General features: G+C 70.4%; 105 protein-coding genes and 2 pseudogenes (2 of these 107 only partly in view). 55 read left to right on the plus strand and 52 right to left on the minus strand.

The genetic code is table 11. The annotated features are described in order from the left end of the window. The 10 genes and pseudogenes from K1T35_RS36060 to K1T35_RS36105 form a co-directional block, all read left to right on the plus strand. Positions 1 to 513 carry the 3' portion of an LLM class flavin-dependent oxidoreductase gene (locus K1T35_RS36060; RefSeq protein WP_255621100.1) on the plus strand. The gene continues 366 nt to the left of window position 1, outside the view, so the window shows 513 of its 879 coding nt (coding positions 367-879); the start codon falls outside the window, past its left edge; the stop codon is at positions 511 to 513. Between the two features lie 143 nt (positions 514 to 656). Then, positions 657 to 1,790: an acetyl-CoA C-acyltransferase gene (locus K1T35_RS36065; protein ID WP_220256202.1), complete on the plus strand. Its 1,134-nt coding sequence runs from the start codon at positions 657 to 659 to the stop codon at positions 1,788 to 1,790. Between the two features lie 14 nt (positions 1,791 to 1,804). Further along, positions 1,805 to 2,569, plus strand: coding sequence for an SDR family NAD(P)-dependent oxidoreductase (locus K1T35_RS36070; RefSeq protein WP_220256203.1), 765 nt, complete (start codon positions 1,805 to 1,807; stop codon positions 2,567 to 2,569). A 233-nt stretch (positions 2,570 to 2,802) separates the two neighbouring features. Continuing rightward, the gene (locus K1T35_RS36075) at positions 2,803 to 4,119 is read left to right on the plus strand and encodes an MFS transporter (protein WP_255621101.1); all 1,317 of its coding nucleotides are present in this window, start codon (positions 2,803 to 2,805) and stop codon (positions 4,117 to 4,119) included. A gap of 3 nt (positions 4,120 to 4,122) precedes the next feature. Beyond that, positions 4,123 to 5,676: a long-chain fatty acid--CoA ligase gene (locus K1T35_RS36080; RefSeq protein ID WP_255621102.1), complete on the plus strand. Its 1,554-nt coding sequence runs from the start codon at positions 4,123 to 4,125 to the stop codon at positions 5,674 to 5,676. 17 nt (positions 5,677 to 5,693) lie between these two features. Further along, positions 5,694 to 6,845, plus strand: coding sequence for an acyl-CoA dehydrogenase family protein (locus K1T35_RS36085; RefSeq protein ID WP_220256204.1), 1,152 nt, complete (start codon positions 5,694 to 5,696; stop codon positions 6,843 to 6,845). 1 nt (position 6,846) lies between these two features. Then, complete coding sequence (locus K1T35_RS36090; protein ID WP_220256205.1) at positions 6,847 to 7,458, plus strand: PaaI family thioesterase; 612 nt, start codon at positions 6,847 to 6,849, stop codon at positions 7,456 to 7,458. After that, positions 7,451 to 8,233, plus strand: coding sequence for a crotonase/enoyl-CoA hydratase family protein (locus tag K1T35_RS36095; protein WP_220256206.1), 783 nt, complete (start codon positions 7,451 to 7,453; stop codon positions 8,231 to 8,233). Before K1T35_RS36090 ends, K1T35_RS36095 begins: the two co-directional genes overlap by 8 nt. A 173-nt stretch (positions 8,234 to 8,406) precedes the next feature. Then, positions 8,407 to 10,044, plus strand: coding sequence for a class I adenylate-forming enzyme family protein (locus K1T35_RS36100; RefSeq protein WP_220256207.1), 1,638 nt, complete (start codon positions 8,407 to 8,409; stop codon positions 10,042 to 10,044). Between the two features lie 1,921 nt (positions 10,045 to 11,965). After that, positions 11,966 to 12,712 (plus strand): annotated as a pseudogene (locus tag K1T35_RS36105) (LysR family transcriptional regulator); the annotation flags it as partial. Between the two features lie 20 nt (positions 12,713 to 12,732). Here the strand turns inward: K1T35_RS36105 and K1T35_RS49390 are convergent. The 4 genes from K1T35_RS49390 to K1T35_RS36120 form a co-directional block, all read right to left on the minus strand. Next, positions 12,733 to 13,683: a LysR family transcriptional regulator gene (locus K1T35_RS49390; protein ID WP_255621104.1), complete on the minus strand. Its 951-nt coding sequence runs from the start codon at positions 13,681 to 13,683 to the stop codon at positions 12,733 to 12,735. Between the two features lie 94 nt (positions 13,684 to 13,777). Beyond that, positions 13,778 to 14,479 (minus strand): GntR family transcriptional regulator, encoded by a 702-nt coding sequence (locus K1T35_RS36110; protein ID WP_220256209.1) that lies wholly within the window; start codon positions 14,477 to 14,479, stop codon positions 13,778 to 13,780. Between the two features lie 161 nt (positions 14,480 to 14,640). Further along, positions 14,641 to 14,931 carry a hypothetical protein gene (locus tag K1T35_RS36115; RefSeq protein ID WP_220256210.1) on the minus strand — a complete coding sequence of 97 codons (291 nt, stop codon included), beginning with the start codon at positions 14,929 to 14,931 and terminating at the stop codon, positions 14,641 to 14,643. A gap of 559 nt (positions 14,932 to 15,490) precedes the next feature. After that, positions 15,491 to 16,657 carry a mandelate racemase/muconate lactonizing enzyme family protein gene (locus tag K1T35_RS36120; protein WP_304940835.1) on the minus strand — a complete coding sequence of 389 codons (1,167 nt, stop codon included), beginning with the start codon at positions 16,655 to 16,657 and terminating at the stop codon, positions 15,491 to 15,493. 92 nt (positions 16,658 to 16,749) lie between these two features. Between K1T35_RS36120 and K1T35_RS36125 the strand changes: the two genes are divergently transcribed. Next, positions 16,750 to 17,451: a GntR family transcriptional regulator gene (locus tag K1T35_RS36125; RefSeq protein WP_220256211.1), complete on the plus strand. Its 702-nt coding sequence runs from the start codon at positions 16,750 to 16,752 to the stop codon at positions 17,449 to 17,451. A 74-nt stretch (positions 17,452 to 17,525) separates the two neighbouring features. Here K1T35_RS36125 and K1T35_RS36130 read toward each other — a convergent pair whose 3' ends face one another. After that, positions 17,526 to 18,512, minus strand: coding sequence for a helix-turn-helix transcriptional regulator (locus K1T35_RS36130; RefSeq protein WP_255621105.1), 987 nt, complete (start codon positions 18,510 to 18,512; stop codon positions 17,526 to 17,528). Between K1T35_RS36130 and K1T35_RS36135 the strand changes: the two genes are divergently transcribed. Beyond that, a complete protein-coding gene (locus tag K1T35_RS36135) occupies positions 18,468 to 19,529 on the plus strand; it encodes an amidohydrolase family protein (RefSeq protein ID WP_220256212.1) in 1,062 nt (353 codons plus the stop codon). The genes K1T35_RS36130 and K1T35_RS36135 overlap by 45 nt on opposite strands. Here the strand turns inward: K1T35_RS36135 and K1T35_RS36140 are convergent. Beyond that, on the minus strand, positions 19,496 to 20,368 hold the full coding sequence (locus tag K1T35_RS36140; RefSeq protein ID WP_220256213.1) for a polysaccharide deacetylase family protein: 873 nt from the start codon (positions 20,366 to 20,368) through the stop codon (positions 19,496 to 19,498). The two genes, K1T35_RS36135 and K1T35_RS36140, sit on opposite strands and share 34 nt — an antisense overlap. Before the next feature lie 214 nt (positions 20,369 to 20,582). On the opposite strand from K1T35_RS36140, the gene K1T35_RS36145 reads away from it, so the two are divergent. Further along, the gene (locus tag K1T35_RS36145; protein WP_220256214.1) at positions 20,583 to 21,110 is read left to right on the plus strand and encodes a GtrA family protein; all 528 of its coding nucleotides are present in this window, start codon (positions 20,583 to 20,585) and stop codon (positions 21,108 to 21,110) included. On the opposite strand, the gene K1T35_RS36150 is transcribed toward K1T35_RS36145, so the two are convergent. Next, the gene (locus K1T35_RS36150; protein WP_220256215.1) at positions 21,105 to 23,990 is read right to left on the minus strand and encodes a DUF2232 domain-containing protein; all 2,886 of its coding nucleotides are present in this window, start codon (positions 23,988 to 23,990) and stop codon (positions 21,105 to 21,107) included. The two genes, K1T35_RS36145 and K1T35_RS36150, sit on opposite strands and share 6 nt — an antisense overlap. 395 nt (positions 23,991 to 24,385) lie before the next feature. On the opposite strand from K1T35_RS36150, the gene K1T35_RS36155 reads away from it, so the two are divergent. Next, positions 24,386 to 26,221, plus strand: coding sequence for an ABC transporter ATP-binding protein (locus tag K1T35_RS36155; protein ID WP_220256216.1), 1,836 nt, complete (start codon positions 24,386 to 24,388; stop codon positions 26,219 to 26,221). After that, positions 26,218 to 27,990 (plus strand): ABC transporter ATP-binding protein, encoded by a 1,773-nt coding sequence (locus tag K1T35_RS36160; RefSeq protein WP_220256217.1) that lies wholly within the window; start codon positions 26,218 to 26,220, stop codon positions 27,988 to 27,990. The genes K1T35_RS36155 and K1T35_RS36160 overlap by 4 nt, the downstream gene beginning before the upstream one ends. A gap of 10 nt (positions 27,991 to 28,000) precedes the next feature. Here K1T35_RS36160 and K1T35_RS36165 read toward each other — a convergent pair whose 3' ends face one another. The 3 genes from K1T35_RS36165 to K1T35_RS36175 form a co-directional block, all read right to left on the minus strand. Then, entirely contained in the window at positions 28,001 to 28,858 is an 858-nt protein-coding gene (locus tag K1T35_RS36165; protein ID WP_220256218.1) for a hypothetical protein, read from the minus strand. 140 nt (positions 28,859 to 28,998) lie between these two features. After that, a complete protein-coding gene (locus tag K1T35_RS36170; RefSeq protein ID WP_255621107.1) occupies positions 28,999 to 30,150 on the minus strand; it encodes an FAD-dependent monooxygenase in 1,152 nt (383 codons plus the stop codon). Positions 30,151 to 30,173: 23 nt separating this feature from the next. Next, the gene (locus tag K1T35_RS36175) at positions 30,174 to 31,124 is read right to left on the minus strand and encodes a zinc-binding alcohol dehydrogenase family protein (RefSeq protein WP_220256220.1); all 951 of its coding nucleotides are present in this window, start codon (positions 31,122 to 31,124) and stop codon (positions 30,174 to 30,176) included. Between the two features lie 67 nt (positions 31,125 to 31,191). Between K1T35_RS36175 and K1T35_RS36180 the strand changes: the two genes are divergently transcribed. Genes K1T35_RS36180 through K1T35_RS36200 form a run of 5 tightly spaced genes read left to right on the plus strand, consistent with a single transcriptional unit; the run spans position 31,192 to position 37,017 of the window. Beyond that, positions 31,192 to 31,839: a TetR/AcrR family transcriptional regulator C-terminal domain-containing protein gene (locus K1T35_RS36180; RefSeq protein ID WP_255621109.1), complete on the plus strand. Its 648-nt coding sequence runs from the start codon at positions 31,192 to 31,194 to the stop codon at positions 31,837 to 31,839. Then, positions 31,836 to 32,522, plus strand: a complete 687-nt coding sequence (locus tag K1T35_RS36185; protein ID WP_220256222.1) for a response regulator transcription factor — start codon at positions 31,836 to 31,838, stop codon at positions 32,520 to 32,522. The genes K1T35_RS36180 and K1T35_RS36185 overlap by 4 nt, the downstream gene beginning before the upstream one ends. Next, positions 32,519 to 33,898 carry a HAMP domain-containing sensor histidine kinase gene (locus K1T35_RS36190; RefSeq protein ID WP_220256223.1) on the plus strand — a complete coding sequence of 460 codons (1,380 nt, stop codon included), beginning with the start codon at positions 32,519 to 32,521 and terminating at the stop codon, positions 33,896 to 33,898. The genes K1T35_RS36185 and K1T35_RS36190 overlap by 4 nt, the downstream gene beginning before the upstream one ends. 24 nt (positions 33,899 to 33,922) lie before the next feature. Beyond that, positions 33,923 to 36,418: an HAD-IC family P-type ATPase gene (locus K1T35_RS36195; RefSeq protein ID WP_220256224.1), complete on the plus strand. Its 2,496-nt coding sequence runs from the start codon at positions 33,923 to 33,925 to the stop codon at positions 36,416 to 36,418. Beyond that, a complete protein-coding gene (locus K1T35_RS36200) occupies positions 36,415 to 37,017 on the plus strand; it encodes a DedA family protein (RefSeq protein ID WP_220256225.1) in 603 nt (200 codons plus the stop codon). The genes K1T35_RS36195 and K1T35_RS36200 overlap by 4 nt, the downstream gene beginning before the upstream one ends. Here the strand turns inward: K1T35_RS36200 and K1T35_RS36205 are convergent. Beyond that, positions 36,983 to 37,696, minus strand: a complete 714-nt coding sequence (locus K1T35_RS36205) for a TetR/AcrR family transcriptional regulator (protein WP_220256226.1) — start codon at positions 37,694 to 37,696, stop codon at positions 36,983 to 36,985. The two genes, K1T35_RS36200 and K1T35_RS36205, sit on opposite strands and share 35 nt — an antisense overlap. A gap of 86 nt (positions 37,697 to 37,782) precedes the next feature. On the opposite strand from K1T35_RS36205, the gene K1T35_RS36210 reads away from it, so the two are divergent. After that, positions 37,783 to 39,318, plus strand: coding sequence for an FAD-dependent oxidoreductase (locus tag K1T35_RS36210; protein ID WP_220256227.1), 1,536 nt, complete (start codon positions 37,783 to 37,785; stop codon positions 39,316 to 39,318). Here the strand turns inward: K1T35_RS36210 and K1T35_RS36215 are convergent. Both K1T35_RS36215 and K1T35_RS36220 read right to left on the minus strand, forming a co-directional pair. After that, the gene (locus tag K1T35_RS36215) at positions 39,303 to 40,766 is read right to left on the minus strand and encodes an MFS transporter (protein ID WP_255621111.1); all 1,464 of its coding nucleotides are present in this window, start codon (positions 40,764 to 40,766) and stop codon (positions 39,303 to 39,305) included. The genes K1T35_RS36210 and K1T35_RS36215 overlap by 16 nt on opposite strands. Beyond that, positions 40,763 to 41,887, minus strand: a complete 1,125-nt coding sequence (locus K1T35_RS36220) for an FAD-dependent monooxygenase (protein WP_255621112.1) — start codon at positions 41,885 to 41,887, stop codon at positions 40,763 to 40,765. Before K1T35_RS36220 ends, K1T35_RS36215 begins: the two co-directional genes overlap by 4 nt. A gap of 129 nt (positions 41,888 to 42,016) precedes the next feature. Between K1T35_RS36220 and K1T35_RS36225 the strand changes: the two genes are divergently transcribed. Continuing rightward, entirely contained in the window at positions 42,017 to 42,622 is a 606-nt protein-coding gene (locus tag K1T35_RS36225) for a TetR/AcrR family transcriptional regulator (protein WP_255621113.1), read from the plus strand. A gap of 31 nt (positions 42,623 to 42,653) precedes the next feature. On the opposite strand, the gene K1T35_RS36230 is transcribed toward K1T35_RS36225, so the two are convergent. The 6 genes from K1T35_RS36230 to K1T35_RS36255 all read right to left on the minus strand — a co-directional run bounded on the left by K1T35_RS36230 (position 42,654) and on the right by K1T35_RS36255 (position 48,535). After that, positions 42,654 to 44,105 carry a HAMP domain-containing sensor histidine kinase gene (locus tag K1T35_RS36230; protein WP_220256229.1) on the minus strand — a complete coding sequence of 484 codons (1,452 nt, stop codon included), beginning with the start codon at positions 44,103 to 44,105 and terminating at the stop codon, positions 42,654 to 42,656. After that, entirely contained in the window at positions 44,102 to 44,818 is a 717-nt protein-coding gene (locus K1T35_RS36235; protein WP_220256230.1) for a response regulator transcription factor, read from the minus strand. Before K1T35_RS36235 ends, K1T35_RS36230 begins: the two co-directional genes overlap by 4 nt. 37 nt (positions 44,819 to 44,855) lie before the next feature. Further along, positions 44,856 to 45,635, minus strand: a complete 780-nt coding sequence (locus K1T35_RS36240; protein WP_220256231.1) for an ABC transporter permease subunit — start codon at positions 45,633 to 45,635, stop codon at positions 44,856 to 44,858. Further along, positions 45,632 to 46,546 (minus strand): ATP-binding cassette domain-containing protein, encoded by a 915-nt coding sequence (locus K1T35_RS36245; protein WP_220256232.1) that lies wholly within the window; start codon positions 46,544 to 46,546, stop codon positions 45,632 to 45,634. Before K1T35_RS36245 ends, K1T35_RS36240 begins: the two co-directional genes overlap by 4 nt. Positions 46,547 to 46,715: 169 nt before the next feature. Then, the gene (locus K1T35_RS36250; protein WP_255621114.1) at positions 46,716 to 48,068 is read right to left on the minus strand and encodes an MFS transporter; all 1,353 of its coding nucleotides are present in this window, start codon (positions 48,066 to 48,068) and stop codon (positions 46,716 to 46,718) included. 29 nt (positions 48,069 to 48,097) lie between these two features. Then, positions 48,098 to 48,535, minus strand: coding sequence for a type II 3-dehydroquinate dehydratase (locus K1T35_RS36255; RefSeq protein WP_220256234.1), 438 nt, complete (start codon positions 48,533 to 48,535; stop codon positions 48,098 to 48,100). Positions 48,536 to 48,667: 132 nt separating this feature from the next. On the opposite strand from K1T35_RS36255, the gene K1T35_RS36260 reads away from it, so the two are divergent. After that, on the plus strand, positions 48,668 to 49,336 hold the full coding sequence (locus K1T35_RS36260) for a GntR family transcriptional regulator (protein ID WP_220256235.1): 669 nt from the start codon (positions 48,668 to 48,670) through the stop codon (positions 49,334 to 49,336). A gap of 174 nt (positions 49,337 to 49,510) precedes the next feature. On the opposite strand, the gene K1T35_RS49395 is transcribed toward K1T35_RS36260, so the two are convergent. From K1T35_RS49395 to K1T35_RS36280, 5 genes and pseudogenes are all read right to left on the minus strand, one after another. After that, a complete protein-coding gene (locus tag K1T35_RS49395; RefSeq protein ID WP_255622717.1) occupies positions 49,511 to 50,437 on the minus strand; it encodes a PDR/VanB family oxidoreductase in 927 nt (308 codons plus the stop codon). A 120-nt stretch (positions 50,438 to 50,557) separates the two neighbouring features. Beyond that, positions 50,558 to 51,877 (minus strand): annotated as a pseudogene (locus tag K1T35_RS49925) (SCP2 sterol-binding domain-containing protein); the annotation flags it as partial. Between the two features lies 1 nt (position 51,878). Further along, positions 51,879 to 52,853 (minus strand): NmrA family NAD(P)-binding protein, encoded by a 975-nt coding sequence (locus K1T35_RS36270; protein WP_220256237.1) that lies wholly within the window; start codon positions 52,851 to 52,853, stop codon positions 51,879 to 51,881. Between the two features lie 55 nt (positions 52,854 to 52,908). Beyond that, on the minus strand, positions 52,909 to 54,027 hold the full coding sequence (locus K1T35_RS36275; protein WP_220256238.1) for an NmrA family NAD(P)-binding protein: 1,119 nt from the start codon (positions 54,025 to 54,027) through the stop codon (positions 52,909 to 52,911). Further along, a complete protein-coding gene (locus K1T35_RS36280; RefSeq protein WP_255621115.1) occupies positions 54,024 to 55,058 on the minus strand; it encodes an alpha/beta fold hydrolase in 1,035 nt (344 codons plus the stop codon). Before K1T35_RS36280 ends, K1T35_RS36275 begins: the two co-directional genes overlap by 4 nt. Positions 55,059 to 55,307: 249 nt before the next feature. Between K1T35_RS36280 and K1T35_RS36285 the strand changes: the two genes are divergently transcribed. Beyond that, on the plus strand, positions 55,308 to 55,859 hold the full coding sequence (locus K1T35_RS36285) for a TetR/AcrR family transcriptional regulator (RefSeq protein WP_220256239.1): 552 nt from the start codon (positions 55,308 to 55,310) through the stop codon (positions 55,857 to 55,859). A gap of 44 nt (positions 55,860 to 55,903) precedes the next feature. Here K1T35_RS36285 and K1T35_RS36290 read toward each other — a convergent pair whose 3' ends face one another. Next, positions 55,904 to 56,545, minus strand: coding sequence for a tetratricopeptide repeat protein (locus K1T35_RS36290; protein WP_220256240.1), 642 nt, complete (start codon positions 56,543 to 56,545; stop codon positions 55,904 to 55,906). Positions 56,546 to 56,868: 323 nt separating this feature from the next. Then, a complete protein-coding gene (locus tag K1T35_RS36295) occupies positions 56,869 to 57,414 on the minus strand; it encodes a helix-turn-helix domain-containing protein (protein WP_255621117.1) in 546 nt (181 codons plus the stop codon). An 87-nt stretch (positions 57,415 to 57,501) separates the two neighbouring features. Between K1T35_RS36295 and K1T35_RS36300 the strand changes: the two genes are divergently transcribed. The 6 genes from K1T35_RS36300 to K1T35_RS36325 all read left to right on the plus strand — a co-directional run bounded on the left by K1T35_RS36300 (position 57,502) and on the right by K1T35_RS36325 (position 62,059). Next, complete coding sequence (locus K1T35_RS36300; protein WP_220256241.1) at positions 57,502 to 57,717, plus strand: DUF3311 domain-containing protein; 216 nt, start codon at positions 57,502 to 57,504, stop codon at positions 57,715 to 57,717. Next, on the plus strand, positions 57,714 to 59,174 hold the full coding sequence (locus K1T35_RS36305) for a sodium:solute symporter (protein ID WP_220256242.1): 1,461 nt from the start codon (positions 57,714 to 57,716) through the stop codon (positions 59,172 to 59,174). The genes K1T35_RS36300 and K1T35_RS36305 overlap by 4 nt, the downstream gene beginning before the upstream one ends. Further along, positions 59,164 to 59,475, plus strand: coding sequence for a TIGR04076 family protein (locus K1T35_RS36310; protein WP_220256243.1), 312 nt, complete (start codon positions 59,164 to 59,166; stop codon positions 59,473 to 59,475). Before K1T35_RS36305 ends, K1T35_RS36310 begins: the two co-directional genes overlap by 11 nt. Then, on the plus strand, positions 59,472 to 60,431 hold the full coding sequence (locus K1T35_RS36315) for an LLM class flavin-dependent oxidoreductase (RefSeq protein ID WP_220256244.1): 960 nt from the start codon (positions 59,472 to 59,474) through the stop codon (positions 60,429 to 60,431). The genes K1T35_RS36310 and K1T35_RS36315 overlap by 4 nt, the downstream gene beginning before the upstream one ends. 204 nt (positions 60,432 to 60,635) lie before the next feature. After that, positions 60,636 to 61,667, plus strand: coding sequence for an acyl-CoA desaturase (locus tag K1T35_RS36320; protein ID WP_220256245.1), 1,032 nt, complete (start codon positions 60,636 to 60,638; stop codon positions 61,665 to 61,667). A gap of 227 nt (positions 61,668 to 61,894) precedes the next feature. Beyond that, positions 61,895 to 62,059 carry a hypothetical protein gene (locus K1T35_RS36325; RefSeq protein WP_220256246.1) on the plus strand — a complete coding sequence of 55 codons (165 nt, stop codon included), beginning with the start codon at positions 61,895 to 61,897 and terminating at the stop codon, positions 62,057 to 62,059. Positions 62,060 to 62,128: 69 nt separating this feature from the next. Here K1T35_RS36325 and K1T35_RS36330 read toward each other — a convergent pair whose 3' ends face one another. Both K1T35_RS36330 and K1T35_RS36335 read right to left on the minus strand, forming a co-directional pair. Next, positions 62,129 to 62,968 carry a helix-turn-helix transcriptional regulator gene (locus tag K1T35_RS36330; RefSeq protein WP_220256247.1) on the minus strand — a complete coding sequence of 280 codons (840 nt, stop codon included), beginning with the start codon at positions 62,966 to 62,968 and terminating at the stop codon, positions 62,129 to 62,131. 23 nt (positions 62,969 to 62,991) lie between these two features. After that, a complete protein-coding gene (locus tag K1T35_RS36335; RefSeq protein WP_220256248.1) occupies positions 62,992 to 63,741 on the minus strand; it encodes an SDR family oxidoreductase in 750 nt (249 codons plus the stop codon). A gap of 601 nt (positions 63,742 to 64,342) precedes the next feature. Between K1T35_RS36335 and K1T35_RS36340 the strand changes: the two genes are divergently transcribed. Next, a complete protein-coding gene (locus tag K1T35_RS36340; protein WP_220256249.1) occupies positions 64,343 to 64,621 on the plus strand; it encodes a thiamine pyrophosphate-dependent enzyme in 279 nt (92 codons plus the stop codon). Here the strand turns inward: K1T35_RS36340 and K1T35_RS36345 are convergent. Continuing rightward, positions 64,596 to 65,285: a MerR family transcriptional regulator gene (locus K1T35_RS36345; protein ID WP_220256250.1), complete on the minus strand. Its 690-nt coding sequence runs from the start codon at positions 65,283 to 65,285 to the stop codon at positions 64,596 to 64,598. The genes K1T35_RS36340 and K1T35_RS36345 overlap by 26 nt on opposite strands. Positions 65,286 to 65,359: 74 nt before the next feature. On the opposite strand from K1T35_RS36345, the gene K1T35_RS36350 reads away from it, so the two are divergent. From K1T35_RS36350 to K1T35_RS36375, 6 genes are all read left to right on the plus strand, one after another. Next, the gene (locus K1T35_RS36350; RefSeq protein WP_220256251.1) at positions 65,360 to 65,761 is read left to right on the plus strand and encodes a methyltransferase dimerization domain-containing protein; all 402 of its coding nucleotides are present in this window, start codon (positions 65,360 to 65,362) and stop codon (positions 65,759 to 65,761) included. Further along, the gene (locus K1T35_RS36355; protein WP_220256252.1) at positions 65,680 to 66,393 is read left to right on the plus strand and encodes a methyltransferase; all 714 of its coding nucleotides are present in this window, start codon (positions 65,680 to 65,682) and stop codon (positions 66,391 to 66,393) included. Before K1T35_RS36350 ends, K1T35_RS36355 begins: the two co-directional genes overlap by 82 nt. Then, positions 66,393 to 67,340 carry an ABC transporter substrate-binding protein gene (locus tag K1T35_RS36360; protein ID WP_220256253.1) on the plus strand — a complete coding sequence of 316 codons (948 nt, stop codon included), beginning with the start codon at positions 66,393 to 66,395 and terminating at the stop codon, positions 67,338 to 67,340. The genes K1T35_RS36355 and K1T35_RS36360 overlap by 1 nt, the downstream gene beginning before the upstream one ends. A 72-nt stretch (positions 67,341 to 67,412) precedes the next feature. Beyond that, positions 67,413 to 69,146: an ABC transporter ATP-binding protein/permease gene (locus K1T35_RS36365; RefSeq protein WP_220256254.1), complete on the plus strand. Its 1,734-nt coding sequence runs from the start codon at positions 67,413 to 67,415 to the stop codon at positions 69,144 to 69,146. Beyond that, positions 69,143 to 70,897 (plus strand): thiol reductant ABC exporter subunit CydC, encoded by a 1,755-nt coding sequence (cydC, locus tag K1T35_RS36370; protein WP_220256255.1) that lies wholly within the window; start codon positions 69,143 to 69,145, stop codon positions 70,895 to 70,897. Before K1T35_RS36365 ends, cydC begins: the two co-directional genes overlap by 4 nt. A 16-nt stretch (positions 70,898 to 70,913) precedes the next feature. Then, entirely contained in the window at positions 70,914 to 71,219 is a 306-nt protein-coding gene (locus K1T35_RS36375) for a hypothetical protein (protein ID WP_220256256.1), read from the plus strand. Between the two features lie 33 nt (positions 71,220 to 71,252). Here the strand turns inward: K1T35_RS36375 and K1T35_RS36380 are convergent, their stop codons facing one another. Next, complete coding sequence (locus tag K1T35_RS36380) at positions 71,253 to 72,092, minus strand: DeoR/GlpR family DNA-binding transcription regulator (protein ID WP_220256257.1); 840 nt, start codon at positions 72,090 to 72,092, stop codon at positions 71,253 to 71,255. 292 nt (positions 72,093 to 72,384) lie between these two features. Here K1T35_RS36380 and K1T35_RS36385 point away from each other — a divergent pair, with 292 nt between their 5' ends. The 5 genes from K1T35_RS36385 to K1T35_RS36405 are packed head-to-tail and all read left to right on the plus strand — an operon-like array spanning position 72,385 to position 77,616. Beyond that, entirely contained in the window at positions 72,385 to 73,674 is a 1,290-nt protein-coding gene (locus K1T35_RS36385; RefSeq protein ID WP_220256258.1) for a sugar ABC transporter substrate-binding protein, read from the plus strand. A 19-nt stretch (positions 73,675 to 73,693) separates the two neighbouring features. Continuing rightward, positions 73,694 to 74,647 carry a carbohydrate ABC transporter permease gene (locus tag K1T35_RS36390; RefSeq protein ID WP_220256259.1) on the plus strand — a complete coding sequence of 318 codons (954 nt, stop codon included), beginning with the start codon at positions 73,694 to 73,696 and terminating at the stop codon, positions 74,645 to 74,647. Between the two features lie 5 nt (positions 74,648 to 74,652). Further along, a complete protein-coding gene (locus tag K1T35_RS36395; RefSeq protein ID WP_220256260.1) occupies positions 74,653 to 75,501 on the plus strand; it encodes a carbohydrate ABC transporter permease in 849 nt (282 codons plus the stop codon). Between the two features lie 32 nt (positions 75,502 to 75,533). Beyond that, positions 75,534 to 76,397: a ketose-bisphosphate aldolase gene (locus tag K1T35_RS36400; RefSeq protein ID WP_220256261.1), complete on the plus strand. Its 864-nt coding sequence runs from the start codon at positions 75,534 to 75,536 to the stop codon at positions 76,395 to 76,397. 1 nt (position 76,398) lies between these two features. Continuing rightward, positions 76,399 to 77,616 (plus strand): ADP-dependent glucokinase/phosphofructokinase, encoded by a 1,218-nt coding sequence (locus K1T35_RS36405; RefSeq protein ID WP_220256262.1) that lies wholly within the window; start codon positions 76,399 to 76,401, stop codon positions 77,614 to 77,616. A gap of 903 nt (positions 77,617 to 78,519) precedes the next feature. Here K1T35_RS36405 and K1T35_RS36410 read toward each other — a convergent pair. Genes K1T35_RS36410 through K1T35_RS36430 form a run of 5 tightly spaced genes read right to left on the minus strand, consistent with a single transcriptional unit; the run spans position 78,520 to position 83,061 of the window. After that, the gene (locus tag K1T35_RS36410; RefSeq protein ID WP_220256263.1) at positions 78,520 to 79,878 is read right to left on the minus strand and encodes an MFS transporter; all 1,359 of its coding nucleotides are present in this window, start codon (positions 79,876 to 79,878) and stop codon (positions 78,520 to 78,522) included. Further along, the gene (locus K1T35_RS36415; RefSeq protein ID WP_220256264.1) at positions 79,875 to 80,186 is read right to left on the minus strand and encodes a muconolactone Delta-isomerase family protein; all 312 of its coding nucleotides are present in this window, start codon (positions 80,184 to 80,186) and stop codon (positions 79,875 to 79,877) included. Before K1T35_RS36415 ends, K1T35_RS36410 begins: the two co-directional genes overlap by 4 nt. Continuing rightward, on the minus strand, positions 80,183 to 81,010 hold the full coding sequence (catA, locus tag K1T35_RS36420; RefSeq protein ID WP_220256265.1) for a catechol 1,2-dioxygenase: 828 nt from the start codon (positions 81,008 to 81,010) through the stop codon (positions 80,183 to 80,185). The genes K1T35_RS36415 and catA overlap by 4 nt, the downstream gene beginning before the upstream one ends. A 36-nt stretch (positions 81,011 to 81,046) precedes the next feature. Continuing rightward, complete coding sequence (locus tag K1T35_RS36425; RefSeq protein WP_220256266.1) at positions 81,047 to 82,144, minus strand: mandelate racemase/muconate lactonizing enzyme family protein; 1,098 nt, start codon at positions 82,142 to 82,144, stop codon at positions 81,047 to 81,049. Continuing rightward, positions 82,141 to 83,061, minus strand: coding sequence for a LysR substrate-binding domain-containing protein (locus tag K1T35_RS36430; RefSeq protein WP_220256267.1), 921 nt, complete (start codon positions 83,059 to 83,061; stop codon positions 82,141 to 82,143). Before K1T35_RS36430 ends, K1T35_RS36425 begins: the two co-directional genes overlap by 4 nt. A 175-nt stretch (positions 83,062 to 83,236) precedes the next feature. Here K1T35_RS36430 and benA point away from each other — a divergent pair, with 175 nt between their 5' ends. The 4 genes from benA (at position 83,237) to K1T35_RS36450 (ending at position 90,100) form a co-directional block, all read left to right on the plus strand. After that, a complete protein-coding gene (benA, locus tag K1T35_RS36435) occupies positions 83,237 to 84,592 on the plus strand; it encodes a benzoate 1,2-dioxygenase large subunit (protein WP_220256268.1) in 1,356 nt (451 codons plus the stop codon). Then, positions 84,589 to 85,104 (plus strand): benzoate 1,2-dioxygenase small subunit, encoded by a 516-nt coding sequence (gene benB / locus K1T35_RS36440; protein WP_220256269.1) that lies wholly within the window; start codon positions 84,589 to 84,591, stop codon positions 85,102 to 85,104. Before benA ends, benB begins: the two co-directional genes overlap by 4 nt. A gap of 9 nt (positions 85,105 to 85,113) precedes the next feature. Beyond that, positions 85,114 to 87,273 carry a benzoate 1,2-dioxygenase electron transfer component BenC gene (gene benC / locus K1T35_RS49650; protein WP_220256270.1) on the plus strand — a complete coding sequence of 720 codons (2,160 nt, stop codon included), beginning with the start codon at positions 85,114 to 85,116 and terminating at the stop codon, positions 87,271 to 87,273. A 112-nt stretch (positions 87,274 to 87,385) separates the two neighbouring features. Next, the gene (locus K1T35_RS36450) at positions 87,386 to 90,100 is read left to right on the plus strand and encodes a LuxR C-terminal-related transcriptional regulator (protein WP_220256271.1); all 2,715 of its coding nucleotides are present in this window, start codon (positions 87,386 to 87,388) and stop codon (positions 90,098 to 90,100) included. A gap of 55 nt (positions 90,101 to 90,155) precedes the next feature. On the opposite strand, the gene K1T35_RS36455 is transcribed toward K1T35_RS36450, so the two are convergent. The 7 genes from K1T35_RS36455 to K1T35_RS36485 form a co-directional block, all read right to left on the minus strand. Beyond that, on the minus strand, positions 90,156 to 90,749 hold the full coding sequence (locus K1T35_RS36455; RefSeq protein WP_220256272.1) for a TIGR03086 family metal-binding protein: 594 nt from the start codon (positions 90,747 to 90,749) through the stop codon (positions 90,156 to 90,158). Positions 90,750 to 90,888: 139 nt separating this feature from the next. Then, entirely contained in the window at positions 90,889 to 91,167 is a 279-nt protein-coding gene (locus K1T35_RS36460) for a YciI family protein (RefSeq protein WP_220256273.1), read from the minus strand. A 19-nt stretch (positions 91,168 to 91,186) separates the two neighbouring features. Continuing rightward, positions 91,187 to 92,098 (minus strand): amidohydrolase, encoded by a 912-nt coding sequence (locus tag K1T35_RS36465; protein WP_220256274.1) that lies wholly within the window; start codon positions 92,096 to 92,098, stop codon positions 91,187 to 91,189. Next, positions 92,095 to 93,114 (minus strand): xanthine dehydrogenase family protein molybdopterin-binding subunit, encoded by a 1,020-nt coding sequence (locus K1T35_RS36470; protein WP_220256275.1) that lies wholly within the window; start codon positions 93,112 to 93,114, stop codon positions 92,095 to 92,097. Before K1T35_RS36470 ends, K1T35_RS36465 begins: the two co-directional genes overlap by 4 nt. Next, a complete protein-coding gene (locus tag K1T35_RS36475) occupies positions 93,114 to 94,493 on the minus strand; it encodes a xanthine dehydrogenase family protein molybdopterin-binding subunit (RefSeq protein WP_220256276.1) in 1,380 nt (459 codons plus the stop codon). Before K1T35_RS36475 ends, K1T35_RS36470 begins: the two co-directional genes overlap by 1 nt. Then, positions 94,493 to 95,002 (minus strand): (2Fe-2S)-binding protein, encoded by a 510-nt coding sequence (locus K1T35_RS36480; RefSeq protein WP_255621118.1) that lies wholly within the window; start codon positions 95,000 to 95,002, stop codon positions 94,493 to 94,495. Before K1T35_RS36480 ends, K1T35_RS36475 begins: the two co-directional genes overlap by 1 nt. Positions 95,003 to 95,018: 16 nt before the next feature. Next, a complete protein-coding gene (locus tag K1T35_RS36485; protein WP_220256277.1) occupies positions 95,019 to 95,804 on the minus strand; it encodes a xanthine dehydrogenase family protein subunit M in 786 nt (261 codons plus the stop codon). Positions 95,805 to 95,935: 131 nt separating this feature from the next. Between K1T35_RS36485 and K1T35_RS36490 the strand changes: the two genes are divergently transcribed. Further along, the gene (locus K1T35_RS36490; RefSeq protein ID WP_220256278.1) at positions 95,936 to 96,604 is read left to right on the plus strand and encodes a GntR family transcriptional regulator; all 669 of its coding nucleotides are present in this window, start codon (positions 95,936 to 95,938) and stop codon (positions 96,602 to 96,604) included. An 81-nt stretch (positions 96,605 to 96,685) separates the two neighbouring features. Here the strand turns inward: K1T35_RS36490 and K1T35_RS36495 are convergent, their stop codons facing one another. Continuing rightward, positions 96,686 to 97,108, minus strand: a complete 423-nt coding sequence (locus K1T35_RS36495) for a DUF6069 family protein (RefSeq protein ID WP_220256279.1) — start codon at positions 97,106 to 97,108, stop codon at positions 96,686 to 96,688. A gap of 147 nt (positions 97,109 to 97,255) precedes the next feature. Between K1T35_RS36495 and K1T35_RS36500 the strand changes: the two genes are divergently transcribed. Next, a complete protein-coding gene (locus tag K1T35_RS36500) occupies positions 97,256 to 97,672 on the plus strand; it encodes a YrhA family protein (RefSeq protein WP_220256280.1) in 417 nt (138 codons plus the stop codon). 132 nt (positions 97,673 to 97,804) lie between these two features. Here the strand turns inward: K1T35_RS36500 and K1T35_RS36505 are convergent, their stop codons facing one another. From K1T35_RS36505 to K1T35_RS36530, 6 genes are read right to left on the minus strand one after another with little or no spacing between them, the layout of a single operon-like run. Beyond that, on the minus strand, positions 97,805 to 98,851 hold the full coding sequence (locus K1T35_RS36505) for an LLM class F420-dependent oxidoreductase (RefSeq protein WP_220256281.1): 1,047 nt from the start codon (positions 98,849 to 98,851) through the stop codon (positions 97,805 to 97,807). Further along, positions 98,848 to 100,395, minus strand: coding sequence for an AMP-binding protein (locus K1T35_RS36510; RefSeq protein ID WP_220256282.1), 1,548 nt, complete (start codon positions 100,393 to 100,395; stop codon positions 98,848 to 98,850). The genes K1T35_RS36505 and K1T35_RS36510 overlap by 4 nt, the downstream gene beginning before the upstream one ends. Beyond that, positions 100,392 to 101,468, minus strand: coding sequence for an ABC transporter substrate-binding protein (locus K1T35_RS36515; protein WP_220256283.1), 1,077 nt, complete (start codon positions 101,466 to 101,468; stop codon positions 100,392 to 100,394). Before K1T35_RS36515 ends, K1T35_RS36510 begins: the two co-directional genes overlap by 4 nt. Positions 101,469 to 101,486: 18 nt before the next feature. Continuing rightward, on the minus strand, positions 101,487 to 102,323 hold the full coding sequence (locus K1T35_RS36520; RefSeq protein ID WP_220256284.1) for an ABC transporter permease: 837 nt from the start codon (positions 102,321 to 102,323) through the stop codon (positions 101,487 to 101,489). After that, positions 102,316 to 103,119, minus strand: a complete 804-nt coding sequence (locus tag K1T35_RS36525) for an ABC transporter ATP-binding protein (protein ID WP_220256285.1) — start codon at positions 103,117 to 103,119, stop codon at positions 102,316 to 102,318. Before K1T35_RS36525 ends, K1T35_RS36520 begins: the two co-directional genes overlap by 8 nt. Continuing rightward, positions 103,116 to 104,480 carry a CoA-binding protein gene (locus tag K1T35_RS36530; RefSeq protein ID WP_220256286.1) on the minus strand — a complete coding sequence of 455 codons (1,365 nt, stop codon included), beginning with the start codon at positions 104,478 to 104,480 and terminating at the stop codon, positions 103,116 to 103,118. The genes K1T35_RS36525 and K1T35_RS36530 overlap by 4 nt, the downstream gene beginning before the upstream one ends. A 69-nt stretch (positions 104,481 to 104,549) precedes the next feature. Between K1T35_RS36530 and K1T35_RS36535 the strand changes: the two genes are divergently transcribed. Further along, positions 104,550 to 105,329 (plus strand): GntR family transcriptional regulator, encoded by a 780-nt coding sequence (locus tag K1T35_RS36535; protein WP_220256287.1) that lies wholly within the window; start codon positions 104,550 to 104,552, stop codon positions 105,327 to 105,329. A 90-nt stretch (positions 105,330 to 105,419) separates the two neighbouring features. Then, entirely contained in the window at positions 105,420 to 106,445 is a 1,026-nt protein-coding gene (locus K1T35_RS36540) for an iron-siderophore ABC transporter substrate-binding protein (protein WP_220256288.1), read from the plus strand. Positions 106,446 to 106,533: 88 nt separating this feature from the next. Here K1T35_RS36540 and K1T35_RS36545 read toward each other — a convergent pair whose 3' ends face one another. Continuing rightward, a complete protein-coding gene (locus K1T35_RS36545; protein WP_220256289.1) occupies positions 106,534 to 107,487 on the minus strand; it encodes an NAD(P)-dependent alcohol dehydrogenase in 954 nt (317 codons plus the stop codon). Between the two features lie 893 nt (positions 107,488 to 108,380). Then, positions 108,381 to 108,815: a DoxX family protein gene (locus K1T35_RS36550; RefSeq protein WP_255621119.1), complete on the minus strand. Its 435-nt coding sequence runs from the start codon at positions 108,813 to 108,815 to the stop codon at positions 108,381 to 108,383. Between the two features lie 166 nt (positions 108,816 to 108,981). Here K1T35_RS36550 and K1T35_RS36555 point away from each other — a divergent pair, with 166 nt between their 5' ends. From K1T35_RS36555 to K1T35_RS36570, 4 genes are all read left to right on the plus strand, one after another. Beyond that, positions 108,982 to 109,899 carry a LysR family transcriptional regulator gene (locus K1T35_RS36555; RefSeq protein ID WP_220256290.1) on the plus strand — a complete coding sequence of 306 codons (918 nt, stop codon included), beginning with the start codon at positions 108,982 to 108,984 and terminating at the stop codon, positions 109,897 to 109,899. Positions 109,900 to 110,057: 158 nt separating this feature from the next. After that, the gene (locus tag K1T35_RS36560) at positions 110,058 to 110,693 is read left to right on the plus strand and encodes a (2Fe-2S)-binding protein (RefSeq protein WP_220263071.1); all 636 of its coding nucleotides are present in this window, start codon (positions 110,058 to 110,060) and stop codon (positions 110,691 to 110,693) included. Then, complete coding sequence (locus K1T35_RS36565) at positions 110,693 to 111,670, plus strand: xanthine dehydrogenase family protein subunit M (protein WP_220256291.1); 978 nt, start codon at positions 110,693 to 110,695, stop codon at positions 111,668 to 111,670. The genes K1T35_RS36560 and K1T35_RS36565 overlap by 1 nt, the downstream gene beginning before the upstream one ends. Next, positions 111,667 to 113,895: a xanthine dehydrogenase family protein molybdopterin-binding subunit gene (locus tag K1T35_RS36570; RefSeq protein WP_220256292.1), complete on the plus strand. Its 2,229-nt coding sequence runs from the start codon at positions 111,667 to 111,669 to the stop codon at positions 113,893 to 113,895. Before K1T35_RS36565 ends, K1T35_RS36570 begins: the two co-directional genes overlap by 4 nt. Here K1T35_RS36570 and K1T35_RS36575 read toward each other — a convergent pair. Beyond that, positions 113,863 to 114,738 (minus strand): helix-turn-helix transcriptional regulator, encoded by an 876-nt coding sequence (locus K1T35_RS36575; RefSeq protein WP_220256293.1) that lies wholly within the window; start codon positions 114,736 to 114,738, stop codon positions 113,863 to 113,865. The genes K1T35_RS36570 and K1T35_RS36575 overlap by 33 nt on opposite strands. Positions 114,739 to 114,754: 16 nt before the next feature. Between K1T35_RS36575 and K1T35_RS36580 the strand changes: the two genes are divergently transcribed. Beyond that, on the plus strand, positions 114,755 to 114,896 hold the 5' portion of the coding sequence (locus K1T35_RS36580; RefSeq protein WP_255621120.1) for an SDR family oxidoreductase. Its footprint extends 134 nt past the window's final position; 142 of the gene's 276 nt are visible here — the first part of the coding sequence; it begins with the start codon at positions 114,755 to 114,757; its stop codon lies off the right edge, out of view.

The raw sequence follows: 114,896 nt of genomic DNA on the forward strand, positions 1-114,896 counted from the left end.
CGCACCTTCGACCGACAGCTCGCCGAGATGCGCGCCGTCTGGGCGCAGGAACCCCGCGGCTTCGCCGGCCCGATCGGGCCGGCCCCCGTGCAACCGGGCGGTCCGCCGCTGCTGATCGGCGGCGACGCCGCGGCCACCCAACGCCGCATCGTCGAGTTCGGCGCCGGCTGGATCCTGGGCGCCGGCGGCCCCGACGCGTTCGCCGCCGGAGCGGACCGAGCCAGGCGAGCGTGGCACGAGGGCGGCCGCGAGGGCGAGCCCCGCCTGGTCGCCATCGCCTACGCCAGCCTCGGCGACGAGGCCGAGATCCACGCGCAGCGGTACCTCGGCGACTACTACGCCTTCATCCGCGACTACGTCGGGCAGATCACTGCCGGCGCCCTCACAACGCGACAGAAACTCGCCGATGCGATCGCCGACTTCCAGGACGCGGGCTGCGACGAACTGATCCTCATGCCCTGCAATCCGGACCTCGCGCAGGTATCGCTGATCGCCGAGGCCGCCGGACTCTGACCGACAACGGCCAGGCTCGCCTCGGTGAGGTCGGCACATAGGTTGTCGCTCATCTTCCGATCGGCAACGCGTCTTTGCGGTCTGCATCGGCCCGATGGTTCCGTGGCAGGGCGGGATCGACAGACGAACGTGGGGAGCGGGGCATGCGCGACGCCGTGATCGTTGACGCCGTACGGACGCCGATCGGCAAGCGGAACGGCGCGCTGGCGGGCATGCACCCCGCCGACCTGACCGCCCATGTGCTGAACGCGTTGACCCGGCGCACCGGCCTCGACCCCGCCCTCGTCGACGACGTCGTCTGGGGCTGTGTCAGCCAGGTCGGCGACCAGGCCGGCAGCGTCGGGCGGGTCGGCGTGCTGGCCGCCGGGTGGCCCGAGTCGGTGCCGAGCACCACTGTGGACCGGCGCTGCGGCTCCAGCCAGCAGGCCGTGCACTTCGCCGCGGCGGGGGTCATCGCCGGCCAGTACGACTTCGTGGTCGCCGGCGGGGTCGAGTCGATGTCCCGGGTGCCCATGGGCTCGGCGGGCCGCGACGGCAAGCCGTATCCCGACAGCGTGCTCGAGCGGTACGGCGTCCACGGGTTCAACCAGGGCATCTCCGCCGAGATGATCGCGGAGAAGTGGGGCTTCACCCGCGCGGTGCTGGACGAGTACTCCGCCCGCTCCCACGAGCGCACCGCGGCGGCGATCGACCGCGGGGCATTCGACGGTCAGCTGGCCCCGATCGAGGGCGGCCTGCAGGTCGACGAGGGGCTGCGCCGCGGCTCCAGCGCGGCGACCCTTGCCGGGCTGAAGCCGGCGTTCCGGGAGGACGGGGTGATCACGGCCGGTAACTCGTCACAGATCTCCGACGGCGCCGGCGCCCTGCTCGTCACCTCGAGCGAGACCGCCGCGGCTCACGGCATGCAGCCGATCGCCCGCGTGCACACCGCCGTGCTCGCGGGCGATGACCCCGTCCTGATGCTGACGGCTCCCATCCCGGCCACGGAGAAGGCCCTGAAGAAGTCCGGCCTCCGGCTCGACGACATCGGCGCCTACGAGGTGAACGAGGCCTTCGCGCCAGTGCCGCTGGCCTGGCAGGCCGAGACCGGCGGCGCCGACGAGCGGCTCAACCCGGTCGGGGGCGCCATCGCCGTCGGGCATCCACTCGGCGGGTCCGGCGCGATCCTGATGACCCGCCTGGTGCACCACATGAAGGACAACGGCATCCGGTACGGGCTGCAGACCATGTGCGAGGCCGGCGGCATGGCCAACGCCACCATCCTCGAACTCCTCTGACGGAAAGGGAGCGCGTGCGACTCGAAGGGCTGAACACCGCTGTCACCGGCGGCGCCTCGGGGCTGGGCCTGGCGTCGGCCCGCCGGCTGGTCAAGGAGGGCGGCTTCGTCACCCTGGTCGACCTGCCCACCTCCGACGGGGAGCGGGCCGCCGAGGAGCTCGGCGAGAACGCGCAGTTCGTCGCCGCCGACGTCACCGACGCCGACTCCTTCGCCGCGGCGCTGGACGCCGCGGATGCCAAAGGCGGTCTCCGCGGTCTCGTGCACTGCGCCGGCGCCGGCCGGCGGATGCGCATTCTCGAGAAGGACGGCACGCCGGGTTCCCTCGAGGACTTCGAGTTCGTCATCACGCTCAACCTGACCGGCAGCTTCAACGCGCTGCGCCTCGGCGCCGAGCGGATGGCCCGGCAGGACCCGGTCGACGGCGAGCGCGGCGCGATCGTCCTGACCTCCTCCGTCGCGGCGTACGAGGGCCAGATCGGCCAGATCAACTACTCGGCGTCGAAGGCCGGCATCGTCGGGATGACGGTCGTGGCCGCGCGCGACCTCGCGTCCCGGAACATCCGCGTCTGCACGATCGCCCCCGGGATCATGGACACCCCGCTGCTCGCGCGCCTGCGCGACGACGTGCGCGCCGGGCTCGCCGCCAGCGTCCCGCACCCGCCCCGGCTCGGCCGCGACGACGAGTTCGGCCTGCTCGCCGTCCAGATCCTGGAGAACGGCTACCTGAACGGCGAGACCATCCGGCTCGACGGCGGCATTCGGATGGCCCCGCGCTGACGTCGGAGCCCTGCGCGGAGCGCTGAGATCAGCGCCACCGTGCAGACGCCGAGGTCACCGTGCATGCGGCTGACCATGTGCACGGTGGCGCCGCGACGTGCACGGTGATTCCTGCACCGTCATAGGAACGGCCTAACTCGCCCTTCCGCGTTGCGTCTTTGTGCCTGTGTGAGCTGACGCACACGATGAGAGGCAGCCAGGTGGGCAGCGACGCACACCAGAAGGAGAGCCACGTGTCAGCACCTCCAGTCGTCAGCGCGGAACCAATTTCGTCGGCAGGCGAGTCCCGGGGCAAGGCGTGGGGCTTCACCGGCTTGTTGATGTTCCTCTACATCGTGAACTGGGCCGACAAGGCCGTCCTCGGTCTGGTCGCCCAGCCCCTCGCCGAGGAGCTCGGCCTCAGCGCCTCGCAGATCGGCCTGATCGGCAGCGCGTTCTTCGTCGCCTTCACCGTCGGCAATCTGGCCGCCGGCCTGCTGAACCGGTGGATGGCGCTGAAGTGGTCGCTGGGGCTCCTCGCCGTCGGCTGGTCGTTCGCGATGCTGCCGGTCCCGTTCGCCGCGGGCTTCACCGTGCTGCTGCTGAGCCGGATGCTGCTCGGGTTCCTCGAGGGTCCCTCCAGCCCGATCGTGCACACGGCGCTCTACTCGTGGCACCCGCGCGAGAAGCGGGGCTTGCCCTCGGCGTGCATCACCGCGTCGGCGTCGCTCGCGAAGATCGCAGTTGCCCCGGCCCTCGCGCTGGTGGTCGCGGCCTTCGGGTGGCGGGCCGCGTTCTTCGTACTCGCCGCCGCCGGTCTCGTCTGGCTGCTGGTCTGGCTGCCTTCCTGGACCCCAGGCCCCTACGGCGAGGACAAGGCCTCGCGGCCGGCCGGCACCTCGGAGGAGCCGTCGGTCCCCTGGGCCAAGGTCCTGCTGTCGCCCACGTTCCTCGGGAGCGCGCTCGCGGCGATGGTGATGTACGCGCTGGTCACCGTGGTGCTGACCTGGCTGCCGTCGTACTTCGAGCTGGGCCTGGGCTACAGCCGCGTGCAGGCCGGAGCCATGTTCGGCTTCCCGAGCATCGCGTCCCTGGTGGCCATGTTCGCGCTCAGCCTGATCAGTGATCGGCTGATCGCCCGCGGCGCCACGTCACGGACGCTGCGGGGCATCGTCCCATCGGTGGGTCTGCTGGCCTGCGGCCTCTCGATGGCGCTGCTCCCACTCATCGGTACGCCGGCGCTCGCGGTGGCCGTGGTGTCGATCGGCTACTCCTTCGGCAGCTCCATCTTCCCGCTGTTCAACGCCGCGCTGTCGGAGATCGTGCCGCCGCGCCAGCTCGCCGGCATGCTCGGCGTGTACATGGCCGTGATGGCGCTCGGCGGCATCTACGGTCCGTACCTCACCGGGTTGATCGTCGACAACGCGGCCAGTCCCGCCGCCGGCTACACCCAGGCCTTCCAGATCCTCGGGGTCATGGCGATAGTGGGCGGGGTGGCCGCCCTCCTGTGGGTCAACCCGGAGCGCGACAAGGTGCGGCTGCGTGGCGTCCACGTCGCGACGAAGGGGTAGTCGATGTTGGACGTGCACGGCGAGGGGATGACCGTCAGCGCTCAGGTGGCCCGCCACGCGCGCGGCAGACCGGCCGCCATCGCGCTGAAGTACGGGGAGCTGCGCCTCAGCTACGCGCAGCTGCACGAGCAGGCCGGCCGCTTCGCGAACGTGCTGGCCGGCTGCGGCGTCCGGGCCGGGGACCGGGTCGCGGTGCTGGCGTTCAACGGCCCGGAGTACGTCTCGGCGTACGTCGCGTGCGCCCGGATCGGGGCGGTCTGCGTCCCGATCAACTTCCGGCTCGCCGTCCCCGAGGTGGCCTACCAGCTCCGGCACTCGGGCGCCTCCGTCCTGGTCACGGACCAGGCCATGCTCGCGACCGCCACGGAGGCCGGTCACGGTCTCGACATGTCTGTGCTGGTGATCGGCGGTGAGGTCCGCAGCCTTGCCGCCGACATGGCGGCGGCACCCGCGACGTACGCCGAGCACCGGATCGACGAGGACGGGCCTGCGGTGATCATGTACACCTCCGGCACGACCGGCAGCCCCAAAGGCGCCGTCCTGTCGCACCGGAACCTGCACACCGGTGTCGTCGCCAAGGCGCTGCACACCGGTATCCCCGTCCATTGCCGGACCTGGCTGGTGGGCACCCCGTTGTTCCACATCGCCGGCCTGATGAGCTGCCTGAACGCGCTCTACCTCGGGGGCACGATCGTGCTCCAGGCGAGCGGGCGATTCGACGCCACGCAGACGATCGAGGTGCTGGAGCGGGAGCGGATCAACGCGGCCTTCTTCGTGCCCTCGCAATGGCGGGAGATCGTGCGCAGTCCCGCCCTCGAAGGCCGCGACTTCTCGGCATTTCTCGTGGCTACGTGGGGTGGCGAGGCAGCGAGCCCACAGCTGGTACGCGAGATCATCCAGGCCTTCCCCACGGTAGCGGTGTCGTCGGTGTTCGGACAGACGGAGACCAGTGCTACGGCGACCGTGCTGCTCGGCGAGGACGCCGTACACAAGCCCGGGTCGGTCGGCACGCCGATGATCCACGTCGAATGCCGCCTGGTCGACGACGACATGAACGACGTCGCACCGGGCGAGGTGGGCGAGATGGTCTACCGCGGCCCGACCGTGATGCTCGGCTACTGGAACGACCAGGAACGGACCGCGGACGCCTTCCGCGGCGGGTGGTTCCACTCCGGCGACCTGCTGCGGGCCGACGAGGACGGATACCTCTACGTGGTCGACCGCAAGAAGGACATGATCATTTCGGGTGGAGAGAACGTCTACTGCGCCGAAGTGGAGAGCGTCGTCGCCGGCCACCCCAAGGTGGGCAGCGTCGCGGTCATCGGCGTCCCGCACGAGAAGTGGGGCGAGGTTCCGCTCGCAGTCATCGTGCCCCGCGGCGACGCCGCGCCGGACGCCGCGGAGATCGAGGCCTTCGCTCGGCAGCGGCTCGCCACGTACAAGGTGCCGCGCCGGATCGCCGTGGTCGACCAGCTGCCACTCAACGCCAGCGGCAAGGTCCGCAAGGACGTCCTGCGTCGAACCTTCGCCTCCCGGCCGCAATCGGTAGCTGTCTGACCTGCGAAGGAGAACCTGTGCAGCGCACCATCTTCGACGACGACCACCACGCCTTCCGCCAGACCATCCGGCAGTTCTTCGAGAAGGAGGTCGTGCCGGAGTACGCCGCATGGGAGCAGCAGGGGCACCCGCCCAAGGACTTCTACCGGCGCATGGGCGAGCTCGGTTTCCTGGGCCTGCAGGTGCCCGAGCAGTACGGCGGCGCAGGCGTCGAGAGCTTCACGTTCAACGCGATCATCAACGAGGAGTCGGTGCGCGCCGGGCTCACCCTCGGCCCGCTGCGCGTGCACCTCGACCTGGTGCTGCCCTACCTGGTGGGCTACGCGAACGGGGAACAGAAGAGCCGCTGGCTCCCGGCCTTCGTCGCGGGCGAGATGATGACGGCCATCGCGATGACCGAACCCGGCACGGGCTCGGACCTGGCCGGAATCCGGACGTCGGCCAGGCTGGACGGCGACCACTACATCCTCAACGGTGCGAAGACCTTCATCACCGGAGGCGTCAACGCCGACCGCGTGCTGGTCGTCTGCCGCACCTCACCTCCGGGCACGGAGAACCGCCGCTCCGGCCTGACCATACTCGCCGTGGACAGCGCGTCTCCGGGGTTCGAGGTGGGGCGGATGCTCGACAAGATGGGGCTCAAGGCGCAGGACACCTGCGAGCTCTCCTTCACCGACGTGCGCGTCCCCGTCGAGGACCGGCTGGGCGAGGAAGGCCGCGCGTTCGAGTACCTCACCCACAACCTGGCCCAGGAGCGCCTCACGATCGCTGTCACGGCGGTGGCGGCGGCCCACACCGCGATCGACCTGGCCAAGGCCTACACCCAGGAACGCGCGGTCTTCGGCAAGCCGGTTGCCGCCTTCCAGAACACCAAGTTCGTGCTCGCGGAATGCGCCGCGGACGCAGCCGCGGGCCAGGCCTACCTCGACCACGCGCTCGAGCTGCACGACCGCCGCGAGCTCACCCCGGCCGATGCCGCCGCCCTGAAGCTGTGGACCACGGAGATGCAGGCCCGGGTCGTGGACAAGTGCCTCCAGCTGCACGGCGGCTACGGGTACATGAACGAGTACCTGATCGCGAAGCTGTACGCCGACGCGCGCGTCACCCGCATCTACGGCGGCACCAGCGAGGTCATGAAATCCATCGTGGCCAAGTCGATGGGGCTCTGACGTGCCGGAAACGGGATATCTCGCGCTCACGGCCAGCACGCGTGCTCTCATCGACGCACAACTGCGCACCCGAATCGACAGCGGCGAGGCCCTGGAGATCGCGCGTGAGATCGACATCCTCGTCAAGAGGCTCCTGGAGAGCTCCAGCACCGAACCTCTTGGTGTGGCGTTTCCGCATCCTGGCCGTCCGCTGCGCAACGATCACGGCAACGCGGTGGTCGGCGTCCGCAACGCGATCGCGCCGCCTGTCGCCACAGTATGGGAACGCGAGCGCTGCTGGGCGGAGTTCACGCTCGGAGCGAGTTACGAGGGTCCGCCGGGATACGTCCACGGCGGCGTCTGCGCCCTCATCCTCGACCAGGTCCTAGGTGAAGGAGCGGCGGCCGCGGGATATCCGGGAATGACCGCCGGACTCACCATTCGCTTCCACCGTCCGACACCGCTGGGGCGGCTACGGGCCGAGGCGGAGCTGCACGAGCGCGACGGCAGAAAAGCCCACGTCAACGGGCACATTCTTGACCCGGACGGTCGAGTGACCGTCAGCGCCCATGGCGTCTACGTGATGCCGCGGCACCTGCAGGAATCCGACCGAGCGAGGCACGCTCATGGCTGAGACGGCGAACGGTCGGCCCGAGGTCGTGGTCACGGCCGAGCAGGGCGTCATGATCGTCACGATCAACCGCCCGCACGCGAAGAACGCGGTCACGCTCGCCGTGGCCGAGGGAGTCGCGGCCGCGCTCGACGAGCTCGACGCCCGGGACGATCTCGCGGTGGGAATCATCACCGGCGCCGGTGGGACGTTCTGCGCGGGCATGGACCTCAAGGCGTTCCTGCGCGGCGAGCGGCCGACCCTTCCGGGCCGCGGCTTCGCGGGGATCACCGAGGCACCGCCGGCCACGCCGCTGATCGCCGCCGTCGAGGGGTACGCGCTGGCCGGCGGCTGCGAGATCGTGCTGGCCTGCGACATGGTGACCGCCGGGCGCGACGCCCGGTTCGGCATCCCCGAGGCCAAGCGGGGCCTGGTCGCCGCCGCCGGTGGCCTGCTGCGGCTGCCGGAGCGCATTCCGCGGGCGGTGGCGATGGAGCTCGCGCTGACCGGCGGCTTCCTCGACGCCCCGCGCGCCTACGACCTCGGGCTGGTCAACCGGCTGACCGACAACGGCTCGGCCCTCGACGAGGCCCTGGAGTTGGCCCACGCGATCGCGGCGAACGGTCCGCTCGCCACCCGCGCGAGCAAGCGCGTGATCGTCGAGTCCCGGGGTTGGCCGGTCGAGGAGCGCTTCGCCCGCCAGCGCGAGATCATCGAGCCGGTCATGGCCTCGGAAGACGCCCGCGAGGGCGCCCGCGCGTTCGCGGAGAAGCGCAGGCCGAACTGGCAGGGACGATGAGCGAGCCCGGGGGATGGAAGCCGGCGGAGCTTGCGGAGCCGGCGGGGCGGGTAAGTACAGCGAGCGAATCAATGTCACAGCGCCCTTCGCGAAGCGTCGGCCGAGCGCAGCGAGGCCGTGCGGTTCGCGGGTACTGGCCCGACGGGGTTCCCCGCACGCTCGACTACCCCGCGGTGAGCCTCACCGAGCTCCTGGTGTCGACCTGCCGCTACCACGGCGGGCGGGTGGCGATCGAGGACGGCGAGGAGCGGCTCAGCTACACCCGCCTGCTGGAGGAGGCCTCCGCCGTCGCCAACGCGCTCCGCGCCGACGGGGTCGAGGAAGGCGACGTCGTCCTCCTGCACCTACCGAACAGCGCGTGGTGGATCGTGAGCTACGTCGGCGTCCTCCTCGCCGGGGCGACGGTGTCTCCGGCGAGCCCGCTGCAGCCGGCCGCTGGCCTGCGCTCGCAGCTGGTCGAGGTGGGCGCGGTCGCCGCGATCTCGCATCCGGATCACGCGGCGTCGCTTCTCACGGCACGGGAGGGCACCGGCCTGCGACGGGTCGTGGTCGTCCCCGGCTCGGACGCCGCGCCCGCGACCGTACCCGTGCCCGCGGGCGTCCTGGCGATGCGCGACTGGACGTCCGACCGCTCGACCGAGCCGCCCGCCGTTGCGGTCACGCCTGAATCGGTCGCGCACCTCGCGTTCACCGGAGGCACGACCGGCGTCTCCAAAGCCGTCCGGGTGCTGCACCGCAACATCGTGGCCAACATCGCCCAGAGCTTCGCGTGGCGTACCGGCCGCATGCTCGGCGTGCGCGACGGCGCCATCGCCCTGACCGCGGCGGTTCGCGACGACGCGGCGATCGTCGTGGGCCGGACGGTCGGGCTCACCGTCGCCCCGCTCTACCACGCACAGGCGCTGTACAACATGGCGCTCATGCTCAGTGCCGGCGGCACCACGATCCTGCTCGGCCGGTTCACGCCGGACCGGATGCTCGAGCGCATCGAGCAGCGCCGGGTGACCTACACGAACGGCAGCCCGAGCATGTGGCACGCCCTGCTGGCCTGCCCGCAGGCGCAGACCAGGGACCTGAGCTCGCTGCGCGTGGTCTCCTCGGGTGCCGCACCCATCGACGGCGAGACGATGCGGGGCCTACAGAAGATCTTCCCGTCGGCGATGTTGAACGAGGGCTACGGCCTCACGGAGGCGGTCGCCCTCGTCACCTCCACCCCCGGCTACTACGACGTGCGGCGCAAGCTCGGCAGCGTCGGGCAGCCGGTCCCCGACACCGAGATCGAGATCCGCGACGACGCGGGTCGAGTGCTCGGCCCCGGCGAGAGGGGCGAGCTCTGGGTCCGCGGACCGCAGGTCACCGGCGGCTACCACGGCCACGACGACCTGACGGCCGAGCAGTTCGTGGACGGCTGGCTGCGGACGGGCGACATCGCCTACGTCGACGAGGATGGCTTCCTGTTCATCTGCGACCGGGCCAAGGACGTGCTGCTCTACAAGGGCTACAACGTGTACCCGCGCGAGCTCGAGGAGCTCCTCGTGCAGCACCCGGACATCGACGTCGCAGCCGTCGTGGGCCGGGACGACGTCGCCGTGGGCCAGGTGCCGGTCGCGTTCGTGGTGCCGCGGGACGGCGCACACTTCGACGTCGACGAGGTGCTGCGGTTCGTCGCGACGCGGGTGGCGCCGTACCAGAAGATCCGCGAGGTCCACGTCGTGGATAAGGTGCCCACCAGCGCGGCCGGCAAGGTCCTTAAGAAAATCCTCCGGGCCTCCCTACCGGGAAGGCCGCGAGCGGACGATCATCTGAGATGACCCGCATGTTCCGGCCTTTGCCAGCAGTGGCAAGACGACTGTTCGGAGTCGGGTGTCTGTGGTGTCCGGCACCGAATGGGCGTTCGGGCGTGTTCGCGGAACGGACACGAACGCCGCCGAGCTGTCTCGCCTCCGCTAGCCAGGAGCGCCAGCATCGGCCGGGGCAATGTCACCCGAACCGCGCTGTGCCCGTTCGCGTGCGTCCCGGCGCTTCCGCAGCTGGGGTCCTAAGTCTGCGACGAGCTTCTTGAAGGCATCGCGCGAGTCGTCATCCTGCAGGCTTCGATCCGTTTCCTCCAGTGCACTATTCAGTCGGTCGCGAAGCCCTCTCCCACGCTCATCGACCGGTCTCAAGTTCGTGTCCCACTCGTCCACGTGCCACAGAATCAGTTCATCGAGAAACTTTCGCAGGCCACGCCCCACCATCCAGGCCCCGCCGATACGGCGACGTCCCACATACACCCTCTCGAAGCACCACAAGAGCTTGAAGTACGACGACAAGGCGCTCTCAAGACTAACGCCGGTGATCCCAGCCCTGAGTGGACGATGCTGCCTAGCACTCGTCGCGCCTCTTCGACTTCACCGGTAGTGAGATCGCGGTGCAATGATTGCGCGAGCTCGCGGAGTTGCCCTCGGTAAACCACGACCGATAACCACACGGCTATAGCAGCGATGATTGCCGACATAACGGCGGTGACCGCTGACACCGATGCGGCTACTGCCTCTTCCACCGAGTCCCCCCAACGTGACGTCGTGAGCGCGTCGTGAGCTGACCTTACTCGACCATGGCATTGCCTCAGGCCTGCGGCTCGCCAGAGTGCGGCCCACGTGATCCGTTCGACCGCTCGTGGTTGCCGCCCGTCGTCAATCAGTGTGTCCCTCCAATTGAACACGACAGCGACGATTGCTACTATCGGATAATCTCAGCAAGATTGCGTGAACTGTCGTGCCGCGGGCGGCACCGCGTTCCGCGCAACGTGATCAGGCACATGGTCAAGTGGACGCCTTGAGTCCCGGGCACTCCAACCAGACGCATCGCGTCGACTTGATCAGTAAATGCGGCTTGGCGCGCCGTTCCCGACTCGTGCCGGAAGCGGATCGAGCGCAAGGTCCGGGCCTCCCGTGCGGTCCATGGAGGTGGCCGGATTGGCAGAAGTGCCGACCCCCGGGGTTGCGCTTGGCGGCCGTCCCCGGCTTGGGGCACGCCCGCCTGAGGACGAGATCGTCGCTGCCGGGTGCCCGGGCGACTGACTGTGGTCCGTTCCGCCTGCGAAAGGATGACCACGAGGAAGGACGACTCGAGATCTACACTGCCCGGACTGCTTGATCGTCGGAACTGGGACATAGCGGCCAAATATGGCCGCTATGTCCCAGCCTCGCTGATCTTGCACGCATTCGTGGCGGTCCGGGGGCGGAAAGGGACCACCGCCGGTTGCGTGGCACCCGGCCGGAACGGTCTCGTCGCGAGCGGGCGTGGCTCCAAGTCGGGGACGGCCGGCCGAGTGGCAACGTAATTCGGTCGTGATCCAAACCCGGCTATCCCCATACGTGTGAGGGCGACGCGAGCGGGATCGATGCACCAGAACGCCTGGCTCGTGCGCGACGCGGTTCGGCCCGAGCCGCGGACGGCGCGCAGTTCTGGTTCCGACCGCGTTCCGCAGTGCCGAGACAATCGCGTCCTTCCCGTAGCTCCAGGCGCTGCCGCCGGGTTACGGCCTTCATCAGATGAGAGCCATGAGCGGACTCACGCGTTGGTACCTGGGTCGGCCATGCCGAGCGCAGTCGGTGTACGTGCTATCAACTCTCAGTGATCCTCAAGAACGAGCTGCGGGAGCGGGCCACTGTCCAGGCAGGGTCATGAGCGCGCAGCTTCCGCTACCGTCCGGGCGTGGACCTGCGGCTGGTCGAGTACTTCGTCGCCGTGATCGACCACGGTGGGATCACGAAGGCGGCGAACGCGCTCTACATCGCGCAGCCGTCGCTCTCCCAGGCGATCCGCACGCTCGAACGCGAGGTCGGCGCACAGCTGTTCGACCGCGGCGGTCGCCGGCTCGAGCTCACTGCCGCCGGCCGGACGTTCGAGGCCTCGGCCCGACGGGTGCTCCGGGACGCCGAGCTCGCGCGCACCAAGGTGGCCGCGGTGCGTGAGCTGCGTGCCGGCCGGCTGCAGGTCGCGGCGATCGCGGACCTCACCGTCGACCCGTTGCCGCAGCTGGTGAGCCGGCTACGGTCGCGCCATCCCGGGATCGAGGTGCGCGTCAGCGACCCGGGAAGTCCGGGCGGCGTCACCGTCGCGGTGCGGCAGGGAGCGGCCGAGATCGGGCTGACCACGCTGCCCGTCAAAGCCGACGCGTTGACGACCCGGTCGTTGTGGAGCCAGCGGATCGTGCTGGCCATGAGTCCGGCGCTCGCCGAGGGGCTTCCCGACCCGTTGCCGCAAGAGATGATCAAACACCTGCCGCTGATCCTCGAGAAGGAGGATCGGCTCGCCGACGCGCTTGTAGCACCGCCACCCGAGAGCGTCGGTATCCGCTGCGCCCATCGGCAGGCGATCTGGGAGCTGGTCATGGCCGGTGCCGGAGCGGCGTTGCTCCCGGAGGGCATCGCGGCCGGAATGCTGACCGGGGTGGTGCTCCGCAGGACGGACCCGGAGATACGCCGGGACGTGGGCCTCGTATATCGGGAAGATCAGCTGTCGCCGGCGGGCTCGGCGTTTCTCGCCGTGGCGGAGTCGGCCGAGCCGCCGACGTGGGTGCGCGCCAGCTCGACGAACGCGACGGCGGCCGGCGAGAGGCCGTCCCGCTCGAAGACCAGCCCGTAGGGCGCCTTCAGGGCGGGGGTGAGCGCGCGCACCTGCGCCCCGCGTTCGCGGGCGATGCCCGCCATGGAGCGCTCGATCCACGTCGCGCCGACGCCGGCGAGAACGAAAGCCAGCCGAGCCTCACGGTTCTGGAGGATGGCGGCCGGGCGGCGCACCCGCTGGGCCGGAGGCAGCATCCGAAGTATCTCGGTCGCGTGTGACCCGCCCACGGGGACCGCGACCATGGGCGTGTCGATCTCGTCCCAGGGCAGCGGGTCCGACGCCGGCGCCGCCGCGCCGGGCGGGTAGGCGATCCAGTACTCCTGCGCGCCGATCTCCAGCGCATCGAGCGCCCGGTCCCCGTCGTCGCGGGGCAGAGACCGGTCGAACGGAAGATGGGTGAGCACGATCTCGCATACCGCATTGCGCAGGTGCGTGGCCGCGACGGTCTCGTCGCGAAGGCTGTCGATGGTGACCGCGACCTTCGGATGGCGACGCCGGTACTCGGCGACCAGCGTCGGCAGCATCCCCACGGAGAGGGCCGACAGGCTCCGGATGTCCAGCTTCCCGCGCAGGTGCCCCTCGTCGTCGAGGACGGAGCCTCCGGCCGTCGCGATGTCGCGCATGAGCCTGCGCGCCGGGCCGACCAGGGCATATCCGGCCGACGTCGGCACCATCCCGCGGCCGATGCGGAAGAACAACGGCGTGCCCAGCTCGCGCTCGAGCGCGCGGAGCGCCTGCGAGATCGGCGGCTGCGACACGCCCACCGCGTCCGCCGCCACGTTGATGCTGCCGTGGTCGATCACCGCGAGGAAGTACCGGACGTGATGCAGGTCCACCGGTCCAGGCTAGCGGCTCAATTTGTCGAGATTCGTGGTGAATCTCACCGCGCCCTCCTGTGGTGAGGCAGCGTGGGAGTCGCCATCTCCGAGTTCAGTGGCTGATCGAGGGCTCATGGAGGTTGGCCACGCCGTGCTCACGCGCATAGGCGATCAACTGGCGAGGCGCGCGCTCGATGTGTTCGGTGAGGACCTCGACCGCGACGTCGGCATCGCGGGCGAGCGCGAGCTCCTTGAGGCGCCGGTGCTCAGCGGCGATGTCGCGCTGGTGATCGTTGGTCAGCACCCAGTACCACCGCCGGTACAGCTCGGCGCTGTCCCGTAGCGACTGCGCGATCGCCGCGAGCCGGGCGTTGCCGCACCCGGCCAGCAGGGCCCGGTGGAAGTCGCGGTGGTGGACGGGCCACTCCTCGTTGACGGTCCCGTCGTCCCTGGTGACCGGCGTGCGCTCCAGGATGTGGTGGGTCGCGAGGACGTCGGTCTCCCACCGGACGTCGCCCCGCTCGATCGCGAGCCGCATCGCCGCCGGTTCGATCTGGACGCGACTCTCCGTGAGGTCGGCGATGTCCTGCACAGAGAGCTCCCGGACCCGGAAGCCGCGCTGCGGAGTCGCCACGGCGAGGCCTTGCTCGGCCAGCCTGGTGAGGGCCTCCCGCACGACCGACTGGCTCACCCGGAACCGGTCGGCGAGCTCGACCATCCGCAGCTTCTGGCCCGGCGCGAGACCGCCGTCGAGCAGCTCCGACCGGAGTACGTCGAAGACCTCTCCCGTGCGGGTCGTCGCGGGACCACTCATCCGCCGAAGTCTAGCGGATCCTAGATCATAACGTTAAACGTCAAAGTATCGATATACGCGGACACATCGCGCCCCGAGCGGGACCGACGCCGTCGTGATCGCGCCGCGCCGCGGCAGGTTGAGGGCCTTGCGGTAACGGGTGACGAAGAGACCGGCGCTCTTCAGCCGGCGGGTGACCCGTCCGCCGGCCACCAGACCGGGAAGCGCAACCTGGTGCTGGGTAGCACGTTGATCTGAGCGTTCCAGGCGGGCTCGTTGCCGTGGATGAAGCCGGCCTCCACGTCGTTGAGGCCGAGGGCGACGTAGAACTCACGCGCCGCGGTCGGATCCGGTCCGCTGTGTCGCGGCGCGGAGGGTGTTCGAGGGGCGCCAAGATCATGAGTCCAGCCGGCGAACCCGCGCTGCTCCCAGAGGGAGACGGCGGCGCCGAACGGGTCGATGATCGTGCTCATCGCTCCAAGACCGGGTAGCTCGAACGGAGCGACCACGATCTGTGCGCCGGCGTCGGATGCAAGCCGGGTCCGCGCTTCGACGTCGTCGACGGCCAAGTACCAGGCTGTGTGTTCGGGAAGGTCAGCCGGATAGACCGGGTTCGCCAGGTCGCTGAGACTCGCGACCGGATGACCGGAGCAGCGAAGGATCTTCGCGGCGTGGAGCCGCTCGGGCTCGGAGACGGTCCAGCCCAGCGTCTCGACCAGGGTTGTGCTCGTGGCAGCGACGTCGCGGGTCTTGAGATCGAACCAGCAGAATGATCCAGGTCCGCGTTCGTGCAAGAGCGAGTGTCCTTCCGCAGGCCGGCCGGGTCCGCGATCAAGTATCGAACCGGACACAAGGGACTTTCCGAGTACGGTCAGCCCCCTGCCTGCGGTCCTTGGCGAGCAGCTCGCGCCGCGAGCGCCTTCGATAGGAACCGCCGAGCGCGTCGTAGCGCATGTCGATCTGCGTGATGCGGGCAGCGAGCCGCCGGCCGGGGCGGAGACTGCTCGTGTTGCGCGGCCCCGCCCGTATCGGTCAGCTGTGCAGGGCGCGCAGCACCTTGTAGAAGGCGGCCTTCTGCTCGAAGCCGATGCCGGGGGTGTCGGTGAGCCCGACGTAGCTACGCTCGACCACGGCGCCGTCGGCGAACCCACCGGTGGGCTGGAACTCGCCCGGATAGGACTCGTTACCGCCCAGCTTCAGTGCCGCAGCGATGTGCAGCGAGAACTGGTGCCCGCCGTGCGGGATGCAGCGACGCGAGGACCAACCGTGCTGGGCCAGCATCTCCTGGATGCGCAGGTACTCCGTCAGCCCGTAGCTCAGCGCCGGGTCGAACTGCAGGTAGTCGCGGTCCGGGCGCATGCCGCCGTAACGGATCAGGTTCCGGGCGTCCTGCAATGAGAACAGGTTCTCCCCCGTCGCGATCGGGCCTCGGTAGTGCTCGCAGAGGGTGGCGTTGAGCCGATAGTCCAGCGGGTCGCCGACCTCCTCGTACCAGAACAGGCCGTAGGGCTCGATCGCTTCGCCGTACCGGAGTGCGGTCGCGAGGTCGAACTTGCCGTTGACGTCGACGGCGAGGCGCGACCCGTCGCCGTCGAGCACCTCCAGCACCGCCTCGATGCGGCGCAGGTCCTCGGCCAGGTCGGCGCCACCGATCTTCATCTTGACCACGTGGTAGCCCTGGTCGAGGAACCCCCGCATCTCGTCCTGCAGGTCACCCAGGGTCTTTCCCGGCGCGTAGTAGCCGCCCGCGGCGTAGACGAACACCTTCTCGTCGGGCCGGCCGTCGCCATGGCGGTCGGACAGCCAGCGGTACAGCGGCTGCCCGGCGATCTTGGAGGCGAGGTCGAACAGCGCCATGTCGACGACGCCGACGGCCACCGAACGCTCCCCGTGCCCGCCCGGCTTCTCGTTGTTCATCATGAACTCCCATGCCCGCGTGGGATCAAGCTGCCCGTCCTCGGCCAGCAACGACTCCGGCTCGGCGTCGAGCAGGCGCGGAATCACCCGACGCCGCAGGATCTCGCCCGCGCTGTAGCGCCCGTTGGAGTTGAAGCCGTACCCGACCACCGGCTCGCCGTCGCGCACGACGTCGCTGACGACGGCGACGATCGAACAGTCCATCGCGCTGAAGTCGATCCAGGCGTTGCGGATCGACGAGCTGATCGGGACGACACCCTCGTGCACGGCGGTGATCTTCAAGGAATCTCCTTGCTCGTAACTTATAAGATGCAAGGGAGGCTAAGGTGGGGCCGGGCCGGAGCACAAGACCGGTCTCGCGAACGGAGGCTCTGATGACGGCGACGAACGTGTTCTCCACCAAGAGCGACGTCGCCTACGTCGAGCTGCGCAGGCTCATACTGTCGGGGGCGTTGCCGCCAGGGTCCCGGCTGTCGCAGTACGAGCTGGCCGCGTCGCTGGGCATGAGCATCACGCCGCTGCGCGAGGCGATCCGCCGGCTGAGCAGCGAGCACCTGGTCGACCTGGACACCCACCGCGACGCACGTGTTGCGCGGATGAGCGCCGTCGAGGCGCGACAGCTGTTCGAGGTGCGCCTGTCGCTCGACCCCAGCGCCGCCGAGCTGGCCGCCGCCCGTCGCACCGACGATGACATCGTCGCCATGCGGGCCGCCGCCGCGCGGCTGCTGCCGGTCACGCGCGAGTGGGGCGATGACGCGCTCACCGCGCACCGCGAGTTCCACCGGACGCTCTACCTCGCCTCGCACAACGACGTGCTGATCCGACTGCTCGACGACCTGTGGGACAAGTCCGACCGCTACCGCCGTGTCGGCTTGGAGCTGCCTCCCGGGGACGAGCCCCGCACCCGCGACCTGCGGGAACACCACCAGCTCGTGGCACTCGTCATCGACGGCGATGCCGCCGGGGCCACGCGGCTCATGCGCGAGCACATCGAACGGAGCCTGACCGCGTCAGCCATCGCCGCGCTGGAGAAGCGCGAGGCACAACCCGCGCCGGAGCACCCGGCAGCCGGGTGAGCATGTTACCGAGTGTTCCGCAGAGAGCCGGTCCCCGGTGCCGTGACGAGATGGGCAATCACCCGCGCTACCGATCAACGCGAGCGAGCCTCGGCGCCGAGCAGCTTCAACTTCGCGTGATCATCCGTTCCCGGCTCGGCGTGGTAGATCATCAACCGCAAAGCCCCGGGCCCGTCCACGGCCAGGTTCTCGCGGGTCACGGTGAGGATGCCGAGATTTGGGTGATCGAACCTGACCGGCGGTCGATCCACCATGGCAACCACGGTGTGCCCCGCCCAGAGCTCACGGAATCGTGCATCACGCGCCGAGAGCTCGTCGACCAGCTGCGTCGTGCGCCAATCGCCTGCCGAGGCAGCCACCGAGGCTCGGAACGAGGCGACCAGGTGCTCGGTGATGATCTCCCAGTCGGCGAAGAGCGCGCGCTCGTCCGGGTCGAGGAAGACCGAAAGCATTCGATTGCGGCCTGGCCGAAGCGTCGGTGAAAGTGCCTGGGCCAGCGGGTTCGACGCGACGACGTCGAAGTGCTCGTCCTGGACGAATGCGGGAAGCTCGAGGGCCAGCAGTAGCTGTCGGATGCTCGCCGGGACATTCATCTCGCGACTACCGCTCCTGGCCGACGGCGGTCGTCCCAGGGCCAAGAGGTGTGCCGTCTCGGTCTGGTCGAGCCGCAGCGCCCGAGCGAGCGACTGCAGCACCTGCTCCGACGGGCTGCGATCGCGGCCCTGCTCCAGCCGGAGGTAGTAGTTGGCGCTGATGCCCGCCAGGAGCGCGACCTCCTCTCGTCGGAGCCCGGTGACCCGCCGCTGCCCGGTTCCCTTGAAGCCGACGTCGGCGGGCGATACCCGTTCTCGGCACGCGCGCAGGTAGTCGCCAAGGAGGTTGTTCCGGCGCATGCGGAGCTCCTTGTTCGAGGGTGACCCTGGCACTCCTACCAAGCTCAGGGGGCAGTACCGGCGCGCGACTCGACCGTAGCTTCTTGCGAAAGCCCCCACGACTGAGCAGCCAGGAAACGAGCGATGCCGAACACCACCAGTCACCGCGTCATTGCGGTCGAGGAGCACTTCGCAACCACCAGCTTCTGGGAGCGGACGGCGAACCTGCCCGCGTTCGCGGGCGAGGAGGCCGAGCGTGTGTACTCGCGCAGCTTCATCCCCAACGAGTTCATCAGTCGCAGGCTGACCGACCTGCAGACCCGGCTCGACGAGATGGACGCTGCGGGGGTCGACGTCTCGGTCCTCAGTCTGAACCCGCCCGGCGTCCAGCTCTGGGCCGACGCGGCCACCGCGACGTCGCTGGCGCGAGAGACGAACGATGCGCTGGCCGAGATCGTCGCGAGACGGCCGACGCGGTTCGGCGCGCTCGCCGCCGTTGCACCGCAGGATCCCCCCGCGGCGGCCGAGGAGATTCGCCGCGCCACCGGGACCCTCGGGTTCGGCGGCGTCCTGATCGGCTCGCACACCGGCGGCCACTACCTCGACGAGCCGCAGTTCGAGCCGATCCTGGCCGCCCTCGAGGAGACCGACGCCACGCTGTACCTGCACCCGCGGATGCCGAGCCCACAGATGCTCGAGCCGTTCCGGCCCTACGGGCTGCAGCAGGCGATCTGGGGCTTTCAAGCCGAGGCCGCAACGCACGCGATGCGTCTCATCCTGAGCGGCGCGTTCGACCGGCACCCGAACTTGCGCGTGGTGCTGGGCCACCTCGGTGAAGGTATCCCGTTCTGGCTGTGGCGCATCGACAACATGCACGCGAAGGCCTACGCCTGGGCGCGTGACGTGCTCGGCATGGTCGCACTACAGCGGAAGCCCAGTGAGTACTTCGTCCAGAACGTGTGGATCACGACGAGCGGTATGTGCGACCACGACGCGCTGCAGTACTGCGTGACGAAGGTCGGCGCCGAGCATGTCCTCTTCGCGATCGACTATCCATATGAGGACAGCTCCGTCGCTACCGAGTTCTTGGCGAAGGCCGACCTCGACGACGAGCAGCGCGCCCTGATCAGCCACCGCAACGCGGAGAGGCTCTTCCGGGTACGGCCGGCAGCTCATGTCGGCGCCTCCTCCGTCGTCCGCGCGTAGTGCGCGGCGATCTCGTCGCTGGTCGTCAACCACACGCCCGGCCGGCTCGCGATGTACTCCAGCGCCTGGTCCAGGTACTTGTGCCGGAACGGCTGGCTGACGATGAACGGGTGCAGGCACAGCGCCATCACCCGCCCGCTCTCCGCCGAATCGGCGTACAGCTGGTCGAACTGGTCCCGCACGACCTGCAGGAACTCCGGCCCGCTCACGCCGTTGCTCACGAACAGCGTGACGTCGTTGACTTCGATCGAATACGGGACGCTCAGCATCCCCGGCACGTTCAACGGGTACGGCTGGTCGTCGTTGCACCAGTCGAGCACGTACCGCAGCCCCAGCTCCGCCAGCAACGCCGGCGTCTCGTGCGTCTCGGTCAGTGCCGGCCCGAGCCAGCCCTCCGGCCGCTGCCCGGTCGCCTTCTCGATGGTGTCGACCACCTCGGTGAGATACGCCCGTTCCTCGTCACGGGGCATTCCCGCCTGGAAGGTCGAGTTGTCCCGACCGTGGGCCACCCACGCCCAGCTCCGCGCCCGGCCCGCTTCGATGATCTGCGGGTAACGGGCGCAGACATCGGAGTTGACCAGCGCACTCGCCCGGATCCGATACCGGTCCAGGCTCTCCATCAACCGCCAGATCCCCACCCGCGGGCCGTAGTCACGCCACCCGTAGTTGAGCGGGTCCGGCACGAGCCCGGCCGTGCCACCGAAGATGCTCGTCGACGGACGGTCGACGGGATAGTGCTCGAGGTTGAGCCCCACGTAGAACGCGACCCTCGCGCCATCCGGCCACTGCAGCGGCGCGCGATCCACGATCGGGCTGTAGTCGAAGAGCGTGACGTCCATGGGCTCCCCCTCGTGGAGATCGGCGCGATACCGAACGCGGGTCCAACCTGCCCTGCTAAACGATGTTCTGTCCAGCGAGCCGGATTGGGTGCTGACGAAGGTCCAGGCGGACAACCGGGCCGGGACGCACCGACGTCCCTGACGACGATCGAGTTCAGCTCCGGTTTGCCGTTTCGACGCCGAGCCGGGACCCGCGAGCGATACCAAGGCAGTCATGGGGACCACACCACAGGCCGACACCGCCGATCAGGACGGAGGTGGAGTCCCGGAGCAGTTCGCACGGCTCTGCGCCGCTGTCACGGCCCGGCTGCCGTTCGGCCTGTCCCGCGTCGTGCCATCGACGTTCGTTGGCTTCGCCGCGATCAACGGTTCCACCTTCGGCGTCGACCTGCTGATCCTCACGGTGCTGCACAGCCACTGGCAGGTGCCCTACGCCGTGGCGGTCGGCGTCGGATACGCCGTCGCGTTCGCGTTGAGCTTCGTGCTCAACCGCGTCCTGAACTTCCGGTCGCACGACCCGGTCGGGCGCCAGACCCTCGTCTACCTCGGTGTCGTCGCCGTCAACCTCGCGATCCTGGTCGCCGTCAGCTCGGGGCTCGAGGCGATCGGAGTGCAGTACCAGGTGGCGCGGGTCGCGGCCGGCGCGTGTGAGGGGCTCTTCATGTACTGCGCGATGCGCTGGGTCGTGTTCCGCGGAACCAAGGAACGGGCGCGGGCCGCCTACCGTCGTACGTTGTCATAGCAGCACCCCGACGGTGAGGATCCCGGCAACGACGAGGGCGGCGACGCCGTCGCGGATACCGGGGCGCTGGTCGGGGCCGGCAATGGTCCCGATTCCGCCTCGTGCGGTGAGTGCATCGCCGGCCTCGGCGGCGCGCCGGACGGCGGCGGCGCAGGCGATGAACGCGCCGTGGGTGAACCGGCCGAGGCGCTGCCGCCATGACTCGCGATCGCCAGGCCTGCTGCGCCGTCGCTGCCCGAGCAGGTGCAGGATCGTGCGACTGTCGTCGAGCAGCATCGGTGCCAGGCGAAGACCGAGCGCGATCGCCGCCGACAACCGCGCCAGCGGGAGCCGGATATGCCGGCCCCAGGCGGTGAGACGTTGCAGCAGCGGTGGGATCGCGCTGATCGGTGTGGTCCAGACCAGGATGGTCGAGCCGATCAGCGAGATCAGCATGATCCCGAGGAACAGCGCCGCCAGGTTCAGGGCGCCGAGGCTGATGGTGAACCCGAACACCGAGCCCAGTGGGGGTTCGTTGCCGAGCGCGGTGAGTGCGACGCTTCCGCCCACGACGAGCACCAGCCACAGCGGTAGCTTCGGCCAGGCACCGCGGGGCACGCGGCCGGCGACGGCCCACGCCGCCAGTACGAGAGCGGCCGCTGCGAGCGTGGGCCATGAGGGGTCGACGGCGGGTACGACCGCGAGGGCCAGCAACATGCCGATCTTCGTGCCCGCCCAGAGCCGGTGGGCCAGCGAGGAGCCCGGCAGCGTGCGCATCACGGTGCGGGCCTGCTTGGGCCGGCGCGGCTTGGGTCGGCTCGGCGTGGTCCGTAGGGCAGGCGCGATGGCCGGCGGACCCTCGACCCTGCCGTCGGCGACGCTGAGTGTCGCGTCGGCGAGGTCGTCCAGCGCCGCTGTGTCGTGCGTGACGATGATCAGCGTGACTCCCGCGGCGCGCAGCGCGTGCAGGGCCTCCCGTACGGCTTCCTGGGCGGGCTTGTCGAGCCCGGCGAGTGGCTCGTCGAGCACCAGTACGCGGGGGTGCGCCGCAAGCAGGCCGGCGAGCATGACTCGGCGCTGCTCGCCTCCGCTGAGTTCGTGGACCGGGCGGTCACCGAAGCGGTCGGGATCCAGCCCGACGGCGCGCAGGGCGCCGTGCGCTGTCTCCTCGTCGGCCCCGGCAGCATCGCGGACGTCCTCGCGGACGGTGGCGCGCAGCAGCGCAAGGCGAGGGTGCTGGATGCCCAGCAGAGCGCCGTCGCGCCCGTTGTGGAGGGGGCGGCCGTCGACGGTGACGGTGCCGGCGGTGGGTGCGAGCAGCCCGGCGAGCATCCACGCGAGCGTGGACTTGCCGGCGCCGTTGGGCCCGGTGATCAGCACCGTGTGTCCGGCGGGGATGTCGAGATCCACCCCGGCCAGGACCGGGTGCTGCCAGGGTGTGCCGGCGTCGTGGACGAGATCGGCCCCGCGGACCTCGACGCGGGCGCCGCGGATGTCCCCCACGGACCGCCACGACCCTTCCCCCGTGGTCGGGACCGGGGAAGGCCGGTCGTCGCCGAGATCGAGGGTGTGGTCGGCGGTCACCTCGTCGGTGTGGGAGATGTGCACGACCGTGACGCCGTCGTCGCGGACCAGCCCGTGCATGAGGTCCAGGACATCGGCCCGACCGGCCGGATCGAGCATGGCCGTGCTCTCGTCGCTGATCACCATCGAGGGTCGGCGCGCGAGCAGTCCGGCCACGGCGAGGCGCTGGAGTTCCCCGCCGGACAGCGTGGACGTCTCCCGGTCGGCGAACCCGGCGAGCCCGACCCGCGCGAGCAGTCCGTCGACATCGATGTCCGCATTGTCGGGGTCGCCGTTGTCGGTTCCCCAGAGCAGGTCGTCGACGACGCGGACGCCCAGTACCTGACTCTCAGGCCGCTGGAAGATCACACCGGTGCCTCCCGGTGCGCCGAGCCCGGCCGACCCGGCCCGTTCCACCGTCCCGTCCGTGGGGGGCTGACCGGCGAGAACCCGCCCCAGCGTCGACTTCCCCGACCCGTTCGGGCCGGTGACCGCGAGAAGACGCCCCTTCTCCAGCGTCAGGTCGACCCCGGCCAGCGCCGCTTGCGCCGAGCCCTCGTAGCGAACCCCGACCCCCGCCAGCCGCACCGGCAGCGGGGCGACCACGGTGCCCGGGACCACTGAGGTGTCGAGGTCCCCCATCGTCGTCCGGGGCAGCAGTGGCTGCACGCGACGTACCGGCGACCGGAACGCCAAGGTCGCGATCAGAACCCAGACCAGCACCCCCATCGTCACGAGTACCGACAGCAGGAGCCACCACCGGGTGACGGCGAACGAGACGATCCCCTGCCCGGCGTCGAGGACGGGGCGAGGCAGGCCCGCGGCCTCCCCGAGACGCACGACCCCGGCCCCGGCGTTCGCGAGCTGGGCCAACGCCAGTACCCGCAGCTCGGTGAGCGCCGAGAAGACCCCCACCGCGAGCACAGCCGTGGGCACGCCGATCGCCAGCGCCCCGGTTCCGACGATCCTCGGAACCGACCAGCCCCTCCGCAGACCGATTCCGATCAACGAACCCAATGCACCGGCCGCGACGGCGGAGGCGGCCGCAGAGATCCCACCGCCGAGGAAGGCGACGGCGAACGCCGTCGTCACCGCGATCGAACAGACCCGCGCTCGACGGCGGTATCCCAGGACCGCCACGGGGAATGCCGCCAGCAGGACGCCGATGTCCCCGGCGGGGACCAGACGCGTGAGCACGCACATGGCCGCTGCCAGGTCACCCAAGGCCACCGCCTCGGCCATCTCCATCGTCGTGATGGGCCGACGGAAGCGACGCGCATGACCCCGAAGCACCGCCTGCGACGTGCTTGCCGGGTTGGGGAGCACGTCCGCGCTCACCCGGACACCCTCCGTGCGCTCAGGCCGGCGTCGTACATCTCTGGGTCGGCCACAGCGCCCATTCTCGATCGACCGGCCTGAGACCGGCTCAGTGCTCGTCCCGGTCAGTGCTCGTGGATGAGGAGGGAACGCGACCGAAATCTGCCCGACCGCGTTCCGCGGAACGCGACGGCGGGGTGTGGATCACCGAACGGGCCGCACCGAAAGACCTCCGCAGACGATCAATCCAAGATCGAGGCGCGAGCAGGATAACCAGGTTGACCTGCAGGAGCACAGATCGGCAGGCTCCGTGTGCAGGTCTCTGGTCGGCATCCGCTGTGGACGAGCAGCACGAGGCGTACACGACCAGATCGAGGGGCATGAAGCGCCCGCAACCCGGACGGCGAGGTGAAGGCGTGACCGCGGATACGGGCTGGCGCCTGCCCCCGGCGAAGCGGCATGTGCTGCCCGCCCTCATCGGATACTCCTTCACACAGGCGCCGGTCGTGACCGCCCTCACCGCGATCACGGCCGTCCTCGCCGGTGCGGCGCCGGTCGGCATCACCATCGCGATCGGCGAAGTGGTGGACGGGCTGACCTCGGCGATCGGCCACGGCACGGACACCCCGGCGGCGCAGGAGTGCTATCGCTGGATCGCCGTCATCGTCGTGCTGTTCCTGCTCACCCACCTCGCCGATTCGGCGCGAGAGGCCCTGGGCCGGGCCCTCGGCCGCCGGGTCACCGGCCGGCTCGGTGAGCGCGTGATGATGGCCGCCTGCGAGCCTGCGACCATCGGCCACCTCGAGGACCCTGCCTACCTCGGCCGGATCGGGCGGGCCCGGGGCGACGGGACCATCGACATGCCCCCGGGGGAAGCGGTCTTCGGGTTCTCCACCAAAGCCTCGATGTGGGTGACCGGCATCGGCTCCGCTGTGCTGCTCACCCAGGTCGTCTGGGGACTGGGGCTGATCGTCTTCGCTGTCTTCGTCGTGATCCACTCCCGGCTGGTCCGGAACTACCGGATCGCCGTGGTCGAGAGCATGAATCAGACGAAGAAGCTCCGCCGTACGTCCTACTTGCGGGATGTGCCGACCACGCCCGGCGCGGCCCGGGAAGTCCGCTTGTTCGGACTCGCGGCCTTCTTCCGCGATGGGTACCACTCGCAGTGGCGCGCGAACATGACGGAGGTCTGGCGGCGGCGGCGCGAGCATGACCTGTTCGTCGTCGTGGTGGTCGTGGTCACCGGCGTCACGGTCGCCTCGGTCTTCTACTACCTGGCATACCGGGCCGCCACCGGAGGTTCGACGGTGGGTGATCTGGCGATCGGCGGCCTGGCCGTCCGGGCACTCCTTCAGCTGCTCCGGGCGGATGACGACAACCTCCGTATGAGCTTCGGCTCGAAGGCGGCCGCCGAGGCGTTCGCCTTTCCCGTCGCGGCGGTGGCGGCCGGTCCGGACAAGGACCATTGGCCGGCGGCGGTGGCGGCCATCTCCTGCGAGGATCTGCGGTTCCGTTACGGCGGCGCTGAAAACGAGGTGTTGCACGGCATCAGCCTCACCGTCCCCGCGGGTCAGTCGCTTGCCATCGTCGGTCTCAACGGGGCCGGCAAGACGACGCTGGCCCGGCTTCTCGCCGGCCTGGACGCTCCGAGCGGGGGTTGCGTGCGCGTTGGTGCGACCCCGATCGAGGACGCCAACCGTCGGAGCTGGCAGCGTCAGGTGGTTGCCGTCTTCCAGGACTTCGGCCGCTATGAGCTGACCGTGCGGGACAACATCGCCTTCGGCTCCCTGGCTCATGCGGACGACGAGGAGGGCCTGCGCGCCGTGGCGCGCCAGGCCGGGCTGCTGGAGTTCATCGAGGAGCTTCCCCATGGCTGGGACACGGTGATCTCCAGTCGGTACACCGGCGGGATCGACGCGTCGGGCGGCGAGTGGCAGCGCATCGCCATCGCCAGGGCGCTGTTCGGCCTACGGCACGGCGCGCGGCTGCTGATCATGGACGAACCGGCCGCGAGCCTCGATGCTCGCGCCGAGGCTCGGCTCTACGACACGTTCCACGAGCTCACCGCGGGTGCCACCACGGTCGCGATCTCACATCGGTTCGCGACCGTGCGCAAGGCGGAGCGGGTGGTCGTGCTCGATCACGGCCGGATCATCGAGGACGGCACGCACGAGGATCTGATCAGTGCCGACGGCCGGTACGCCGAGCTGTTCCGCCTGCAGGCGAAGCGTTTCCAGGAGGCAGCGTCTTGATCAACGCCCTGCGCTTCGCCCTCACGACCGGACCCCGCATCGACCGGACCCGTTCCCTGATCGTGGTGGCGTTGGCGGTTCTCGAACAGGTCACCGGGATCGGCCTCGCAGTGCTGCTCGGCTTGTTCACCGAGATGGCCGGCCGGCATTCGACCAGCGGCATGGTGACACTCGCGCTGTGTGTGGCGATTTTCGTGATGCTCACCAACGGCACCCTCATCGCCGGCTATTTCACCCGCCTTCGCCATCGGGAGGAGATCCAGAACGAAATCGAGCGCCAGTTCATCGACGCCGCAGGCACGACGCCGACGCTGGAGATCCACGAGCGTTCCAGCCGCTCCGACAAGGCGGCGGTGGTCCGTGCTGCGCGGGGCGAGATCGGGCCGGGTTTCGGCCGGCTGATGTGGCTGGCCGGAGCCGCGCTGGCCCTGATCGCCTCGGCCGTCCTGATGGCCTTGGTCGTTCCCGTCCTCGCCGTACTGCCACTGTTCGCCGTCCCCATGGTGCTGGCCACCCGGGCGGCGGACAACAAGCGCGGTCAGGCCGAGCAGCGTGCCACGCCCCGGACCCGGCTGGCCGGTCACCTGTTCACGCTCGCCACCACGGCCGCACCCGGTCGCGAGACCCGCCTGCTCGGACTGGCGGGCGAGCTTCGGCGCAGGCACCGCGAGGAGTGGGACTGCGCTGGCCGGGACATCGCCCGGACCGATCTGCGGGCCCGGGTACCGGTCGCGCTGGCGTGGCTGTTGTTCGTGCTGGCGTACGCGACCGCCATCGTCCTGATGGTGCGGGCCGGCCTGGCCGGCGACGCCTCGCTGGGCCTGGTCGTCGCGGCCGTCGCCGTCAGCAGTCAGATCACCGGGCAGGTGCAGAGCTTGTTGGACCTGACCATATGGACACTGGAGTCGCTGCGGGCAACCCGGGCGTTCCTCGACGTGGTGGAGGACTGCGCCCAGGAGCGGGCGGCCGTCGTGCCGGCCACTCCGCTGACGGTGCCGCCCCGGTTGGACAGCGGCATCACGGTCGAGGGTCTCAGCTTCCGGTACTGGAACCGCGATCAGCCTTCGCTGAACGACATCAACCTCGAGCTCCCGGCCGGGGCCGTGGTGGCCCTTGTCGGCGAGAACGGCGCGGGGAAGTCGACGTTGGTCAAGATGCTCTGCGGTCTCTACCGGCCCAGCGCCGGGCGCATCCTGGTGGACGGGACCGATCTCACGCAGTTCGCGCCGCAGGACTGGCGTGCCCGGATCACGGCGGCCTTCCAGGACCCGGTACACATCGAGATGTCACTTCAGGACACGATCGGGCTGGGCCGGCTCGAGGATCGCGACGACCCGGAGCGGATCCTCGAGGCGCTGCGGACGGCCGGCGGTGACACGCTCCTCGCTTCGCTGCCCGAGGGCCTGCAGACGCGGCTCGGGCGAGAATCGTGGGACGGCAAGGGGCTGTCGGGCGGCCAGTGGCAGACGGTCGCCAACGCCCGGGCGGCGATGCGGCCGGCGCCGCTGCTGCGGGTCATGGACGAGCCCACCGCCAGTCTCGACGCGCGGGCCGAGGAGTGGCTGTTCCAGCAGTACGCCGACCTGAGCCGCCTTCAGGGCGGCGTGACCGTCCTCGTCACACATCGCCTCACGACCGCCCGGGCGGCGGATCTCATCGTGGTTCTTGACGGCGGCCGGGTCGTCGACGTCGGCACCCACGACACCCTGAGTCGGGCGGACGGACTTTACGCCGAGTTGTTCCGCCTACAGGCCCGGTACTTCGTCTGATCTTGATGCGCTAGAACGCCGGCACGTCGCTGCTCGTGGCGTTCCCTCCCACGACAGGGGTGACCGTGATGCTCCAGTTGCTATTCGCGTCGAACGTGTCGTCGAATTTCTGGAACGCGCAGTCGCGGGTGAACTTGAGCGCCTGTCCGTCCCAGTCCGTCCCGCTCTTGAAGTAGACCTGGTAGGTGCCGGCCAGCCCGGTGAGTGTCGCCGTCGAGAGCGCCCGTACGTAGACGCTCGCGGTCGGGGCAGCCGGGTCCGACACGACGGCCGCGATCACGGCGTCGGAGCCACCGCCGTTCTTGATCTCCAACGTGCCGCCGCCACGCGGACCGTTGCGCTGCAGCACCGCCCCGTTCTCCCCGTGCCGGTCCTGCAGCGCGGGCAGATCGACCTGCGGGGGGATCAGACTGCCGCTGAACGTGAGCCCGGCCCCTGCGAGGACAGTGGACGACACGCCTGACGCTGCGGCCTCCAGCTCCTGCCTGACGGCGGCCTTCGCCATCGCGGTCTGCTCTTCGGCACTGGGCGCGATCCCGCATTCGTTGGGCGTCGCATCCGGTGGAGCGAGGGCGAGCAGGCCCGGAGCCGACCGCAGGAACGTCAGCACGGCGTCGTGCTGACCACGCGCGTTATCCGGCGGATTCACGTCCTGTAGTGCCTGCTCCTGCGCCTGCATCGCCGCAGCGAGCTCGGAACTGGCCGACGCGACCTCGTCCGCGGACGTCGCCGCCACCAGCCGGTCGATCGGCGGCTGAACGGACTGCTCGAAACCGGTCAGTAGTCCCTGGTACTCGGCCGTCGAGACGCTCGAGGCACACCCGGCCACGCCGACCAGCAACGCGAACCCGGCTGCGGCGACCCGCACCGCCCTCCCCGTCCGAACCCGACTGGCCGACGCCGCTCCTCGGTGCACCAGACCCCCCTGCTGCGTGTGCCGACGGGCACCGCTGCAGGCGATGACCGCCAGGGTGGTGTCGGCGCACCATCCGACCACGGTCGGTGCCCTCAGTCCACCGAGAGACGCGTCCCGGCACACTTTGCCAGCCTGCGGTCCCGTGCTCTGCGGGCGAGACGCAGAACCACCGAGCGAAGTGCCTCGACGGGCCGGCTCGACGGCACGAACATCTGCTGCTTCACCCGTGCGATCCGCTGGTGCTTCCTGATGAGCGGGCGCAACCGCGACTCCCACGCGGCTAGCGCGGCCTCCAGGTCGTCCGGGTTCGCCCGCAGCGCCCTTCCCAGGTCGGCAGCGCCCAGGAGGGCGGAGGTCGCCCCCATTCCGGAGTAGAGGTTCAGGCACCAGGCCGCGTCGCCGAGTAGCACGACCCGTCCACTGCTCCACCGGGGCATCCGCACCTGGTGCACCGAGTCGAACAGGAACTCGGGAGCCGCGTCCAGCGCGTCCAGCGCGTACCGCACCACGGGGTCGTCCATCCCGGAGAAGACGGTGCGCAGGCGCTGAACCGGGGATCCGGTGAACTGGCCCGCGACGTCATCGGTGCGGTAGGTCAGCAGGACGGTCGGGGCCCGATCGGCCAGGCCGAAAACCCACACCGCACGCCCAGCGCGGGCACTGATGATGCTGTCCGCCGCGGCGAAGGACGACACCTGCTCCTGGAGCTGGAACGCGCAGATCATCGCGTTCCACGTCGTCATGTGGTCCTCGTGCGGACCGAAGACCAACCGGCGCACCCCCGACCGCAGCCCGTCCGCACCGACCACCAGGTCGAAGCTCTCGGGGTAACGCGCGCCGGTGCCGGCATCCTCGAGATCCACCTGAACGTCCGCACCGGTGTCGACCAGCTCGACGGGCGTCGTCGCGAACCGCACCTCGACCCCGGAGATGCCCTGCCAGAGCGCGGCCTCGATGTCACCGCGGAGCACGGCTGCGGGATCGCCCGGCTGATGCAGGAACCCCACACCCGGCTCACGGTCGCCGCGTCGAGTCAGCGACCACGCGTTCCCACCGTCCGGCGGGTTGCGGGTGTGCAGGTGGCCGTCGATGCCCAGATCGACCGCCGCCTGCCGCCCCTTCGGCATCAGTCCGACGAAGTAGCCACCCCGTCGACGCTCTGGCGCCCGCTCGACGATCACCGGCGTCCATCCGGCCTCCCGGAGCCCGATCGCCGCGGCCATGCCCGCGATCCCCAACCCCACGACCAAGGCTCGCTTGGGCCCCATCAGTCCGGGACGACGACGGCGCGGGTGCGCCCCTGGTGCGCCCACGCCTCGCCGATGCGGCTGAGCGGGTAGGCGGTGTACGGGGCGTCGAAGGTTCCGTCCGCGAAACGGGCCAGGACGTCGGGAAGCTCGGCGATCATCTGCGCCTTCGAGACCGAGCCGGTGCCACTCCCGGTCACCCGGATCCGCCGACTGCGCAGGAGCGCCGCGGGCAGCGCCGCCTCGGTTCCGGCGAGCGAGCCGATCTGCACGTAGTCGATGGCCCCGGTCTCGTCGTCGTCCGGGCCGGACCCTCCCAGTGCGGCGAAGGCGGCCTCGGCGACCGGGCCCCACACGAAGTCGAGCACGAGTGCGGGCGGCGCCTCGGCGAGTGCAGCGCCGAGGGCGGCTGGTTCGCCGTGCGCGAGCGGAACGGTCACGGCGCCGAGACCACGCAGCCGCTCCAGCGCCTCGGGGTCGCGGCCGGCCGCGATGACGCGGTTCGCCCCGAGGGCCAGCGCCCCCCGCACGGCCAGCCTGCCCGACATGCCGGTCGCCCCGAGCACCAGCACGGTGCCGAGCTCGCCCACCTCCTTGCGCCGGGCGATCAGCGGCATCCATCCCGACATGGCGGGATTCATGCCGGCGGCGACCGCGAGCGGATCGGCCCCGGCGGGCAGCTCCATCTCGAACGGCGTGACCAGGCGTTCGGCCATCGTGCCCCACGGCGGCCTGGCAAGACCGGTGTAGACCAGGCGCCCGTCCTCGGTGCGGGCCACGGCGTCGACCCCCGGCACGAGCGGATACGCCCCGTTGCTGCCGTAGTGGCGGCCGGAGGCCAGCCCGCGGACGACGTGGTGCAGGCCCGCGCCCACCAGCCGCAGCGGCTCCCGGCCCGGCTGCTGCTCCGGGTCCGGGAAGTCCGCGTAGACGGGTGTCGCGTCCGGGGTGGCGACGACTGCAGCGCGCATCAGAGACTCCTTAACTAAGTTCAAGCGGTCGTATTCACAGTCCCTGAACTTTGTTAAGGTGTCAAGCGTGGCGAAGGGCATCACGCGGGAGCGGATCGTGGCGGCGGCACTCGAGCTGCTCGACGAGAAGGGCATGGAGGGCATCACCGTCCGTGCGCTCGCCGCCCGGCTCGACGTGCAGGCCCCCGCTCTGTACTGGCACGTCCGCAACAAGCAGGAATTGCTCGACGAGATGAGCACCGTCGTCATGCGACGCGTCACCGACGCCCTGTCGGCGCTCCCTCCCGGCGCAGGCTGGCGGGACGACCTCGCCGCCTACGCCCGCGTCCTGCGCTCGGAGTACCTGCTCCACCGGGACGGGGCCCGCGTCTTCAGCGGCACGCGCATCTCCGACCCCGACGTGGTGCGGGCGAAGGAGCCGTGGCTCGCACGCTTGACCGCGGCCGGATTCACGCTCGCCGATGCCGACGACGCCACCGATCTGGTCACCGCGTTCGTGGTCGGCTTCGTCATCGAGGAGCAGGAGCGGGGCCAGTCAGCAGAGACCGACCCCGGGCGGTACTCGCTCCCCGAGCGCGACGCCTGGCTGGGCGAGGACGTCGAACTGGTCAAAGCTGCCGGGCACCTCCGCGACGACGGTGACCAGCGGTTCGAACGGCATCTCGGCATCGTCCTCGACGGGCTCGCAGCCCGGCTGGGCAGCTCACGGCCGTGACCTACACCGTGCTCGTCGCCGACGACGACCGCGCGATCCGCGAGTCACTGGGCCGGGCGCTGGAACTCGAGGGATACCGCGTGGTCGGGGTCGACGACGGTGTGCAGGCGCTGACCCGTGCGCGTCGTGAAGCTTTCGACGTGCTCGTCCTGGACGTGACGATGCCCGGCCTCGACGGGCTAGGGGTCTGCCGGGTCCTGCGCGCGGACGGGAGCCGGATCCCGGTGCTGATGCTCACTGCGCGGGTCGAGACACCCGACCGGGTGGCCGGTCTCGACGCAGGCGCCGACGACTACTTGCCCAAGCCCTTCGAGCTCGACGAGCTCCTGGCCCGGCTGCGGGCGCTGCTGCGCCGGGCCGGCCCGCCGGACGGGGACCGCGAGCCCACGCTGTCGGTCGGGGACCTGCGGCTCGATCCGGCAGCCCGGCGAGTGTGGTGGGCCGCGACCGAGCTGACCCTCACCAAGACCGAGTTCGACCTGCTCGAACTGCTCATGCGCAACGCGGGAGTCGTGCTCGAACACACGCAGGTTTACGAGCGGATCTGGGGCTACGACTTCGGTGCCGACTCGAAGAACCTGGCCGTCTACATCGGATACGTGCGGCGCAAGCTGGCCGCCGCGGGCGCCCCGCCCGTGATCCACACGGTCCGCGGGGTCGGCTACACGGTGCGCCGGTCGTGAACCTCGGGACCCGGCTCGCGCTGGCCTTCGCGGCGGTCGCCGCCGCCGTCGCCGCAGCGGTCGGGGTACTCGCGTTCTACTCGGCGGTCGAGCGCGTCACCGGCGAGGTGGACCGCACGCTGCAGACGTCCGCGACCGCGGTCGTCAACGGATACGAAGACGTGCTCCACACCCCGCAGCTGATCGCGCAGCGCATCGCACCCGATGGCACCGTCACGCCTCTCGGTGGGCGGTCCGTGACGCTCCCCGTCCGGGACACGGACCGCGCGCTGGCCTCCGGCACCGTGCGGGGCGCGACGAGCACCACCGAGGTGGCCATCGGCGACGACACCCGCGTCGTGGCCTACCGCGTGCTGACCACCGCGCTCGGCGAGGGACGCGGAGCGGTGCAGGTCGGGATCGACATCGACCTGTCCCGCCAGGTGCTGAGCGGGCTCGCGAAGGAGATCACTCTCCTCGCCCTGCTGGTGACGGTGGTTGCGGCGGGGCTCGGCTGGTTGCTGGCGCGCCGGATCGCCCGGCGGCTGGTCCGGCTGACGGTGATCGCGGAGGACGTCAGCGCCGCCGGGCCGGGAGCCGGCGACGTACCGGTGGAAGGACGCGACGAGGTGGCCCGGCTGTCGTCGTCGTTCAACACGATGCTGCGCCGGCTCGCGGAGTCGCGAGAGGCGCAGGAGCGGCTGATCCAGGACGCCGCGCACGAGCTGCGGACCCCGCTGACGAGCCTGCGCACCAACGCCAGCGTGCTGCGCCGCATCGACCGGCTCGACCCGGAGTCCCGCGGGCGGCTGCTCGCCGACGTCGAAGGCGAGACCCTGGAGCTGTCCCACCTGGTCGAAGAGCTGATCACCCTGGCGTTGGCCCGTCATACCGACGAGGAGGACGACGAGGTCGATCTGGCCGCGGTCGTCCGAGCTGCCGCCGACCGGACCCGGCGACGGACCGGGCGGGAGATCAGGATCGGGTCCGACGGCACACGGGTACGCGGGCAGCGGCACGCGCTGGAACGTGCGGTCGGGAACCTGCTGGAGAACGCGGCGAAGTTCGACGCCGGTACCGCGCCCATCGACGTCGGTGTCCGCCGGGGCACGATCACGGTCTCGGACCGCGGGCCGGGGCTCGCGGCCGGCGACGTCGACCGGGTCTTCGACCGGTTCTACCGGGCGGACGCCGCGCGGTCGCTGCCCGGATCGGGACTCGGGCTGGCCATCGTCGCCGACATCGCCGAGGCGCACGACGGCACGGCGTTCGCCGGCAACCGGCCGGGGGGCGGCGCCACGATCGGGATCACGATCGGTACGGGCCGGCTCTTACCGGACTCCGACCCACATCATGATCCTGATTCACCTGCGCCCGAGACCGTGGTGGGGAGCTGATCCCCACACCGTCAAGGAGTGCCCGTGCCCGCCCCCGCTCCCCCTCTCGAGGTCTCCTCCACCGGGTTGACCGCCGCCCAGGTGGCCGAGCAACGCCGCGTGGGTGCCACCAACGCCCCGGTGCCGGGCACGTCGCGCAGCTATGCGGCGATCGTGCGGACGCACGTCCTCTCCACCTACACCACGATCCTGTTCTCGATCGGTGTCGTGCTGCTCGTGCTGGACCGCCAAGGAGACGCCCTCACCAGCGTCGGAATCGGCCTGGTCAACGCGCTGATCGGGGTGGCCCAGGAGTGCCGCGCCAAGCGCAAGCTGGACCGGCTCGCGCTGCTGGACGACGCCGCCGTCCAGGTGCTCCGCGACGCCGTCGAGGTCGTCGTCCCCTCGGCGGAGGTCGTCCGTGGCGACCTGGTGCGCGTGCGCGCCGGCCGGCAGATCGTCGTCGACGGGCCGGTGGTCGCGGGGCACGTCGAGGCCGACGAGTCGCTGCTGACCGGCGAGTCGGACCCGGTTGCCCGCGGCGTCGGCGAGACCGTGCTGTCGGGCAGTCACTGCGTTGCCGGGAACGCATGGCAGCGCGCCGAACTCGTCGGCGCACGGAGTCACGCCGGCCGGCTCACCGTCGAGGCGCGGAGGCTCAGCGTCGAGCGCACGCCGCTGCAGCGCCGGATCGACGGCGTCGTTCGCCTGACCATGGTCCTCACCGTCGCACTCGGCGGGACGGTGCTGGCTCAGGCCGTTCTCGGGGGTGAGTCGTTCCTGAGCATCGTGCAGATCACCGCGGTGCTCGTCGGCCTGGTGCCCTACGGCCTGTTCTTCCTCGTGGCCGTCGCCTACGTCCGGGGAGCAGCCCGCATCGCGCAGCACGGCGCCCTGGTGCAGCAGGTGAACGCGGTCGAGTCGCTCAGCCACGTCGACGTCGTCTGCACCGACAAGACCGGCACCCTGACGACCGGCAGGCTGACGCTCACGGAGGTGCGGCCGCTCGACGACGGTCTCGACGCGCGAGCGGTCCTGGGCAGGTACGCGGCATCCGTGGCTCATCCGAACCTGACCTGCACCGCACTGGCGGCCGCGCTGCCCGGCGAAGTGTGGCCGCTGCGCGACGAGATCGCGTTCACCTCCTCGCTGCGCTGGTCGGGGCAGGTCACCGTCGACGGAACGGCGTGGGTCCTCGGCGCACCGGAGGTACTCGCTCCGCACCTGCGCTCGGGGATCGACGATGAGGTCGTAGCGGACCCCACGAACCGCGGGCTGCGGGTCCTGCTGCTGGCGCGCGCCACGCGCCCCGGTGCGCCGCTGCGCGGGCGCGACGGCAGGCCCGCGCTTCCCGCGTTGACCCCGGTGGCGCTGGTCGTACTCGCCGACGACCTGCGCGGCGAGGTCCTGGAGAGTGTTCGCCGCTTCCGCGACAAGGGGATCAGGATCACCGTGCTCTCCGGCGATGATCCGCGCACGGTCGCGGCGCTGGCGACCCGGGCCGGGATCGACGCAGGGCCCCCGGTCGCCGGCCCGGTCCTCGACACCCTCGACGACGACGCGCTCGACGAGCTGGTGGAACACGCCACCGTGTACGGGCGGGTCACCCCGGAGCAGAAGGAGCGGGTCGTCGACGCGCTGCGCCGCCGCGGGCACCACGTCGCGATGCTGGGCGACGGCGTCAACGACGCTCGCGCGCTGAAGCGAGCGCACGTCGGCGTCGCGATGCGCTCGGGCAGCCCGGTCACCCGCGACGTCGCCGACATCGTGCTGGTCGACGACTCGTTCGCCGCGCTGCTGCCCGCCCGCGCCGAGGGCAGGCGGATCATCGACGGGCTGTCGACCTCCTTGTACGTGTTCCTGCCGCGGGTCGCCGTGCAGGGACTGATCATCCTGATCACGGCGGCGCTGGGGCTCGCGTTCCCCTACACCCCCGCCCAGGGAGGTCTGACCGCGCTGACCGTGGGACTTCCGGCGCTGTGCCTGACGATGTGGGCGCGCCCGACCGCCCCCGACCCGCACCTCCTCCGCGACCTCGTCCGCTTCGTCGCCCCGGTCGCGGTCGTCACCGCGACGTTCGGCACGCTCGTCTACGCCCTGCTCCACGCCTGGCTCCACGCGGGCGCGATGGCGGCCCACACCGGCGTGACCCGCATCGAACCCGGGTTCGTCGAGGCGGCAGCCACCCTCGGCGCGCAGACCGGCATGTCCACGTTCACCACGCTCGCGTCGTTCATGCTGCTGGTCTTCCTGAAGCCGCCGCACCGGTTCTTCGCGGTGTGGACCGCACCGGTCCCCGACCGGCGGCCCACCTGGCTCGCCGCCCTGCTCACGGTGACGTTCCTGATCGTGGCGGCGGTACCCGCGCTCTCGTCCTTCTTCGGCCTCGCGGTCGTGCCCGAGGTGTTCGCGATCGCGGTACCCGCGGTACTCGCCTGGTACGTGACGCTCGCGGCCACCTTCCGCTGCCGCGTCGTCGACCGGCTGCTCGCGCTCGCGCCGCGGCAGCCGCGACGCGCCGCCGAGCCGGCCACGCGGTGACGGGCGTCGAGGCCGCGGTCCTCACGGCGCTGGCCGACGATCCGCTGCGGGCGGTGCTCCTGGTCGTGGTCGGAGCCCTGCTGGAAGGCCCGGTCGTGACGGTCACGGCCGCTGCCCTCGCCGGCGCGGGCGTGCTGTCGTGGTGGGGGGTGTGGCTGGCCGCCGCCTCGGCCGATGTCATCGCGGACACGCTGCTCTACCTGCTGGGCCGGCACGGCGATCGGGGCCGGCCCCGCCGGATGCTGGCGCGACTCGGGCTCACCGACGAGCGCCGCGACGCGCTGACCGTCCAGGTCCACTCCCACCTGCCCCGGGTCGTCATCGCCGCCAAGCTCGTCGACCTCGGCGCGGTGCCGGCATTCCTCGCGGCAGGGCTTGCCGGCGTGGGCCTCCGGCGCTTCCTCGCATGGGTGGTCCCCGCTACGGCGGTGCGGTCGGGCGTCCTGGTCGGCGTCGGATTCCTCGCCGGCGAGCGGTTCTCCGAGGACCTGACCACGCGCCCGTGGCTGCTCGCGGTCGGAGGCCTTGCCATCGGAGTGCTGCTGATCGTCGGTCGGTCGGCGATCACCCGCCGCGCGTCGGTGGGTGGAGGGTCGTGATGCCCGTGAGGACGAGGTCGATGCCGGTGAGGAACTGTTCGCGGTCGTCGTGCTCGCGCATCTGGGCTGCGACGGCCCGGATGAACGGGTAGTCGTCGGGGTCGAGATCTTGCCATGCCCTGGATGCGGTGTTGAGGAAGTCGGCGCGGTCCACTTCGGAGCCGCCGGTGATCTGCGAGGTTTGGGTCGTGGCACCGAGGATGTAGTGGACCAGCGTCGAGGTCGTGGTGAACCAGTCGCCTTGCGGCACGCCCAGCGTGCGGACCGGCCGGCCGATGCTTTCGAAGACCCGCAACGTCACCGGTCCCCACGGGTTGCGGGTGAGCTGCACCGCGAGCTGGGCGGCGAGCCATGGGTGTTCGGTGACCGCGTCGAACAGGCCGAGTGCGACGGCGCGGATCTCGTCCTGGGGCCCGCCTTTCGCGGGATCGGCGGGTTGGGTGGGTCGCGTGGCCATGGCGCCGGCGACGACGGCGTCGGTCGCGGCCTCCAACAGCTCGTCCATGTTGCCGATGTGCCAGTAGATCGCGCCGGGACCGGTGGCAAGGCGGCCGGTCAGAGCCCGGACCGTCAGGGCACCCTCCCCCGCCCTGTCCAGCAGCTCGACGGCGGTCTCGACGATGCGCTCCCTGGTGAGCACCTGCCTGCGTCGCTCTGACTGACGTGTCCGCATGGCCATGCCGGCCATTCTGGCAGGTTGGAGCATCGATCCAGAATGGAGTACCGTTCCATCATGGAGCGACGCTCCATACAAGGAGGCTCGACGTGTATGACGTGGTGATCGTGGGTGCCGGCCCGGCGGGCTTGTTCCTCGCCGGTGAGCTCGCGCTGGCGGACTGCTCGGTCCTCGTGCTGGAGCGGGAGCGGGAGCAGACCTCGCCGTGGAAGGCGCTCCCGCTGGGGATGCGGGGCCTGAACGCCGGGTCGGTCGAGACGTTCTACCGCCGCGGGATGCTGACAGGGCTGCTGGATGCCTCAGGCACCGACGGCGAGCAGGTCGGCGCGGCCTCGGACGCGCACGAGCCGCAGGCGCCTCGTGGCGTGAGCCACTTCGCGGGCATGCAGCTCGACCCGGTGAACATCGACGCCGCCGTCCTCCGGTTCCGCCTGCCCGGCCCGGCGACGGAGGGCCTCATCACGAGCCTCGACGCGGTCGAGGCGGTGCTGGCCGAGCGGGCGGCCATGCTCGGCGTGCAGGTCCTGCGGGGCGCCCCCGTCGAGGCCGCGACCCAGGACGGCGACACCGTCGTCACCCGAGCCGGCGGGCGCGACTACCAGGCGCACTGGCTCGTGGGATGCGACGGCGGACGCAGCACGGTGCGCGAGCTGGCGGGTTTCGACTTCGTCGGCACGGCGCCGCTGTTCACCGGCTACACCGCCCGCGTCACGTTCGCCGATCCCGAGAAGTTGGACCTCGGGTTCAACCTAACGCCGGCCGGCATGTACTTCCGGACGCCCTTCGAGGGACACCTGGGCATGATGGACTTCGACGGCGGCGCCTTCGACCGCTCGCAGCCGCTGACGCGCGAGCACCTCCAGACGGTTCTGCGCCGGGTCTCGGGCACCGACGCGACACTCACCGAGGTCCATCTCGCCTCCAGCTTCACCGACCGCGCGATGCAGACCACGACCTACCGGAACGGCCGTGTCCTGCTCGCAGGCGACGCCGCCCACATCCACTCCCCGCTCGGCGGCCAGGGACTCAACCTCGGCATCGGCGACGCCATGAACCTCGGTTGGAAACTCGCCGACACCATCCACGGCACCGCACCGGACGGTCTGCTCGACACCTACACCGCCGAACGCCACCCCGTGGGCGCGGCGATCCTCGACTGGTCACGCGCCCAGGTCGCGACCATGAACCCCGGCCCCAACGCCACGGCCCTGCGACGGCTGGTCCACGACCTGCTCGACACCCGAGACGGCACCACCCACGTGTTCCGCAGCACCTCGGGGCTGTCCCACCGCTACGACCTGGGCAGCGACCAGCCAATCGTCGGCATGACCGCGCCGGACTTCCGGCTCGTCGACGGCACCCGCCTCGGCGACCTGCTGCGCGAAGGACACGGCGTCGCACTCGACTTCACCACCGACCAACGCCTGCACGACGCGACGATGGGCTGGAAAGGCCGGATCCGCTACGCGGCCGGGCCGGTGAGCAACGACCTCGGGTTCGGTGCCCTGCTGATCCGACCCGACGGCATCGTCGCCTGGACCGACGACCACGACCCCGATCACGAGGCGTTCCGGCACGCCGCGACCCACTGGTTCGGCGACCCACTCCATCACACCCGGGCATGACGCCCCCGGTTCACCGGCGTCTGCCGCGGCGCAGACCGGTTCCGCACCAGCACCGTCGCGGTCACCGCGGCGAGGGCGAACAGGATCCCGGCGATCAGGACGTAGAGGTACACGCCGGTCGCCGAGTTGTGCGGGGCGCCGTCCACCTCGGTGGTGGTGGCGTTGAGCACCGCCGTTCCGGCGACGGTGACGACGGCACCTCCGATGGCGAGCATGACCGACACGAGACCGGAGACAACGCCGTGCCGCTCGGGCGGTGCGAGGTCGGTGGCCAGGTTGAACCCGGAGGCGCCGATGGCGCCTGCGGCAATTCCGAGCAGCCCGATGCAACCGGCCATCAGTGGGAACGACGACACCCCCGCCAGCATCGTGAAGGTGGCCACCGTGCCGATCGCGATCCCCCCGAGGAGGGTCCGCGCGGGCCCGATCCGGGTGGCGAGCCATCCGGCGAGGGTGCCACCGAGCAGGATGCCGGGCGCGGGTGCCGCGAACAGCACGGCCTCCGGACCAAGGTCCTTCAGCCCGTATCCGAGCCCGAGGTCCGGCGACACCTCGGTGATGAGGTCCGTCAGCTGGATCATGGCCTGGAAGGATCCCGCGGCCAGCACCACGGCCAGCAGGGTCAGTACGAGCGGCCTGTTCAGCGCCCGGATGTCGACGATGGGGTCGTCGACCCGCAGGGCGAGGACCACCCAACCGGTCAAGGCGGCGGCACCGGCGGCGAGCAGGATGATCATGCCTCCGGACAGCCACCCGAGGTCCTGCCCGAGGCTGGCGTAGCCGAGCACCGCGGCGAGGCCGCCGCCGAGCAGCAGTGCCCCGCCCACGTCGACCCGGCCGCTGCTGCGGACCGGTGACTCCGGGATGAGCCGGAGCACGCACAGCGCGGCGACCGCGGCCAGTGCGACCGACACGGCGAACACGCTCTGGAAGCCGAACCGGTCGATGAGCGGGTCCATCAGGAACGGCTCGACGATTCCGACGATCGCGGAGGCGGAGGTCACGATCCCGATCGCGGTCATCGCCACCCGAGGAGTGGAGATCTGGCGGGTGAGCGCCACGGTGAGGAACACCACGGCCATGGCGGCGCCCTGCATAACCCGCCCCAACAGGAAGACCGCGAGGTTGGGTGCGATGAGGCAGACCACCGACCCTGCGCCCGCGACGAGCAGCGTGAGGAGGAGCACCCGGCGCTTGCCGAAGATGTCGGCGCTCTTCGCGAGCAACGGAGACCAGATGGCGCCGGCCAGCAGCGCGCTCGAGTTCAGCCACGCGACCTGGTCGGTGCCGAAGTACTCGAGCATCTCCGACAGGACCATCTGGGGAGTGGTCATGACCGTGTCGGCCACGCGGTTGGCGAGGACGAGAACGGCCACCCAGCCGATGAGCCGCCCACTCCATCGGCGCTCCTCGACGATGGGATCGAGCTCGACGGTCGCGTCATTCACGATGCGCTCGCCGCTCGCAGGCGCTCGTTGCGGGCGTCGATGGCCTCCCATGTGAGTGGCGTCTGGGTTTCGCGGCCCTGGTAGACCCGCTCCTGGGCTGCGGTGACGTAGGGACGCTGCCGGGCCTCGTACCGTTCGAACGCTGCGGTGTAGTCCGTTCCGCACCGGTCGAGTTCCTCAGCGAGGAACCAGGCGCCGGTGAGCGCGAGCGAGGTGCCCCGCCCGGAGAGGAAGGCCGCGCAGTACCCGGCGTCCCCGACGAGGGCGACGCGGCCGCGGTGCCAGGAAGGCATGTGGATCTGGCTCGCGGAGTCGAAGAAGAGCTCGGGGTCGGCGCGGGCCGCGTCGAGCAGCTGGGGGATCTTCCACGAGGTGTGGCCCGCGAAGGCGTCGACGAGGATCTTCTTCTGGGCGTCCAGGTCGCGGTGGTCGAAGTCGAGCCATTCCGAGCGGAAGGTGAACATCGCCAGCGCCGTGCCCTTGAACCGGGCGCCGTTGAACCGGGCGATGCCCACCATCCGGCCGGGGACGTTGTGCAGGGTGACGCCGTCGGGCCCTGCCTCGTCGGGGAGATCGGCGAGAGCGATGTAGACACCGAGGTGGCGGAGGTGGTCCCGCTCGGGCCCGAACGCCAGCCTGCGTACCGCGGAGTGCTGGCCGTCGGCACCGAGCACCAGGTCGTACCTTTCGGTACGGCCGGACCTGAACTCCACGTCGACGCCGTCGCCGTCGTCGGTCAGCGCCTCGATCGAGTCGCCGAAGCGGATCGTCGCCGTGTCCGGGAGTGCGTCGGCGAGGCTGTGAACCAGGTCCTCGCGGACGATCTCGATGTCGTCTTCGGAGTCGCTTACCTCGGCCATCGGGATGCTGGCCACCGGTTCGCCGTCGGCGTCGACGAACTGGTTGAGCTCGCTCATCCGGACCCGTTGTTCCCGGATCTTCGCGAGCAGCCCCATCTTGTCCACGATCTCGATGGCGTCGCCTCGGACGTCGATCGGTGTGCCCTTGACCCGCAGGTGGCGGGCGTACTCGACGACGGTGACGTCGTGGCCGCGGGTGCCGAGGTCGAGTGCGCAGGCGAGCCCGGCGATGCCGGCTCCGGAAACGAGGATCTTCACCATGGGGGCCTTCCGTCGAGCCTAAAGCAACTATCTGTTGCTTTAATCGACGATACGCCCCGCTCGAGTGCGCCTGCAACACGGGGTCGACGACAATCAGCGCCCGAGCGGAGGACAGGAGGTGAGCCACTGATGGCCAGCACCGTGGATCGGCCGTCGGCACGTCGTCCCGGTGGCCGCACCGCGCGGGTGCGAGCGCAGATCCTCGCTGCGACCGCCGAGCTCGTCGCGCGCGACGGCATCGCGGGCTTCCGCTACGAGGAGGTCGCCGAGGTCGCCGGCGTGCACAAGACCAGCGTCTACCGCAACTGGCCCGACCGCGAGGAGCTGGTCGTCGAGGCACTGCTGCAGTACGCCGACGACGTCGGGTCGGTCGGGGACACCGGCGAGCTCCGCAGGGACCTGGTGGACTTCCTGATGGCCATCGCCGAAGGCCTGGGCAGGCCGATCGGCCGGGCGATCGCACTGGCCGCCGAGGCCGCCCACGAAAGCCCGGCCGTCCGGCGGGTGACGACCAGGATCCACGAAGAGCGTGCCACCGGCACGCGGCGCCGGGTGGAACTGGCCATCGAACGGGGCGAACTGCCGCCGGTCGACTTCTCCCTGCTCGGCGAGATGCTCTCCGGTCCGGTGCACCTCATCGTGAACCGCGGCATCCGCCCGTTCACCCGCGCGGACGCGGAGCGCATCGTCGACGTGGTGCTCGCGGGCATGCGGGCCACAACACCGCGCACCTGAGCGCCCGCAGCGCGCCCTGCCATCAGGCCCGTCAGCTCTGGGGCAGCAGCGGCAAGGTGAGCCGGAAGCAGGCACCCTTCCCCAGCGCCGTCTCCAGTACGACGTCGCCGTCGTGGGCACGCGCCAGCGACCGAGCGATGGCCAGCCCCAGCCCGGCGTTGGCGCCGCCGGAACGGGCGCGGGAGCGGTCGGTGCGGTAGAAGCGGTCGAAGACGCGGCCGGCCTGGTCGGCCGCCATGCCAGGGCCCTCGTCGGCCACCTCGAGCACGGCGCGGCCGTCCGCGGTTCCGACACCGATGCGTACCGGCGTGCCCGGCGGCGTGTGGGCGGCGGCGTTGCCCACCAGGTTGGCGATGATCTGACGCAGCCGGTCCTCGTCGGCGTGCACCGGGGCGGGGCCCGGCGGGCCGTTGCCGCCGGGGCCGGTCAGGCCGACGGTCCGGGAGGGGTCCAGCGCCCGCAGGTCGTCGCGTGCGTCGGTGGCCAGCGTCCGTAGGTCCATCGGGGCCCGGTCGAGGTGCCCTTCCGATGCGTCGTCGAGCTGGGCGAGCAGGAGCAGGTTCTCGGTGAGGGCGGTGAGCCGGGTGGCTTCGCGGTCGATGCGGTGCATCGCCTCGTCGACATCGGCGCGTTCGGCGAGCGCGCCCATCCGGTACAGCTGGGCCGATCCCTTGATCACGAACAGCGGTGTGCGCAGCTCGTGGCTGGCGTCCGAGACGAAGGTCCGCATCCGCGCCTCGGAGACGGCCTGCGCGGCGAAGGCCCGCTCCAGCTGGCCGAGCATGACGTTCAGCGAGGTCGCGAGGTGCCCGATCTCCGTCCCGGGCGCCGCGACCACGGGGACGCGCCTGCTCAGGTCACCGGAGGCGATGGCGGCCGCCGTGTGCTCGATGCGACGCAACGGCCGCAGGCCCTGGCCAAGGGCGTACCAGCCGGCCGCCGTCAGCAGCACGAGCAGCGCGGCGCCGCTGATCACGTTGGTGGTCCGCAGCCGGTCCACCGTGGCGTCGGCCTCGGCCAGCGGAGCGGCCGCGACCATCGTCCAGTCCTGCCCGGCCCCGGCCCTGGCGACAGCGCGCCACCGGGACGAGCCGTCGGCGCCGTCGATGTCGACGGCCGTGCCGTCGGTGGGGACCCCGCGCAGCACGTCGCCGGTGGGCAGGGCGGCCTCGTCCACGCGGGACGAGTGGACGCCGCGCGCCACCGCGCCACCGGCGTCCAGGTACACCAGGTACGGGGTGCCGATGAGGTCGAGGCCCGGATCGAGCACCGCGAGCGACGCGGTGTTCCCCGGGTCGTCGGGCCCGATCGCCGGTGCCTGCGCCAGCAGGGTGGTGAAGGAACGCAGCTGGGTGTCGAGCCGGTTCAGCTGGTAGCGCTCCAGCTGATCGGTCGCGACGGCGCTGACGACGCTCAGCCCGACCAGCAGCAGCGCCGCGGTGAGCAGGAGGAGCCGCAGCCGCAGGGAGAGCAGCCGTCTCATCGCCTTGGCTCGCGCATCACGTAGCCCACGCCGTGCACGGTGTGGATGAGCTTGGGCTCCTCGACGTCGACCTTGCGCCGCAGGTAGGAGATGTAGGTGTCCACGATGCCGGCGTCACCGGCGAAGTCGTAGTGCCACACCCGGTCCAGGATCTGCGCCTTGGACACGACGTGACCGGCGTTCTCCATCAGGTAGCGCAGCAGCCGGAACTCGGTGGCGGTCACCCGCAGCGGCCGGCCGTCCCGGGTCACCTGGTGCCCGTCCGGGTCGAGCGCGAGCGTGCCCACGGTCAGCACGCCGGTGTGGTGGCCCGCCGTCCGCCGCAGGATCGCGCGGATCCGGGCGATCAGCTCCTCCAGGTCGAACGGCTTGGTGACGTAGTCGTCGGCACCGAGGGACAGCCCGGTCACCTTGTCGGCCTGCCGGTCCCGGGCGGTGAGGAACAGGACCGGCACCGGCCCGCCGCGGCCGGTCACCCGCAGGTCGCGCAGCCGCCGGACCACCTCGAAGCCGTCCATGTCCGGCAGCATCACGTCGAGCAGTACGAGGTCGGGTGGGTCCCGGGTGGCCGCGGCGACCGCCTCGCCCGCGGTCGCCGCGGACGTCACCTCGAAACCGGCGAACCGCAGCGTGGCCGACAGCAGCTCCCGCACGGTCGCCTCGTCCTCCACCACGAGCAGCCGCGCGCCGCCGGTCGGGCTGTCATCTCTCACTTGCTCCTCGCATGCGGATCACGATACGAACAACGCGTCACACGTCGCGGCGCTCGAACACCACGAACGCGACCGCGAGCAGGGCGACGACGCCGGCTCCCATGCCGGCGAGGTTCAGCCATGGCTGGGGGTAGTCGGGGTTGGGCACGGTCGCCAGTAGGGCGGCTCCGCCCAGCGTCGGCCAGAGGTCGAGCAAGCCGTCCAGCCACGACGGGAAGATGCCGTCCACGGCGGGTATCAGCAGCACGATCCCCACCAGGGTGGCCAGGGCACCTGCCGTGGCGCGGATGATCGTCCCGAGGGCCACCGCGAGCAGCGCGATCACCGCGAGGTAGAGGCCACCGCCCACCACCGCGGAGAGCGCACGTGGATCGCCGAGGGTCGCGTGCGGCACGCCGGCCGCGGCGAAGCCGGCCTGCCCGATGAGGAAGACCGCGAACATCAGCGCCTGCCCGGCCACCAGCGCGACGGCCGCGACCACCGCCACCTTCGCCCCCAGCAGCCGGTGCCTGCGCGGTGTGGCGCTCAGCGACGTCCGCATCAGGCCGGTCGCGTACTCGGACGTGACGACGAGGACCCCCAGCACCCCGATGATCAGCTGGGCGATGAAGTACATCATCAGGCTGCGGTACGTCGGGTCCCAGTCCTGCCGTTCCTGGGCCGTACCGGTCACGTACGACTGTGCGCCGGGGTCCATCGACAGGAGCGTGAGGCCGAGCCCGACCGCGACGAGGCCGCCGAGGGTGAGCCACGTCGAGCGCAGGCTGCAGAACTTGATCCATTCGCTGCGAAGGGTGTCGGCGAAGCGGGTGCTCATGCCGTGGCTCCCTGGTACTCGACGCTGTCCCTGGTCAGCTCCATGAAGGCGTCCTCAAGCGAAGCGCGCTGCGGCGCGAGCTCGCTGAGCGCGACACGGTGGTAGGCCGCGAGCTTGCCGATCTCCGCGCCGGTCATGCCGGAGACGACCAGGGACGATTCCGACCCCTTCCGGACGGTCGCGCCAGCGGCCGACAGCCGGACCGCGAACGCAGGGGCCTCGTCGGTGCGCACGAGCACCGTGCCCTCCCCGTTGGCCCGCATGAACTCGCTCATGCCCGTGTCGGCGATCAGCCGGCCCTGGCCTATGACCACCAGGTGGTCGGCGGTCTGCGCCATCTCGCTCATGAGATGGCTCGAGACCAGCACCGCCCGGCCCTCGCGGGCGAGCGACCGCATGAACTCCCGGATCCAACGGATGCCCTCCGGATCGAGCCCGTTCACCGGCTCGTCGAAGATCAGTACCCGGGGATCCCCGAGCAGCGTCGCCGCGATCCCGAGCCGCTGCCGCATGCCGAGCGAGAAGACTCCGGCACGTCGGCGGGCCACGCCGTCCAGGCCGGTACGGGCCAGCACCTCGCCGACCCGGCGGCGGGGAAGGCCGTTGCTCGCGGCCAGCGCGAGCAGATGGTCGTACGCCGTCCGGCCACCGTGCACCGCACCGGCGTCCAGCAGCGCGCCCACCTCGGTCAGCGGCACGGGCAGGTCCCGATAGCGCCGGCCGCCGATGGTGACCGAACCACCGCTCGAGGCGGCTAGGCCCATGATCATCCGCATCGTGGTGGACTTGCCGGCCCCGTTGGGACCGAGGAATCCGGTCACCTGCCCGGCGGGGACGGTGAACGACAGGTCGTCCACCACGGTTCGGGACCCGTACCGCTTCGTCAGCCCTCGTACGTCGATGCTCGTCATGGCCGGAATCGTGGTGGCCCGCGCCGGCCGGCTTCTGGGAGCTTCTGAACGAACTCTGAGAGATCCGCGGCTCCGGCCCGCCCGGAGGGCCCCGCAACTCCGAGATTCACAGAATTGTCTCCGGCCTGGGCTGCGCCACCGCAGTGAGCGCATTCGCCCTTGCGCCCGCTCAGGCCCGGGCCGGAGCCGCGATGGCGGCCGGTCGGCCGAGGTCGCCCAGCGGGGTCCGGTGGGCCTCGCGCATCGTGAGGACGGCGATCACCGCGACGACGGCGGTGGCACTGGTGAACGCGGCGACCGGACCCCAGCTGGCGAGGTCCGGCCCGGCCAGCGCGGCGGCGATGGTCGGGGCGAAACCGCCCAGTGCGAACCCGAACTGGGTGCCGACCGCGACCCCGGACATACGCACCTTGGTGTCGAACTGCTCGTTCCACAACGCGAAGGCCGACCCCGCGTAGCCGCTGTAGGCCACCGACACCATCAGGATGCCGAACAGGAAGACCAGCCCGATGTCACGCTGGCTGATCGCCCACAGGAACGGCCAGATCAGTACGGCGGTGCCGAGCATCCCGATCGCGTAGACCGGCTTGCGGCCGAACCGGTCGGCCAGCAGTCCCGCGGCCGGGATCGCGGCCAGCGCGATGGCGTTGACCACGATCGACAGCCACAGGAAGACGCTGCGCGACATCCCCATCGCGTTCGCCCCGTAGGCCAGCGCGAACTGCCCGAAGATCGTGCTGTTGACCGAGGCGAGCGCGGCGAACAGGACCTTCAGCACGTCCGGGGTGTAGTGCCGGAACAGCACCTTCAGCGGGGCCCGCGGCACGACGTCGCGCTCCTGCTCCTCGGTGAACGCCGGGCTCTCCCCCAGGCTTCGGCGGATCCACCAGCCGACCAGCAACACCACGGCGCTGAGCAGGAACGGGATCCGCCACCCCCACGACAACAGGGCGTCCTCGGGCAGCGCGGCCACCGGCAGGAACGCGGCGCTGGCCAGGATGTTGCCGCCCTGGGTCCCGCCAAGGGTGAAGCTGGTGAAGAAGGCCCGCCGGTTCTCCGGGGCGTGCTCCAGTGCGGTGGAGCTCGCGCTGGACTGCTCGCCGGAGACCGCGAGCCCCTGGCACAGCCGCAGGACCAGCAGCAGGATCGGCGCGGCGAACCCGATCTGCTCGTAGGTCGGCAGCACACCGATGAGGAAGGTGGCCGCGCCCATGCCGAACAGGGTCAGGACGAGGACGCGCTTGCGTCCGATGGTGTCGCCGAGGTGCCCGAGGATGAACGAGCCGACCGGCCGGGCCACATACGCCACCCCGAAGGTGGCCAACGAGGCGATGGTTGCCGCGGTCGGGTTGCCGGCCGGGAAGAAGATCTTCGGGAACACCAGCGCGGCCGCGGTCCCGTAGATGAAGAAGTCGTAGTACTCCAGCGCGCTGCCGATCCACGACGAGACCGCCGCCTTCCGCGGTGTCCTCTCGATCCCGGACCCGCTCGTCCCTGCCGATCCGACCACGTTGTCGTCCACAGTTCCTCCGTCTGGTTGGGTACGGCCGGTCAGTCGCCGCGGATCTTGTGGACGATCGCGTCCAGTGCCATCGAGTAGCCGCGCCATCCGGCGCCGGCCACGTACACCGCCGCGGTGCCGGCGAAGATGTCGGTGCGCTCCTTGGCGTCGATGGCGTGCCACTGCGAGATGTGGACCACGGCGTAGGGCAGTTCCGTGTCCCGCACCGCGTCGAGCAACGAGTAGGCCGCGGCGCTGAGGCCCGCCGGATTGATCACGATCCCGGCCCAGTCGTCCTGGTTGTCGTGCACGAAGTCGATGAGCGCTGCCTCGCTGTTGGACTGCAGGTGATCGAGGTCGACCTCGAGCTCGGCGGCGGTCTTGTCCAGGTCGGCGGTGATCTCGGCCAGCGTCACCCGCCCGTACTTCGCGGGGTTCCGCCGGCCCAGCCGGTTCAGGTTCGGCCCCTGCAGAACAGCGATCTTCATACCCGACGGCTCCTATGATGTGGCGATGAGCGGCGTGCTGCGGGCCAGTGCCTGTCGCCACCCGGGGTGTCATCTGCGTGGCCGCCTCGTCGAATATATTTTCGATATACACGCCTGGTCAAGAGGGATGTTGTGAGCGGAGCAACCAAGTCCAACCTCGCGTACGACCGCGCCCGGCGCGACATCGTGACCGGCGTGATCCCCGCCAACGAGCCGATCGACGAGGCCGCCCTCGGCGCCCGCTACGGCCTGGGCAGGACCCCGATCCGGGAGGCGCTCAAGCAGCTCCGCAACGACCAGCTCATCGTCTGGCCGGACCGCCGCTCCCCCTACGTCCCCGAGATCGGCGTCGCGCACGTCAAGTCGCTGTACGAAGCCAGGACGATCCTCGAGACGCAGATCGCCGTCCTCGCAGCACAACGCATCACCGACACCGCCGCCGACCGGCTCGACGAGCTCGTCGCCGAGGAGGCCGACCTCGTCGAACGGGGCAAGGGCTACGAGGCCGCCGAGGTAGACCTGCTGTTCCACCAGGGGGTCGCCGAGGCCACCGGCAACCCGTTCCTGGTCGACGCCTCCACCCGGATCAACACCTCGGCCCTGCGGATCTGGTACCGGATGATCGTCACCGTGGAGATGATCGCGCAGGAGCACGCCGACATCGTCGAGGCGCTGCGCCGGCACGACGTCGACGCCTCGGTCGCAGCGGTCGACCGCCACATCCGCAACGCCTACGACCGCTACATCCGGATGACCTCACGCTTGCCCGGTGCGTCACCCCACGAACGAGCCGCCGGCTGACCGACGAACGGGCCGCACCTGGTTGCGCGCGGCGCCACCGGAGGCGGTCCGACGGACATGATCGAGGCCTCGGCGCGAAAACGGGCGAAAACGACCCGAGAACGCGCCGAACTACTGATCAAGCCGCCATTCCGGGGTCAATGCGGCGATCAAGGGGAAATGGTTGCTAATGGGTCAGAGGTCGAGGACCAGGCGGTCGCCGCCCGCTCGGGAGACGCAGGTCATCATCGTGTTGCCTGCGGCGCGCTGGCGGTCGGTCAGGACCGAGTCGCGGTGGTCGATCTCCCCGGACAACACCGTCGTCTCGCAGGTTCCGCAGATTCCCTCCCCGCACGACGACATCATCGACACCCCGGCATCCTCGACGGCCTCGAGCACGGACATGTCCTCACCGACCAGCAGCGTCTTGCCGGACTGGGCGAGCTCGACCTCGAAGGTCGTGCGCGGCCCGTCAGCGGCACCCTTCTTCGCGGCGAAGCGCTCCACGTGCAGGGCTCCGCTCGGCCACTTCTCGCAGCCGGACTCGACCGCCGCGAGCAGCGGTTCGGGGCCGCAGGTGTAGACGGCCGTCCGCCGTTGCGGTCGGCCGAGCAGCGACGGCAGGTCCAGCAGCCCGTACTCGTCCTGCGGCGCCACGCTCACCCGCTCTCCGTAGACCCGCTGCAGAGTCTCGCGGAACGCCATCGACGCTCGGGTGCGCCCCCCGTAGACGAGGCGCCAGTCGGCGCCGCGCGCGTCGACGGCCGCCACCATGGGCAGGATCGGGGTGATCCCGATCCCGCCCGCGATGAACAGGTAGCGCTTGGCCTGCACGAGCGGGAAGTTGTTGCGGGGCCCGCGAATGCGCACCGAGTCACCTTCGGAGAGCACGTCGTGCACGTAGCTCGACCCGCCCCGGCTTTCCGGTTCCCGCAGCACCGCGACCTGAAGACGGGACCGATCGCCCGGGTCTCCGCACAGCGAGTACTGCCTGACCAGGTCCGCGCGCAGCATCAGATCGACGTGCGCTCCCGGCTGCCATTCCGGCAGTGTCCGGCCTTCCGGGTCGCGCAACGTCAGTTGCACAACACCGTCGGCCACCGTTTCCTTGCGTTCCAACACGAGGTCGCGCTCGACCGCGGCGCGGCGATCGCTCGTGCTCGCCCGTCCATTGTGCGGCGCCGATTCGACGGTCCGCTGCTTCCGCACCGATTGGGATGGGAAGCAACGGCCGAAGTCGCGCAGCAGCCGCGGCGAGCCGTGCATCTTGATACGGCCACCCAGCAGCGCCCACGGCAACACCGACTGCTTGGTGAGAAAACGCAGCCACGTGCGCGAGTCGGCGGTGATCCGGAGATCCGGCTCACCGTGAAGCCCCTCGGCGATATCGAGTTCGCGGTCGCGGATGGTCACGGTGATCTGCCGAGACTCGGCGCCGGTGAAGGTGAAATGGAAGGTGGCGAACAGTCCTTTGGCCTGCTCGCGCTGGAAGAGCAGCGGCATGCCTTCGATCAAACCGTCGATGCTGTTCGCGCGCAGGGTCTGCCCTACTCGCTTCGTGCGTTTGTGCGGGAAGCGGTTGGCCACGTACTGCTCGGCGTCGGAACCCGGGACGACGTAGATGGTCTCTTCCTTGTCCAGCAGCGGCCGGACGACGTCGGTCAGGTGTGACTTGCGATCGTCCAACCAGGGACCGAGGACGTCCTCGCCGGCCGGGCAGACCGACATGCAGTTGGCCGCCTTGTAGTTGGCGCCGAAGGAGAGGCTCTGCCACATGGATGCGCTCTCGCTGTCGCTCACTCGCGAGCGGTAGTCGTCGGCGTTGCGGCTGTCCGCGACCTGTTCGGCCCAGTCGCCGAAGCCACCCATGAACTCGCGGTAGTTGTGCGTGTAGCAGGCGGAGAAGTCGAAGTGGCCGTCGGCGGCGATCGCCCCCGTCGGGCACGCGGTCACGCACAGCTTGCATTCCACGCAGGGATTGAACTCGAGAGGCCGGGACAAGTCGCTGACCTCGGCGTCGATCAGCACGGTGCCCAGCAGGACGAAGTTGCCGAACTTGGGATGGATGACGTTGCGGTGGATGCCCATCTTGCCGAGCCCGGCCGCCACGGCGACCGGCTTGTGCCCGACGACCCACGTCTTCCTGGGGAACTTGTCCATCTCCATCGGAAAGCCCATCGCCGGGTTGATGGCGCGTACACCCATCGCCTCCAGCTCGGCCACCACCTGCCGGCCCACCTCGTTGGTGTGGTCGCCGCTGTGGTGGAACTCCAGGTTGGCCACCGAGCGCGCCGGTGTGCGGATGTTCTCCCGGTTCATCCGGCACACGAAGCTGATCAACGTTCGGACACCCGGCAGCGCGGCGCCCAGGTCCGCTCGCTGGTCGGCGATTTCCGGCCGGTCGATCTCGACGAAACCGACGTCGTCCGCACCCGCGTCGAGACACACCTGGCGCAGCCATGACGCATCCAGCGGCTCGGCGGGCCGGGCGGCGCCGCGGTCGCGCTGCTGGCGGACCTGGACGACGGTGGGATGGTCGTCGAGCTTGTTCCTACTGGCCATCTCAGGCAACCGCCAGCTTCTGGATGCGCGGGTGGTTCTCCAGCGCCCACCGCACGGTCTTCGGTGGGCGCCCGAGCAGGGTTTCCAGCTGGTCCGTGACGCCGCGGTACCCCCCGCCGCCCATCAGCCGGGTCAGGGTCTTCAGGTGCTCCGCGGTGTGCGGGAACTCGGCCAGGGCGCTGTCCACGTAGGTCTCGTTCCAGGTCTCGACCTCTTCGGGAACGTAGGTGACCCGGCGTCCCAGCACGGCGGCGAAGTCCTCCGCGAACCCGTGCATGTCCTTGTGCTCCGGACCGGTGAGCTCGTAGGACCTCGAGACGTGCGGCGCCGGGTCGGCCAGGATCTTCGCGCTCACCTCCGCCACGTCGTAACCCGCGATGGGCGCGAGCCGGTGCTGGCCGAAGGGCAGACGCAGTTCACCCCGGGTCAGCGGCTCCAGCGCCAGCCAGGTCATCAGGGGGTTCTCGACGAACATCGCCGCCCGGATGTTGACGGTCGGGACGCCGGACCACTCCAGCACCCGCTCGGCGACCCAATGGGCCCGCTGCTGCGGCGACCACTCCGTGACCAGTCCGCCGAGCCACGCACGCCGTTCTTCCTCCGGTGCGGTCATCTTCTCGAACGTCATGAACGACTGCTCGTACTCGGAGATGTTGACGAGGACCTCGATGCCGCCCTGGGCCCGCGCTGCCGCGGCCATCAGGCTGACGGCGTCGGTGTAGTACGGCGAGAGGCTCATGCTGAAGTAGATGCGCCGGCACCCCTTCAGGGCTGCGGTCACGTCGGCGATGTTGAGCAGGTCACCGACGAAGACCTCGGCCCCGGCCTGGCGGAGCGAGTGCGCGCGTTCGTCGTCGCGTCGCACGAACGCGCGCACCGGGTGGCCCTGTTCGAGCAGCATCCCGACCATGTCTCGGCTCACCGAGCCGATATGGCCGGCGGCGCCGGTGATCAGGATGGGATTGCGCTCCGGCATCGATGTGTCCTCTTTCTGGTCGGGATGGGTTCCGGGGTCTTCGAAGTTGAGCGGCCTACAACCTGCCCCTCCGCATATCCGCACTGCCCTTGAGGATCGAAGAGTCGCTGCGCCAGTTCTCCGGCTGGACCCGCTCCCAAAGACTTCCCTTACCGAGGACCTTCCCTACCTGGTCTTCTCGACGGAACCACTCCTCAGCGGTCCTGATCCGGTTGGGGTGAATTTCGTCGAGCAGAGCGTAGTCCCTGGTGATGATTCCATACTTCCACATGTTCCAGAAGCCGGTGAAATTATCCCGAAAGCTCATGGTGCTCTTGTCGTCGGGATCGGCGTTGTATCCGGCCGGGAGATCGGCAGCCCCCTTCAGCGGACCGCTCCAGTAGGCGTCCAGATCGGTGTCGATGTATTGCGCCGGATGCCCGGCGACCTTCTCGAACGCGGCGGCCATATCGGTATAGGTCATGTGTTCGATAGCAACCTCGAGGTCCATGCCGTTCGCCCGCTCCGGATGGTCGAAGAGCCAGCGAACGTAGAATCCGCAATCTTCGAGGGCCACGTGGGGAACAGCCCCCGTGCCGAGCGGGACTCGCCACGTGACGACACCGTCCTCGACGCTGGGGGTCATGGGCGTGAGCGGTGAGATCACCATCTCGATGTAGGGACCCGAAGTGAAGACCGCTGCCCCCATCCGGTCCCTGTTCTTTTCGTTTTGAAACAGCACCCATTCAGCCATCCGACCCTTGCCGTCATAATGGCCGGTGCGGAACCTGGAGTCGTAGCCGGACTTCTTGAGGGCGTAGTCGAGGTTCCCGTAGACGAAGAACTTGACGCCCTCTTCGATCGCTAGCTCGTAGCTGCGGATTGCCCAGTAGGTCTCGGTTTTCTCACCGGTATTGAACCCGTCGATGTTGATGAACACTCCGTCACTGCCGCGAAATCCTTCCCGCAGCACGTCTTCGTCGGCGAATGACCCTTCGAGGAAGGAGACGTTGCCGAGCGCGAGGAGGGCCTGGGCCCGCGGGGAGGTGGAATCGCGGGTGAGGACCCGAACGGAGTACTTCTGGTCGGCGACAAGAGCACGGACAATGGGCATCCCTTGAGCCCCGGTGCCGCCGATGACGAAGATGGTCGAGGTGACCTGAGAAGACATGGCTTTTGACTCCAGGGGTCTCATCGGGGCGCGGTGCCGTCGATGCGGGTGAGGAAGTCGAGGAGTGCGGCATTGACCTCGGCCGGACGCTCCTGCTGCGTCCAATGCCCGCAACCGGGCAGCACCACCGGGCCGTGCAGTAGCGGCGCGATCGCGCTCAGCGGGTTGCCCGAGCCGCCCTGGCCACGGAAGATCTCACTCAGCGACGGGCCCCCGTCCGGGCCGCGCAGTGACGTGACCATGTCCCGGTCGCCCACCACGTACAGCGCGGGAACGTCGATCCCGCGGCCCCGGAACGGCGCGAGCAGCTCGTTGTTGCGTTCGATGTTCCGGTACCAGTTGAAAGCTCCGGTGAACGCCTGCTCGCCGTGCAGGGCGAAGTCCTCGGCGTATGCCTGGATGTCCGCCTCCGTCAGCCAGTCCGGAAGAGCGGGCGAGTCCGGCAGGGCGTCCAGGAGGCCCAGACCGTCAGGCACGACCAACGGGCGGGGCTCTTTGCCGAGCGGGTTGTCGCCCGAGGCACCGACCAGGATGCGGCGGAAGGAGCCCGGGATGTCCTTGGCGAACTCCGCGTCAGCGACTCCCGGCTGCTGGAAGTAGACCTGGTAGAAACCCTCGCCGTACTGGGCGCGGGTGATCGAGGGCGGGACCATCCCGCCGGGCAGGATCGGCGGAATACTGAGCCCGGCCACCGCGCGGACCTTGTCCGGGCGCAGCATCGCCGCGGCCCAGGCAACGGGTGCCCCCCAGTCGTGGCCGACGACGACCGCCTGCTCCTCCCCCAGCTCCTCGATCAGGGCGATCACGTCGCCGACGAGGTGGAGCAGGGTGTACGACGCGACGTCCGGCGGCTGCTCGCTTCGGGCGTAGCCGCGCTGGTCGGGGGCGACGACCCGGTACCCGGCCTCCGCCAGCGTGCCGAACTGGTGACGCCAGGAGTACCAGCTCTCCGGCCAGCCGTGCAGCAGCAGGACCAGTGGCCCCTGCCCCTGCTCGGCGATGTGCAGCTTGACCCCGTTCACGTCGACGACGCGGTGGGCGAGCGAACTTTCCACAGGATCTCCATGAAATAGATGCCGGGTCGGCAGGGGCACCGTGAGGCCTTCGACCGACCGCGCAGCGCGGCCTTCCGACTCCGCGAGCTCCGCCGGGCTGAGCTTCTTCCCCGGGAACCCGGCGACCACGTGATAGATTACTACCATCATCTATGCCTGGCCGCAACTAGGCTGACCTCAGGTCATGCGAAGGGAAGTGGGTCGGTGCCACGAGCATCCCGAGCTCAGATGGAGCAGCACCGTAGGACCGTGCTGCACGCGGCCTCGCAGATGGTGCGCGAGCGCGGCGTCGACGGGGTCACCGTGCCGGAGGTCATGGCCACCGCAGGGCTCACCCACGGCGGCTTCTACCGCCACTTCGACTCCAAGGACGCCCTCGTGGCCCAGGCCTGCGCCGCCGCGTTCACCCAACGACTGGCCGACATGGACGACGCACTGGAAACGACGGACAACGCCGACGCAGCGCGGCGGGCTTGGCTGGAGGGCTCCTACCTGTCCCCCGGGCATCGCGACTCCCCGGAGAACGGCTGCGCCGCCGCAGCACTCGCGGGCGACGTGGCGCGAGCACCAGACGGAGCCGCGCTCCGGGACGCCTACCTCGACGGACTCAAGAGCATGATCGAAAAGATGGAACGCCTGGGGAATCGGCCCGCGGACCCGGAGGCGCGGGAGCAGGAGGTCCTCGTCGAGCTGGCGACCGCCGTCGGAGCCGTGGTTCTCTCGCGGGCCATCGCCGGTGACGAACTCTCAGAACGCCTGCTCACCGCCGCCCGGCGACACCTCATCGACGACGAGCAGTAGGAGGCCCGTTCGATCGTTGGCGGCACCATCGTCGGGCGGTACAGCTAGCCCTCGCGCCGAGTCATGCCGATCGCCTCGGCGCACTCGAGGAGGGCGGCCAGGTGCGGGTGCCCCGGGGGGAGGGCCTGCTCGGCGTCACGAATCGCGGCACGAAGCTCCATGGTGGCCGACTCCACATCGCCGGCCGCAGCCTTGGCGCGGACCACGCCCATCCGGGAGGTGAGGGTGTCCGGGTGGGCCGGGCCGAGCAATCGCGTGCGCTGCGCGGCGACACGGGCGGACAGCTCGACTGCGTCGTCAACGTCACCCGCCAGCCTGTAGGCCACCGCGAGTGCGTCGAGCGCCGTCAAGGTGCGCGGGTCCTCGTCGCCGAGCACCCGGGAGCGGTCAGCGACGTTCGCCGCGATCAACCCGATGCCCACGCGGCGCCTGCCCGCCGAGACGCGGGCCGCGCCGAGGTTGCCGGCGACGGTCAACGTGGCGAGGTGGTCGCGGCCGAGCATCGCCATGCAGTCGTGGAAGGCGCCCTCGAACAGTCCCATCGCGTCCTTGGCGTTGCCGCCGCTGAACAGTGCTGCGGCCCGCGCGTTACGGGCGGCGAGCTCGTGGATGTTGGTTCGCACCGGCCCTCGCGCACCGTCGATGAGGGACGCGTCGCCGTCCTCCATCCGGGACCACCAGGGCATCCGAACCTCCTCATCTGCGCATCGATGGCAAGACTTGCCCGACATTCGCCGGGTCACGCGGGCCCAGTAGACCCGACCGTCCCGCAAAAGACAAGGATGTGTGCGGTAAGCCAACTAATTCGACCGCGCCTCAGACTCCACCTTTTGGAGCAGTTATCTGATGTGTGCGGTCACTACAATGCGGAGCGCACGATACAAAATGCACTGAACAGCATGTGCACGATATCCGCAGGTAGTGCCGGGACAATTCCCGGGCAGTCCAGGAACGTTTGCTTCCAGCGTGGAGGCAGGTGGTGGGCGGCGCCTTCGCGTGCGTCCCGAGGCTATGGCGACGGTGGGGTGACCGAGACGAGGTACTCCACCGGCGAGTCGGTGACGTTCCGGTAGAGGTGCGGCTGACTGGAGTCGAACGTGATCGATTCCCCCGCCAGCACGTCGTGCACGGTATCGCCGATCTGCACGCTCAAGGTCCCGGCCACGACGTACGCGCATTCCGTGGACGGATGGGCCCAGGGTTCCGTGCTGGTGGCGGCCCCGGGAGGCAGGACCGCGCGCAACACCTCGAGCCGGCCGTTCCCCGGTGTCAGCCGTTCGTAGGCGACGAGGCCGCGCGGCCCGGCCAACGTCGACCGCGCGCCCGGCCGGCTGATCCAGACGGCCGGCGGCGACGAGTCGAACAGCGACGCCACCGACTCGCCGAACACACCCGCGAGTCGCCGCAAGGTCGACAGGCTGGGTTCGGTCACCTCGCGCTCGACCTGACTGAGCAGGGTCGCCGAGAGGCCGGAGCGAGCGGCGAGCTCGCGCAGGCTCAGGCCGTGCCGGGTCCGCAGGGCCTTCAGCTGGGGCCCGACTCCATGCACTGACACTGCACACCTCGCCGTTGTAATTCCTGGAAGCTTCGCCTACCGTCCTACCCTTTGTGCAGTCACAGTGCACAGAGGTGGGAGTGAACCGTGTCCACGTCCCGTACACACCGATGGTTGCTCGTCCTGCCGTTCGTCTGGCAGGTCGGCTTCATCCCGGTGGTCAACGACATCCCGTACGCCCCGCTGCACATCCCCTTCCCGATGCTGTGGCAGATGCTCGGCGTCCTGTTCACCAGCGTGGTGATCGCCGTGGTGTTCCGCATGGACAAGCGGGCCGGCGTCACCGACGAGGACGCATCGTGATCCTCACGATCGTGCTCGTCATCGTCCTGGGCACGGTCGCGGGAGCGCTCGCGTTCGGCCGCCGCGCCACGGCGGACATGACGAACTGGGCGGTCGGCGGCCGCCGGTTCGGCACCCTCCTCTTCTGGTTCATGAACGCCGGTGAGGTGTACACGACCTTCGCCGTGCTCGGGATCTCCGGCTACGCATGGGCGCTCGGCGCTCCCGCCTACCTCGCGTTCACCAGCGTCTCGCTGAGCTACGCCCTCGGCTACTGGCTGATGCCCAAGATCTGGCAAGCGGGGCGAAGGCACGAGCTGATCACCCAGGCCGACTTCTTCGCCGTCAGATACTCCGCGCCGTGGCTCGGCGTGGTCACAGCGGTCGTCGGGATCGCCGCGCTCGTGGTGTACGTCCAGATCCAGCTGGTCAGCCTCAGCCTGGTGGTCAGGCTGACATTGGGCAGCACGGTCCCCCCCGACCTGGCCGTGATCATCGGCGCCGTGCTGATGCTGGCGTTCGTGATGCTGGCCGGCCTGCGATCCGCCGCGTTCTCGGCGGCCGTCAAGGACGTGCTGATGGTGGTCGTGGTGGCGCTGCTCGCCGTCACCGCGGCCGGCACCGTGGGCGCGGCCTCGCCGCTGGACATCTTCCGCATCGCCGAGGAGCAGCACCCGGGCATCGGGAAGCTGCCGGGGCTCGACCCGTCGTCACCGACGACGTCGATCTGGCTGATGACGTCAGCCCTGAACGTCGCCCTGGGCAATTGGGTGTTCCCCCACCTGTTCCAGGTGTCCTACTCGGCCGCATCCGCCACGTCGATCCGGCGCAACGCGATCTGGCAGCCGCTGTACTCGCTGGCCTACTTCTTCATCATCATGCTGGGGTTCGCCGCGTTGATCGCCAACACGCAACCCGAGGACGGCAACCTCAACGCCGCGCTGCTGCAGTTCGTGGCCGACGAGTTCCCGGCATGGCTGGTCGGGCTCGTCGCGGGCACGGCCTTCCTGCTCGCGCTGGCGCCCGGTTCGGTCCTGCTGCTGACGTCCGGCTCGCTGTTCGCGCGCAACGTCGTGCGGCCGTTCCGGCCGGGCCTGTCCGACCGGGTCACGCTGCGGATGTCCCGGGTGTCCATGGTGGGCTTCGCCGCCATCGCCGTGTGGCTGACCATCGGGCAGCAGGAATCGCTCGTGGACATCCTGCTGTCGGCCTACTCGGCGATCGGGATGCTCGCGCCGGGGGTGTTCCTCGCGTTCCTGTGGCGCAGGACGTCCGCGGTCGCCGTGCTGCTCGGCATCGTGGTCGGTTTCGTGGCGCTGCTCGCACCGTTCGCGAAGGACTTCTGGGCCGATCGAATGCCGGAATGGGAGCCGGGGCTGATCGCGATGGCCATCAACTTCGTCGTGGTGGTCGCGGCGAGCCTGGTGCTCCCCCGCCGGGAGTCGCCCGTCGTCGAAGGGGAAGCGGTTGCACACTGAGCTGTACGACCTGCGTGTCTCGGTGGACCGCATCGATGGCCGATCGGTGTGCGGGATGGCGCCGGGCGACTACTTCGAGCTCGTGAACAGCTCGCAGCTGCGTATCCCGGAAGGCAAGCACTTCTGCGTCTACGCGCTGCAGGCCGTGCTGCCGTTGCTGCCCGCCAAACAGCGTGATCTGCCCGCAGGCGATTGGCTCGAGCGCGACAACCTCGTGTGCTGCCCGGACCCGGAGGAACGGCTGATCATGCGAATCGAGCGGACCGGCCGATGCGTCCTTCCCACCGAGGACCTGACGTGATCGAGTTCGGTCTCGGTTTCCAGAGCGACAAGCGGCCCGGCGACTACGCCCGGCTCGCGGCCGCCGCCGAGGAATTCGGATTCGACGTGCTGTCGGTGTTCGGCGACCTGATGTACCAGCCGCCGATCTTCCCTCTCCTGGAGATGGCCGCGGCCACCTCCCGGGTGCGGCTCGGCGCGGCGTGCTGGAACCCGTACACGCAGCACCCGTACGAGATCGCCGGTCAGTTCGCCGCGCTCGACCTGGCGTCGCATGGCCGCGCCTACCTCGGCCTCGCCCGCGGGAGCTGGCTCGCCGACATCGGCCTCGGCCAGCCGAAGCCACTCACCCACCTGCGGGAGGCAGCGGGGTTCATCCGCGCCCTGCTCGCAGGCGAACCCTATGCGGGAGAGACCTTCCAGCTCGCGCCTGGCGCGCGGTTGCACTACCTGCCCGAGCGGACCGACGTCCCGTTGCTGATCGGCACATGGGGCGCACGCACGGCCGCGCTGGCCGGCGAGATCGCCGACGAGGTCAAGATCGGCGGCACCGCGAACCCTGCCGTGGTGGGCGTGATGCGCGAGCGGATCGGCTCCCCTGACGTGGGCATCGTCGTGGGGGCGGTGACGGTCGTGGACGAGGACGGTGACCGAGCTCGTACCGTCGCCCGCACTGAGGTGGCCAAGTACATGGCAGTGGTCGCGGAGCTCGATCCCACCGTGGACATCCCTGAGGACCTGCTGCTGGCCGTGAAGCGCCGGACGGCCCACGGCGACGAGGCCGGCGCCGGCGCGCTCATCCCGTCGGACCTGCTGTCGTTGTTCGCGTTCGCCGGCACACCCGAGGACGTCGCCGAGCAGGCTCAGGCCGTCATCGCCGCGGGTGCGGAACGCGTGGAGTTCGGAACTCCGCACGGGGTGACGAACGACCACGGCGTCCAGCTGCTGGGCAGCAAGGTCCTGCCGTTACTGAGGTGAACGCGCGGAGCGCTCCTCCGCCTACGTCCCCCGCGGCCGCTCGGGCACCGTGGTGGTCATCGTCGACAAATCCTCTCCCGCCCTTCACCTCGGAGCACCTCCCCAAAAGCGCTCCGTCCCGTACGGTCGACGGTGGCCGCGGTAGGCGCGGCGTTGGCTGTGCCCCGGACCCGGTGCGCCATCCGGCGCGACCCCGGGAGTCCCGTGACCAGCACTGTCCCCGCAACATCATCCGCCCGGCGCGGTAGCGATTTCGCCGAGCTGTCCCGCCGTATCCGCGCAGCCGGCCTCCTGGATCGGCGCCCCGGCTGGTATTCGCGGGCCATCGCACTGGCATTCGGTGCTTTCGCGGCCTGCTGGACCGTATTCGGGCTGCTGGGCGACTCCTGGTGGCAACTGCTGGTGGCGGCGGCGCTCGCCGTCGTGTCCACGCAGCTCGCGTACCTCGGACACGACGCCGGGCACAAGCAAATCCTGCACGGCCGGCGCGCGAACAACGCCATCGGCCACTTCCACGCCCTGCTGACTGGCGTCAGCTTCGGGTGGTGGGTGACCAAGCACAACCGCCATCACGCCAACCCCAACCACGAGGACGAGGACCCTGACCTCGACATCCCCGTCCTCGCGTTCAGCACGGAACAGGCCAGTGGCCGCACCGGCCTGCTCCGCTGGACCGCGGCGCACCAAGCCGCGCTGTTCTTCCCGCTGCTCACGCTGGAAGGCGTGATGCTGCACTGGGCCGGGATCGACGCCATCGTTCGCGGCACGGTCCGCGCCCGGATACTCGAGGGATTGCTGCTGACCGCGCACCTCGGCGCGTACGTCGCGGCGGTGTCGCTGGTACTCCCGCCCGGCAAAGCGCTCGTCTTCGTCGCCGTGCAGAAAGGCCTGTGGGGAGTGCTGATGGGGTGCGCCTTCGCCCCGAACCACAAGGGCATGGACATGATCGGACGAGGCGAGTCGCTGGACTTCCTGCGCAAGCAGGTCCTCACCTCACGCGACGTCGGCGGCGGCCGATGGGTGGACGTCGCACTGGGCGGACTGAATCACCAGGTGACCCACCACCTGTTCCCGAGCATGGCGCGACCACACCTGCGCCTGGCACGGCCGCTCGTCGAGGCCTTCTGCGCGGAGCGGGGCATCCCCTATGTCCGCTGCAGCCTGCTGGCCTCCTACCGGCAGGTTCTACAGCACCTCCACACAATTGGTGCGCCGCTGCGCGAGCTGCGGAGCTGAGCTGCGCCGCAGCCAGCTCGCCTGCTGCGCCGTGCCCGTGTTCGGGCAGTTGTGACCTGCCGTCACGGTCGCCGACGTCGGTCAGTCGGCACCCGGCCCACCATCGTCGATGAGGTGTCGCCGGGCGGCGGTGAGCAGGCGTTCTGAGAGATCGTCACCGGTGACGGCCCTCGAGATGACCGAGGCCGGGACACCATCCGCGCCGCCACCGCCGAGAACGCCAGGGAGTGTCCTGGTTCTCCATCGACCAGCCCAGCACCCGGTTCGCCAGCTTCGACAATCCCGACATCACCAAGGTAGGCCTGGAACAGGACGTCAAACTCGCGGACCTGCTGCGTGTCCTGGACATTCCGGTGCCACCCGCCCTGGCCCCGACCTGCGGCTGGTGCTGAGCATCGTGTGAACCGTCCTGGGTTCGAGGCCGACGACGCGGAGCCGAGCCTGGCCCCGGGTCCAGGACGTCAGTGGGTGAGCTGCTGGTGCCCGATGACGGAGAGCAGTTCGAGCTTGCTGTGGCTCTCCGTGCCGGGGCGGGTGGTCAGCACCACCAGCCTCTGGGCGCGGTTCTCTGTGAACAGGACCTGGGCGTCGACATCGATGCGGCCGAGTTCGGGATGGAGGATTGTCTTGCAGTCGTCGTAGCGCTGGGCAACCTCCTGAAGCTCCCACATGCGGACGAACTCAGGGCTGTGTTCCTGCAGTTCGGCGAGGATCCGGGCGGCTCGGGGGGTGTCGCTGCCAGCTGTCAGCGCGGCCCGCAGACGCGCTGCCTGGGCACGGCCGTGGCGTTCGTGAACCTCCTCGGGAAACGCCAGACGCTCGGCCGGGTCCATGAACCAGCGGTAGTAGCCGCTGCGGGCCATACCGGTGTGACGGGTCTGGTCGCCGAACAGCGCGACGGCCAACGGATTCATCGCGAGGGTGTCGACCAGGTCCGTCTGCACCAGGGCCAGGGAGTCGTCCAAGCGGTCCAGGACCCGCATCAGCGCAGGGCTGACATGTTCGGAGCGCTGGAAGCGGGCCGGGGCGTTGTGGCCGATGAGGACGAAGAGATGGTCGCGTTCGTCCGGGGTCAGCCGCAGCGCCCTGGCGAGAGCCGTGGTGATCTGGACGGAGGGCTGCGGAGCACGCTGCTGTTCCAGCCGGGCGTAGTAGTCGGTGGACATGCCGGCGAGCTGCGCGACCTCCTCGCGGCGCAGCCCCTGCGTACGCCTGCGCGGCCCCTCGACCAGCCCGACGTCGCGGGGGCGCAACATCTCCCGCCGGCGGCGCAGGAACTCCGCCAGTTCCTTCTTGTCCATGCCCCCATCATGCGGCAGGTCGGTCAGATGCCGCTGAGCATGGAGAGGACCTTGTCGTAGGAGCCGTTGGCCTCCGCGTCGCGGATGAACCTGGCGCGCTCGACGACGAGCTCCTTCGCGTCGGGCTTCTCGCGCAGCAGGTCGAGGGTCTCGGTGAGGAAGTCGTCCAACGGCATGGCGTTGTCGTCGTCCTGCTGGCCCAGCAGGGTCGTGCGCACGCCCGGCGGGACAACCTCGATCACCTGGACGCCGGCGTCAGCACCGGCGAGTTGGATGCGCAGGCTCTCGGAGAAGGAGTGCAGCGCGGCCTTGGTCGCGTTGTAGGTCGGGGTGATCGGGAACGGCACGAACGCCAGCGAGGAGGTGACGTTCATGACCACCGCGTCGTCCTTGCCCACCAGCAGCGGCAAGAAGGCGTACGTCATCCGGATCGTGCCGAGCAGGTTGGTCATGACGTGATCCTCGGCGACCGGGAGGCCTGCCGGGTCGAGGAGGTTCTCCTGCAGCATGATGCCGGCGTTGTTGACCAGGACGTTCAGCCCTGGGTGGCTCGCCGCCACGGTCTCACCGGCCCGGGCAATCGAGTCGGGGTCCGCGACATCGAGGACGAGCGCGCCGATGCCCGGGTGTTCGGCCGTGATCTCGTCGAGGAGTTCCTTGCGGCGGCCGGCGACGACCACCGTGTTGCCGGCCTCGTGCAGGCGCAGGGCCAGGCCGAGCCCGATGCCCGAGGTACCGCCGGTGATCAGGATCGTGTTGCCGGTCATCTTCATGGGGTCTCGTTCCTTAGTCGCGGCGGGCCGGTGAGCGCCGGCAGCCTCGACCGTAGGGACGACCGCGCAGGGCCGGGGAGGAAGGTTTATCCATGGATCGGCGGTCCCTGCCTGGTGGAGTGGTCCCACCCAGCGGATCTCGGGTACCGGGGAGCATCGTGTTCACGAGCCACGCGGACGTCGAAGGTCCCGGATGTCAGACAACCCTTCGCGAACCTCCGAAGCGTGGACCTCAACCTGCTCGTCGCATTTGATGTGGGCACGCGCACGCCGGCAACGTCGACACAACGTCTTGCGCGGGTAACAAGGGCGACTTCGCAACGACGACACCGATCCCGGGCCACCGATGGGAATTCGCACTGGTTGGCCCGCCTCGGCGCTACCGGGCGATCAGAACTGATGCTGCGGCGGCACCACATCTCAAGTGGCGCGTTCTGCGGAACGCGTGACCCGATCCCTGGCGACAGAGGATGCGCGGGCGCGCCGTTCCCGACTTGAGGACACGCGCCCGTTCTCGACAAGACCATCAGCCTGGTGCCGACGCAACTATCCTGTGTTCCGGCCCGTTATCGTGGGGTCGTCACGGAGTAGTTGCTCTGCCATGAACGACGCGGCCTACGGGGCCGAGTACCACCTCCTCGGCCGCTTCGGGTTGCTGGTCGAGGACAGCTGCTTCCCGGACTCGGACTTCGCCGCGGTCGCCCGCTCGCTCGGCGCGCGCGGGGCGACGGTCGCCCGCGACGCCGACCTCGACGCCGTCGCGGACTGGCTGGCCGCGCCGGACCGGCCACTGGTCGTCGACTGCAAAATCGAGCCCTCTGCGATGGCACCGTGGTTCCGGGTGGTGTTCGCCCTCAAGGAGGCGCAGAACCGGCAATAGACCCGCCTTCCGCTGCCGGCGCCGCCGCCCTTCGGCGGTATGCCCGTTGCCGGCAGGCGGGCGAGCAGTAGATGCGCGGCCGGCCGCCGCGAGCAGGTTGCAACACCCCGGCACACGTCGCGCACCGTCGAGCCAGGGAACCGTCCTCGGTTTCGTCACCGCTCGGTTCGGTCTCGGCGGCGGTTTCGTCACGCCGGCCTCTGGCCGGCCGCGGGCGGAGTGCGGCTCGGGCGGCTGCGACGAGGTCCGCTTCGCCGACCCGACCCCGCGGAGTGTGCCGGACGAGGATGTCGTCCAGGTAGGGGCAGTCGGCGGCGGGGTCGTCGTCGGTGCAGTGCAGCAGGTGTCTCAGCTGGTCGCGGGCCGTTTCGAGCCGTGCGATCTCCCGGCCCAGCCGCAGGATCTCCTCGTTCACGGCCGCCTGCCATGTCTGGTGACCGACCGCGCCGGTGGTCACGGTGGCGGCCCGCGACAGCGGCATGTTCCCGGCAACGCAGCACAGGTATGCCATGCCGATCCGGCGCAAGTCGCGATGGTCGTAGAGGCGGCGGTCGCCGGCGCGGGCCGGGTGCGGGAGCACGGCCTGCTCCTCCCACCACCGCAGCGTCGCCGGAGTGAGCCCGTAGAGCGCGGCTGCGGCACCGATGTGGACCCGTTCGTGCATTGCGCCAGTTGACATCAAGCCGACTGGAGCAAGCAAGCTGAGCCTCACCTAATCAGCTCGGCACGGAGGAACGCATGTCGGAGACGGTCCAGCGCGATGACGACCTGCTACGGCTGATCGCCGGCTACATGCCGGCCTTCACGATCGGCACCGCGCTGCGCCTTGGCCTTCTGGAATCGGTCGGCGAGGCCGGGATGACCGCCGACGAGCTGGCCCGCGTCACGTCCACTCACGCACCGTCCCTCACCCGGGTACTACGGGCGCTCGCCGCGCTCGGGGTGCTGGCCGAGGACTCGCCGGGAACCTTCCGGCTCACCCCCCGCGGGGCGCTGCTGCGCCGCGAGGAACCCGGTTCGTTGTACGGGATCGCGACCGTCATGCTCGACGAGTCGATGTGGGTGCATGGCCTGCGCTCGACCACACGGTGCGCACCGGGCAGCAGGCCTTCGAGTACGTCTACGGCACCGACTACATGACCCACACCGGGTGGGCGGACGGGTCGCCGCTGCGCGAGCCCGTCGATCTCTGGATGATCGACGACACCCGTTCGGTCGCGCCGTTCGTCGTGAGCTGCTACGACTTCGGCCGGTTCTCGAAGGTGGTCGACGTCGGTGGGGGCAGCAGCCCGCTCGTCGCGACGATCCTGGGCGCCCACCCCCACCTGCGCGGCATCGTCCTCGACCAGGCCGATGGCATCGCGCACACCCCGCGCATTCTCGCGGAGGCCGGGGTGACCGACCGCTGCGAGATCCGCACCGGCGACTTCTTCGTGTCGGTCCCGCCGGCGGACGTCTGCGTGTGCAAGAGCGTGGTGTTCAACTGGGCCGATGACGACCGGGTCCTGACGATCTTCCGCAACTGCCGCCGCGCCGTTCCGCGGGAGGGGCGGTTGCTGCTGGTCGAGCAGATGCTGCCATCCACCGTCGACGGGTCGATCCCCGCGGACCTCTATCTCGACGACGTGAACTCGATCGTCAGTCTCGGCGGGCGGTTCCGCACCGAGCCCGAGTACCGAGCACTGTTGGCCGAGGCGGGTTTCGACCTCACGGTGCACGCCATGCCGGCAGCGCCCGCCGGGTACACGCTGCTCGAGGCCACCCCACGATGATGACGCGGCCCACGGTGCCGACCCTGCTGTCGGCGGCGGCCGCCGTCCTCGCGCTCCTCGCCGGATGTGCCACCGCGCCAGGCGGCGGCACCATCACCTTCCGGCCGACCGACACCGGCATCTGGGCCCTCGACTACGCGACGGCGCTGCGCCTGCTCGCCATCGGCGTCGTCCCGGAGCACGCGGCGCGATACCACTTCGAGCCCGATCCGATCGTGACGGCGGCCTACCAGATCCTGCAGGACGCCGGCGTGGCTCTCGTCGAGCCGTCGAACGTCGAACTCGTCGCCGCGGCCACCCCCGATCTGATCATCGGAGAGTCCGGCACCGACACGGAGCTGGTAGCGAGGCTGGAACAACTCGCACCGGTGCTCATCGTGGACGGGATGAAACCGCTGGCCGCCCAGTTGGTCGAACTCGGCACCGCAACCGGTCACGCGCAGCAGGCGACACAGCTCACCGAGCGCCTCGAGACCCTGCTCGCGGAGATGAAGCGGCGCGTCACGGCGTCCGAACACGCCGGAGCGACCGTGTCGGTGATCTCCGCATGCGGTGCCGGAGCCTTCTGCACGTACGGCACCGACCGCGGGTTCGGACCGATCCTGTCCGAGCTCGGCTTTCGCCGGCCGCCATCCCAGTCCGGCCGCGGCAACGAGTTCGGCTTCTCCTCGATCTCGCCCGAGGAGTTGAGCCGGCAGACAGCGGACGTCGTGATCGACCTACAGGGGTCCGTCGCTTTCGGCGGGACATCACCGCTGGACGACCCGCTCCTCGACGTCTCGGGGTCCGTGACCGGCCGGGTCGACTTCAACGCCTGGTACGGGACCGGTCCGCTACACACCGTCTGGGTGCTGCACGACCTGGACGCGGTCCTCTTCGGCGATGGCGCCAGCGCCACAGCGGAGGACGGGCCCGCGCTGTGGGCCACCGTGATCGGTGCAGCCTAGTTGCAAACCATTGGCGCCTACATTAGGTTCACCTAACGACAAGTGGCTGACTCTCAGTCAGTGAGGTGAGGAATGCTTCTCAACCGCGGGCTGCTGGCCCTGACCAGGGGTGTCCGGTGGCGCATCGTGGCCCGTTCGCTGCTCGGCCTGCTGGTCATCGGCACCCGAGTGGTGCAGGCGTGGCTGCTGGCCGACGGGCTCGCCCGGGTCTTCGCCGGCGCACCCGTCACCGACCTGGTCCGGACCGCGGCATGGCTCGCGGTCACGATCGTGGTCCGGACGGCGCTGATGTGGGTTGCCGACCAGGCCGGCCAGTGGGTGTCGAACCAGACGAAGTTGCGTCTGCGCGAACGCCTCTACCGACGGCTGATCGAGCTCGGGCCCGGCCGGCTGGGCGGGCGCCGCACCGGTGAGATCCGGGCCGCGCTGGTCGAGGGCATCGAGGCGCTGGAGACCTACTTCGGCCGCTACCTGCCCGCGCTCGTCCAGACGTTCGTCGGGCCGATCGTCGTCATCGGCTACCTGCTGACCGTCGACGCGGCGCTGACCGGGATCGTCTTCGGTGCCGCCCTGTTCACGGTACTGGCGCCGCTGATCTGGTACGCGGCGATGGAGAAGGGCAGCGCCAAGGTGTGGGACGCGATCGGCACGTTCGACGCGGACTTCGTCGACTCGATCCAGGGCCTGCCCACCCTGAAGGCGTTCAACGCGTCGGCGAGACGCCACGCGCAGCTGGACGAGCAGGCCGAGCACGTGCGCAGGGTGAGCATGGGCCAGCTGCACTACGCGCTGATGCACGCCGGCATCCAGCGGCTGGGCACCCTCGGCGGGTATGCCGCGGCGCTGATCTACGCCGTGTTCGCCTACTCGGGTGGTGGGCTGGCCGCCGCGAGCCTGCTCCTCGTCGTGTTCCTCGTTCCCGAGGTCTTCCGCCCGCTCGACCACCTCGCCGGCCTCATCCACGACGCGTTCGGGGCGGTGAGCGCGGCCGAGGGCATCCAGAAGGTGCTGGAGCTGAAGCCGCTCGCCGCGCCTTCTGGCCACCAACGCGGCGACGCGCTCACCCCGAGCGTGGAGTTCGAGAACGTCAGCTTCGCCTACCCCGGCCGGGACCGGCCCGCCGTGGACGGCGTGTCGCTACACCTCACGCCCGGCGAGACCGTGGCGGTGGTCGGGCCGTCCGGGTCGGGAAAGACCACGCTGGTCTCGCTGCTGCTGCGGTTCTTCGACCCTGATGCCGGCGCGATCCGGATCGGCGGCGTCGACCTGCGCGCACTGTCGCCCGACGAGCTGTACGGCATGGTCGCGGTGGTGTCCCAGGACACCTATCTGTTCCACGGCACCGTCCGGGACAACATCGCGCTCGGCCGGCACGGCACCACCGACGACCAGATCAGGGCGGCCGCCGTCGCGGCCGGCGTCGACAACTTCGTCGCCGAGCTGCCCGACGGGTACGACACCCAGGTCGGCGAGCGGGGCCTGGCCCTGTCCGGCGGTCAGCGCCAGCGAGTGGCGATCGCTCGTGCGCTGCTCGCGGACGCCCCGATCCTGGTTCTGGACGAGGCCACCTCCAGCGTGGACGCCGCCAACGAGGCGGCGATCCAGGCGACCCTCGACGCGATCTCCCGTGAGCGCACCACGTTGGTGATCGCCCACCGGCTGTCCACCATCCGGGCCGCCGACCGGATCGTCGTCCTCGACGAGGGGCGGGTCAGCGAGACCGGCACCCACGACACCCTCCACCAGGGCGGTGGCGTCTACGCGACGCTGACCGCCGCCCAGCACGTCATGACAGGTGAGCGATGAGCAACGACGAGTACCCGCGGCCGCTGCGCGGCCTGCTCCCCTACATGCTGTCCAACCGGCTGACGTTCACACTGGTCACGCTGTCCGGGATCCTCTACTCCGGCCTCGCGATCGTCTCCGCCGCCCTCGGCGCCTGGCTGGTCGGCTCCGCGATCACCGGGATCCCGGCATCGGAGCTGCGCACCGCCATGGCGTGGCTGGCCGGGCTGGCGGTCGCCACCGCCGTGGCCCAGTGGTGGCAGTCCGACATCGCGCACGACTGGGCGTTCCGGCTGCAGCGGGTGCTGCGGGTACGGATCTTCGACGGCCTGGAGCGAGCCACCCCCGGACGGCTGCTCGGCAAGCGCACCGGCGACCTGTCCGCCACCGCGACCGCCGACGTCAACACCTCCGAGCTGTTCTTCGCCCACACCGCGGGGGACTACCTCGGCGCGATCATCACGTCCGTCGCGGCGCTCGCCGTCATCGCGGCGATCGACCCGCTCACCGGCCTCGTCACGCTCGTCCTCATGGTCCTGATCGCCGCCGTCCCGCTCGCGCTCGGCAAGCTCGCCACGGCGCAGGGCGCCCGGCAGCGCGCCGAGCTGGGCACGCTCAACGCCGAAGCCGTCGACGGCATCCAGGGCCTGCGCGAGCTCGTGGTCTTCCGGCAGACGGGCGCGTACCTGACCCGGCTGCTCGAGCGCACCCGGCGGTTCCAGCGGATGCAGATGTCGTACGCCCGCCGGTCGGCGCTCGAAGCGTCGGCCAGCGAGCTGCTCACCTCGCTCGGCTATCTCGTCATCCTGGTGGTCGCCGCCCGCGCGGTGGTGGCCGGCGCGGTGGACGTCCGGTGGCTGCCGGTACTCATCGTGCTCGGCGTGGCGTCGCTCGCGCCGATCGCCACCGTGTCGGCGACCGCCCGCACGCTCGGTGACGTCCGGGCCGCCGCGGCGCGCATCCTCACCGTCGTCAACTACCCGCCGCACGTCGACGAGCCGGCCGCGCCGGCGCCCGTCGCGGCACTCGAGCCGCGGGTGCGCTTCGACGACGTCCGCTTCCGCTACACGCCCGACGGCCCTGAGGTGCTGCGCGGCGTCAGCTTCACCGCCGAACCCGGCGAGACCGTCGCACTCGTCGGGCGCTCGGGGGCCGGCAAGTCCACCTGCGCGAACCTGCTCCTGCGGTTCTGGGACCCGACCAGCGGCACCATCGAGCTGGGCGGGCGCGACCTGCGCACCCTGCCGGCGGCCGAGCTGCGCCGCCTGGTCACGCTGGTCCCGCAGGACGTCTACCTGTTCAACGCCTCGGTCGCCGACAACATCCGGCTCGGCCGGCCCGACGCGACCGACGAGGAGGTCGAGCAGGCTGCCCGGGCGGCGTTCGCGCACGAGTTCATCCAGGCGCTCCCCGACGGCTACGCCACCCCGTGCGGTGAGCGCGGCGCGCAGCTGTCCGGCGGCCAGCGACAGCGCATCGCCATCGCCCGCGCCCTGCTCGGCAACGCCCCGGTCGTGATCATGGACGAGGCCGTCTCCAACCTCGACACCGAGAGCGAGCGGGCCGTCCAGGACGCCACCGCCCGCGTCCGGCACGGCCACACCACGCTGCTCATCGCCCACCGGCTCTCCACGATCCGCAGCGCCGACCGCGTGCTCCTGCTCGGCGACGGCGAGATCCTCGACACCGGGCGGCACGAGGAGCTCCTCGAGCGCAGCACCGCCTACCGCGACCTGCTCGCCACCCAGCACCACGGCGTCGTAGCGGCATGATCACGGCTATCCGATCATGAGCTGCCGACGCCCGTTCCTGGTGCTGCCCCGGTTCGCGGGCGCATCCCTGATGGTGCTGGAGCCCGGCCCGCAATGGCTGCGCCCGGACACGGCGTGGACCCGCGATCGGCTCGTAGCGACCGTGACCACGGGCCTCGTGGTCGCGGTCGTGCCCGGCCCTGCGGGTGTGGCCGGCGACGTCGAGCACGTGCTGGTGCTGGACGGCGGCCGCCTGATCGAGCACGGCAGCCCTGCCGAGCTGACCGCCGCCACCGGGGTCTACGCCACGCTACGACGCTCGTGGGACGACGGAGCCGGCTGATCCGGATCTGCCGCCGTCCATCACGGGTGAACGTCACCCACCACGATTGCCGGGCTGCTCACCGACCGCAGGCGTGATCAACTCGACCGCGTTCGCGGCGAGGGCGTCTCTCAGGTCGGGCGGCGGCATGGTGTCGGTGATCAGGTAGTCGGCGCTGCCCAGCTCGGACACCTGGGCGAACAGTTGGCGGCCGAACTTGGACGAGTCGGCGAGTATCGCCACGCGGGCCGCGCGCGAGATCATCTCCTGCATCATCGCGGCTTCGCCGAGGTGGCTGGTCGTGTAGCCGCCGTCCGCGGAGACAGCGCCGACACCGATCAGCGCCAGGTCGCAGCTGATGTCCAGTTCGGCACCGCCGGTGGCCCGGAAGCTGACCGGCCCGATGGTGGTGAGCGTCAGCGTGCGCACCGCTCCGCCGAAGATGTAGACGTCCCGGATCGCCGTGGGCGGCAGTGCGCCGGGCACGAGCAGGTTGTTCGTCGCGACCGTGAGGTCGCGGTGCTGCCGCAGGCTGCGGGCCAGCGCGAGAGTGGTGGTCCCGCCATTGATCATGATCGTCGAGCCGTCCTGGACCAGCGTCGCGGCCAGCGCCGCGATCTGCTCCTTCTCCTCCGCCAGGAGGGCAAGGCGCTGGTCGACGGCGCTGTCGGTGCGGAAGGCCGTCGACAGACTGACGGCGCCACCATAGGTGCGCACGAGGACGCCGTCGGCGCTGAGCTGATCGAGATCGCGGCGCACGGTGTCGATGGAGACACCGAAGCGTTCGGCCAGCTCGCCGACCGTGACCTGGCCGGCGTCGGCGACGTGCGCCGCGAGTTGGGCCTTGCGGCCCGCGGGCAGCCTGCGCTGCGGCTCGGACTTCTTGGCGCTCACTGGTTCCCCCTCCGTGGCTGCGGCAGTATGCCACAACCATGCACTAGAGGTGCATTACGCCGCATAGAGCAGCAAACTGGCCGCCATCGGCCGCCGACCGGCGCGGATGTATGCCGGTCGCCGCCTACCTGGCGCCCCTTCCGGCAGGCTGCGGTGCCACACGGCGCCTCACCTTGCAACATTGTTGCGGCTTTCTGCGGTTCTTCTCTTGTCTTCGCTGCGGGCCCGCTGTTAACGTGGCGCGGCTGCAGCAGAGAACAGAGCCGATCTCTCTCCATCGAAGGAGCCCGCCATGGCCACGCGCACAACCCGGTTGAAGCGCCTGATAGGGGCGACGACAGTGGCCGCGACACTCGCACTCACGGCAGCGTGCGGTTCGGGCGGCTCGGGTGACGCCGGCTCGGGTGGGCCCGTGACCCTGGAGTTCGCCCAGTGGTGGGGAGCCGAGCTTCCGGCCGGGGAGTTCGACAAGATCATTTCTGACTTCACGGCGCAGAACCCGAACATCAAGGTCGAACTGCTGAGCGCGCCGTACGCGTCGACCAAGCAGCAGCTGGTCACCGGCGCGGCGTCCCAGACCCTGCCCGACGTCGTGGGCCTGGATGGCGCCTGGGTCAACGACTTCGCCAAGCAGGGCGCGATCACCGATCTGTCCACGCTGATGACCGACGCGAACTACGACACGAGCCAACTCGCCAGCCAGGTCCAGGTCCAGGACGCGACCTACATGATCCCGGTGGTCAACTTCGTCTACCCGCTCTTCGTCAACAAGGACCTGCTCGCCAAGGCGGGCGTCACGGACGTGCCCACCACGCGCAGCCAGTTCCTGGATGCGGCCAAGAAGATCAGTGCGCTCGGCGGCGACGTCAAGGGCTGGGCGCTCCCGCTCGACACCGCCGTCCCCAACGGCGTCCAGAACGACGTCATGTCCTGGCTGTGGGCATCCGGCGGCACCATGCTCCAGGACGGCAAGCCGAACCTGACCAGCCCTGGGGTCAAGAGCGCGGTCGAGTACGTGAAGAGCCTGAACGACGCCGGCGTCATCGCCCCCGGCTCGCTCACGATGAAGGAGCAGGACAAGGTCGAGAAGTTCACCAACGGCCAGGTCGGCATGATGATCGACTCGCTTGCGCACATCAACCTGATCAAGGAGGGCAAGCCGGACCTGAACTTCGAGGTGGCGGCCGTGCCGGCCGAGGACGGCTACACCGGCGAGCGCGGCATCCCGTACGCGTCGTGGGGCATCGGCATCTCCGACTCCACCGAGCACAAGGCCGAGGCGTTCAAGTTCGTGCAGTACCTGCTCAGCCAGGAGGTCAACGCGAAGCTGAGCACGATCGCGAACGGCTTCCCCGGCAACAAGAACGCGCAGCCCGACTTCTCTGGCGGCGACCCGCGGTTCAAGACTGCCTTCGACATCTACCAGCAGGGCTACCCGGCCAACGAGTTCGTCGGCCTGCCCAAGTCCGAGGACCTGATGCGCACCTTCGACGAACAGCTCCAGCTCGTGCTGACCGGCAGTGCGACTGTTGACGACGCCCTCACCAAGTCGCAGGAGTCCTGGTCCTCGGTGATCGAGTAGCCCGATCGGGGAGACGACCATGACATCCGCGAACGTCGATCCCGCGGCCGCCCCGAAGACCGCGGCGTGGGCCGGACAGGCCGCAGCGGGCCGGCACCGCCACGGCCTGGCCCGGCGCCTGGTCCCGTACGGCTACCTGTCCCCCACGATGCTGCTGATCACGGTCCTGATGGTGGTCCCCATCGTCATGGTGATCGGCTACTCGTTCCAGGACAACGTGATCGTCAACAAGAACCCGGTGTTCGCCGGGTTCGCCAACTACGCCAAGGTGCTCACCGACGCGGACTTCCTGGCCTCGCTCGGGAACACCGCCGTCTTCATCTCGGTCAGCACCGTGGCCCACCTGGTACTCGGCCTCGCCTTCGCGATGATGCTCAACACGCAACTGCTGGGCGGGATCACGAAGGCCGTCTTCCGCATCGTCTACATCCTGCCCTGGCTGTTCACGATCGCGGTGATCGCCGTCATCTGGCGGCTGCTGTTCGACCCGGCCGGCGTGGTCAACTACGTCCTGAACACGGTGGGTCTCCTCCAGGAGGGCGTGGCCTGGCTCGGCGACCCGGTCACGGCGCTCTGGGCGGTGACCTTCGCGAACATCTGGTCCGGCTACCCGTTCTTCATGATCAGCCTGCTCGCCGCTCTGCAGGGCATCTCGGCCGATCTCTACGAGGCGGCGGCCATGGACGGGACGAACTGGTTCCAGCGGTTCGTCCACGTGACCCTGGCCCAGTTGCGGCCGGTGATCGTCAGCATGGCGGTGCTCGACCTGATCTGGACCTCCCAGCAGTTCGCGCTGATCTGGATGATGACCGGCGGCGGGCCGTTGAACGCCACCGAGATGCTCAGCACCTACACCTACAAGCAGGCCTTCAGCGAGTACGAGTTCGCGACCGCATCCGCCGCTGCCGTGATCGTCCTGCTCCTCACGACGGCCCTGGCCTTCTTCTACGTGCGCCAGCAAAGGGAGCAGTGACCGGGATGGCGACAACAATCACCGGGACTCGTCGCACCCTCGCGAAGGTCGGCGTCATCACCGGGCTGGTCATCGGGGCGCTGTTCGCCGGTCTGCCGGTCGTGTGGATGCTCTCCACCTCGTTCAAGAACAACGGGGAGGTCTTCCAGAACCCGCCGAACCTGATCACGGAGAGTTTCTCGCTCGACGCCTACCGCGAGATCCTGGGCAACGGCGCCCAGCTGCGCTTCTTCCTCAACAGCTACATCGTCGCGTTCGCGGTGACCATCCTGACACTGCTGGTGGCCATCCTCGCCGGATACGCATTCAGCCGCTTCAGGTTCCCGTTCCAGCGGACCATCAACGCGGTGATCGTCAGCGTCCAGGTCGTGCCGCCGATCACGCTCGTCATTCCGTATTTCGGGCTCGTCGTGGCACTCGGCCTGTACAACACCTATCTCGGCCTGATCCTCACGCACATGGTGTTCACCCTTCCGTACGCGATCATCATGATCACCGCGTACCTGAACACATTGCCGCGAGAGCTGGACGAGTCGGTGAAGATCGATGGTGGCACCAGCTGGACGGCGCTGTGGCGGGTCCTGGTGCCGGTCTCGGTGCCCGGCCTGATCGCGGTCGGGGTCTACACGTTCATGATCTCGTGGAACGAGTACCTCTTCGCGCTCACGCTGACCCGTACCGACGACATGCGCACGGTGCCCATCGGCATCCAGCTACTCATGGGTCAGCACTCGTACGAGTGGAACCAGATGATGGCGATGAGCATCCTCGGGTCCATTCCCGTCCTCCTCCTCTTCCTCCTCTTCCAGCGAAGGTTCATCGGCGGACTCACCGCCGGTGCCGTCAAGGCCTGACACACTCCCAGCACCAAGGAGAAACCAGAGCAATGCTGACGACCGGCAAGGCGATCCTGGACGTCGCCAATGAGCACAGCTTCGCCGTGCCCGCCTTCAACATCAGCGACTGGGCGATGTTCCAGGGGATCGTGGAGATCAGCGAGGAGACGGACGCCCCGCTCCTCGTCGGCATCCATCCCGACGAGGTACGGCACATCGGCCGCGAGATGATCACCGGTATCATCGAGCGCTCGCACCGCTCGAGCGTCCCGATCGCGATCCACTGGGACCACGGCGCCACCTACGAGCAGATCCTGGAAGCGATCCAGTTCGGCTTCACGTCCGTGATGATCGACGGCTCGCTGAAGCCGTTCGACGAGAACGTCGCGATCACCCGGAAGGTGACCGACACCGCGCACGCTCTCGGCCTGTCGGTGGAAGGCGAGCTCGGCACCATCGGCGCGAACGACAGCTACGCAGAGGGCGGCTCCGCCGAGATCATCTACACCGACCCCGACGACGCGGTCACGTTCGTCGAGCAGACCGGTGTAGACAGCCTCGCCGTGGCGATCGGCACGTTCCACGGCTTCTTCCCGGCCCATCTGAAGCCGGAGCTCAAGCTCGACCTGCTCAAGGAGATCAAGAGCCGGGTGCAGATCCCGCTGGTGCTGCACGGTGGCTCCAACAATCCGGACGACGAGATCCGCGAGGCCGCGCGGATCGGCATCAACAAAATCAACATCTCGACCGACATCAAGGTCGCCTACCACAGCAAGATGCGCGAGGTGCTGGGCGACGACCCGAAGGTGCGCGAGCCGAACGCCATCCAGCCCGCCTGCGTCGCGGCCATGAAGGTGGTCGCCGCCCAGAAGATCGAGCTGTTCGGCGCCGCAGGCAAGGCCTCGCTCTACTGACATGGCCGACGCGTCCCGTGTCGTACTGGGCCTCGGCGGGTGCGTCGACTACGAGTTGACGCTCACCGCGGACGTGCTGGAACGGCTGGTCACCGAGTACGGCGTCCGTGCGGCGGAACTGACCGGGCCTGCCACGGTGGCCGGCGAGCGGGACCTCGTGGTGTCGATCCTCGGGTACGTGGCCAGGGGCGGGGGCGGCGAGCACTTCGTCGCCTCCGCCCCGGCGCTCGAGGCCTTCGCCGGCCGGTTCCCACACCAGGCGACCCTGGGCGGCACCTCGGTGCGGGCCGGGATCCTGATGAGCCGACTGGGCGTGCCGCCCACGTTCCACCTGGTCAGCCTCAACGACACGGTGCGCCGGTTGCTCCCGTCGGACAGCGAGTACATCTCGAGCGGCGACGAGGACACCTTCTACCCCCACCTGATCGTCCAGTACGACCGCGGCCTGCGGATCCGGGCCGGCGACCTCGACATCACCGCGCCGTTCCCCAACCGGCTGATCTACGTCAACGACCCGGCCAACGGTGCCATGCTGCTCGCCGACGAGCTCGGTCCCCGGCTTCGCGCGGCGGAGATCTTCCTGATCTCGGGGTTCAACGCCATGCGCGACAAGGACGAGCTCGATGAAAGGCTCGCTTCCCTCCGCTCCCACATGCGGCAGCTGCCGCCCGGCGCGGTGACCTACTTCGAGGACGCGGCGTACCACGAGCCCGCCCTGGGCCTTCAAGTCCGGGACGCGCTGCTCGACGAGATCGACGTGTACGGGATGAACGAGGACGAGATGCAGGCCTACCTCGGGCACCCCGTCGACCTGCTCTCGGCGCGGGAGGTCGCGGACGCGCTCACGGCGGTGCACACGCTCATCCCGGTACCGACGCTGGTGCTGCACACGAAGTACTGGGCGGCGGCACTGTGTAGAAAGGTTCTGGGCGCACGCGCCGGGGCGTACGCCGACGCCCTCGACACCGGCACCGTGCTGGCCGCCACCCGCTACTGCCACGGCGACGACTTCACCGACGAGGACGTCGACCGCCTGCGTCGGCAACCACGACGGCCGGAATCCGTGGCCTTCGCGGCGGCGCTGCACGAACAGATGGACAACAGCGTCCGCTGTGTACCCGGCTTCGCACTCGACGTCGCACACCCCACCACCGTCGGTCTCGGCGACACGTTCGTCGGCGGCTTCCTCGCCGCGCTCGCCCGAGAAGATCGCCGATGACCGTCGAGCAACTGTCGGCCGACGACTGATGCGTGGCTGGGTTGGGGTGCACTACCGAATCGTGGGGTTGCTCGGGCGGCCGTCCCCGACTGGGGGGCACGCCCGTTCCGGACGAGACCACCCCAATTTTGGTGCCACTTGACTGGCTGTGGTCCCGTCGTCGCCCGCTGGCCGCCCCTGGAATCTGGCGCGTGATCAGCGGAATCGGGACCTGAGCTGCACCAACTGCGGCTGGCGTCCCGTTCCTGCTGATCATGGACCTGCGCACGCGGCCCTGTCCCTGGGATGGTCTGGCCGTGATCATCCGAGGGGAGGGCTGGGCGTGGAGGGTCGGGACCACAGCCGGTTGCGTGGCACCCGAACCGCGGCGGTCTCGTCGAGAACGGGCGTGCCCCCAAGTCGGGGACGGCCGCCCACGCAAACCCAGGGTCCGGTAGTGCACCCAACCCAGCCACCCCCGCACGGCGACGGGGTCGAGGCGAACCGGAGGGAACACACGCAAGGCCCGGATCACGGGGCGGACGCCGGACGGCCCGGGCCGGGAACGGCGCGCCCACCGGCAACCGCCCGACCAGCCCCGACCCGACGGACCGACACGATCGCGCCACCCCGGCCGCCCGACCGGCGGCGGACATGATCCGAACTAGCGGTTGTCCACGGCTGCCCGCACAACCATGAGCACCCGAAACTCCGGATCATGCACGGGAAGATCGCAAGTAGCGGGTGCTCATTGCTGCCGGCACAACCATGAGCAACCGATACTTCGGATCATGGGCGCGGCCACCGGCGAACGGGACCCGGCACCAGCGCCGCAACACCCGTCGCGCGGCGGCAGTCCACGTTCCCCCGCCTCGACCAGCAAGATCACGAAGTCGAGCAGCAGTACGAGCCGCCCGGCAGCAGTCAGGCGCGGGCCGCGCCGGTGGCGGGCTCGCCCGACACCGTGGCGGGCACCGGCACCGTGCTCCCGGCCTTGCGTGCCGCCGGCACGACGAACGTGAGCGCCGTGCCCAGCAGGGCGAGAACCGCCAGCACGTAGAAGATCGAGTCGAGCGCGAGACCAGAGGCGATCAGGAACCCGCCGAGCAGTGGCCCTCCGATCCCGCCGAGGCGGCCGAAGCCAGCGCACCACGCGACACCCGCGCCACGCACGTTCGTGCGGTAGTACGTGGCGACGAACCCGTAGATCAGGATCTGGGTGCCGCTCGTACCCAGCCCCACGACGGCGACGAACGCGAGCAGCACGCCGAGCGGGAAGCTCACGGTGAGCAGCGCGACCGCCACCCCGCCGAGCAGGAACGACGCCGCGACCACCGGCTTCGGGCCGAACCGGTCGGCGATCCGGGAGGCGCCGAGCGCGCCGAGCACCGCGCCGCCGTTGAGGACGAGCAGGAAGGCGAGCGAACCGTTCGTCGAGAACCCGGCCCGGCCCATCAGCTCGGGAAGCCACGTGTTCAGCGCGTAGACCAATAGCAGCCCGGTGGCGCTCAGCAGGCCGAGCAGCAGCGTGGGCAACAGGTAGGACCGGCCGAGAAGGCCGCCGAAGCCGGCCCGCTCCCGCGGGACGTCGGCCGATCCCGTGATGGCGCCGACCTCGTCGATCATCACCCCGGTCCGCTGCTGCACCGCGCGCGCCTCGGCCGCTCGGCCCCTGGCGGCCAGCCACGCAGGCGACTCCGGCATCTTGACGATCGCGAGCGGCAGCAGCGTCACCAGCGGAATCGCCCCGATCAGGAACATCCCGCGCCAACCGATCGAGCCGAGGAACAGGATCGCGAGCAGCGCAGCCAGCAGGCTGCCCAGCGGCACGCCGGAGTAGGTGATCGCGTTGAGGAGGTTCCTGCGACCGGGCGGCGCGAACTCGGCGACGAGGGCGCCGGTGGTGGCGACGAGCGCGCCGACGCCGAGACCGGTGACGAACCGCAGGATCCCGAACGCCGTCGTGGTGCTGGCGAGCGCTGTGAGCGCCATGCCCACCGAGAACCAGGCGTAGGCGGCGAGCATGACCTTCCGGCGCCCGATGATGTCACCGACGCTGCCCGCGAGCAGGGCGCCGACCAGCACCCCGAAGAGTGCGTAGCTGCCCAGCGCCCCGGCCATGGCCGGCGTGATCTCGCCGATCTCGCCGGGGCTGCGCAGGAACAGCGGCACGAGGGTGCCGTAGACGACCAGGTCGTAGCCGTCGAAGACGAGGCCGATGGTCGAGAGCGCGACGATCCACGTCACGGACCTGCGGCGGAGCTCTTCTCGATCGGAAGTCATCGTCGTCCTCCGGAGGCGTCGGCCGCGATGTCCGAGGGGTGTGCGGCGAGCGGGGTGACCGTGATGGTCATGTGCGGGAAGAGCGGGAGGCCCCAGAGGATCTCGTGGAGCTGGGCGTTGCCGTCGACGGCGAAGACGCTCAAGTTGGCGTACTCCCCCACGCAGCGCCAGATGTGGCGCCAGTGGCCTGAGCGCTGCCATTGCTGGGAGTAGGCCTTCTCGCGGGCGAGGAGGTCGGCGCGCTCCGCCGGGTCCATATCCGGCGGGAGCGCGACGTCCATCCGCACCGCGAACAGATCGGTCGTCATGCCGGGTCGAGCGGGAAGTCGTAGGTGACCCGGTTGTCGACCGGCCGCAGGATCAGCTCGGGCTTGACGGCCTGGGCGACGTCGTCCCCGACGTGCTCGCCGCCCTCGAAGTACAGCTGGGTGGTGACCGGCAGCCGTTCGGGTGCGGAGACCTTCAGGTGCAGGTGCGCAGGCCGCCACGCGTGCCAGCCGGCGGAGGCGATGAGCGCGCCGGTCGCGCCGTCGGTGGGGATCTGGTAGGGCGCGGGCTGGATCGTGTGGAAGGTGTAGCGACCGTCGGCGCCGGTGCGGATCGCACCGCGCAGGTTCCACTCCGGGATGCCCGGAGCGAACTGCGAGTAGAAGCCGGCGTCGTCGGCGTGCCACAGCTCTACGAGCGCACCCTCGATCGGAATGCCGTCGAGGTCGGTGACGCTGCCCTGGAACGTCAGCGGGGCGCCCGGCTCGCCCGCGCGCATCGGCAGCGTGCCCTCGCTCGCGAACTCCGGAGCACCCGGCACGTAGTACGGGCCCTCGATGGTGCCGACCGCGCCCCGGCGGTCGGCGTTGACGACCTCCTCGACGACGTGCTCGACGAACACGTCGAGGAACAGCGGCCACTCGCCGTCCGCGCCGACCCGGATCAGCCATGCCTTGAGCGCGTCGTACTCGGCGTAGGTCAGCCGGTGCTTGCGGATGACCTCGTGCAGGGCACCGAGCGCATCGCGGGCGACGGCGTCCACCCGGGCGGTGTCGACCGCGGCGGTGCCGCGCTCCTTGCGCGCGAATGTGGCGGTGGCATTGCGACCGGAGCCGGCCGCCGTGGCGTGCGTGGTGGTGGACATCGGTGTCTCCTGTGGTTCGGGAACTGAAGAGTCGATTCAGAGGCGGTAGTGCGCGAGCTTGTCCGGGTCGATCTCGATTCCGAGGCCCGGACCGGGCCGGACGGCCAGCTCGCCGCCTGCGATCTGCAGCGGTTCGGTGAGCAGGTCGTCGGCCATGTCGAGGAAGTTGGAGAGCTCGCCCGCACGCCGGGAGCTGGCCCGGTGCGCCGCGCCGAAAGCGACCGTGCACGCGGTGCCGATCTGGCCGTCGATCTGGTTGCCCATCACGACCTCGACGCCGAGACCTTCGGCCTGGTGCAGGATCCGCTGGGAGGTGCCGAAACCGGTGCGGGCCGTCTTGATGCTGATCATGGTCGCGGAGCCGCCGAGCAGTTCCCGGGTGACCTCGCCGGGCGTCGTCGCGCTCTCGTCGGCGACGGTCGGCACCGGCGTGCGGCCGACGAGCCAGCGGCGGCCGAGGACGTCGTCGGCCGGGCACAGCTCCTCGGCGAGCGTCAGGCCGAGGTCCGACATCGCGTCCAGGGCCCTGGCCGCCTCCGACGGCGTCCAGCCGCGGTTGCCGTCGACGTACAGCTCGACCTCCGGGCCGAGTGCGGAGCGCAGCGCCCGGCAAGCCCGCACGTCCAGCTCCACCGGGCGGCGCCCGACCTTCACCTTGAAGGTCGTGATCCCGTACCGCTCGCGCACGTGCTCGGCCTCGGCGACCATCTCGGCGTCCGGGGCGAAACCGACCATGTGGGCCACCCGCATCCGATCCGCCCAGCCTCCGAGCAGCTGCGTGACGGGCAGGTCGAGCGTCCGGCCCAGGGCGTCCCAGACGGCCATGTCCAGCGCAGCCTTGGCGGCCGGGTTGCCGACGGTCCGGTCGAGGCGGGCGTGCATCACCTCGCGCTCCAACAGCGACAGCCCGACCAGCTCGGGCGCGAACAGCCCCTCGATCGCGGCCACGATCGACGCCTGGGTCTCCCCGTAGGTGTAGGGGCGCGGCGGGGCCTCGGCCACGCCGACCACGCCGTCGTCGCTGTGCACGCGCACCAGCACGTGGTCGGCGATGTGCACCTCGCCGCTCGCGAACCTCAGCGGCTTGCGGTACGGGATCGCGAACGGGATCGCCTCGATCTTGACGATCTTCATCGGACGACTCCCGACGGGGTGTCGAGCGGTTCCGGCGGGACGAACCCGTTGGCCTCCAGGGCCTCGACCAGCCGCGCGAGTGCGGGGTTGAGGTCGTCGCGGCGCCAGGCCATGGCGAGGTCGACGTGCGCGTCGTCGGCGACCGCGAGGTACCGGACGCCCTCGACGCGCAACGCGAGCACCGACTCCGGCAGCAGCGCCACGCCGAGCCCGGCGGCGACGAGGGTGAGCACGATCGCCGTCTCGGCGGCCTCGTGGCTGCGGCGCGGCAGGAACCCCGTGGCGAGGCAGGCCTGCGTGACCACGGCGTTCACGACGGAGTCGGGACGCGCAAAACCGACGAAGTCCTCGTCGCGCAGCTCGGCGAGCGCGACGAGCGCGTCTCCGGCGAGCCGGTGCTGCTGGCCGACCGCGAGCACCAGTTGCTCACTGGCGATCTCGCGCGATGCGAGCCCGGAGCGGCGCAGCGGCGGCCGCAGCACGGCCAGGTCGATGCGGTCCTCGGCGAGCGCCTCCTCCTGCGCCGGCGTGAGCAGGTCCGGCACGAACCGCAGGATGAGGTCCGGCAGCTCACGCGCGGCGATCCGGGCGAGCTGCGGCAGGTGCCGGTAGGCGGCCAGCCCGGTGCACCCGACGCGCAGCACGCCGCTGTGCCCCGCACCGATGCGCTGCACCCGCTCCTTGGCGGTCTCGACCGAGGCGAGGATCCGCTCCGCGTCCCGCAGGAACGCCTCGCCTGCGGGCGTGAGGTCGACGCGGCGCGTGGTCCGGTTGAACAGCGTGGCCCCGACCTGCGACTCCAGCTGCCGGATCGCCTGCGAGAGCGGCGACTGGGCCATGTGCAGCCGCTCGGCCGCCTGCCCGAAGTGCCGGGTCTGGGCGACCGTCACGAAGTAGCGCAGCTGACGGATCTCCATGGGGCACGACGGTAGGCCGCCCGTCATGTAGACACAAAGACCGAGTGAAGCTCTATTAAGACATCAGAAATCTGGATAAGTGCTGGGTCAGGACTGGGCAAAGTGCTGACGCGGGTCAGCGGGCGGGCCGCGACAGTCGAAGCCGTCACCGCCGACCCGACCCGGAGGCTCCGACATGACCGCCACTGCAGACGTGTTCCACGCCCGCGAGGTGCTCGCCCATGCCGTCGTCGAGGACCCCGAGGGCGGCATCTACCGCGCCAACCGCCGGATCTTCACCGACGAGGAGATCTTCGAGCTGGAGATGGCGCACATCTTCGAGGGCAACTGGATCTACCTCGCCCACGAGAGCCAACTGCCGAATCCCGGCGACTACTTCACGACCTACATCGGCCGCCAGCCCGTCGTGATCACCCGGGACGCCGGCGGCGAGCTGCACTGCCTGATCAACGCCTGCGCGCACCGCGGCGCGATGCTCTGCCGCCGCAAGACCGACAACCGGCCCACCCTGACCTGCCCGTTCCACGGCTGGACGTTCCGCAACGACGGCAAGCTCCTCAAGGTCAAGGACCCCGACGGCGCCGGCTACCCCGCCTCGTTCGACACGGACGGCTCCCACAATCTCACGAAGGTCGCCCGGTTCGACTCCTACCGCGGGTTCCTGTTCGGCAGCCTCAACCCGGACGTCCTGCCGCTCTCCGAGCACCTCGGCGACACCACCAAGGTCATCGACATGTTGGTCGACCAGTCGCCGGATGGCCTGGAGGTGCTGCGCGGCAGCTCGACCTACACGTTCGACGGCAACTGGAAGGTGCAGGCCGAGAACGGCGCCGACGGCTACCACGTCACCGCCACCCACTGGAACTACGCGGCCACTACCGCGCGGCGCGGCACCGGCCAGTCGAAGAACCAGACCAAGGCCCTCGACGCGGGCGGCTGGGGCAAGTCCGGAGGCGGCTACTGGTCGTACCCGCACGGGCACCTGTGCCTGTGGACGTGGGCGGCGAACCCGCAGGACCGGCCGTTGTGGGACCGCATGGAGGACCTGAAGCGCGAGTTCGGCGAGGCCAAGGGCGAGTTCATGGTCAAGGGCAGCCGTAACCTGTGCCTCTACCCGAACGTGTACCTGATGGACCAGTTCTCGACGCAGATCCGGCACTTCCGCCCGATCGCGCCGGACAAGACCGAGGTCACGATCTACTGCATCGCCCCCAAAGGTGAGAGCGCGGAGGCTCGGGCCCACCGGATCCGGCAGTACGAGGACTTCTTCAACGCCTCCGGCATGGCCACACCCGACGATCTGGAGGAGTTCCGCTCCTGCCAGCTCACCTTCCAGGCCACGGCGGCGCCGTGGAACGACATGAGCCGCGGTGCCGAGCACTGGCTCACCGGCCCCGACGAGGTGGCGAAGTCCCTCGGGATGGACGGCGTGGTCTCCGCCGGCGTGCGCAACGAGGACGAGGGCCTCTTCACGGTCCAGCACGGCTACTGGCGGGACACCCTCCGCACCGCGATCGAGGAGCGGGCATGACGACGACCGAGCGCGGCGCGAAGCTCATCACCCAGAACATGATCGAGCAGTTCCTCTACCGCGAGGCCCGCCACCTCGACGACCGCGAGTTCGAGAAGTGGCTCGAGTGCTACGCGGACGACGTCGTGTACTGGATGCCGTGCTGGGACGACGGCGATCGGCTCACCGAGGACCCGCAGCGCGACATCTCGCTCATCTACTACGACAACAAGGGCGGGCTGGAGGACCGGGTGTTCCGGATCCGCACCGAGCGCTCCAGCGCGACCTCGCTCCCGGAGCCGCGCACCAGCCACAACATCTCGAACGTCGAGGTGATCGAGCGCCGCGGCGACCTGGTCGACGTCCGCTTCAACTGGCACACCATGTACTTCCGGTACAAGACCGTCGACCCCTACTACGGCACGTCGTTCTACACGATCGACTTCTCCGGTCACTCACCGCTGATCCGCCGCAAGACCGTGGTGCTGAAGAACGACTACATCCACCACGTGGTCGACGTCTACCACTTCTGAGGGACCGTGATGTCTCACCGAGTTGCACTCGCGTTCGAGGACGGCGTCACCCGGTTCGTCACGTGCGCCGAGGACCAGACCGTCACCGACGCCTCCTACCGGGCGCGCATCAACATCCCGATGGACTGCCGGGACGGCGTCTGCGGCACCTGCAAGGCGTTCTGCGAGTCCGGCGAGTTCGACCGCGGCTCCTACCTCGAGGACGCCCTCGCGCCGGACGAGGAACGTGCGGGCTACGTGCTGGCCTGCCAGCTCACGCCGCGGTCGGACCTCGTGCTGCAGATCGCCGGCACGTCCGCGGCCGCGCGCACCGGGGCCGCGACCCACCACGGCACGCTGACCGGGCTGGACCGGCTCTCGCCGACCACCGTGGCGCTGACGATCGAGATCCACGACCGGGAGGAGCTGACCTTCCTCCCCGGCCAGTACGTGAACATCGCCGTACCGGGCACCGAGGAGTCCCGCTCGTACTCCTTCAGCAACGCCCCGGCCGACCAGGCGCTGACGTTCCTGGTCAAGCTGACCCCCGGCGGGGTCATGTCCGAGTACCTGGAGCACCGCGCACGGGTCGGCGACGAGATCAGCTTCACCGGCCCGCACGGGAGCTTCTTCCTGCGCGAGTCGGACGCGCCGCTGCTGCTGCTCGCGGGCGGCACCGGGCTCGCGCCGATCCTGTCGATCCTGCGCACGCTGGACGCCGCCGGCAGCACCCGGCCGGTACGCCTGCTCTACGGCGCCACCACCGACGACGACGTGGTCGAGCTGGCGACGATCGAACGGCTGGCCTCCACCATCCCGAACCTGAGCTGGGACTACTGCGTCGCCGACCCGAGCACCAGCGCGAAGCACCAGGGATACGTGACAGGCCTGATCGAGCCGGAGCACCTGCACGACGGCGCCACCGCTGTCTACCTCTGCGGCCCGCCTGCCATGGTCGACGCCGTTCGCGGCCACTTCACCGATCGAGACATCGTGCCCAGCGGGTTCTTCTACGAGAGGTTCGCGCCGGCCGCCCCGCTCGCCGTCTCCACCGATGAGGCGCCGACCATCGTCACGAAGTCGCCCGTGCCACTGGGCGACACGGGGCTCCTCGTCCTCGCAGGCGAGGGCCGCACCGTCACCGGCCAGCTCGTGCTGCCGGCCACGGAGCTCGCGGCCGTTGGTGCCTCGGCTGGGCGGTCCCCGGACGGCGCTCGCGGGATCTGCGGGCAGGCGGTGTTCCCCGGGAGGTCGGGCAGCGGCGAAGGCACGGTCCTGACGCTGGACGACGGCGACGACCTGGTCGCGGCCGGCGCTCGTTCGGTGACAGGGCAGGAGGCGTTCCCGGCGACAGGGCTCGCGCCGATCACCCCGCCGCCTGCGGCCGAGCACCGGCCGCGGTTCGTCACCCCCGGGCGCTTCGACCGGAAGGTCGTTGTGGTGACCGGGGCCGCGCAGGGCATCGGCCGCGCCGTCGGCGAGCGGGCGGCGGCCGAGGGCGGGCTGATCGTGCTCGTCGACCGATCGCCGCTGGTGCACGAGGTCGCCGACGGCCTGCTCGCGGACGGCGCCAAGGCCCTCGCGGTCGTGGCGGACCTGGAGGAGTTCGCCGCCGCCGACGAGGCGCTGCGCGAGGCGCGCGACTGGCAGGGCCGGATCGACGTGCTCGTCAACAACGTGGGCGGCGCCATCAACTTCAAGCCGTACACCGAGTTCACCGAGGCCGAGATCGCCGCGGAGATCCGCCGCTCCCTCATGCCGACCCTGTGGTGCTGCCGCGCGGTCCTGCCCGGCATGGTGGAGCGGGGCGGCGGAGTGATCGTCAACGTGTCGTCGGTGGCGACGCGGGGGATCCACCGCATCCCGTATTCGGCGGCCAAGGGCGGGATCAACGCGCTGACCGCGTCCCTCGCCATGGAGTACGCCGACGCCGGGGTCCGGGTGGTCGCGAGCGCCCCCGGCGGCACCGACGCCCCACCGCGGCGCATCCCCCGCGGTAACTCCGTTCCGCAGAACGCGCAGGAGGCGGCCTGGTACCAGGCCCACCAGGACCAGACGATCGCGTCCTCGCTGCTCAAGCGATATGGCACGCTCGACGAGCAGGCGGCGGCGATCCTGTTCCTCGCCTCCGACGAGGCGTCCTACGTGACGGGCAGCGTGCTGCCGGTGGGCGGCGGCGATCTAGGCTGACGCGCTCCGAGATCTGGCCACTTCACACATCGTGTGCGGACTTCACACAGGGCGGGCCCTATGTGAAGTTCGCACTGGATGTGTGAAGTGGCCAGAGGCCTAGGGTGACGCGGTGGACACGGACGCCCACGTCGTGGGGCAGGCCGGTGAGGTGGAGCACCTCGAGCGGCTGCTCGGCCGCGCCGCCGGCGGGACCCCAGTCGTCGCCGTCGTCGAGGGCGTCCCCGGGGTCGGGAAGACCACGCTCCTGCGCCGGTTCCGGGCGCGCCGGCCCGACGTGGCGACGGTGGCGGTCGCGGGGCTCGCATGGGAGGCCGACCGCCGCGGCGCGCTGGCCCGGCGACTCGCAGCCGACCCGGCCGCACCGACCGAGCTGAGCGGCGACGAGCCCGGCGCGTGGGGCGAGGCGTTCACCGAGTGCTGGCGGGCCAGGGCACGGGAGGAGTCGCTCCTCGTGCTCGTCGACAACGCCCACCAGGCCGACCCGGCGTCGCTGCAGGCGATCGCCTCTGCGGTCGTCCGCCTGCACGAGGGACGGATCCTGCTCCTGCTCGTCATCTGCACCGGACCCGGTGTCGACGTCCATCCCGACGTGCGGGAGGTGCTCGACGGGCTACCCGCCGAGCGCGTGCGGGTGCCGCCGCTGCGGCCGGACGAGACCCGGCTGCTCGCGGCGCGCGTCGCCGGGATCGATCTTCCCGTTCCGGTCGCCCGCAGGCTCGCCGACCACGCCGACGGGGTGCCTCGTCATCTGCTGGAGATCCTGCGTGACACGCCGCCGATCCGCTGGTCGGACTGGCAGACGCGGCTGCCGGCGCCGACGTCCGTGCAGAACCGGGTACAGGCCGCGCTGGAGGCCTGCTCCGCGCAGGCCCGGCGCCTCGTCGAGGCGGCCGCGGTCCTCGGAACCGACGCGCACCTCGGCGACGCCGCGGCACTCGCCGAGGTCACCGACCCGATCGGCGCGCTCGACGAGGCGGCCGCCGCTGGCCTGCTCGTCCCCGCGGCCGGCCACGGCCTCGACGTGCTGACGTTCCGCGGCCGGCTCGTCCGCGGAGCCGTGCACGCCACCCTCGCGCCGAGGCGCCGCCACGACCTGCACGCCCGTGCGGCGGAGATCGCGGGCGACGAGGTCGACCGGCTTCGGCACCGGGTGGAGGGCAACCCGCTGCCGGACGACGAGCTCGCCGCCCTGCTGCTCGACCTCGCCCGTCGCAAGGCGGAGGAGGGCGCATGGGCGGTCGTCGCGGGCGCGCTGCTGGACGCGAGCCGGATCAGTCGTGATCGTGGCGAGCGTGAGGACCGGCTGATCCAGGCCGTCGACGCCCTCGCCGGCGCCGGCCTGCTCGGCCAGGCCGTGGACGCGCTCCCGGAGCTCGAGGCACTGCCCGCTGGCCCCGACCGGGACGCTGTGCTCGCCTACGTCGCGGTGCAACGCGGGCGCCGCGCCGAGGCCGCCGCCTACCTCGACAGCGCGTGGCGACGGCGCGGCTCCGACCGGCGGGCAGCTGCCGTGGTGTGCCAGCGCCACGTGCTGCACGCCCTCGCCGAGTGGGACGGCGACGACCTGGTCCGGTGGGCCGGTCGCGCACTGGAGCACGCCGCACCGGGCGCACCGGCCGCGGTGGAGACACGCGCTATCGTCGGGCTCGGCCACGCGGCCCGCGGCGACATCGACAAGGCCTTCGACGCCTACCGGATGGCCGTCGCCGAGAGCCCGAGCGGCCTCCAGCACCAGCGCGCCCGGATGGGGCACGGCTGGCTCCTGCTCGCCCAGGACGAGCCGGAGGCCGCCCGCCGCGAACTCGAGCACGCGGTGTCCACGGTGCGGCGCACCGGCTCCAACCGAATCGCGCTCTGGGCGCTGGTGTGGCTCGCCCGCACCCGGTTCGCCCTCGGCGACTGGGACGGCGCGCTCCAGTGCGTCGACCAGGGCGAGATCCTGCTGGCCGCCACCGACCTGGAGCTCCTGCGGCCGCTCGTGCACTGGACCGGTGTCCAGATCCACGCCCTGCGCGGGGAGCCGGACGCCGCAGAGCGCCACCTCGGCCTCGCCGACGCCGGCACCCACGACTACACCGTGATGACCGTCCCGGCCCTGCTGGCCCGCGCGCACGTCGCCGAGGCGCGCTCGGACCACGAGGCCGTGGTCCGCCACCTCGCCCCGCTCGCTGCCCGCAGCCCGCGCGGCGGCCTGGACGAACCCGGGTTCTGGCCGTGGCACGACCTCTACGCGGACGCACTGGTACTCACCGACCGCCTCGCCGACGCCGACGCGTTCCTCACCCCGCTCGAGGACATCGCCCGCACCCGCGGGCACCGCTCCGCCGTCGCACGGCTCGGCCGCGTCCGCGGGCGGCTGCTCGCCGCGCGCGGCGACCTCGCCGGTGCGGAGGAGGCTTTCCGCACGGCCCGCGCGCAGCTCGAAGACCTCCCGCTGCCCTATGACCGCGCACGCGTCGACCTCGCCCACGGCCTCACGCTGCGCCGCGCCGGGCGCCGCCGGGACGCCACGGCCGTGCTCACGCCGGCCCGCCAGGCGTTCGCGGCTCTCGGCGCACAGGTCCACGTCGAGCGCTGCGACCGGGAACTCAAGACCGCCCGCCCCGGTTTCCGGCTGCGCGAGCAGGACGTCGACGCGCTGACCGACCAGGAACGCACGGTCGCCGGGCTCGTGGCCACGGGCCTGACCAACAAAGAGGTCGCCGCGGCGATGATGCTGTCGGTCAAGACCGTGCAGTTCCACCTCACCCGCACCTACGCCAAGCTCGGCCTGCGCTCCCGCGCCGAGCTCGCCGCGCACCTCCCCCGCGCGACGACCGGCTGAGGGCAGCGCCTGGAGATCAGACCATCCGGAGGGGCCGGCTCGAGGGTCTGGCCGGTCACCCTGCGGACGGTCGGCGCCCCAGGTAGGAGGCCAGCCGGGTGTACACGTCGGCATCGTCGGGCACCGGCACGACCGGCCCGAATGGGCCCTGTCCGCTGCGCTCCTCCGGCGGCGCGAACTTCGGGAACGCTTCGAGTGCCTGTGCGGCAAGGTCGGGATCGAGTTCGGCGAGCCGATCAGTGGCGTGCGCCAGATCCCATGAATGGACGGTGAACTCATGCGTGTACGCGTCGAGAGCGACCCGGCCGGGCAGCGTGGCCCACGGCAGCGTGACCATGCGGTCGAGCGTCGAGTCGTCGGCCCACACCCGCTCGACCTCGCCGCGGGCCCGGGTGAATGCGCGGACCCAACCGTCGTCGTCGATGCCGTTGATCACGTCCGGGACATCGCGCGCGTCGACTCCCGCGCCGACGCGGGCGATCTTGTGCAGCACCGCGACCACGTGCCCGAGCAGCGCGCGAACGTCGTAGTCGGCGCAGGGAGTGCGGTTGCTCAGCTCATCGGGGCGAACCGCCGCGATCTGTTGCTCGGTCTGGTCCAGTGACCGAGCGAAGAGCGGACGTGGATCGAGGACCGGCGCTACCGTCATGTCCAGGAACCTACGAGCGCACCCCGACGATCCCGGTTGGCCGGCCACGGCCGGCCCGGGCCGCGATGGGCGGCCAGCCGCGCCGCCCGGCGTGAGGGCCGCGGAGAACCTCGAAGCGCAGCTCAGCCGCCGACGTGGCTCAACCGGCGAGCGAACCGACCGTCACCTTCCACTCCTGCAGGGTGCGGTCCTTCGTGACGCCGTGCTTCGTGTACGGGTCCTGCTCCACGAGCTGCTGTGCGCTCGCCTCGTCCTCGGCCTGCAGGACGATGATGCCGCCGCTCAGGTCCGCCAGGGGGCCTGCGGCCACGACGGCGCCGTCGGCGCTCAGCCGCTCCAGGTGGGCGAGGTGATCAGCGCGGCGCTCGCTGCGCTGCGGCGTGTCGTTGTAGCCGTAGGTGAGAACGAACAGGGGCACGGTTCCTCCTGGGTCAGGTTCAGGCAGACAGGCCGTACACGCGGCGGGCGTTGTCGGCGAAGATCCATTGCTGTTCCTCTGCAGACCTCGAGGACAGGGCGTCGCGCCACGCGTCGACGAGCGGGGGCATCGCGGTCCAGAGCTTCTCGACGGGGAAGTTGCTGCCGAACATCGCCCGCCGCGGGCCGAACAGCGCGAGCACGTGCTCCGCGACGAACCCGATCAGGCCGGGGTCGACGCGATGCACGAACGTGCCCTGCCCGGTCAGCTTGACGACCACGTTGGGCTGCGCGGCGAGCGCTCGCATGCCTCTCGTCCAGCGGGCGACCTCGTCCTCGTCGCCTGCGTCGACGAGCATGCCCGCGTGCACCAGCACGAACGTCGTGTCGGGGCACGCGGCCACGAGCTCGGCGGCGGCCGGCATCTGGTCGGCGAAGACCTGCAGCTCGAAGAGCCAGCCGAGCTCGGCGAGCCGGCCGACGTTCCGCACGAGCACCGGGTCGAGCAGGGCATCGGGCGCGGCCGCGAAGCGGAACTCCTCCCGCGGGTGCCAGTGCAGCTGCAGCCGCGTGCCCCGGACCAGCGGGGAGACGGCCGCCTGTGCACGCAGCACCGACATCGCGTCCGGGCTGAACAGGTCCGCCGACCCGACCACGGCAGACGGCCACCCCGACTCGCGGTGGACCTCGGCGAGCCACCGCACCTCGTCCACGGCGCGGTCCATCGGCCAGTTGGTCTGCACGTACACCGACTCGACGATTCCGACGCTCTTCGCGTCCTGCACGTACTCGTCGATGAGGTAGTCGCGTCGGATGGGTTCGTGCGGGCCGAAGATCCGGGGCACGTTCCCCTCGGCGAGCCATGGCAGGTCGCGCGGTCGCCAGACGTGGTGGTGGCAGTCCACGACGGGGCCTGCGTAGCGCCCAGTCATCGGCCCGCGCCCCGATGTGCGAGCTCGTCCAGGCCGCGCAGGACCCGCTCGGGGGTGAACGGCATCGTGGTCAACCGGACGCCCACGGCGTCGAAGATGGCGTTGGCGATGGCCGGGATCGGGGCGTTCGCGGTCATCTCACCGATGCCCTTGGCACCGAAGGGGCCGTTGTCCGCCGGTCGCTCCAGCACCACGCTCGTCTGCGCCGGGGTGTCCGCTGGCCCCGGCATCAGGTACTGGCTGTAGTCGATCGGCCCGTGCTCGCGGGAGTGCGGGTAGTACGGCTCGGTCGACTCGAACAGCGCGTGCGAGACGCCCATCCAGGCCCCGCCCTCCACCTGCTGGTTCACCAGCGCCGGGTTGAGCGCGCGGCCGATCTCGTAGGTGTTGTGCAGGCTCAGCACCTCGACGACGCCGGTCTCGTCGTCGACCTCCACGTCGGCCACGGTGCACGCGTGCGCCTGGCAGGAGTCGGGATCCATCGCTCCGGTCTCGGGGTCCGGGAAGCTGCGTTCCTTGAGGAACATCCCGCGACCGGAGATGCTCCTCCCCTGCGTGAAGTGCGCCGCGCCCGCGACGTCGCTGATGTGGATGCGCTTCGACGGCGCTCCCCTGACCGCGACGTGGCCGGTGCCGTCGGTCTCGAGGTCGGCCGCGTCCACCTCCATCATGTCGGCGGCGACCTGCAGCATCACCTCCCGCGCCTCGCGGGCCGCCATGATCACCGCGTTGCCCACGCGGTGGGTGCCGCGGCTGGCGAAGGTCCCCATGCAGTGCGGCCCGGTGTCGGTGTCCGCGGTGTCGACGATCACCGACTCGAACGGGATGCCGAGGATCTCGGCCGCGCACTGGGCCACCACGGTCCGCAGACCCTGCCCGAGATCCACCGACGAGAGCGTGACGACGAACGCCCCCGTCGTGGTGGCGTGCACCAGTGCCTGGGACGGGTCGCCACCCAGGTTCATCCCGGTCGGGTAGTTGACCGCGGCGTAGCCCCGGCCGCGACGGAGTGCCATCAGTCCTCCCTGGGTGTGGTCGACGTCAACCGGCGGTACTCCGCTGCCAGCTCGTGACCGACGAGGTCGGCGGCCCGCTGGATGACCTCGATGAGACCGGTACCCGACGCGACCTTGCGGTGGGCCTTGACGTCGCCGTCGCGGTAGGCGTTCTTCAGCCGCAGCTCCAGCGGGTCCATGCCGAGCTCGCGCGCGATCCGGTCCATCTGCGACTCCAGCGCGAAGTCCCCGATCGTGACGCCGAACCCGCGCATCGCGCTGGACGGCGTCCGGTTGGTGTACACGCAGTGGGCGTCGATGTGGACGTTGGGGATCGTGTAGGGCCCCGGGAAGTGGGCGGCGGCCTTGGTGGTGCCGTAGGGGCTGTGCCGGGAGTACGCACCCGCGTCGACGTACAGGACGATCTTGCGGGCGATGATGCTGCCGTCGTCCAGCACCCCGTCGGTGATGACGATCCGCTCCGCGGCGCGGGGCGAGGAGACCTGCATCTCCTCCTCGCGGCTGTAGCTGTACTGGACCGGCCGGTTGGCGACCGACGCGGCGATGCAGGCCAGCGGCTCGACCATCACGTCGACCTTCCCTCCGAACCCGCCGCCGACGGTGCCGCCGACGACCTGCAGGTCGGCGAACGGGCGATCGATGATCAGCGCGGTGTTGTCGAGGGTGAAGAAGGCCGCCTGCGTGTTGCTGTGGATGCGCAGCCTCCCGTCGCCCTGCGGGACGACGATGCAGCCCGTCGTCTCCGTGGGGGCGTGCTCGATCGGGGCGGAGCCGTACGTCCAGGAGAAGACGTGGTCGGCGGCGGCGAACCCGGCCTCGACGTCGCCGAACCGGACCCGGCGGGAGTGGTGGCCTTCGTAGACGAAGTAGTTGGTGCCCGACTGCTTGATCACCGGGGCGCCGGGGGCGAGCGCTTCCTCCACGTCGAGCACGGCGGGGAGGTCGGTGTAGTCGACGACCACCCGGCCAGCTGCATCCCATGCGGCCTCCTCGGTCTCGGCGACGACGGCGACGATCGGCTCTCCCCGGTAGAGCACCCGGTCCTCGGCCAGCACCGGCTCGTCGTTCGGCTCGATCCCGATCAGCCGCAGCACGGTGTACCAGTTGTTCGGCACGTCCTCGTGGGTGAGGACGGCGACGACCCCCGGCACCTGCCGGGCCGCGGTGACGTCCACCCGGTCGATCCGGGCGTGGTGGCGGGTGGACCGGTGCACCTTGAGGTGGAGCAGCCCACGCGGCGCGGTGTCCTCGAAGAACTGCGTGCGCCCGGTGACGTGACCGTGCGCGTCCGCGCGCTGGACGGTGGAGCCGATGACGCTGAAGGAGCCGCGTCGCTCGTGCGGGAAGTAGTCGTGGTCGATCGGGTTGACGCGGACCATCAGCTGCCGACCTCCGCGCTGGGTTGCGTCGCTACTTCGCGGGTGCGGTCGGCGGCATCCAGGACGGCGGCCACGATCGGCTCGTAGCCGGTGCAGCGACAGACGTTGCCCGAGAGCCCCTCGCAGACCTCGTCGCGCGTGGGCGTCGGGGTGCGGCGCAGGAGCGCGCACGAGGACATCAGCATGCCGGGGGTGCAGAAGCCGCACTGCTGGGCGAAGTTGTCGAGGAACGCCTGCTGCAACGGGCTGAGCCCGCCGTCGGCGCCGGCGAGGCCCTCGACGGTGGTGACCTCGGCGCCGTCCACCGTCACGACGGGGACGAGGCACGACACGACGGGTTCGCCGTCGAGGAGCACGGTGCAGGTGCCGCAGGCGCCTTGCGAACATCCGCGCTTGGTGCCGGTCAGGCCGAGGTTCTCCCGCAGGGCACGGAGCAGCGTGGTGGACGGACGGGCGATCAGCTCCCGTGGCGAGCCGTTGACCGTGAGGGTGACGATCTGGGATGGCACCACACGCTCCTCTCGATCAGTGGCCGAGCAGCGCCCGGCGCAGGTGGACGGGGAAGACGCGACGGCGGTACCAGGCAGAGGCGTAGGCGTCGTCGAAGGGCTCGATCAGCGGGTCCGCCTCGGCGGCGGCGGCGCGCACGCTCGCCTCGTCGAGTGGGCGGCCGACGAGCGCCCGTTCGGCCGGCTCGCACCTCAGCGGCCGCGGCGCGAGCCCGCCGAGCGCGATGCGCACGTCACGCACCACGCCGTCAGCCATGGTGAGCGCTGCCGCGACGGTGACGATGCTGGCGGAGTTGAACCGCCGCCGGCCGGCCTTGTGGTAGCGGAAGGCCACCGGGATGTCGAACCGGACGCCCGTGACCAGCTCGTTCTCCGCCACGCCGATCGGGAGCATGCGTTCGAGGGGCAGGGTGCGCGGCCCCGCGGCTCCCTGGATCTCGACGACGGCGTCGAGAGCGAGCAGGGCCACCGCCAGATCCCCGTAGGGCTGGCGAACAAAGAGGTTTCCGGCCACCGTGGCCAGGCTCCGCACCGGGCGGGCCGCGATGGAGCGCACGCACGGGTGCAGGACGGCGAGGCGCGCGTCGTCCTCGATCCGCGCGAACGTGGTCGTGGCTCCGATGCTCACCGCACCGTCGCTCACCGCGATCCCGTCGAGGCCGGCGCGACGCAGGCTGACCAGGCGCGTCGGCGGTGTGGCGCGGTCGTTCAGCCGGGGCATCAGGTACGTGCCGCCGGCGAGGGGACGTGCCCCGTCCGCCAGTGCGGCCTGCGCCGCGCCGAGGCTCTCCGGTACCAACATCGCGGTCAGCATCTCGTCGAGCCCCCAGCATCGTCGCTGATTATCGATATCGATAATGAGCCTAGGAGCGTCGCCCTCCCCCGGTCAAGGAGTGCCGGGCGGGGTACGGCGAGGACGGGGAGGATTGCCGCATGACGGACCACGAGAGGCGGCCCGCCGCTCCACGGGTGTCCCGCCCGACGTTCAGCAGCCTGATCCGGGACGGGCTGCTCGAGCGCATCACGTCCGGCGAATACGCGGCCGGCGAACGGCTGGTGGAGACGAGGATCGCGACCGAGTTCGGGACGAGCCAGGCGCCCGTTCGCGAGGCATTGCGCGACCTCGAGGCTCTCGGGCTCATCGAGAGCCGCCCGAGGATGGGCAGCACCGTGGTCCCGTTCGCCGAGCAGACCCTCCGCGAGGCCTACGTGGTCCGGGCCGCTCTGGAGGAGGCGGCCACCCGGCTGTGCATGCTGCGCGGCGCCGTCCCCCGCTCCGTGATGGAGAAGGCCGTCGCGGAGATGCGCCGGAGCGCGGAGACCGGAGACGTCGCGCTCATGGGCACCTCGAGCAGCACCTTCCACCGGCTGGTCGTCGAAGCGAGCGAGAACCGCCTGCTCATCCGGGCCTGGGAGGCGCTGCAGATCGAGGCCCGGACGTCCATCGCCCTGATGGTTCTCGAACCCGATCTCGCCACTGTGGCCGAAGACCACCAGCAGCTGCTGCAGGACATGGTCGACGGCGACGTCGAACGCGCTTGCCGGCACGCCCGCGAGCACCAGCTGGCCTACGCGCAGCTCCCCCACCGCCCCAACCGGTAGCCCGTCCCACCGAGCAGCTGATCGCGGCGCTGCGGCCCACGTCGCCGATCTCCTCCGTGCTGGGGTGCACCCGCAGCGGGGTCAGGCGCGCAGCCGGCGAGCCACTGCCGGGATCACGATCGCGGCGGCCACCAGGTGCGTCACCATCAGGAGGACCTTGGTGCTGGTGGCGGCGTCGGCGAGCACGTCCGGCACCAGGGAGAGCACGGTGAGGGCCACGGTCGTGCGGATCCACGTGGTGCGCGGGCGCCGGGCGAACCGGCGCAGGCCCACGGCGATGAGCAGGCCGATGACCGAGAAGATGACGGTGAGGGTCGCGAACCCGGACACCGGGATCGCCTGGCCTGCGACGTCGAGGCTGAACCCGACCGCCTGACCGGCGGCGGCGACGGCCGCGGTGGCGACCGCGGCGAGGACGGTGGCGCCGGCCCCGTCGCGCAGGAGCGCTCCGACCGTGGGGACGGACGAGGTGGTGGCGGTGGGGGCGGTGACGGTGGCGGACATGGTGACCTCCGGTGGCGGGGCGACCGGCTCCGTGCCGGTCTCTCACGGGATAAGACCGGCGACCCGGCTGGAACTAATCGGAACCTGACGGGACTCGAGTCGGCCCGCCACGGTGGCCGGCCGAGAGGTGGTCGTAGTGTCGTATGCGTGCCGCCGATCGATGAGCCGGTGCAGCCCGGCGCCGACGAGGCCGCGATCGCGGCGGTCGGGGAGCGGTTGCGGTCGCTGTTCGGGGCGACGCTGCCGGACGCGTACGCCGACCTGCTGCGCCGCGAGGACGGTGTCGACGTGGACGGGCTGGTCCTCTACGGCAGCTGGCAAAGCCCGGACGACCGCGGACCGGGCGGGTTCTGGCAGGGTCTCGTCGCGGCCAACACGCTGTGGCGCGAGGTGCCGGGTCGGGAGGACTACCTCGTGTTGGGCGACAGCGACCTGTACCTGCTGACCGTCGACCTCGACGGCCACGCGCCCGTGCTGCGGGACAGGGTGACCGCCGAGCCGGTCGAGAGCTTCCCCGACGTCGCGACGGCGATCGAGCTCTTGCTCGCGGCCCGGCGCCGCTAGATCCATGATCGGCGACAGCCGGGCAGCGCCCGCCAAGCATTCGATTCCGCTCGGTGTCGTCGCTGACCTGGAACACGACCAGCTCGCCGGCGGGACGCTCCGGCGCAGGTTGACCGGGCGATCCGATCGCGGTCACAGGTCAGCTGTGAGCGTGGCAAGTGGCTCGAGGTGGGGCAGCAACTCGTCGACGCCGCGGGAGGCGTCGAGGCCGATCAGGAGGCGATCGACCCCGGACTCGGCAAAGACCGCGAGCCGGTCCCGGATGCGTTCGAGCGGTCCGACCAACGCCAGTTCGTCGACGAGTGCATCGGGCACTGCGGCTGCAGCGCCGGCCTTGTCGCCCGCGAGGTATCGGTCCTGGATGGCATCCGCTTCCTCGTCGAAGCCCAGTCGGCGGACCGCCTGGTTGTAGAAGTTGCGTTCCCGCGGACCCATCCCGCCGATGTAGAGCGCGAGGTTGGGGCGGATGCGGTCGCGGCAGGCGGCGAGGTCATTGCCGACGGCGAGCCGCACGGTGGTGGTGATCTCGAGCGGGCGCAGCCGCGGGTCTCGCTTCGCGGTCCCTCGGCGCAGGGGTTCGGCGTAGAGGTCCCGCTGGGGTGGGTGGAGGAAGGGCATCCAGCCGTCGGCGATCTCGGCGCACAGTTCCACGTTGCGCGCTCCCAGCGCGGCGAGGTGGATCGGGATCTGGTCGCGGATCGGGTGGAGGATCGACCGGAGCGGTTTGCCTGCCCCGACCGCACCGTCGCGCAGTGGCAGTTGGTAGAAGTCGCCGTCGTAGGTGACCGGCTCGTCTCGCCGGATGGCCCGCCGCACGATGTCGACGAATTCCCGGGTACGTCCCAACGGATCCCGGAACGACACGCCGTGCCAGCCCTCGACGACCTGTGGCCCCGAGACACCCAGGCCGAGGTGGCAGCGCCCGCCGGACAGGGCATCGATCGTCATCGCCGCCATCGCGGTCGCGGCCGGGGTGCGCGCGGGTATCTGGAGGATGGCGCTGCCCAGCGCGACGCGGCGCGTGATCGCGGCCAGGTAGCCGAGTACGGCGACGGCGTCCGAGCCGTACGACTCGGCAACCCACACGGAGTCGAGGTGGAGCCGATCGGCCTCGTTCACGAGCGGCGTGATGTCCGCGAGGCGGGTGCCGGCGTACCCGAGGTTCAGTCCGAGTTTCACGGCGCCTGCTCTTCTCGACCGCGGTCGGCGATGGCCCGGGCCGCCGCGAGATCCACTTTCCCGGAGTCGAGGCGTGGGATGCCGGCCACGACGACCATGCGTCCGGGCACCTTGTAGCCCGCGAGCCGGCTGCGGGCGAACCGGCGGACCGTCTCCTCGTCGAAGGTGGGTCCGGCCGGCTTCACCACGGCGACGACCCGTTGCCCGAACGTCTCGTCCGGCACGCCGACGACGACGCAGTCGGTGACCTCTGGGTGGCGCGCCAGCACGGTCTCGACCTCGTCGGGATGGACCTTCTCGCCGCCCGTGTTGATCACGCGGTCGAGCCGCCCGTGCAGCAGGAACGTGCCGTCGGGCTCGAGGCCGGCGGCGTCGTCGAGGACGGCCATCCGCCTCCCGTCGACGACGGCGAAGCGGTTGTCCGGTCGATCGTCGAGGTAGCCCAGCGAGACCGGGCCGACCCTGGCCAGGCGTCCGAGCCGGCCGGGTTCGGCCGCGCTGAGGTCGTCCTCGACGACCATCGTTCCGCTGGTCGGGACGAATCGTGGCGCGAGGCTGCCCGGGCACGACGCGTGCTGCGTGGCACGTCCGAGGGTGCCGGTCTCCGACGACCCGATGCCCTCGACGATCTCGAGTTCGGGCATGTGCTGCCACAGGGCACGTTTGGTGGCGTCGAGGGTCGGGGCGCCGCCGGTGATCAGTTGCCGCAGCCGCGCGGGTGCCGGGGCGCCGCCGTCGAGCGCCTCGACGAGCCTGCCGGCGAAGGCCTGACCGCTGACGTTCATGGCGTCGCACCGCTCCCGTTCGGCCAGTGCGAGCAGGTGCTCGGGATCGAGCGGCCTGCGGTCGGCGAGAACCGCGGTTCCACCGCCGAGCAGCACCGCGAGCGTGACCCACTGGCCGAAGGCGTGATCCATCGGGGCGGCCACGAGGGTTCGCTCCCCGCCGCTCGCCGAGCGTCGCACCAGCACGTCGGGGTCGGGGCTGACGTCGGGGTGGCTGCGCGGATACATCGCGGCGAGGACGATGTCGCGAAGCGTCCAGGCCACCAGGCGGGGCGCCCCGGTCGTCCCGCCGGTGAGCAGCGCGTACTCGACGCGCGTCGCGGGCACCGGACGGTCCCGTATGGGTGCGACGACGGTGACGCCGGCCGCCGCGTGCCCGGCGAGTCCGCGGCCGTCGCCGACGATCTCGTCGAACTCCTCGAGCCGGTCCTGCTCCGTGACGAGTGCGGCGAGGTCATGGCTCCGGACCAGGCCGGCCACCTCGCAGGCCCGGTAGCGCCGGTTGATGTTGACAGGGGTCGCGTCGCGGGACCAGGCCGCCAGGAGGAGCGCGACGGTGTCGATGCGGTTGCCGAGCTGCAGCCCGAACCGCGCCCCCGTCCCGATCCCGAGCTCGGCGAGCCATCCGTCGGCCCGCCGGACCCGGGTCTGCAGACCGGCCCGGTCGACGCGGCCGTGGTCGTCCACGACTGCGTCGGCGTGGGGGCGAAGTGTTGCCAGCCGGGCGATGACACCCGTCGGGTTCAGCGGTTCGGTCACGGCGCGGTGTTCTTCGCGGCGTCGACCACCGCCGCCTCGTCGAACTTGTTGAACTCGGGTACGAGCGCGTCGGTCCAGACGCGGTTGGCCGGCAGCACCGCGGCGAGGAAGCCGCCTTCGACGAGCACCTGCTGCAGCCCGTCGATCTCGTCCGGCGACGCGGAGCCCCAGCCACCCGCGGGCTCCGTCAGAACTTCCAGACGGGAGTCGAGGGCGGCCCGACCGACGGCCCTGGCCGCGGTGTCCTCCATGCCCGCCGGCTTGGTGTCGGGATAGACCTTCCAGTGCGAGGTGACGGCGGCGTCCGGGTTCGTCTGCGTGAAGACGGTGGACTTGGCGACGGCGCGGCCGAAGCGCGCGAACGCATCTGGGCTGGTCTCGAGGGACTGCCGGGAGGCGACGAAGACGCCCTGGAACCCGAGCTCGTCGAACCACGGCGTCGACACCGGTCGCAGCGGCATGCCATGGCCTTCGATCGAGGCGAACACCGAATCCCACAGGCCGACCACATCGATGTCGCCCTTGCGGGCCAGCTCCGCCACATCGGGCCCCGAGCCGACGGGAAGGAACTCGATCGTGCCGGGATCGCCGCCCTCGCGCCCGACCAGGGACTTGATCTGCGGAATGCTGCCCGCGCCTGGGCTCACCACCCCGACGGTCTTGCCCTGCATGTCGCTGACGGACCGGATGGGCGAGTCCTCGGGGACGTGCGGAACGGCGAAGTTGCGCGTGATGTGGTTGTAGAAGACCTGGACGTCCGATCCGGTCTCGATGGCCTTGAGCACCGAGGGCGACAGGATCAGGGCCACGTCGAGCTGCCCGGCGAGCACGGCGTCGACGGCCTCGGCGCTGCCCGGGAGGTTGACCATCTCGACCTCGAGCCCCTCCTCGGCGAAGAAGCCGCGGTCCACGGGCACGGACGTGTACGGGGCGAAGCTCATCTGCATCGTCGGCCCGACCACCCCGACCGTGAGCGACGACGCCGAGTCGTCACCGCTCCCGCATCCGGTGGCGACCAGTCCGAGGGTCGCGAGCACGAGGACGAGCTTTCGCAAGACGGTTGGGCTTCTCATTCGGCCGCTCCTTTGCGATCACATTGATGTCGGGGTGGTCACCTCGGCGGCCCACGCCGTGGTCGAGCGCTCGATCGCTCGCATCAGGAAGTGCAGCGTGAGACCCACGATGGCGAGAACCAGCAGCGCGGCGAAGACACCGGGCACGTTGAACGCCGCCTTCTGCTGCAGCAGGAACACGCCGAGCCCGTTGCGCGTGCCGACGAACTCCGCGACCACCGAACCGACGAGGGCGAAGACAAGACCGACGTCGAGCCCGGCGAAGACGAACGGCATGGCCGCCGGGATACGCAGATATCGCAGGAGCTCGAGAGGCGTCGCGCCCAGCGACAGGAAGAGCTCGTATCGAACACGATCCCGGATGCGGAAACCCTGCAGGCAGTTGACGAAGATCGGAAAGAAGGCCAGGAACGCCACTACCGCGATCTTGGAAGTGTTCCCGAACCCGAGCCAGAGAATCACCAAAGGCGCGACGGCGATCTTCGGCAGGCTCTGGAAGCCGACGATGTACGGCGTCAGGATCCGTTCCAGTCGGGGCAGCGCGACGAGCACAGCGGCAAGAAGGACCGCGGCCACGGTGGCCACGAGGAAGCCGCCGAGCGTTGCGACGATGGTGGACCAGAGGTGCGGCCACAGGGCGCCGTCGCTCACGGCGTCCGCGAGGGCAACGGCGACGCTGGCCGGGTCCGGCACGACGCGGGTCGACATGGCCTCCGGGCGCGGACCCCACTGCAGATAGGACAGGACGACCACGCCGATGGCCGTGGTCCAGGCGAGATCCGGAGTCCTGCGACGGCGTCGTGCGGATGCGGCGACGGCCTTGGTGGTGGTAGCAGGGGCGGCCGTGTCAGTCATGGGTCTCCTCCTGGACGGACTGGCCCGCGAGGATCCGTCGGATGGCCCCCACCTCGGCGCGGAACGGGACAGATTCCCGGTCCCGGGGCCGCGGCAGGCCGATGTCCCGGATGTCGACGAGACGCCCGGGTCGGGACGCCATGACCACGATCCGGTCGGACAGGTAGACGGCCTCGTCGATGTCGTGGGTGACGAACAGGACGGTCTTGCCCATCTCGAGGTGCAGTTGCGCGAGATCGTCGTTGAGGGCCTCGCGGGTGAACGCGTCCAGCGCGCCGAAGGGTTCGTCCATGAACAGGACGTCCGGGTCGTGGACCAGGGCCCGGGCAATCGCGGCGCGCTGCTGCATGCCGCCGGACAGCTGAGCAGGCAGCCGGTCGGCCGCCTCGGTGAGGTGCACCCGGTCGAGCAGTTCGGCGATCCGTCGCCGGGCCGCATCGAGATCCAGGCCGAGGATCTGCGCGGGCAGGAGGAGGTTCTTCTCGACGGTCCGCCACTCGAGCAGTGCCGGCTGCTGGAAGACGATCCCGTACGTGCCCGGCGAGATCGGTCGGCCGGTGTCGCGGTAGGTGATGGCTCCGGCCGAGGGTCCGAGCAGCCCGGCGCACATCCGCAGGAGGGTTGTCTTCCCGCAGCCGCTCGGTCCGACCAGAGCGACGAACTCTCCCTCGCGCACGGAGAACGAGGCGGGCTCCAGGGCGACGACCGGCCCTCGCTCACCGGGGAACTGCTTGGTGACGCGGTCGACGGACAGCAGGGCGTGATCCACCTCGGCGAGGTGCTGGATCGCGGTCATGATGCGACTTCCTCCGCTTCAGTGGCCCTGTTTTCCGGGACTCCGGTGCCGGACGCGAGTGCGGTGGCGAGGGCGCGGACCGCCCGCCCGGGGTCGTCATAGGTCGGGATCGCCACCCGGTTCAGGGCGGCCCGGGGTCGTCCGGACCCGCCGACCCACGCGACGGCCATGGCGAGCTCGCTCGCATGGCGGAATCGGGCCAGCGCGTCGACGAGTTCGTCCTCCCCGTCGGTGACGTTGCCCAGCATCACCATCACCGCGTCGAACGAGCGGGCCTGCGACAAGACGTCCAGGACCCGGCCGAGCAGGCGAGGATCGGCCACGGCGGCACCGGTGATGTCGACCGGGTTGCCGACACTCCCGAACGCCGGGACGACGCCCGCGAGACGTCCGCGGGTGGTCGGGTCGAGCGGCGGCACGTCGAGGCCTGCGCGTACGGCCTCGTCGGCGGTGACCGCGCCGGCACCGCCGGAGATCGTCACGATGGCGACGCGGCCCCCCGCCGGTCGCCGCGCCGCCAGTGCCGTAGCCGTGTCCAGCAGGCTCTGCATCCCGCTCACGGCGTGGGCGCCGCTGCGCTCCACGATCTCCGCCAGTTCCCCGGCGATCGGTGGGAGGCCGGTGTGTGCGCTCGCGGCTCGGCTGCCGGGCGGGGTCAGCCCACCCGGCAGGAGGACGACCGCCGTGCCGGTCTCCCGGGCGGCGGACAGGGCCGCCGCGAGGGCGATCGGGTCGCGCGCACCCTCGACGTAGCCGGCGATCACCGAGACGTCGGGGTCCATGGCAAGCGCGCCCACCACCTCCGCCGTGGAGAGATCCGCCTCGTTGCCGGTGCTGAACATGGAATGGACACCGATGCCGCCTCGCTGTGCGGCGCTGAACAGGAAGCTGGCCACGGCCCCGGACTGGGACACCAAGGCGATGCGCCCAGGCACGAGGTCGATCTCGTCGAGCGCTGAGGTGAAGGTCAGCGGAATCCGACGTGCGACCGAAACAGCGCCGAGACAGTTCGGTCCGAGCACCCGGATCCCGGTGGCCACCGAGATGTCGACGAGCCGCCGTTGCAGGGCCGGCCCGTCGCCGCCCACCTCGGCCCACCCCGACGACAGCACGATGGCCGCCGTGCACCCCAGGTCCGCGAGCTCCTCGATCGCCTGCACGGTCTGGCCCGCCGGGAGGCCGATCACCGCGACATCCACCGGACCGTCGATCGCGTCGATACGAGGGACGGCTCGATTCCCCTGCACCGTCGAGGCATGGGGATTGACGGGGATGATCCCCCGGAACCCGTACCGGCCCAGATAGGACACGGGGCGCCCCGAGATCTTCCTGGGATCCGTGGAGGCCCCCACGACCGCCACCCGTCGAGGCTGCAGCAAGGCGTCGAGCCACGCGGGTCGCCCGCCGCGCGTTGCTGATCTCCCGCTGGCGTGACGACGCACGTTCCCTCCTCGGCGAGGCACTTGATTCTTGATACAAAATCAAAAATCTGGCTGCTAGCATGCGGACTCCGCCTTGGCGGTGTCAAGGGCCCGTGTGCGAGGAGGTCGGCGTTGCGAGCGCCTCGGAAGAAGCTGAACGACCTGGCTGAAGCACACATCCGGCTGCAGATCGCCGACGGCGTCCTCCGGCCCGGACAGCGCATCGACCAGGACGCCATCGCGGCCGAGCTCGACGTCAGCCGGCTGCCGGTGCGAGAAGCCCTCATCCAGTTGGCGAGCGAGGGGCTCGTCCGCCTCATCGCCCGCAGGGGCGCCGTCGTCGAGCAGCTGACGCCCGACGACGTCCGCGACGCCTGCCGGATGTACGGATTCGCCTCAGGTATTGCGGCCGAGCGCGCCGCGACGAACGCCACCGACGACGACCTCGAGGCGATCGCGGCGATCGTGCACGAGATGGACGTGAGCGAGGATCGGGCAGAGCTCGAGCACCTCAACGAGGATCTGCACCGCAAGATCAACCGTCTCGGAATGACCGCACGACTACGGGCGATGCTGCGCGCACTGGCCCCGAGCCTGTACTCGGGCTTCTTCTACGACAACCCGGCCTGGATCGCCCGCGCTCGCGAAGAACACCGACAGATCGCGGACGCGTTGCTTCGTCGAGATCCGATCGTGGCGCGACAGTTGATCGAGCAACACTTCGCGGCCATCGGCGAGCACGCCGTCGAGGAGCTGGCGAAACGGGGGTTCTGGCGGGAGCGCCCATAGGGCCGCGAGCTGAGCAGGCCATCTTCCGGACTCTCCGAGCAACCGAGGGATCTTCACCTGCCCGCCGCCTGTTCAGGTTAGCCTTCCCTCATGTCCCATCCCCTGCGCCGCCGGTGCCTGCTCGCCGTCGCCGCCGCGCTGGCCGTGACCGTCACCGCTTGTGGTGCGCCCGCGGCATCACCCGGGAGTTCGCAGGCGCCGGCCCCGCAGCAGGCCGCTCCCGGGATGCCGGTCACCATCGACCACGCCCTCGGATCCACCACCATCCCCGCGCCGCCACAGCGGGTGGTGACCGTCGGCTGGAGCGACCAGGACCCCGTGCTTGCGCTGGGCGTGCAGCCGGTCGGCACGACCGAGTGGTTCAACGAGCAACCCGGTGCGATCTTCCCGTGGGCGACCGGGGCCGCGAGCGGTCCCAGCCCGGAGATCGTCTCGAACTCCGGAGAGATCAACTTCGAGAAGGTGGCCGCGCTGCGGCCGGACCTGATCCTGGCCCTCTACGAGGGGCTCGACCAGTCGGAGTACGACACCCTGTCGAAGATCGCGCCGACCGTGGCGCACTCGGCGCAGTACGACGCGTTCGGCGCCCCGTGGCAGGACATGACCCTGACGGCCGGGCGGGCGCTGGGTCGCGAGCAGCAGGCCAGGGACCTGGTGGCCGACGTGGAGCGGAGGTTCGCCGCGGTCCGCGCCGCCCACCCGCAGTGGGTGCAGCTGACCATGCTGGTGATGGCCACCGCGGAGGGCGGCACCTACCAGGTGTTCTCCCCCCAGGACCCCAAGTCCCGGTTCTTCGCCGACCTCGGCTTCCAGACCCAGCCGCCGTGGCTGGGCCCGCGGGTGCAGGACAACGTGGCCACGGTCAGCGCCGAGGAGTTCGAGCTACTCGACGTCGACCGGCTGGCGTGGACCTCGGATCCGGACACGATGCAGGTCCTGCGCGACGACCCGATCTACAACCGGCTCGACGTCGTCCGCTCCGGACGGGTGGGCTACTTCGACTACACGACGCCGCCGTTCCCGGGCGCCGCGATCACCTTCAACACCGTGCTGAGCATCCCCTACGCGCTGGAACAGGTCGTCCCGGAGCTGGAACGGATGGACGCGCGCCGGTGACCGCTCGGGCACCGACGAGCTGACGCCGTGTGCCCCGGCCCGGTGGGCGACCTCGCCTCGCCTGGCCACCTCTGGCCCGCGACGGAGATCAGGCAACCTCGACGACCACTTTGCCGAGCGAACGGCCCTCGCCGACGTGGGCAAGGGCCTGCGGCACCTCGTCGAGCGGGAACGTGCGATCGACGTGGATCCGGACCTCGCCGGCCACGCACCGCTCAGCGAACGGCTCGAAGTACTCGGGCCCGGTCCTCACCACGAGCACACCGAGCCGTCGACCGGTCGACAGCCCGAGCGCGGCGCCCACGGTCAGCACGCGGAGCAGGGCGCGCGTCGTACCACCGACGCAGAGGTAGCGGCCCCCGCGGGCAAGGGCACGGCGGTACGCGAAGACCGAGCGGTGGGCAACCAGGTCGAGCACCAGATCCTGAGGCTCGCCCCGGGTGAAGTCCTGAGTGCGGTAGTCGAGGACCTCGTCGGCGCCTACCGAGCGCATGAAATCCAACTTGTCGCTGTTGTCGACCGCGGTGACGTGGGCGCCGGCCCTCTTGGCGAGCTGGATCGCGAACGAGCCCGACCCGCCGCCTGCCCCATTGATCAACACCCGCCGGCCCGGCCCCGCGGTCGCCGTGCCCTGCCACGCGATCGGGCCGGCCTGCGGGATCGTCGAGGCCTCGGCGAAGGACAGCGCGTCGGGCTTGTGCGCCAGCGCAGAGGCGGGCGCGACGGCGTACTCCGCGAAGCCACCCTTGAGCCACAAGTTGTCGCCGTACACCTCGTCGCCGACGGCGAAGCCGGTGACCTCCGGCCCCACCGCCTCGACCCACCCGGCAATGTCAGAGCCGAGTACCGGCCGCGCCGGCTTCCGCAGGCCGCCGATCCGGGAGTAGAGCGGACTCCCCCGCAAGGTCTCCCAGTCCGACAGGTTCACGGACGTCGCGGCGACCCGGACCAGCAGCTGACCCCGCGCAGGCGACGGCACCGGCACCTCCTCGACGCGCAGCACCGAGGGCGGGCCGTAGCGGTCGTAGACGACAGCCCTCACGACGACCCGCCCCTCGCCCAACCACGGCCACCACGCACGCCCGCACCCTAGTCCGACAGTCAGATTTGTGATCACGGCTGTTCGGCGCTGCTGCTGGGTCCGTTCGGTGGTGGCCACGTCCATGATCCGGAGTTTCGGGTGCTCATGGTCGTGGCGGCAGCCGTGGGCAACCGATACTTCAGATCTTGCCCGCCGCCGATCGGGCGCCTGGCGGTCGGGGCGCGATCGGGTCGATCCAACGGGTCGGTCTGGTCGAGCATCTGCCGGTGGGCGCGCCGTTCCCGGCCCGGGCCGCCCGGCGCCCGCCTCGTGATCCGGGCTCCGCGTGTGTGTCCGCCGGCTGCATCGACCCAGTCGCTTTGCGGGGGTGGCTGGGTGGGTGCACTACCGTCCCCTGGGGTTGCGTGGGCGGCCGTCCCCGACGCGGGCACAGGCCCGTTTCGACGAGACCGTCCTGCCGGGTGCCACGCGACCGGCTGTGGTCCCGACCCTCCACACCACAGCCAGTCGCGTAGCACCCAAACCGCGGCGGTCTCGTCGAGAACGGGCGTGCCCTCGCGTCGAGGACGGCCGCCCGAGCAACCACATGATTCGGTAGTTGCACCCAACCCAGCCACCTCCCCGTCGTGAAAGCGTCGAGGTGGACCGGTGAGAGCACGCCGGCGGCCGAGGGCTGGTGGGTGAGGCCGGGGGCTATCGGGGGCCGGGAACGGCGCGCCCATGAAAGTGTCCGGCACCCGGCCGCACCCCCGGCGGCTCGTTCTCGGCTGGCACACCCGGTCGGCGGGGTGTCTGACCTACGACGGGCTGCGTCGACCGACACGGGATGCGCCGGCAGCTCCGCCCGTTCTCGACGCGCCGTACCCGGAGCGGATCAACGCGCTCGACCCGGATCAGGTGACGCCGCCCCCATCGTCCCTGCGCCGGTCCAGACTGATCGGGCCGGGCCCGAGCACGAACAACAGGAGGAACACCCAGCTGTAGAGAGCCGGTGGCTCCCCTCCGTTGTCCAGCCAGTTCCAGCCGTTCGGCAGGTGTATGACGAAGAAGGCGAAAGCCATCATCCCCGACAGGAGGAACGCGGCGGCTCGCGCGTGGAACCCGACGGCGACGAGCGCGATCAGAACGATCTCCACGACGGAGACCGCGACCAGGAAACCGCCCCATGATTCGCCGCCCAGTAACCCGAGCGAGGTGAGGGGATGCAGCACGAACAGGACGGCCACCGCGCATCGGAAGGCCAGCAAGGTCCACGGCTGCGCGCGGATCAGGAATTCTTGGGCGGACGTCGGCGGGACCGCTGTCGTCGTCTCGAATGAGTGGGACATACGGGCCAATCTGCCGATTCGTACACGGATCCGCCAACGCGTGATGGGAATACCAACCATTCGTCTCCCGCATGGTCGTCAGCGGCCGGGGAAACGCAGGATGCGATCGTCAGCGTCGCGGGCCGCCGCGCGCGACCGACGCATACGGTGACGGCATACTATGCAGGTGCCGCATAGCGATCTCGGGTTGCTCCACGACCTGCGGGCCCTGTCCGTCCTGCTCGAGGAGCGCAACGTGACCCGGGCCGCGCTGCGCTTCCACCTGAGCCAGCCGGCGATGAGCCGCACCTTGCAGCGGCTGCGTGGGCTGTTCGGCGACGAGCTGCTGGTGCGGTCCGGCGGTGACTACGTACTGACTCCCCGCGCGCGGAGGATGCAGCACGAGCTCGCCCTGCTCCTCCCGCGACTGCAGAACTTCGTGGCGGGCAAGGAGTTCGACCCCACCACGGCAACCGGGATCGTGCGCATCATCGGCACCGACTACACCACCTCGACGCTGGGCCCCTACCTGCTGCCCAAGCTGTTCCTCGCCGCTCCCGACCTGGAGGTGCGGATCGAGCAGCGGGAACACGACAGCTACACGGCTCTCGAAGGGGGTCGGGCCGACATCGCGCTGTCCGTGCTCCGCCCACCCGCCCCGCTGCGCTGGGAGCAGCTCTTCACCGACGACCTCGTCTGCGTGGTGGACCGGGACCACCCGGAACGGGACCGCTTCTCGCTGGCCGACTACGCCGCGGCCCGGCACGTGGCCGTCACCGTCATCGACCAGGAGCAACCGATGATCGAACGATGGTTGCAGACCCGCGGGCACAGCCGGACCGCCGCGGTTCGTGTGCCGCACTTCGGGTCGGCGCTCGCCGCCCTACCCGGCACCCCCCTCGTGGCCACGATCCCCCGCAGGCTCGCGGAGCTGCAGGCCGCCGCTGACCCACGGGTGCGACTGGTCGAGGCCCCGGAAGGTCTCGACCCCTTCCCGTACGGCATGGTCTGGCATCCCCGCCTGGAAACGGACCCGACGCACACCTGGCTGCGCGGCATGATCCGCACAGCGGCGATGGACCTCCAGCAGGGAAGCACATTCTGAGGATTCGCTGAATCCCTTCACACCGATTACACGAGACGGGGGTCGGTAGCCCCTGTATAGGCGCCCGGTTCGCCGTCACCATGGCGGACGCCCGCCGATCCGACCGAACGCCCCGTGCCTTTCGGATCACTTTCGCCGACATCCTGGAGATTGACCCGATGCCACGGTTCCCGAGACTACCGAGCCGGAAGAATCAGCCGAGCAGATTGTCGCGTCGTCAGTTCATCGGAGGCGCCGGCGTCGTGGTCGCCGGTGCCGCCACGGCAGTCGCAGTACCGATCGTCGTCGAGACGACGTCGGCTCCGGCGGTGACCACCCCCGGCGAGAACCTGGTGACCGTGGGCCTGCGGGTGAACGGGGAGAGCAGGCGCCTGGAGACGGACCCGCGATCGACCCTGCTGGACACCCTGCGCGAACGCCTCGGGCTGACCGGCACCAAGAAGGGATGCGACCGCGGGCAGTGCGGCGCGTGCACCGTCCACGTCGGCGGGCAGCGGGTGCTGTCGTGCCTGACGCTGGCCGCGTCCCTCGACGGGGCCGAGGTCACCACGATCGAGGGGTTGGCCGACGGGGAGCAGCTGCACCCGATGCAGCAGGCGTTCATCGACCACGACGGCTTCCAGTGCGGCTTCTGCACCTCGGGGCAGATCATGTCGGCCGTCGCACTCGTCCAGGAAGGCCACGCCGGCTCCGACGAGGAGATCCGGGAGCACATGTCCGGCAACATCTGCCGCTGCAGCGCCTACCCGTTCATCACCGACGCGATCAGGGACGCCCGCGAGGTGATGGCCTGATGCGCGCGTACGACTTCACCACGCCCGCCTCGCTGGACGGGGCGCTGCGCGACGCCCACGACGGCAGCGCCTACCTCGCGGGTGGCACGACGCTGGTGGACCTGATGAAGCTCGAGGTGATGACGCCGTCGCGGGTCGTCGACATCAACCGGCTCCCCCTGCGCGGCATCAGCGTCGACCGGGACGGACTGCACATCGGGGCGCTGGAGCGGATGAGCGACGTGGCCCGGAACGAGGAGGTCCGGTCGCGCTACCCGATGATCAGCCAGGCACTGGAGCTGAGTGCGTCGCCGCAGCTGCGCAACATGGCCAGCATGGGCGGCAATCTCCTGCAACGGACCCGGTGCAGCTACTTCCGGGACCTGTCGACCCCCTGCAACAAGCGCACACCCGGCAGCGGCTGCGCGGCGCTCGCCGGACACAACCGGATGCACGCCATCCTCGGCACCAGTGACGCGTGCGTCGCCGCCCACCCCAGCGACGTCGCGGTCCCGCTGGTGGCGCTGGACGCCCAGGTGCACCTCACCGGTCGGGACGGCCCGCGGACCGTTCCGATCGGCGAGTTCTACCAGCTGCCCGGCGAGACCCCGCACGTCGAGAACCAGCTGCGCGTGGGCGAGCTGGTCACCGGGCTGACCGTGCCGCCCCTGCCGTGGGCGACCCGCTCGGCGTACCTCAAGATCCGGGACCGCCAGTCCTACGAGTTCGCCCTCACCTCGGCCGCGATCGCGCTCGACGTCGGGGACGGCATGATCCGCGATGCGCGGGTCGCCGCGGGTGGGGTCGGCAGTCGGCCATGGCGGCTCACCGCCGTCGAGCAGGCGCTGGTCGGACGGCCTGCGACGGCACAGACGTACGAGGCCGCGGTCACGCACGCCACGGACGGCGCTCGTCCCCTGACGCACAACGCGTTCAAACCCGCGCTGCTGCGCCGCACGCTGGTGCGCGCCCTCACCGGGCTCGGAGAGATCCGATGACCACTCCCCTGGGTTCCGACGTCGCCCGCGTCGACGGCCGGCTCAAGGTGACCGGCGCCGCCCGCTACAGCGCCGACCATTCCGAGGATCACTGGGCCGGCCGGCTCGCGTACGCCCACGTCGTGCTGAGCACGGTGGCGCGGGGCAGCGTCCGTTCGATGAACGTCGACGCGGCGCGCGGTGCTCCCGGTGTGCTCGCCGTGTACACGCCCTTCGAGCCGCTGCGGATCTACTCGGCGTCCCGGGGCGAGACCTACGCGCCGTTGCAGGACCGGGACGTCCGCTTCCGGGGTCAGGTGATCGGGCTGGTCGTCGCCGAGACGATCGAGCAGGCGCGGGAGGCGGCCGCGCTCGTCTCCGCCGAGTACGACACCGTCCCGGCCCGGACCACCATCGCCGCCGGGATGCCGGGTGAGCCGGTCGGCGGGGACGCGGAGTTCCCCGCGGCGGCCGCGCCCCTGCTCGCTCCCGGCGTGGCCTCGATCGAAGACGCGCTCCGCGCGAGTGCGGTCACGGTGGACACCACCGTGACCCAGCAGCCGCAGAGCCACGTCGCCATGGAACCGCACAGCACGACCGCGGTCTGGCAGAACGACCACCTGACCGTCTACAGCGGATGCCAGGGACCGGCGAACTACGCGAACACGCTCGCCGAACGCGTCGGGGTGAGCCGGGAGAACGTCCGGGTGATCAGCCCCTTCGTCGGCGGCGGCTTCGGCAGCCGGGTGCCGACCTGGGGTGACGGGCCGCTCGCTGCCGTGGCCGCGCGTGCGCTCGGTCGCCCGGTCAAGCTCACGCTGGCCCGCGAGCAGGCCATCGTCCTGACCGGGCACCGGCCCCTCATCGAGCAGCGGGTGCGGCTCGGAGCCTCCCGGGACGGGGTGCTCAACGCCGTCAGCCACGAGTGCCACTCCGAGATGCCCGTTGCCGGGGGCTGGAACGAAGCGCCCGCAGGCGAAACCACGACGGTGCTGTACCGCACCCCGAACCTCGCGATCGAGGAGCGGCTGGTGCCGATGGACACCCCGGCCACCTGGGCGATGCGGGCACCCAACGAGGCACCGGGGATGTTCGCGCTGGAAACGGCCATGGACGAGCTGGCCGTCGCGCTGGGGATGGACCCGGTCGAGCTCCGGCTGCGCAACGACGCGACCACCGTTCCCGGCACAGACCGCGGCTGGACCAGCAGGCGGCTCGCCGAGTGCTACCGCGTTGGTGCCGAACGCTTCGGCTGGGCCGACCGCAACCCCGTCCCCGGCTCCCGGATCGACGGCGAGTGGCTCGTCGGGCACGGGACGGCCACCGCGATCTACCCCGCCAACCGGTCCGACGTGCCCGTACGCATGACGCTGCGGGACGATGGCACCGCCGTCGTGTCGACCTCGACGCCGGACATCGGCACCGGCACGTACACGATGGCCTCGATCGTCGCGTCCGACGCGCTCGGCATCCCGCTGGACCGGGTCGTCGCCGAGCTGGGCGACTCGGCGCTGCCTGCGGGAACGGCCGCCGTCGGATCGCGGGCCGCCGGCACCCTCGCCCCGATGATCCAGGATGCCGCCCGCACGCTGATCGGGGAGATCACCGCGCTCGCCGTCCGGACCGAGCGCTCCCCGTTCCACGGGCTCGATCCCGCATCGCTGACCTACCGGGAGGGCCGCGTCGAGGGCAACGGCCGGTCGGCCACCTTCGCCGAGATCATCGACATGGCCGACCTCCCGCACATCGAGGTCACCACGGAGGGCGGTGCGGGCGGGCCCGGTGGCGGCGGGGCCCCGGAAGGCCCCGTGGCGCACGGCTTCGGCGCCCACTTCTGCGAGGTGCGGGTCAACCGGTTCACCGGCGAGCCGCGGGTCAGCCGCTTCACCACCGTCGTCGACGTCGGGCAGGTGATCAGCGCCCGGACGGCCCGCAGCCAGCTGGTCGGTGGCGTCGTCTTCGGCATCGGGGGCGCCCTGCTGGAGACCAACCCGTTCGAGGCGGACACCGGTCGCTTCGCCTGCGGGAACCTCGCCGACTACCTCGTGGCCGTCAACGCCGACATCCCCTCGATCGACGTCAGCTGGATCGACTACGCCGACACCGCCTTCAGCTCCGCGGGTGCCCGCGGACTGGGCGAGCTCGCCACCGTGGGAAGCTCCGCCGCGGTCGGCAACGCCGTCTTCAACGCCACCGGCATCCGGGTCCGGGACCTACCGATCACGCTCGACAAGCTCATCACCTGAGGCCGGGAGCAACCTCTGGATGCCCACGACGGCCAGCAGCTCGAGCTTCGCGACGGAGTCGGTGCCGACCGCCGGGGTGAACCACAGCAGCCGCTGCTTGCCGTCCTCGCTGAACAGGCTCAGGCAGTTCACCTCGAGCAGCCCGAGCTCGGGATGCACGATGCGCTTGCGGTCGTTGCGGCGGAACCCGACGTCGTGGCGTGCCCAGAGCTGCGCGAACTCGGGGCTGCGCGCGGTCAGATCAGCGATCAGCGCGGCCACCTCGGGGTCGTCGCCGCCGCGGCGGGCCATGGCCGCGCGGAGGTCGGCCACGAACGAGCGAGCATGCCTGTCGTGGTCGTCCGCGGGGTAGATCGTCCGCGACGCCGGGTCGGTGAACCATCGGTACAGGAAGCTCGCGCTCCACCCGGTCGTGGTCGGCGGCGAGCCGAGCAAGGCGACCGCCAGCCGGTTCTGCACCAGCGGGACGCGCAGGTCGGTGACCACCTGCGCCGGGGTGCCGTCCATCCGGTGCAACAGGTCGAGCATGCTGGGATGGACGTGGTCGGCCGGGCCGCCGTCCGCGGGAAATGGGCGTCCGGCGAGGGAGAAGAGGTGGTCGCGCTCGTCGCGGCTCAACCGCAGGGCCCGGGCCAGCGCGGCCAGCATCTGCTCCGACGGCTGGGCCCCGGCTCCGCGTTCCAGCTCGATGTAGTAATCGACCGACGCACCGGCCAACTGGGCCACCTCGTCCCGACGCAAACCGGACACCCGACGCCGTGGGCCGGCCGGCAGGCCGACGTCCCCAGGCCGGACCCGGTCCCGGCGCGACTTGAGGAAGGCACCCAGCTCGACGAGGTCCACCTCGCCACTGTGCCGGGTGCCTGGCTCCGCAGCCAGGGGCGCCCTCTACAACGAGTGGTCGCCCCTCGGCGTGCGGGTCAACGCGATCGCGCCCGGCTACATGAACACCGACTTCACCACGGCGCACCGCCAGGACCCCGCCCGGTACGAGACGATGC

Origin of the sequence: Pseudonocardia sp. DSM 110487, assembly GCF_019468565.1 — a bacterium.
Lineage (GTDB): Bacteria > Actinomycetota > Actinomycetes > Mycobacteriales > Pseudonocardiaceae > Pseudonocardia.

Excerpts from the sequence above, each read along its gene's own strand:
- K1T35_RS36350 (WP_220256251.1), top strand. The coding sequence starts at position 65,360 with ATGTCGGAGACGGTCCAGCGCGATGACGACCTGCTACGGCTGATCGCC.
- K1T35_RS36095 (WP_220256206.1), top strand. The coding sequence starts at position 7,451 with ATGGCTGAGACGGCGAACGGTCGGCCCGAGGTCGTGGTCACGGCCGAG.
- K1T35_RS36475 (WP_220256276.1), bottom strand. The coding sequence starts at position 94,493 with ATGGTCCGCGTCAACCCGATCGACCACGACTACTTCCCGCACGAGCGA.
- K1T35_RS36365 (WP_220256254.1), top strand. The coding sequence starts at position 67,413 with ATGCTTCTCAACCGCGGGCTGCTGGCCCTGACCAGGGGTGTCCGGTGG.
- K1T35_RS36430 (WP_220256267.1), bottom strand. The coding sequence starts at position 83,061 with ATGGAGATCCGTCAGCTGCGCTACTTCGTGACGGTCGCCCAGACCCGG.
- K1T35_RS36110 (WP_220256209.1), bottom strand. The coding sequence starts at position 14,479 with ATGAGTGGTCCCGCGACGACCCGCACGGGAGAGGTCTTCGACGTACTC.
- benC (WP_220256270.1), top strand. The coding sequence starts at position 85,114 with ATGTCTCACCGAGTTGCACTCGCGTTCGAGGACGGCGTCACCCGGTTC.
- K1T35_RS36405 (WP_220256262.1), top strand. The coding sequence starts at position 76,399 with ATGGCCGACGCGTCCCGTGTCGTACTGGGCCTCGGCGGGTGCGTCGAC.
- K1T35_RS36330 (WP_220256247.1), bottom strand. The coding sequence starts at position 62,968 with ATGGACAAGAAGGAACTGGCGGAGTTCCTGCGCCGCCGGCGGGAGATG.
- K1T35_RS36565 (WP_220256291.1), top strand. The coding sequence starts at position 110,693 with ATGCGCGCGTACGACTTCACCACGCCCGCCTCGCTGGACGGGGCGCTG.
- K1T35_RS36485 (WP_220256277.1), bottom strand. The coding sequence starts at position 95,804 with ATGTTGGTACCGGAGAGCCTCGGCGCGGCGCAGGCCGCACTGGCGGAC.
- K1T35_RS36470 (WP_220256275.1), bottom strand. The coding sequence starts at position 93,114 with ATGGCACTCCGTCGCGGCCGGGGCTACGCCGCGGTCAACTACCCGACC.
- K1T35_RS36340 (WP_220256249.1), top strand. The coding sequence starts at position 64,343 with ATGAACGACGCGGCCTACGGGGCCGAGTACCACCTCCTCGGCCGCTTC.
- K1T35_RS36495 (WP_220256279.1), bottom strand. The coding sequence starts at position 97,108 with ATGTCCGCCACCGTCACCGCCCCCACCGCCACCACCTCGTCCGTCCCC.
- benB (WP_220256269.1), top strand. The coding sequence starts at position 84,589 with ATGACGACGACCGAGCGCGGCGCGAAGCTCATCACCCAGAACATGATC.
- K1T35_RS36175 (WP_220256220.1), bottom strand. The coding sequence starts at position 31,124 with ATGCGCGCTGCAGTCGTCGCCACCCCGGACGCGACACCCGTCTACGCG.
- K1T35_RS36455 (WP_220256272.1), bottom strand. The coding sequence starts at position 90,749 with ATGACGGTAGCGCCGGTCCTCGATCCACGTCCGCTCTTCGCTCGGTCA.
- cydC (WP_220256255.1), top strand. The coding sequence starts at position 69,143 with ATGAGCAACGACGAGTACCCGCGGCCGCTGCGCGGCCTGCTCCCCTAC.
- K1T35_RS36065 (WP_220256202.1), top strand. The coding sequence starts at position 657 with ATGCGCGACGCCGTGATCGTTGACGCCGTACGGACGCCGATCGGCAAG.
- K1T35_RS36465 (WP_220256274.1), bottom strand. The coding sequence starts at position 92,098 with ATGACTGGGCGCTACGCAGGCCCCGTCGTGGACTGCCACCACCACGTC.
- K1T35_RS36425 (WP_220256266.1), bottom strand. The coding sequence starts at position 82,144 with ATGAAGATCGTCAAGATCGAGGCGATCCCGTTCGCGATCCCGTACCGC.
- K1T35_RS36400 (WP_220256261.1), top strand. The coding sequence starts at position 75,534 with ATGCTGACGACCGGCAAGGCGATCCTGGACGTCGCCAATGAGCACAGC.
- K1T35_RS36360 (WP_220256253.1), top strand. The coding sequence starts at position 66,393 with ATGACGCGGCCCACGGTGCCGACCCTGCTGTCGGCGGCGGCCGCCGTC.
- K1T35_RS36385 (WP_220256258.1), top strand. The coding sequence starts at position 72,385 with ATGGCCACGCGCACAACCCGGTTGAAGCGCCTGATAGGGGCGACGACA.
- catA (WP_220256265.1), bottom strand. The coding sequence starts at position 81,010 with ATGTCCACCACCACGCACGCCACGGCGGCCGGCTCCGGTCGCAATGCC.
- K1T35_RS36540 (WP_220256288.1), top strand. The coding sequence starts at position 105,420 with ATGTCCCATCCCCTGCGCCGCCGGTGCCTGCTCGCCGTCGCCGCCGCG.
- K1T35_RS36205 (WP_220256226.1), bottom strand. The coding sequence starts at position 37,696 with ATGGCCATGCGGACACGTCAGTCAGAGCGACGCAGGCAGGTGCTCACC.
- K1T35_RS36490 (WP_220256278.1), top strand. The coding sequence starts at position 95,936 with ATGACGGACCACGAGAGGCGGCCCGCCGCTCCACGGGTGTCCCGCCCG.
- K1T35_RS36525 (WP_220256285.1), bottom strand. The coding sequence starts at position 103,119 with ATGACCGCGATCCAGCACCTCGCCGAGGTGGATCACGCCCTGCTGTCC.
- K1T35_RS36115 (WP_220256210.1), bottom strand. The coding sequence starts at position 14,931 with ATGAGCACGATCATCGACCCGTTCGGCGCCGCCGTCTCCCTCTGGGAG.
- K1T35_RS36550 (WP_255621119.1), bottom strand. The coding sequence starts at position 108,815 with ATGTCCCACTCATTCGAGACGACGACAGCGGTCCCGCCGACGTCCGCC.
- K1T35_RS36335 (WP_220256248.1), bottom strand. The coding sequence starts at position 63,741 with ATGAAGATGACCGGCAACACGATCCTGATCACCGGCGGTACCTCGGGC.
- benA (WP_220256268.1), top strand. The coding sequence starts at position 83,237 with ATGACCGCCACTGCAGACGTGTTCCACGCCCGCGAGGTGCTCGCCCAT.
- K1T35_RS36520 (WP_220256284.1), bottom strand. The coding sequence starts at position 102,323 with ATGACTGACACGGCCGCCCCTGCTACCACCACCAAGGCCGTCGCCGCA.
- K1T35_RS36220 (WP_255621112.1), bottom strand. The coding sequence starts at position 41,887 with ATGGTGAAGATCCTCGTTTCCGGAGCCGGCATCGCCGGGCTCGCCTGC.
- K1T35_RS36240 (WP_220256231.1), bottom strand. The coding sequence starts at position 45,635 with ATGAGCACCCGCTTCGCCGACACCCTTCGCAGCGAATGGATCAAGTTC.
- K1T35_RS36140 (WP_220256213.1), bottom strand. The coding sequence starts at position 20,368 with ATGGACGTCACGCTCTTCGACTACAGCCCGATCGTGGATCGCGCGCCG.
- K1T35_RS36145 (WP_220256214.1), top strand. The coding sequence starts at position 20,583 with ATGGGGACCACACCACAGGCCGACACCGCCGATCAGGACGGAGGTGGA.
- K1T35_RS36255 (WP_220256234.1), bottom strand. The coding sequence starts at position 48,535 with ATGAAGATCGCTGTTCTGCAGGGGCCGAACCTGAACCGGCTGGGCCGG.
- K1T35_RS36080 (WP_255621102.1), top strand. The coding sequence starts at position 4,123 with ATGTTGGACGTGCACGGCGAGGGGATGACCGTCAGCGCTCAGGTGGCC.
- K1T35_RS36375 (WP_220256256.1), top strand. The coding sequence starts at position 70,914 with ATGAGCTGCCGACGCCCGTTCCTGGTGCTGCCCCGGTTCGCGGGCGCA.
- K1T35_RS36225 (WP_255621113.1), top strand. The coding sequence starts at position 42,017 with ATGGCCAGCACCGTGGATCGGCCGTCGGCACGTCGTCCCGGTGGCCGC.
- K1T35_RS36290 (WP_220256240.1), bottom strand. The coding sequence starts at position 56,545 with ATGCCCTGGTGGTCCCGGATGGAGGACGGCGACGCGTCCCTCATCGAC.
- K1T35_RS36415 (WP_220256264.1), bottom strand. The coding sequence starts at position 80,186 with ATGACGACCGATCTGTTCGCGGTGCGGATGGACGTCGCGCTCCCGCCG.
- K1T35_RS36570 (WP_220256292.1), top strand. The coding sequence starts at position 111,667 with ATGACCACTCCCCTGGGTTCCGACGTCGCCCGCGTCGACGGCCGGCTC.
- K1T35_RS36275 (WP_220256238.1), bottom strand. The coding sequence starts at position 54,027 with ATGAGACCCCTGGAGTCAAAAGCCATGTCTTCTCAGGTCACCTCGACC.
- K1T35_RS36270 (WP_220256237.1), bottom strand. The coding sequence starts at position 52,853 with ATGCCGGAGCGCAATCCCATCCTGATCACCGGCGCCGCCGGCCATATC.
- K1T35_RS36410 (WP_220256263.1), bottom strand. The coding sequence starts at position 79,878 with ATGACTTCCGATCGAGAAGAGCTCCGCCGCAGGTCCGTGACGTGGATC.
- K1T35_RS36125 (WP_220256211.1), top strand. The coding sequence starts at position 16,750 with ATGACGGCGACGAACGTGTTCTCCACCAAGAGCGACGTCGCCTACGTC.
- K1T35_RS36515 (WP_220256283.1), bottom strand. The coding sequence starts at position 101,468 with ATGAGAAGCCCAACCGTCTTGCGAAAGCTCGTCCTCGTGCTCGCGACC.
- K1T35_RS36135 (WP_220256212.1), top strand. The coding sequence starts at position 18,468 with ATGCCGAACACCACCAGTCACCGCGTCATTGCGGTCGAGGAGCACTTC.
- K1T35_RS36345 (WP_220256250.1), bottom strand. The coding sequence starts at position 65,285 with ATGCACGAACGGGTCCACATCGGTGCCGCAGCCGCGCTCTACGGGCTC.
- K1T35_RS36395 (WP_220256260.1), top strand. The coding sequence starts at position 74,653 with ATGGCGACAACAATCACCGGGACTCGTCGCACCCTCGCGAAGGTCGGC.
- K1T35_RS36390 (WP_220256259.1), top strand. The coding sequence starts at position 73,694 with ATGACATCCGCGAACGTCGATCCCGCGGCCGCCCCGAAGACCGCGGCG.
- K1T35_RS36245 (WP_220256232.1), bottom strand. The coding sequence starts at position 46,546 with ATGACGAGCATCGACGTACGAGGGCTGACGAAGCGGTACGGGTCCCGA.
- K1T35_RS36560 (WP_220263071.1), top strand. The coding sequence starts at position 110,058 with ATGCCACGGTTCCCGAGACTACCGAGCCGGAAGAATCAGCCGAGCAGA.
- K1T35_RS36230 (WP_220256229.1), bottom strand. The coding sequence starts at position 44,105 with ATGAGACGGCTGCTCTCCCTGCGGCTGCGGCTCCTCCTGCTCACCGCG.